General features: G+C 72.8%; 109 protein-coding genes and 1 pseudogene (1 of these 110 only partly in view). 41 read left to right on the plus strand and 69 right to left on the minus strand.

From position 1 onward, the window contains the following. Positions 1-23: 23 nt before the first annotated feature. Both IE99_RS30970 and IE99_RS33620 read right to left on the minus strand, forming a co-directional pair. A pseudogene (locus tag IE99_RS30970) lies at positions 24-563 on the minus strand (IS5 family transposase); the annotation flags it as partial. Between the two features lie 41 nt (positions 564-604). Next, entirely contained in the window at positions 605-796 is a 192-nt protein-coding gene (locus IE99_RS33620) for a hypothetical protein (RefSeq protein ID WP_169744394.1), read from the minus strand. 220 nt (positions 797-1,016) lie between these two features. Here IE99_RS33620 and IE99_RS0104510 point away from each other — a divergent pair, with 220 nt between their 5' ends. Beyond that, complete coding sequence (locus tag IE99_RS0104510) at positions 1,017-1,604, plus strand: recombinase family protein (RefSeq protein WP_030164009.1); 588 nt, start codon at positions 1,017-1,019, stop codon at positions 1,602-1,604. 238 nt (positions 1,605-1,842) lie between these two features. After that, positions 1,843-2,031 carry a hypothetical protein gene (locus IE99_RS32585; RefSeq protein WP_030164011.1) on the plus strand — a complete coding sequence of 63 codons (189 nt, stop codon included), beginning with the start codon at positions 1,843-1,845 and terminating at the stop codon, positions 2,029-2,031. A 407-nt stretch (positions 2,032-2,438) separates the two neighbouring features. Here IE99_RS32585 and IE99_RS0104520 read toward each other — a convergent pair whose 3' ends face one another. Next, positions 2,439-4,358: a hypothetical protein gene (locus tag IE99_RS0104520; protein ID WP_030164014.1), complete on the minus strand. Its 1,920-nt coding sequence runs from the start codon at positions 4,356-4,358 to the stop codon at positions 2,439-2,441. Positions 4,359-4,498: 140 nt separating this feature from the next. Between IE99_RS0104520 and istA the strand changes: the two genes are divergently transcribed. Further along, positions 4,499-5,893, plus strand: a complete 1,395-nt coding sequence (istA, locus tag IE99_RS0104525) for an IS21 family transposase (protein WP_030164017.1) — start codon at positions 4,499-4,501, stop codon at positions 5,891-5,893. Positions 5,894-5,958: 65 nt separating this feature from the next. Further along, positions 5,959-6,729, plus strand: a complete 771-nt coding sequence (istB, locus tag IE99_RS0104530) for an IS21-like element helper ATPase IstB (RefSeq protein ID WP_030164020.1) — start codon at positions 5,959-5,961, stop codon at positions 6,727-6,729. Positions 6,730-6,755: 26 nt separating this feature from the next. Here the strand turns inward: istB and IE99_RS0104535 are convergent, their stop codons facing one another. The 19 genes from IE99_RS0104535 to rimP form a co-directional block, all read right to left on the minus strand. After that, entirely contained in the window at positions 6,756-7,262 is a 507-nt protein-coding gene (locus IE99_RS0104535; RefSeq protein WP_157610059.1) for a hypothetical protein, read from the minus strand. A 391-nt stretch (positions 7,263-7,653) separates the two neighbouring features. Beyond that, complete coding sequence (locus tag IE99_RS0104540) at positions 7,654-10,569, minus strand: Tn3 family transposase (RefSeq protein WP_030164024.1); 2,916 nt, start codon at positions 10,567-10,569, stop codon at positions 7,654-7,656. A gap of 122 nt (positions 10,570-10,691) precedes the next feature. Continuing rightward, entirely contained in the window at positions 10,692-10,838 is a 147-nt protein-coding gene (locus tag IE99_RS33625) for a transposase (RefSeq protein WP_084219290.1), read from the minus strand. A gap of 105 nt (positions 10,839-10,943) precedes the next feature. Then, positions 10,944-11,384 (minus strand): dihydrofolate reductase family protein, encoded by a 441-nt coding sequence (locus IE99_RS28840; protein WP_245623059.1) that lies wholly within the window; start codon positions 11,382-11,384, stop codon positions 10,944-10,946. A 213-nt stretch (positions 11,385-11,597) separates the two neighbouring features. Beyond that, on the minus strand, positions 11,598-12,137 hold the full coding sequence (locus tag IE99_RS0104550; protein WP_030164026.1) for a transglutaminase-like domain-containing protein: 540 nt from the start codon (positions 12,135-12,137) through the stop codon (positions 11,598-11,600). Beyond that, positions 12,137-12,892: a 4-hydroxy-tetrahydrodipicolinate reductase gene (gene dapB / locus IE99_RS0104555; RefSeq protein ID WP_245623060.1), complete on the minus strand. Its 756-nt coding sequence runs from the start codon at positions 12,890-12,892 to the stop codon at positions 12,137-12,139. The genes IE99_RS0104550 and dapB overlap by 1 nt, the downstream gene beginning before the upstream one ends. 18 nt (positions 12,893-12,910) lie before the next feature. Further along, positions 12,911-14,227: a M16 family metallopeptidase gene (locus tag IE99_RS0104560; protein WP_030164030.1), complete on the minus strand. Its 1,317-nt coding sequence runs from the start codon at positions 14,225-14,227 to the stop codon at positions 12,911-12,913. Between the two features lie 90 nt (positions 14,228-14,317). After that, positions 14,318-16,642, minus strand: coding sequence for a polyribonucleotide nucleotidyltransferase (locus IE99_RS0104565; protein ID WP_030164032.1), 2,325 nt, complete (start codon positions 16,640-16,642; stop codon positions 14,318-14,320). 336 nt (positions 16,643-16,978) lie between these two features. After that, positions 16,979-17,248 (minus strand): 30S ribosomal protein S15, encoded by a 270-nt coding sequence (gene rpsO, locus IE99_RS0104570; protein WP_030164035.1) that lies wholly within the window; start codon positions 17,246-17,248, stop codon positions 16,979-16,981. A 211-nt stretch (positions 17,249-17,459) separates the two neighbouring features. Continuing rightward, positions 17,460-18,404 carry a bifunctional riboflavin kinase/FAD synthetase gene (locus IE99_RS0104575; protein WP_030164038.1) on the minus strand — a complete coding sequence of 315 codons (945 nt, stop codon included), beginning with the start codon at positions 18,402-18,404 and terminating at the stop codon, positions 17,460-17,462. 137 nt (positions 18,405-18,541) lie between these two features. After that, positions 18,542-19,210 carry a PAQR family membrane homeostasis protein TrhA gene (gene trhA / locus IE99_RS0104580; protein ID WP_030164040.1) on the minus strand — a complete coding sequence of 223 codons (669 nt, stop codon included), beginning with the start codon at positions 19,208-19,210 and terminating at the stop codon, positions 18,542-18,544. Between the two features lie 94 nt (positions 19,211-19,304). Beyond that, the gene (gene truB / locus IE99_RS0104585) at positions 19,305-20,174 is read right to left on the minus strand and encodes a tRNA pseudouridine(55) synthase TruB (RefSeq protein ID WP_037558747.1); all 870 of its coding nucleotides are present in this window, start codon (positions 20,172-20,174) and stop codon (positions 19,305-19,307) included. 17 nt (positions 20,175-20,191) lie between these two features. Continuing rightward, positions 20,192-21,238: a DHHA1 domain-containing protein gene (locus IE99_RS0104590; protein ID WP_051712106.1), complete on the minus strand. Its 1,047-nt coding sequence runs from the start codon at positions 21,236-21,238 to the stop codon at positions 20,192-20,194. Positions 21,239-21,435: 197 nt separating this feature from the next. Beyond that, positions 21,436-21,942 (minus strand): 30S ribosome-binding factor RbfA, encoded by a 507-nt coding sequence (gene rbfA, locus IE99_RS0104595; RefSeq protein WP_030164047.1) that lies wholly within the window; start codon positions 21,940-21,942, stop codon positions 21,436-21,438. A 15-nt stretch (positions 21,943-21,957) separates the two neighbouring features. Further along, positions 21,958-22,266: a DUF503 domain-containing protein gene (locus tag IE99_RS0104600; protein ID WP_245623061.1), complete on the minus strand. Its 309-nt coding sequence runs from the start codon at positions 22,264-22,266 to the stop codon at positions 21,958-21,960. 244 nt (positions 22,267-22,510) lie between these two features. Further along, on the minus strand, positions 22,511-25,558 hold the full coding sequence (gene infB / locus IE99_RS0104605; RefSeq protein WP_030164051.1) for a translation initiation factor IF-2: 3,048 nt from the start codon (positions 25,556-25,558) through the stop codon (positions 22,511-22,513). A 107-nt stretch (positions 25,559-25,665) separates the two neighbouring features. Then, positions 25,666-26,007 carry a DUF448 domain-containing protein gene (locus IE99_RS0104610; protein WP_051712034.1) on the minus strand — a complete coding sequence of 114 codons (342 nt, stop codon included), beginning with the start codon at positions 26,005-26,007 and terminating at the stop codon, positions 25,666-25,668. Next, on the minus strand, positions 25,973-27,133 hold the full coding sequence (gene nusA, locus IE99_RS0104615; protein ID WP_245623062.1) for a transcription termination factor NusA: 1,161 nt from the start codon (positions 27,131-27,133) through the stop codon (positions 25,973-25,975). Before nusA ends, IE99_RS0104610 begins: the two co-directional genes overlap by 35 nt. 25 nt (positions 27,134-27,158) lie before the next feature. After that, complete coding sequence (rimP, locus tag IE99_RS30035) at positions 27,159-27,758, minus strand: ribosome maturation factor RimP (RefSeq protein ID WP_051712107.1); 600 nt, start codon at positions 27,756-27,758, stop codon at positions 27,159-27,161. A 332-nt stretch (positions 27,759-28,090) separates the two neighbouring features. On the opposite strand from rimP, the gene IE99_RS32935 reads away from it, so the two are divergent. Then, positions 28,091-29,053: a ferritin-like domain-containing protein gene (locus IE99_RS32935; RefSeq protein WP_245623063.1), complete on the plus strand. Its 963-nt coding sequence runs from the start codon at positions 28,091-28,093 to the stop codon at positions 29,051-29,053. Between the two features lie 36 nt (positions 29,054-29,089). Continuing rightward, positions 29,090-30,166 carry a TRM11 family SAM-dependent methyltransferase gene (locus IE99_RS0104635; RefSeq protein WP_030164061.1) on the plus strand — a complete coding sequence of 359 codons (1,077 nt, stop codon included), beginning with the start codon at positions 29,090-29,092 and terminating at the stop codon, positions 30,164-30,166. Between the two features lie 9 nt (positions 30,167-30,175). On the opposite strand, the gene IE99_RS0104640 is transcribed toward IE99_RS0104635, so the two are convergent. Continuing rightward, on the minus strand, positions 30,176-30,874 hold the full coding sequence (locus tag IE99_RS0104640; protein ID WP_030164063.1) for an HAD family hydrolase: 699 nt from the start codon (positions 30,872-30,874) through the stop codon (positions 30,176-30,178). A 75-nt stretch (positions 30,875-30,949) separates the two neighbouring features. Between IE99_RS0104640 and IE99_RS0104645 the strand changes: the two genes are divergently transcribed. The 3 genes from IE99_RS0104645 (at position 30,950) to IE99_RS0104655 (ending at position 34,136) form a co-directional block, all read left to right on the plus strand. Next, the gene (locus IE99_RS0104645; protein WP_030164066.1) at positions 30,950-32,518 is read left to right on the plus strand and encodes a hypothetical protein; all 1,569 of its coding nucleotides are present in this window, start codon (positions 30,950-30,952) and stop codon (positions 32,516-32,518) included. A 37-nt stretch (positions 32,519-32,555) separates the two neighbouring features. Further along, positions 32,556-32,822, plus strand: a complete 267-nt coding sequence (locus IE99_RS0104650) for a hypothetical protein (protein ID WP_030164069.1) — start codon at positions 32,556-32,558, stop codon at positions 32,820-32,822. A 120-nt stretch (positions 32,823-32,942) separates the two neighbouring features. Continuing rightward, the gene (locus tag IE99_RS0104655; protein ID WP_084219320.1) at positions 32,943-34,136 is read left to right on the plus strand and encodes a lysylphosphatidylglycerol synthase transmembrane domain-containing protein; all 1,194 of its coding nucleotides are present in this window, start codon (positions 32,943-32,945) and stop codon (positions 34,134-34,136) included. Between the two features lie 43 nt (positions 34,137-34,179). Here IE99_RS0104655 and IE99_RS0104660 read toward each other — a convergent pair whose 3' ends face one another. The 6 genes from IE99_RS0104660 to IE99_RS0104685 all read right to left on the minus strand — a co-directional run bounded on the left by IE99_RS0104660 (position 34,180) and on the right by IE99_RS0104685 (position 40,271). Continuing rightward, on the minus strand, positions 34,180-35,409 hold the full coding sequence (locus IE99_RS0104660) for an ROK family transcriptional regulator (RefSeq protein ID WP_030164080.1): 1,230 nt from the start codon (positions 35,407-35,409) through the stop codon (positions 34,180-34,182). Further along, positions 35,409-36,167, minus strand: coding sequence for an ATP-binding cassette domain-containing protein (locus IE99_RS0104665; RefSeq protein WP_030164082.1), 759 nt, complete (start codon positions 36,165-36,167; stop codon positions 35,409-35,411). Before IE99_RS0104665 ends, IE99_RS0104660 begins: the two co-directional genes overlap by 1 nt. A gap of 191 nt (positions 36,168-36,358) precedes the next feature. Next, entirely contained in the window at positions 36,359-37,642 is a 1,284-nt protein-coding gene (locus tag IE99_RS0104670; RefSeq protein WP_030164085.1) for a sugar ABC transporter permease, read from the minus strand. Between the two features lie 12 nt (positions 37,643-37,654). Further along, entirely contained in the window at positions 37,655-38,440 is a 786-nt protein-coding gene (locus IE99_RS0104675) for an ATP-binding cassette domain-containing protein (RefSeq protein ID WP_030164088.1), read from the minus strand. A gap of 144 nt (positions 38,441-38,584) precedes the next feature. Beyond that, positions 38,585-39,667 carry a sugar ABC transporter substrate-binding protein gene (locus tag IE99_RS0104680; protein WP_030164091.1) on the minus strand — a complete coding sequence of 361 codons (1,083 nt, stop codon included), beginning with the start codon at positions 39,665-39,667 and terminating at the stop codon, positions 38,585-38,587. A gap of 301 nt (positions 39,668-39,968) precedes the next feature. Next, positions 39,969-40,271 carry a hypothetical protein gene (locus IE99_RS0104685; RefSeq protein WP_051712036.1) on the minus strand — a complete coding sequence of 101 codons (303 nt, stop codon included), beginning with the start codon at positions 40,269-40,271 and terminating at the stop codon, positions 39,969-39,971. Positions 40,272-40,456: 185 nt separating this feature from the next. On the opposite strand from IE99_RS0104685, the gene IE99_RS0104690 reads away from it, so the two are divergent. Continuing rightward, positions 40,457-40,996: a hypothetical protein gene (locus tag IE99_RS0104690; RefSeq protein WP_030164096.1), complete on the plus strand. Its 540-nt coding sequence runs from the start codon at positions 40,457-40,459 to the stop codon at positions 40,994-40,996. Positions 40,997-41,015: 19 nt separating this feature from the next. On the opposite strand, the gene IE99_RS0104695 is transcribed toward IE99_RS0104690, so the two are convergent. Next, positions 41,016-42,083, minus strand: coding sequence for a zinc-binding dehydrogenase (locus IE99_RS0104695; protein ID WP_030164098.1), 1,068 nt, complete (start codon positions 42,081-42,083; stop codon positions 41,016-41,018). Positions 42,084-42,227: 144 nt separating this feature from the next. Further along, the gene (locus IE99_RS0104700) at positions 42,228-42,896 is read right to left on the minus strand and encodes an aminoacyl-tRNA hydrolase (RefSeq protein ID WP_030164101.1); all 669 of its coding nucleotides are present in this window, start codon (positions 42,894-42,896) and stop codon (positions 42,228-42,230) included. 130 nt (positions 42,897-43,026) lie between these two features. Between IE99_RS0104700 and IE99_RS0104705 the strand changes: the two genes are divergently transcribed. The 4 genes from IE99_RS0104705 (at position 43,027) to IE99_RS0104720 (ending at position 45,741) form a co-directional block, all read left to right on the plus strand. After that, on the plus strand, positions 43,027-44,094 hold the full coding sequence (locus tag IE99_RS0104705) for an Rv1352/Rv1906c domain-containing protein (protein WP_030164104.1): 1,068 nt from the start codon (positions 43,027-43,029) through the stop codon (positions 44,092-44,094). A gap of 83 nt (positions 44,095-44,177) precedes the next feature. After that, positions 44,178-44,564 carry a tautomerase family protein gene (locus IE99_RS0104710; protein ID WP_030164107.1) on the plus strand — a complete coding sequence of 129 codons (387 nt, stop codon included), beginning with the start codon at positions 44,178-44,180 and terminating at the stop codon, positions 44,562-44,564. A gap of 118 nt (positions 44,565-44,682) precedes the next feature. Then, complete coding sequence (locus IE99_RS0104715; protein ID WP_030164110.1) at positions 44,683-45,351, plus strand: TetR/AcrR family transcriptional regulator; 669 nt, start codon at positions 44,683-44,685, stop codon at positions 45,349-45,351. A 159-nt stretch (positions 45,352-45,510) separates the two neighbouring features. Then, complete coding sequence (locus tag IE99_RS0104720; protein ID WP_030164113.1) at positions 45,511-45,741, plus strand: hypothetical protein; 231 nt, start codon at positions 45,511-45,513, stop codon at positions 45,739-45,741. Positions 45,742-45,932: 191 nt separating this feature from the next. Here IE99_RS0104720 and IE99_RS0104725 read toward each other — a convergent pair whose 3' ends face one another. Both IE99_RS0104725 and IE99_RS0104730 read right to left on the minus strand, forming a co-directional pair. Continuing rightward, positions 45,933-46,232 carry a Dabb family protein gene (locus IE99_RS0104725; protein ID WP_030164116.1) on the minus strand — a complete coding sequence of 100 codons (300 nt, stop codon included), beginning with the start codon at positions 46,230-46,232 and terminating at the stop codon, positions 45,933-45,935. A 26-nt stretch (positions 46,233-46,258) separates the two neighbouring features. Beyond that, the gene (locus IE99_RS0104730) at positions 46,259-46,714 is read right to left on the minus strand and encodes a flavodoxin family protein (protein ID WP_030164119.1); all 456 of its coding nucleotides are present in this window, start codon (positions 46,712-46,714) and stop codon (positions 46,259-46,261) included. 254 nt (positions 46,715-46,968) lie between these two features. Here IE99_RS0104730 and IE99_RS0104735 point away from each other — a divergent pair, with 254 nt between their 5' ends. The 4 genes from IE99_RS0104735 (at position 46,969) to IE99_RS0104750 (ending at position 51,371) form a co-directional block, all read left to right on the plus strand. Continuing rightward, positions 46,969-48,633, plus strand: coding sequence for a bifunctional lysylphosphatidylglycerol flippase/synthetase MprF (locus IE99_RS0104735; protein ID WP_169744395.1), 1,665 nt, complete (start codon positions 46,969-46,971; stop codon positions 48,631-48,633). Between the two features lie 68 nt (positions 48,634-48,701). Beyond that, positions 48,702-49,880, plus strand: a complete 1,179-nt coding sequence (locus IE99_RS0104740; RefSeq protein ID WP_030164126.1) for a serine hydrolase domain-containing protein — start codon at positions 48,702-48,704, stop codon at positions 49,878-49,880. Further along, a complete protein-coding gene (locus IE99_RS0104745; RefSeq protein ID WP_030164134.1) occupies positions 49,880-50,566 on the plus strand; it encodes an endonuclease V in 687 nt (228 codons plus the stop codon). Before IE99_RS0104740 ends, IE99_RS0104745 begins: the two co-directional genes overlap by 1 nt. A gap of 43 nt (positions 50,567-50,609) precedes the next feature. Further along, on the plus strand, positions 50,610-51,371 hold the full coding sequence (locus tag IE99_RS0104750) for a glucose 1-dehydrogenase (protein ID WP_030164137.1): 762 nt from the start codon (positions 50,610-50,612) through the stop codon (positions 51,369-51,371). Positions 51,372-51,419: 48 nt separating this feature from the next. Here IE99_RS0104750 and IE99_RS0104755 read toward each other — a convergent pair whose 3' ends face one another. Beyond that, entirely contained in the window at positions 51,420-52,805 is a 1,386-nt protein-coding gene (locus IE99_RS0104755; RefSeq protein WP_030164141.1) for an amidase, read from the minus strand. Between the two features lie 65 nt (positions 52,806-52,870). Between IE99_RS0104755 and IE99_RS0104760 the strand changes: the two genes are divergently transcribed. After that, positions 52,871-53,431: a TetR/AcrR family transcriptional regulator gene (locus IE99_RS0104760; protein ID WP_030164143.1), complete on the plus strand. Its 561-nt coding sequence runs from the start codon at positions 52,871-52,873 to the stop codon at positions 53,429-53,431. 313 nt (positions 53,432-53,744) lie between these two features. Here IE99_RS0104760 and IE99_RS32590 read toward each other — a convergent pair whose 3' ends face one another. The 4 genes from IE99_RS32590 to IE99_RS0104780 all read right to left on the minus strand — a co-directional run bounded on the left by IE99_RS32590 (position 53,745) and on the right by IE99_RS0104780 (position 56,722). Beyond that, on the minus strand, positions 53,745-54,107 hold the full coding sequence (locus IE99_RS32590) for a hypothetical protein (RefSeq protein WP_030164146.1): 363 nt from the start codon (positions 54,105-54,107) through the stop codon (positions 53,745-53,747). Positions 54,108-54,178: 71 nt separating this feature from the next. Further along, positions 54,179-54,676: a hypothetical protein gene (locus tag IE99_RS0104770; protein WP_030164148.1), complete on the minus strand. Its 498-nt coding sequence runs from the start codon at positions 54,674-54,676 to the stop codon at positions 54,179-54,181. Between the two features lie 25 nt (positions 54,677-54,701). Continuing rightward, positions 54,702-56,039 (minus strand): sensor histidine kinase, encoded by a 1,338-nt coding sequence (locus tag IE99_RS0104775; protein ID WP_030164150.1) that lies wholly within the window; start codon positions 56,037-56,039, stop codon positions 54,702-54,704. Continuing rightward, positions 56,036-56,722, minus strand: coding sequence for a response regulator transcription factor (locus IE99_RS0104780; RefSeq protein WP_030164153.1), 687 nt, complete (start codon positions 56,720-56,722; stop codon positions 56,036-56,038). Before IE99_RS0104780 ends, IE99_RS0104775 begins: the two co-directional genes overlap by 4 nt. A gap of 39 nt (positions 56,723-56,761) precedes the next feature. On the opposite strand from IE99_RS0104780, the gene IE99_RS0104785 reads away from it, so the two are divergent. Continuing rightward, positions 56,762-57,250 carry a hypothetical protein gene (locus tag IE99_RS0104785; protein ID WP_157610063.1) on the plus strand — a complete coding sequence of 163 codons (489 nt, stop codon included), beginning with the start codon at positions 56,762-56,764 and terminating at the stop codon, positions 57,248-57,250. Here IE99_RS0104785 and IE99_RS0104790 read toward each other — a convergent pair. Beyond that, positions 57,247-57,882 (minus strand): PaaI family thioesterase, encoded by a 636-nt coding sequence (locus tag IE99_RS0104790; protein ID WP_084219293.1) that lies wholly within the window; start codon positions 57,880-57,882, stop codon positions 57,247-57,249. The genes IE99_RS0104785 and IE99_RS0104790 overlap by 4 nt on opposite strands. Positions 57,883-58,045: 163 nt before the next feature. Between IE99_RS0104790 and IE99_RS0104795 the strand changes: the two genes are divergently transcribed. Beyond that, positions 58,046-58,567 carry a DUF4870 domain-containing protein gene (locus IE99_RS0104795; RefSeq protein WP_030164162.1) on the plus strand — a complete coding sequence of 174 codons (522 nt, stop codon included), beginning with the start codon at positions 58,046-58,048 and terminating at the stop codon, positions 58,565-58,567. On the opposite strand, the gene IE99_RS0104800 is transcribed toward IE99_RS0104795, so the two are convergent. Further along, the gene (locus IE99_RS0104800; RefSeq protein ID WP_030164165.1) at positions 58,564-59,238 is read right to left on the minus strand and encodes a cyclase family protein; all 675 of its coding nucleotides are present in this window, start codon (positions 59,236-59,238) and stop codon (positions 58,564-58,566) included. The genes IE99_RS0104795 and IE99_RS0104800 overlap by 4 nt on opposite strands. A gap of 41 nt (positions 59,239-59,279) precedes the next feature. Here IE99_RS0104800 and IE99_RS0104805 point away from each other — a divergent pair, with 41 nt between their 5' ends. Continuing rightward, entirely contained in the window at positions 59,280-60,107 is an 828-nt protein-coding gene (locus IE99_RS0104805; protein ID WP_030164167.1) for a HipA family kinase, read from the plus strand. Further along, positions 60,104-60,505 (plus strand): DUF3037 domain-containing protein, encoded by a 402-nt coding sequence (locus IE99_RS0104810; protein ID WP_030164169.1) that lies wholly within the window; start codon positions 60,104-60,106, stop codon positions 60,503-60,505. Before IE99_RS0104805 ends, IE99_RS0104810 begins: the two co-directional genes overlap by 4 nt. An 18-nt stretch (positions 60,506-60,523) precedes the next feature. Here IE99_RS0104810 and IE99_RS0104815 read toward each other — a convergent pair whose 3' ends face one another. The 11 genes from IE99_RS0104815 to IE99_RS0104870 all read right to left on the minus strand — a co-directional run bounded on the left by IE99_RS0104815 (position 60,524) and on the right by IE99_RS0104870 (position 75,135). Further along, entirely contained in the window at positions 60,524-61,432 is a 909-nt protein-coding gene (locus tag IE99_RS0104815) for a hypothetical protein (protein WP_030164173.1), read from the minus strand. A 175-nt stretch (positions 61,433-61,607) separates the two neighbouring features. Then, positions 61,608-62,756: a S8 family peptidase gene (locus IE99_RS0104820; RefSeq protein WP_030164175.1), complete on the minus strand. Its 1,149-nt coding sequence runs from the start codon at positions 62,754-62,756 to the stop codon at positions 61,608-61,610. A gap of 171 nt (positions 62,757-62,927) precedes the next feature. Then, positions 62,928-63,857, minus strand: a complete 930-nt coding sequence (locus IE99_RS28850) for a helix-turn-helix domain-containing protein (protein WP_051712044.1) — start codon at positions 63,855-63,857, stop codon at positions 62,928-62,930. 48 nt (positions 63,858-63,905) lie between these two features. After that, positions 63,906-64,748 carry a GNAT family N-acetyltransferase gene (locus tag IE99_RS0104830; protein WP_030164181.1) on the minus strand — a complete coding sequence of 281 codons (843 nt, stop codon included), beginning with the start codon at positions 64,746-64,748 and terminating at the stop codon, positions 63,906-63,908. 66 nt (positions 64,749-64,814) lie between these two features. Beyond that, positions 64,815-66,413, minus strand: coding sequence for an alpha/beta hydrolase (locus IE99_RS0104835; RefSeq protein ID WP_245623064.1), 1,599 nt, complete (start codon positions 66,411-66,413; stop codon positions 64,815-64,817). Between the two features lie 136 nt (positions 66,414-66,549). Next, positions 66,550-68,133 carry an alpha/beta hydrolase gene (locus IE99_RS0104840; protein WP_245623065.1) on the minus strand — a complete coding sequence of 528 codons (1,584 nt, stop codon included), beginning with the start codon at positions 68,131-68,133 and terminating at the stop codon, positions 66,550-66,552. Then, complete coding sequence (locus tag IE99_RS0104845; protein ID WP_030164190.1) at positions 68,130-69,806, minus strand: alpha/beta hydrolase; 1,677 nt, start codon at positions 69,804-69,806, stop codon at positions 68,130-68,132. The genes IE99_RS0104840 and IE99_RS0104845 overlap by 4 nt, the downstream gene beginning before the upstream one ends. Before the next feature lie 230 nt (positions 69,807-70,036). After that, a complete protein-coding gene (ispG, locus tag IE99_RS0104850; protein WP_030164193.1) occupies positions 70,037-71,221 on the minus strand; it encodes a flavodoxin-dependent (E)-4-hydroxy-3-methylbut-2-enyl-diphosphate synthase in 1,185 nt (394 codons plus the stop codon). Positions 71,222-71,333: 112 nt separating this feature from the next. Continuing rightward, positions 71,334-72,530 (minus strand): 1-deoxy-D-xylulose-5-phosphate reductoisomerase, encoded by a 1,197-nt coding sequence (gene dxr, locus IE99_RS0104855; RefSeq protein ID WP_030164194.1) that lies wholly within the window; start codon positions 72,528-72,530, stop codon positions 71,334-71,336. 533 nt (positions 72,531-73,063) lie between these two features. Further along, a complete protein-coding gene (locus tag IE99_RS0104865) occupies positions 73,064-74,344 on the minus strand; it encodes an ABC transporter substrate-binding protein (protein WP_051712046.1) in 1,281 nt (426 codons plus the stop codon). Positions 74,345-74,772: 428 nt separating this feature from the next. After that, positions 74,773-75,135 (minus strand): hypothetical protein, encoded by a 363-nt coding sequence (locus IE99_RS0104870; RefSeq protein WP_030164202.1) that lies wholly within the window; start codon positions 75,133-75,135, stop codon positions 74,773-74,775. Between the two features lie 409 nt (positions 75,136-75,544). Between IE99_RS0104870 and IE99_RS0104875 the strand changes: the two genes are divergently transcribed. After that, positions 75,545-77,008 carry a hypothetical protein gene (locus IE99_RS0104875; protein ID WP_051712048.1) on the plus strand — a complete coding sequence of 488 codons (1,464 nt, stop codon included), beginning with the start codon at positions 75,545-75,547 and terminating at the stop codon, positions 77,006-77,008. Here IE99_RS0104875 and IE99_RS0104880 read toward each other — a convergent pair. Beyond that, positions 76,944-78,443 (minus strand): CoA-acylating methylmalonate-semialdehyde dehydrogenase, encoded by a 1,500-nt coding sequence (locus IE99_RS0104880; RefSeq protein ID WP_030164208.1) that lies wholly within the window; start codon positions 78,441-78,443, stop codon positions 76,944-76,946. The genes IE99_RS0104875 and IE99_RS0104880 overlap by 65 nt on opposite strands. After that, positions 78,440-79,744, minus strand: a complete 1,305-nt coding sequence (locus tag IE99_RS0104885) for an aspartate aminotransferase family protein (protein ID WP_051712050.1) — start codon at positions 79,742-79,744, stop codon at positions 78,440-78,442. The genes IE99_RS0104880 and IE99_RS0104885 overlap by 4 nt, the downstream gene beginning before the upstream one ends. 115 nt (positions 79,745-79,859) lie before the next feature. Here IE99_RS0104885 and IE99_RS0104890 point away from each other — a divergent pair, with 115 nt between their 5' ends. From IE99_RS0104890 to IE99_RS0104900, 3 genes are all read left to right on the plus strand, one after another. Continuing rightward, positions 79,860-81,440: a PucR family transcriptional regulator gene (locus IE99_RS0104890; protein ID WP_030164215.1), complete on the plus strand. Its 1,581-nt coding sequence runs from the start codon at positions 79,860-79,862 to the stop codon at positions 81,438-81,440. Positions 81,441-81,573: 133 nt separating this feature from the next. Beyond that, positions 81,574-82,353: an alpha/beta fold hydrolase gene (locus IE99_RS0104895; protein WP_030164217.1), complete on the plus strand. Its 780-nt coding sequence runs from the start codon at positions 81,574-81,576 to the stop codon at positions 82,351-82,353. 33 nt (positions 82,354-82,386) lie between these two features. Further along, a complete protein-coding gene (locus tag IE99_RS0104900; RefSeq protein ID WP_030164222.1) occupies positions 82,387-83,514 on the plus strand; it encodes a glutamate--cysteine ligase in 1,128 nt (375 codons plus the stop codon). On the opposite strand, the gene IE99_RS0104905 is transcribed toward IE99_RS0104900, so the two are convergent. Then, on the minus strand, positions 83,515-84,312 hold the full coding sequence (locus IE99_RS0104905) for a TrmB family transcriptional regulator (RefSeq protein WP_030164225.1): 798 nt from the start codon (positions 84,310-84,312) through the stop codon (positions 83,515-83,517). It lies immediately after the preceding gene. Positions 84,313-84,408: 96 nt separating this feature from the next. On the opposite strand from IE99_RS0104905, the gene IE99_RS0104910 reads away from it, so the two are divergent. Then, complete coding sequence (locus IE99_RS0104910; RefSeq protein WP_051712052.1) at positions 84,409-85,302, plus strand: lysophospholipid acyltransferase family protein; 894 nt, start codon at positions 84,409-84,411, stop codon at positions 85,300-85,302. 44 nt (positions 85,303-85,346) lie between these two features. Here the strand turns inward: IE99_RS0104910 and IE99_RS0104915 are convergent, their stop codons facing one another. Continuing rightward, on the minus strand, positions 85,347-85,850 hold the full coding sequence (locus IE99_RS0104915; RefSeq protein WP_030164228.1) for a helix-turn-helix transcriptional regulator: 504 nt from the start codon (positions 85,848-85,850) through the stop codon (positions 85,347-85,349). 158 nt (positions 85,851-86,008) lie between these two features. On the opposite strand from IE99_RS0104915, the gene IE99_RS0104920 reads away from it, so the two are divergent. Beyond that, complete coding sequence (locus tag IE99_RS0104920) at positions 86,009-87,241, plus strand: hypothetical protein (RefSeq protein ID WP_030164230.1); 1,233 nt, start codon at positions 86,009-86,011, stop codon at positions 87,239-87,241. Between the two features lie 151 nt (positions 87,242-87,392). On the opposite strand, the gene IE99_RS32945 is transcribed toward IE99_RS0104920, so the two are convergent. Further along, positions 87,393-87,656: a hypothetical protein gene (locus IE99_RS32945; protein WP_245623087.1), complete on the minus strand. Its 264-nt coding sequence runs from the start codon at positions 87,654-87,656 to the stop codon at positions 87,393-87,395. Between IE99_RS32945 and IE99_RS0104930 the strand changes: the two genes are divergently transcribed. From IE99_RS0104930 to IE99_RS0104955, 6 genes are all read left to right on the plus strand, one after another. Continuing rightward, positions 87,583-89,592, plus strand: a complete 2,010-nt coding sequence (locus tag IE99_RS0104930; protein ID WP_030164232.1) for a serine/threonine-protein kinase — start codon at positions 87,583-87,585, stop codon at positions 89,590-89,592. The two genes, IE99_RS32945 and IE99_RS0104930, sit on opposite strands and share 74 nt — an antisense overlap. After that, positions 89,589-90,725 carry a PP2C family protein-serine/threonine phosphatase gene (locus IE99_RS0104935; protein WP_030164234.1) on the plus strand — a complete coding sequence of 379 codons (1,137 nt, stop codon included), beginning with the start codon at positions 89,589-89,591 and terminating at the stop codon, positions 90,723-90,725. The genes IE99_RS0104930 and IE99_RS0104935 overlap by 4 nt, the downstream gene beginning before the upstream one ends. Next, positions 90,722-92,056: a VWA domain-containing protein gene (locus tag IE99_RS0104940; protein WP_037558752.1), complete on the plus strand. Its 1,335-nt coding sequence runs from the start codon at positions 90,722-90,724 to the stop codon at positions 92,054-92,056. The genes IE99_RS0104935 and IE99_RS0104940 overlap by 4 nt, the downstream gene beginning before the upstream one ends. Positions 92,057-92,058: 2 nt before the next feature. After that, complete coding sequence (locus IE99_RS0104945) at positions 92,059-92,814, plus strand: FHA domain-containing protein (protein ID WP_030164240.1); 756 nt, start codon at positions 92,059-92,061, stop codon at positions 92,812-92,814. Beyond that, the gene (locus IE99_RS0104950; RefSeq protein ID WP_030164243.1) at positions 92,811-94,286 is read left to right on the plus strand and encodes a hypothetical protein; all 1,476 of its coding nucleotides are present in this window, start codon (positions 92,811-92,813) and stop codon (positions 94,284-94,286) included. Before IE99_RS0104945 ends, IE99_RS0104950 begins: the two co-directional genes overlap by 4 nt. Before the next feature lie 125 nt (positions 94,287-94,411). Continuing rightward, positions 94,412-95,590, plus strand: a complete 1,179-nt coding sequence (locus IE99_RS0104955) for a hypothetical protein (protein WP_030164245.1) — start codon at positions 94,412-94,414, stop codon at positions 95,588-95,590. Here the strand turns inward: IE99_RS0104955 and IE99_RS0104960 are convergent. Then, positions 95,565-96,164, minus strand: coding sequence for a hypothetical protein (locus IE99_RS0104960; RefSeq protein ID WP_245623066.1), 600 nt, complete (start codon positions 96,162-96,164; stop codon positions 95,565-95,567). The two genes, IE99_RS0104955 and IE99_RS0104960, sit on opposite strands and share 26 nt — an antisense overlap. Before the next feature lie 142 nt (positions 96,165-96,306). Here IE99_RS0104960 and IE99_RS0104965 point away from each other — a divergent pair, with 142 nt between their 5' ends. Next, positions 96,307-96,810, plus strand: a complete 504-nt coding sequence (locus IE99_RS0104965; protein WP_051712054.1) for a PH domain-containing protein — start codon at positions 96,307-96,309, stop codon at positions 96,808-96,810. A gap of 20 nt (positions 96,811-96,830) precedes the next feature. Here IE99_RS0104965 and IE99_RS0104970 read toward each other — a convergent pair whose 3' ends face one another. The 6 genes from IE99_RS0104970 to IE99_RS0104995 are packed head-to-tail and all read right to left on the minus strand — an operon-like array spanning position 96,831 to position 103,786. Beyond that, complete coding sequence (locus tag IE99_RS0104970; RefSeq protein WP_030164255.1) at positions 96,831-98,240, minus strand: NAD(P)/FAD-dependent oxidoreductase; 1,410 nt, start codon at positions 98,238-98,240, stop codon at positions 96,831-96,833. Positions 98,241-98,253: 13 nt separating this feature from the next. Beyond that, positions 98,254-99,081, minus strand: a complete 828-nt coding sequence (locus IE99_RS0104975; protein WP_037558753.1) for an ABC transporter permease — start codon at positions 99,079-99,081, stop codon at positions 98,254-98,256. Then, the gene (locus IE99_RS0104980; RefSeq protein WP_030164260.1) at positions 99,078-99,941 is read right to left on the minus strand and encodes an ABC transporter permease; all 864 of its coding nucleotides are present in this window, start codon (positions 99,939-99,941) and stop codon (positions 99,078-99,080) included. The genes IE99_RS0104975 and IE99_RS0104980 overlap by 4 nt, the downstream gene beginning before the upstream one ends. Beyond that, entirely contained in the window at positions 99,941-101,170 is a 1,230-nt protein-coding gene (locus IE99_RS0104985) for a polyamine ABC transporter substrate-binding protein (protein WP_030164263.1), read from the minus strand. Before IE99_RS0104985 ends, IE99_RS0104980 begins: the two co-directional genes overlap by 1 nt. A 9-nt stretch (positions 101,171-101,179) precedes the next feature. Then, positions 101,180-102,328: an ABC transporter ATP-binding protein gene (locus tag IE99_RS0104990; protein ID WP_030164265.1), complete on the minus strand. Its 1,149-nt coding sequence runs from the start codon at positions 102,326-102,328 to the stop codon at positions 101,180-101,182. 24 nt (positions 102,329-102,352) lie between these two features. Then, positions 102,353-103,786 (minus strand): gamma-aminobutyraldehyde dehydrogenase, encoded by a 1,434-nt coding sequence (locus tag IE99_RS0104995; RefSeq protein WP_030164267.1) that lies wholly within the window; start codon positions 103,784-103,786, stop codon positions 102,353-102,355. Positions 103,787-103,945: 159 nt separating this feature from the next. Between IE99_RS0104995 and IE99_RS0105000 the strand changes: the two genes are divergently transcribed. Together IE99_RS0105000 and IE99_RS28860 are read left to right on the plus strand one after the other, a co-directional pair. Continuing rightward, positions 103,946-104,407, plus strand: coding sequence for an Lrp/AsnC family transcriptional regulator (locus IE99_RS0105000; protein ID WP_030164270.1), 462 nt, complete (start codon positions 103,946-103,948; stop codon positions 104,405-104,407). A 73-nt stretch (positions 104,408-104,480) separates the two neighbouring features. Further along, positions 104,481-104,744 carry a type II toxin -antitoxin system TacA 1-like antitoxin gene (locus tag IE99_RS28860; protein ID WP_037558755.1) on the plus strand — a complete coding sequence of 88 codons (264 nt, stop codon included), beginning with the start codon at positions 104,481-104,483 and terminating at the stop codon, positions 104,742-104,744. Positions 104,745-105,036: 292 nt separating this feature from the next. On the opposite strand, the gene IE99_RS0105010 is transcribed toward IE99_RS28860, so the two are convergent. Next, complete coding sequence (locus IE99_RS0105010; RefSeq protein WP_084219295.1) at positions 105,037-105,459, minus strand: HIT family protein; 423 nt, start codon at positions 105,457-105,459, stop codon at positions 105,037-105,039. A 67-nt stretch (positions 105,460-105,526) separates the two neighbouring features. On the opposite strand from IE99_RS0105010, the gene IE99_RS0105015 reads away from it, so the two are divergent. Next, a complete protein-coding gene (locus IE99_RS0105015; protein ID WP_037558756.1) occupies positions 105,527-106,255 on the plus strand; it encodes an ABC transporter ATP-binding protein in 729 nt (242 codons plus the stop codon). 164 nt (positions 106,256-106,419) lie between these two features. Then, the gene (locus IE99_RS0105020; protein ID WP_030164281.1) at positions 106,420-107,109 is read left to right on the plus strand and encodes a hypothetical protein; all 690 of its coding nucleotides are present in this window, start codon (positions 106,420-106,422) and stop codon (positions 107,107-107,109) included. 32 nt (positions 107,110-107,141) lie between these two features. On the opposite strand, the gene IE99_RS0105025 is transcribed toward IE99_RS0105020, so the two are convergent. The 3 genes from IE99_RS0105025 to rlmN all read right to left on the minus strand — a co-directional run bounded on the left by IE99_RS0105025 (position 107,142) and on the right by rlmN (position 109,815). After that, on the minus strand, positions 107,142-107,969 hold the full coding sequence (locus IE99_RS0105025) for a YwqG family protein (RefSeq protein ID WP_030164284.1): 828 nt from the start codon (positions 107,967-107,969) through the stop codon (positions 107,142-107,144). A gap of 76 nt (positions 107,970-108,045) precedes the next feature. After that, positions 108,046-108,558 carry a DivIVA domain-containing protein gene (locus IE99_RS0105030; protein ID WP_084219296.1) on the minus strand — a complete coding sequence of 171 codons (513 nt, stop codon included), beginning with the start codon at positions 108,556-108,558 and terminating at the stop codon, positions 108,046-108,048. A 57-nt stretch (positions 108,559-108,615) separates the two neighbouring features. Further along, entirely contained in the window at positions 108,616-109,815 is a 1,200-nt protein-coding gene (gene rlmN / locus IE99_RS0105035) for a dual-specificity RNA methyltransferase RlmN (RefSeq protein WP_037558757.1), read from the minus strand. A gap of 105 nt (positions 109,816-109,920) precedes the next feature. On the opposite strand from rlmN, the gene IE99_RS0105040 reads away from it, so the two are divergent. Then, positions 109,921-111,066 carry a suppressor of fused domain protein gene (locus IE99_RS0105040; RefSeq protein WP_084219297.1) on the plus strand — a complete coding sequence of 382 codons (1,146 nt, stop codon included), beginning with the start codon at positions 109,921-109,923 and terminating at the stop codon, positions 111,064-111,066. Positions 111,067-111,079: 13 nt separating this feature from the next. Here IE99_RS0105040 and IE99_RS0105045 read toward each other — a convergent pair whose 3' ends face one another. Continuing rightward, entirely contained in the window at positions 111,080-112,039 is a 960-nt protein-coding gene (locus IE99_RS0105045) for a phosphatidate cytidylyltransferase (RefSeq protein ID WP_030164296.1), read from the minus strand. Beyond that, on the minus strand, positions 112,039-112,548 hold the 3' portion of the coding sequence (gene frr, locus IE99_RS0105050) for a ribosome recycling factor (RefSeq protein WP_030164299.1). 48 nt of this gene lie beyond the right edge of the window; only the last 510 of its 558 coding nucleotides appear in the window; its start codon lies beyond the right edge, outside the window; it ends in the stop codon at positions 112,039-112,041. Before frr ends, IE99_RS0105045 begins: the two co-directional genes overlap by 1 nt.

The following is a 112,548-nucleotide window of genomic DNA, read 5'->3' on the forward strand; positions in this document are numbered from 1 at the left end:
CTAGGGCCTGTTCGTAGTTCAGATCATGAGGGGGATGGGAGGCTGCGCAGCCAGATGATGGCTCCGCGCAGGTGGAGTCCGGCCTCGTAGCTTTCGGGGGTTTTGTCGTAGCGGGTGGCCAGCCCTCGCCATTCCTTGAACTTGTTGATGCAGCGTTCGACGGTGTTTCGGTCGGTGTAGAGCTCGGCGTCGTGGCTGACCGGACGTCCGCCGCGCCGTCCCTTCTTCTTGCGGTTGGCGGCCTGGTCGGCCTTCTCTGGGATCACCGCCTTGATGTGGCGTCTGCGCAGGTAGCTGCGGTTGGCGCGGGAGGAGTAGGCCTTGTCGCCGGCGGCCGCGCGCGGCCGGGTGCGGGGGCGGCCGACCGGCCCGCGCACCCGGATCTTGTCCATTACGGGGATGAAACGGGGGCTGTCGGCGGCCTGCCCGGGGGTGAGTATCAGCGACAGCGGACGGCAGCGCCGGTCGGCCGACAGGTGGATCTTGCTGGTCAGGCCGCCCCGGGACCGGCCGAGGGCGGCGGCCTTCAGCCGGGCCCTGCGGCGGCGGCGTATCCGGCGCCGCCGCTCCCGCACGGGATCGGGCGCGTCCTCGGGCTGCTGTTCTACGGGCCCGGTTTGCCCCTTTGGCGCAGCCCCTTTTCCTCGGCCACGGCCCGCTCCAGCTCCTGGAGGCGTTCGGGTGCGACCCTCATCCCGGCGGCGTGGTGATGCGCGCGGGAGGTGCTGGAGTCCACGCTGACCAGGCTCAGGTCGACATCGCCGCGGGCCGCCGCCTGGCTGATCATCGCGTTCATCAGGTTCTGCCCGGCGGTCTTCTCCCGAACGTGTCCCCAGCCGCCATGTAGTGCTGTGTGATGCCCGGAGATGGTTCGCTGTGGGTGTCCGTTAGAGGAACGCTCACCGGACAACCGTGACCGGCCTTCGAGCGAGAACGCGACCTGCGGCAACGCAGTCTCACATGGGTAGTCCGCAAAACTGTCCGGTGGAGGGGGCCTAAACGGTACGCTGGGGCGGGTGGGAGAACTCATCGGCTACGCACGGTGCTCAACTGTCCTGCAAGACCTCACCGCCCAGGCCGAGATTCTCGCCGGTCTCGGCGTCTCCAACGATCGGATCTATCTCGACAAGGGGCTCACCGGCACCAACCGGGAACGGCCGGGCCTCGGCCAGGCCTTGGCGGCCGTCCGCGCCGGCGATACCCTGGTGGTTCCGAAACTGGATCGGCTCGCCCGCTCGGTCCCCGACGCCCGCGATATCGGCGACACCCTCGTCCAGCGCGGTGTCCGGCTGTCGCTGGGTGGCAGCATCTACGACCCGGCCGACCCGATGTCGAAGATGTTCTTCAACATGCTGGCGGTGTTCGCTGAGTTCGAGGCCGACCTGTTGAAGATGCGCACCCGCGAGGGGATGGCCATCGCCCGCTCCCGCGGCAAGCTGAAGGGCCGGGCGCCCAAGCTGAGCGCACGGCAGCAGAGCGAACTGGTGCGCATGCACGGCACCGGCGAGTACACCATCGCCGAGCTGATGGAGGTGTTCTCGGTCGGTCGGGCGACGGTGTACCGGGTCCTGGCACGCGCTGGAGCCGCCGCGGACCGCGCCTGAGCTCACGTACTGGTTCGAGGTGGCGGGGCTGATTGCTGGTGAGCTCGCGCAATCGTCTAGTGCGTATTCTCCGCTGACGTTAGGGCCGCGATGCTGCGGAGCTTAGGCCTGCACGACCAGCTCATGTTCTGGGAGGAGTGCCGGCCGCTGATGCACTCAGGCCGGGATCCCCGCCGAGGCGGCGGGGGACGCCGGCTATTCGGGCAACACCGATCTGCTGCTGGAGGGCGGCGACCCGGTGTTGCGCCGCTGCAAGGGCGCCGAGCGGCGCCCCTCGGCGCTGGCGCTGGAAGCGTCGATCCACGACCGGCTGCCGCAGCGGGCGCTGCTGGATTCCTCACCCACACGGGATCTGGCCACCGAGGACAGCGTCGGCCGTTCCACCATCCACCGCATCATCCACAGTCCAGCAGACGTCATGGGTTGACGAGTATCCCCACCGTGAATACGGCGCCGTTACACCCCCAGCACCGTCAACGGGCGCGAGCCCTTGTCATCCCGTCGCGCGCCAATTCTTCTGGGCATCGAATGCCGAGGAGTGTGTCGCCCAGATGACCTGGAGCGGCCGCACGCACCTATCTTCCGGAGGATCTCTTGTTCGATTTCGACCTCCACCATCGGTATGCCAGTATGCCCGCCAAGGCTATGGCTATGTACAACAAACCGGTAAAATATGATTGCGAAAATGGCGGACTTCCCGTGGCGATGTTGACAATGGCCATGATCGCCGCGACGCTGAGGAATATTAGGATTGTTTCGCGAGCTTCCTTCATGCTTCCTCCGGGATGGGAGACATGCCCCCTCCTCTCGCGAGAGGAGGGGGCATGTTGACGGTTACCTACACGTGGGGTTCCTGGTGTACCAACGCCAGCCATCGATTCCGCCGCCGTAGTCGAACTTTACCTCATGGCAGGCGTTGCGGTTCCTTGCATTCTTGAATGATTCGTGAATTTTCCACCCTACTGAATTGACTGCAGCTAGGCAGAGCACCTTCTGCCAGGCGGACTTGACCCATTTTCCTGCACAGCCGGCGCTGGCCAGGGCGCCGATGACCTGGCTCAGTGTGCTGTTGCCGATGGTCCGCGATTCGTTTCGGCTCCACCGGACATAGATGGACCATCCGAAGCTGACCTTGGGGTCGGCGATCACCGGGAATGCGGGGGAGACGGTTCCTTCCTCCGTGGTGACCGGCGTCAGGTCTACGTGCAGCTTGAGGGCGCTTCCCTCGAGGGTGTAGCTGGTAGGCCACGTACGGCCGTTGGCGTCCTTGGCCCAGGGCTTGGCGATGTAGCCGAGTAGTTCCTCTGCGATGACCTCCGAAGTATCGGGAGATTCGCCCGAGGATGTCACATCCCGGACGATGCGCACACTTCCGTCCGCCTCATTTAGATCCATTCTCGCCCCTTCCGGAAGGGCGACAGGGAAGAGATACGTGGTCGGAGAATTCGCGTTGTCTATGTGGACGAGAATGCGGGCTCCACCGTCACCGAGGGGCTGCACTGCGGTGGAGAACCCATTCTGAATACCGTCATACACCACGGTCCCAGCAGCGGCAGGGACTGCCGATCCGACTGCCGGAACCCCAAACTCCAGTCGGCCGCTGTCGGCGGTGATGGAAATCCTAGAATTGGGATCACGGGGGACCTCGACAGTGGAAACTCCGGCAGGAGCATCGGCAGCTGAGTCAGCCCCCGCAGCCGCCGCAGCTTCTTCTTCCGCGGTCGTCAGCTCTTCTGCTGAGGGCTGCTCCAGCGCTGGGTCATCTCCCACTGGTTCGTCGTAGGGCGCCTGTCCGGAAACGTGTACCAAGCCCGTCGAGACGGCGACATTGTGGGCATCGCTAGTGACTGCGGTGGCGAGGTCTTCGGTGCCGGTGGCGGCTTCGACGGCCCTCGCGACTGCTTCGGGAGGAGACAGTACGAAGTAGCCGCGGATGGAGTACTGGACGTGGACGGTGGCGTCGCTGTGGTTGGTGATGGTCAGCTTGCCGTCGGTGCCGGGGCGGACGATGTCGGTGAGCTGGCTGGTCTCGCCCTTCATGAACTGAAGGGCGCCGAGCTTCGCCTCGGTGCCGCCGGTGGGGGTGATCGACAGGGAGCCGGTGGCGGCGGGGGCGTAGGCGGTGAGGCTGCCGGCGACCGCGGAGATCCGCTGCAGCGGGGTGCTGGTGGCGGAGGTGGCGGTGAAGGTCAGCGATGCACGAGCGGCCAGCGGGGTGGTGGTGGCGCCGGGGGTGCCAACGCCGCTGTCGGTGCGCAGCAGCGTCTTGGGCTCGACGGCCTCGAATCCGGCCCCGGCGGTGTCGGTGGTGGTGGTCTTCTTGAAGTAGCCGCGGATCGCGATCGCGACGTTGATCGGGTTGGCGCCGTGGTTGACCAGCCGGATCCGTCCGTTGGTGCCGACGCGGACGATATCGGTGAGGCTGTTGTTCTCGCCTGCGGTGTAGAGCAGGGTGGAGGAGGTGGGGTCGGACTCCCCGTCGGCCCACAAGGAAAGGCCAGCGTTGGTGGTGGCGCCCAGGGCGGCGATGTTGATGGCGACCGAGTCGACGCCGGTGGCGGGGATCCCGGCCTTCCCGTTGACCTGGATGGTGATCGGGGTCTTGGACGGCACCGGGGTCTTGGGTCCGTCGGCCGGGCCGACTCCGGGGCGGGAGTCGTAGAGGTAGGCCGCGGTGACCGGGTGGTACTCGGTGGCGGCCTGGGTGGCGGAGGCGTCCAGGAAGTAGCCGCGCACTGCGATCCGCACGTCCACCGGTGTCGGTGTACGGGGTCCAGTGCAGAGCCAGGTACAGGTAAACGTGCAGAGATGATCGGTGTGTCGGCGGTCTTGCCGGGGTGGTGATCTTGGAGCCTGCCAGGTGATGGTGATCATCATGTGAGGGGCGGGTTGCGGTGGTGCTGGAGGCCGAGCGGTGGCTCGAGCTGCGGCGGTTCCGCGCATTGCGGGACGCGGGGGCGTCGATCTCGGAGATCGCTCGGGAGACCGGGCTGAACTGGCGCACGGTGAAGAAGTATGTGGAGGACGACGGTCCGGTGGCGCCTCCGGCGGCGGCTCCGCGGCCGAGTCGGCGCAAGCAGATGATCGAGCAGTACGCGCCGGTGATCGACGCGTGGCTGCGGGCGGAGTTGCTGCTGAAGGCCTCGGTCGTGCACGAGCGGCTGGTCGAGGAGTACGGCTTCCCGGGCACTTATCAGCGGGTGAAGCTGTATCTGCAGGACGCCCGGCCGCGGATCGCCGAGGAGCTGGGGTTCACGCCGCGGGAGCTGTCCCGGTTGCATCGCCGGTTTGAGGTGGTGCCGGGCGCGCAGGCGCAGGTGGACTGGGGTGATGAGGGCGGGATCTTGGCGCATGCGGGGATCGCGAAGGTCTACTCCTTCCACATGACGTTGTCGTATTCGCGTGATCCGTTCGTGTGTTTCACCACCGGCCAGGATCTGGCGACGTTCTGGGCCTGCCATCGGCGGGCGTTCGAGCACTTCGGCGGGGTGCCGGGATCGATCGTCTATGACCGGACCAAGACCGTGGTCCGGCGGCACGTCGCGCCGGGCAAGGCGGTGCCGCTGCATCCCGAGGCGGTGGCGTTCGCCGGGCACTATGACTTCGACATCGATGTGCTGGCCGCCTACCGCCCGACGGGCAAGGGGCGGGTGGAGCGGCAGGTGCTGATCGTCCGCGACCATGTGCTGTCGGGCCGCTCGTTCTCCTCGCTGCAGGATCTGGACAGGGCGTTCTTGGCCTGGGTTCCGGTCCGGCGCCGGACCGTGCACCGCACGCACGGCCAGGTGATCGGGGTCCGGGCACGCCGCGACCATGCCGCGCTGCGGCCGCTCCCCGCCACGCCCTATCTGGTCACCGACCGGCATCTGCGGCACGTCGGCAAGGACTGCCTGGTGGCGTTCGAGGCCAACCTCTACTCGGTCCCGGCGATCCGGGTGTTCCATCGGCAGCTGGTCGAGGTCCGGGCGTCGGCGGCGACGGTCAGCCTGCACGCCACCGTCCCGGACGAGAACGGGATCACGCTGCTGGCGGTGCATCCCCGAGCCGCCGGCCGCGGTAACCGCGTCGTCGATCCCGAGCACTGGCGCGGGCTGCCCGACGGGCATACCCGCACCACCACCACCGGGCACGGCGACCCGGGGGATGAGTTGACGGCCCGGCGGCGGCATCACCGGCAGCAGGGCGCGCTGGGGTTCCTGCTCGCCCGTTCCGACGCCGCCGACATCCAGGTCGGCCGCCGTTCGCTGGCGGTCTATGACCAGATCACCGGCACCGGCCCGTTCACCTGACCACGGGCACCCCACCCGAGCCACGCCTGCAGCCCGACCTTCCAGGAGAAAAGGACACCTTCGTCGTGAGTGAGCTGGTCACCGCCCGGATCCGCGCCACCGCCGCCAAGCTGACCCTGCCGCACCTGGCGGCCAGCCTGGGCGAGTTCGTCAGCCGCGCCGACGACACCCAGATGGGCTATCTGGACTTCCTGGACATGGTGCTGGCAGAGGAACAGGCACTCAAGGAAGAACGCCGGATCCGGCACGCGCTGCGGGTGTCGGGAATGCCGCACCACAAGACCGTCGAGGACTTCGACTTCTCCTACCAGCCCGGCCTGGACGTCAGGAAGGTCCGCGATCTGGCCACCGTCGCCTACGCCGAAGCCCGCGCCAACGCCGCGTTCCTGGGACCGCCCGGGGTCGGCAAGACCCACCTGGCCGTCGCGCTGGCGGTCGCGGCCTGCCGCACCGGCTACAGCGTCTACTTCGCCACCATGGACGACATGGTCCGCCAGCTCAAGGCCGCCGACGCGATCGGGAAACTGACCTCCAAGCTCAAGGTCTACACCCGCCCCCAAGTCCTGGTCCTGGACGAGGTCGGCTACCTCCCGCTGGCCCGCGAGGAGGCCAACCTGGTCTTCCAGGTCATCTCGAAACGATACGAGCGGGGCTCGATCCTGCTGACCAGCAACAAGGCCTTCTCCGAGTGGGGCCAGGTCTTCGGCGACGAGGTCCTGGCCACCGCGATCCTCGACCGGCTCCTGCACCACTGCGAGGTCATCGCGATCAACGGACCCAGCTACCGGCTCAAGAACCGCATGCAAGCAGCCGAAGCCGAGGCCGCCGCCGGCTGACGGACACTCTGCACGATTACCCGTACTCACCTCTGCACTTCAAGGAGTACGCCGACAACCGGGTTCGGCCCCGTGTTGGTCAGGGTCAGCTTGCCGGTGGAGGTGAGCCGGATCAGGTCGTCGGTGGAGTTGTGGTCGGTGGGGTTGTAGTACAGCGTCACCGCGGTGGAGGGCTTGTCCGAGGGCCGCAGCACCAGGTAGCCGTACCCGTCGGACCCGCCGCGCTTCCAGATGTTCAGCGCGACCGCCGACACCCCCGACGCCGGCACCCCGCCCTTCCCGGCGACCTGGACGGTCACCGACCCGTTGGCGGGGATCTCGGCGACCGGGGCGTTCACCCCGGACACCGTGTCGTAAATGCCGACCAGCGGCAACGACACGAACTGCCCGCTGTTGCCCTGCTGGGTGGTGCCGGTGTCGGCTTGGGCCACCTGACCCGGCGCGGCCAGCGCGGCCAGGCATGCGGCGGCCACCACCAGCGCGGTGGCCAGCGCCAGCACCCGTGTGCGGGCATGCTGAAGAGACGAACCCACAAAGGCTCCTTGTGCACGTGATGAGAGAGGCGCGGCCCCGTGCTCGACTGGCTAAGGGCGCGCGCTGGGGAGGTGGCCACGCTGCTGCGCGACCACCGAATGTTGCTTCAAGGTAGCAATCGGTCAAGGATGCGTAAGCCGGGCGTAAGTAAAATTTGGCGACCATGGAAGCTCGTCATTAGGCCCTCCGCCGGGAGATCCTCCACCAGATCGACGCCCGCGCCCGCGCCCGAGTGCAGGAAGGCAACATCCTGCGCGTCGCCAGCGCCCGCAGCCTGAACTACCTACGCGACTTCCTCACCAGACTCGACCCGTGGGCCGGCGAGACCGCGGTGAAGGACACCCCCCACCGCGCCGCCAAGAGTTCGCGCTGCGATAGCCGCAATGGGACTCAGGCCACCAGCCCCAGATCCAGGTGGGTGTCCATGTCGATGGAGATGGTGCCGTACAGGTTGGCGTGCGACCAGAACAGCGGCGACAGGGCGCGGCGGTCGGCGTCGGTGAGCCGGCCCGCCCAGGCCGGGTCCTTCAGCACCGACTGGACCAGGACGGTGTTGACGAACACCAGCGCCGACTGCAGCAGATGCAGCGCCAGCATCGACACCTCCTGGTTCTCGCGGTCGACGCCGCCGATGGTGCCGGCCTTGCCGTAGAACAGGTCGGCGTTGGCCGAGTTCCAGTTCTCCACCACCTGCAGGCCCTCGTGGATCTCGCGGCGCAGCTGCTCAGACGCCATGTACTCGGCGATGAACACGCTCTTGACCGCGCGGCCGACCTCCTCGATGGCGCGGTAGGTGGGGTGCTTGGGACCGCCGCGGGTGAAGCGGCGCAGCACCTGCTCGGCCTCGCCGGTGCGCAGCTTCAGCGCGGTGGCGTACTTGACCATCTGGTCGTACTGCTGGGCGATCAGCTCCCAGTCGATCGCCCGGTCGGCCACCATGCCCGCCAGGACGTCCGGCACCGGCTCGCCGGCCTCGACGCGCACCAGCTTCTGGTGGGCGACGTTCTTCATCCGCGGCAGCAGCTTGAACCCCAGCAGGTGGGAGAAGGCGAACCCGACCAGGTTCTGGCCGTGGGTGTCGGTGTACTGCCGGTCGATGGTCGCGTCGGTGCAGTGCCGCAGCACGCCCTCGATCATCGCCGACACCTCCGACGCCGAGCACGACTTCAGCTGGGAGTACACGCACACGGACTTGCGTTCGACGTGCCAGTAGATCATCACGCCGTGGCCGCCGTAGCGGACGTGGTACTCGGTCATCAGGTTCGAGGACCACGACCCGAACTTCTTGGCGTCGCTCGCGCACGCCGTCCCGGTGCCCCACCACGCCTCGTCGCGCATCCGCAGGGTGGCGTTGACCAGGGTCGCGATCGCGTTGCGCAGGTTGTCGCGGTTGACGAACAGGTACCGGGTGGCGCGCAGCGCGGCCTCGGTCTCGCCGTGCTTGCCGCCGTCGGCGACGCGCTTGATGCCGATGTTGGTGCCCAGCGCGTACAGCACCAGCAGCAGCCGCTTGCGGATCACCTCCCGCGGGGTGTTCTCCCGAGTCGCGACCGTGGAGAACGCGTCGGTGAACTGGGTGACGAAGTCCGACTCCTTGAGGAAGTCCAGCAGGTCGATCACGCCCCACCGGGCCTGCACCTCGGCGTGCAGCGCCTTGAGGTTGTCGGGGGTGGCCAGCTTGCCCAGGTCCGAGACATGCCAGCGGGGCTCGCCGCGATGGGTCTTCACCTTGGTGCCGCCCGAGCGTTTGCGCCCGATCGCGGCCGCGGCCTGCTCCATCGAGGCGCGCATGGCCGCCTGCAGGTTCGCGATGAACTCGGCCGGATCCAGCGGCTGGCGCAGGTTCTCGTAGTGCACGTCGCGGTTCTCCTCGAAGTCGGCCGGCAAGTCCTCCTCCGGGTTGCGCCACCGGGTCGCGCCGTGCACGTAGATCTCCCGGCGGCGCAGCGCGTTCTTCAGCGCCACCAGCACGCACAGCTCGTAGGAGACCCGCTCGATCACCCCGTCTGAGTCCACGACCGCCTCCAGCCAGGCGTCCCGGACCACACCCTTGACCGGCACCCGGTCCGAGCCGTCGAAGTGGCGGACCTTGTTCGGCACGTCGGCGTAGCGGGCCAAAAGATCCAGCGCGTCCATCACCGGCCGGTAGGCGGTGTTGTTGCACTTGAACTCAATCGCCGCCAGCAGCTTGGGCAGCATCCGCCGGTAATAGGAGGAGTAGGAGCTGGTCAGCACCGTCCGCACCCGCGCCTGGTAGGTCTTGGCGTCAGCCTTGGCCTCGGCGACCAGGGCGCGCAGCGTCCCCTCCCCGACCGTCGGGAACACCACCTTGCGCACGGTGTCATCGGGGGCCTGCAGCGCCGCCTCGGCGATCGAGTACAGCTTGGCGGTCTTGCCGTGCACCTTCTTGGCCTCGGCGAACATCGCCTGCTCGACCTTCCGCTCCGCCTTGGTATTGATCTTGCCGATCAGCCCGATCAGCAGATCCACCAGCGCGTCGGTGATCTCAGCGGTCCGGCTCCACGCCAGCGCCGCCAACAGCGTCAACCGCACCGGCTCGGGATTGGCGGCGAAATCAGAAGGGTGCGAGGCCATCGCCCGCGCCCGCCAGGACGCCACCAGCCGCTCGGAGAACCCGCCGAACACATCGGCCGGCAACCCGATCGCCTTGGCCCGCCGCAGCTTGACGATCTCCTCCAGCAGCGTCTCCAGCCCCAGCCGCCCCGGATCGGACTTCAGCTCCGCCAGGAACCCATCGATGCCCTTGGCCAGCTCCAGCAGCGCCGTGACCGACCCGGCCGACAGCCGCGCCGTCACCTGCTCACAGAACGACCGCTCGAACCGCGCCCGGCACGACCGCACGATCCGCTCGATCCGGCCCGGCGGCTCGATCCGCAGCTTGCGGCACCGCGCCAACAGCGCCGACCGCACCCCCTCATCGGTCAGCACCATCGGACAGATCTCCGCCGCCAGCCACTCGATCAGCTCATCCTCATCGACCCGGGTCGACTCCCGGAACCCCAACGCCTCCCGGACCTGCTTGCGGTGATACTTGATCGTGCTGCCCGACCACTGGTAGTCGGCGAACACCACCGGATCGACCTTGACCTGCCCGGCGACGTACTCCACCGCAGCCTTGGGGATCTCACCGGCGTGCCGCGGGAACCGCGCCTCCAGCTCGAAGAACTTCAGCAGCAGACAGAACCCCAGCCGCGTCGCGCCGGTCTTGTTGGCCACCAACTCCCAGTCGCCATCCAGCAGCGTCCACGCCTCAACCAGCTCTTCCGGCTCCCATTCACGCCGCACATCCGCCCCATTCGCCTGATCGGCCCCCGGGTCGGGAACACCCTCGAACGCCGGAGATGGGCTACCGCGCAGTACTGCCGACCCGTGATGACCACGAACCGCAACCGTGACTGATCACGCAGCTACTTTGGCCCTGGGGTCACGTTCGGGAGAAGACCCCCGTTCTCGAAGACGCCCTGGCATGCCCAGGCCCGGAACCGGTCATAGATCGTCGACCAGTTGCCGTAGGTGGCGGGCACGTCCCGCCACGGGCTGCCGGTAGTTCCCATTCCGTATCGGTCACATCACCGCGCGTCATACAGCCGGTGGTACAGCCCGCTCCCGCCCCGGTGTGAGCGAGTCACTCAATCGTGACCAGCGGCAACTGATCAGAACTACGAACAGGCCCTAGTCCAGGTCGATCCTGCCGAGGCTTGGAGGCGAGAAGCGGACGCCGTCGCCCAGGAGCACCGGCAGGACGTACACCAGAATCTCGTCGACGAGCCCGCGGCGCTGCGTGCCGTGGCGACGGCTTCCTCGAGTCCACAGGTGAGGAAGGTGACGGTGGGATCCGGCTCCTCGGGAGGCTTGTGCGTGAGGACGAACTGCGCTCCCCCGTCGTAGGGGGTGTCCTGGTCGGCCATACGCTTGGCGACCTCGTACGTGCCCCGGCCGACGAGCATCGCGCCCGTGGCCGCCATGACCTCCGGGACCTCGGCCGCGGTCAGATACTCGGCGATCCAGTCCATCGCGTGGCCGGGGCCGGCGATGAAGCCGTCCAGCGACATCGCCCGGTTCACGACCACTTTGCCGGTGCCGAAGCCCACATCTCTCATGCGATATCTCCACGGATCTTGGAGACCCGGGCCGGGTCATGGTTCGGCCGGCGGGGAGCCGCAAGCGTGTCCGCGGTGGCACAACGCGAACAACCGGCCGCCGGGTGTGCCGACTACTCAGCGTGCCCGGGTACGGCGTGAACGGCACCGCCGGTCGGTCGTCCTCAGTCCCGGGCCGGGTCACCAAGCCGGCGATCGTTCGTGGTCATCGCGTTAGACGGTGGTGGGGAGCGGGGAGGTCGTGGCGTCCCGCATCGCCTTCAGGGCATTTAGGACGGGGCCGGGAGGAGCCGCGTGGACCGTGGGGAGCACCGGGAGGTCCGGGTAGGCCAGGGCGTGCTCGGAGGCGGAGAACTCGACGCTGACGTCCGCGTTGTTGCCGCGAGGGTCGAGCAGGACCCAGCGGTCGTCGATGAGGGCCGCCGTCAGGCCGTGCAGGACGCCGGACACCTCTTGGTAGCAGAGGCCCGCCTGGATGCCGCCGGCGCGGAGGAGCGCCGTGTAGGCGTGGGACTTCGCGTAGCAGAGGCCCACCCGGTGGGTCAGGACGTCGGACGCGCGCCAGGTGACGCGGGGGTCGCCGGCGTCCATCGAGTGGGCCACCTCGTCGCGGACGTGGTCGAAGGCGGCGTGCGCGTAGGCGATGTCGTCGCCGGTGCGCAGACCGGCGGCGATCGACTGGACCAGCGGGTGCTCCAGGTCGATCGCCTCGGACGCCTCCAGGTAGTCCCAGGGGTCGGCCGCGAAGTCCATCACAGGCCGAGGAGCGACTCGATGCCGAGGGTGAGCCCGGGAAGGGCGGGGACCTTGCGGACGGCGAGGAGGACCCCCGGCATGAACGACTCGCGGTTCATCGCGTCGTGCCGGATCGTGAACAGCTCGCCGTGGCCGCCCAGGATGACCTCCTGATGGGCGATCGAGCCGGACATCCGGACGGCGTGGACGCGAACGCCGTCGACGTCGGCCCCGCGGGCGCCAGGGATCTCGGACGTCGTCGCGTCCGGGGACAGGGCGGTGCCCGCCTCGGCGCGGGCGGCGGCGACGAGCTCGGCGGTGCGGTAGGCGGTGCCGGACGGGGCGTCGGCCTTCTTCGGGTGGTGCGTCTCGACGATCTCGACGGACTCGAAGTACGGGGCGGCCTTCTGCGCGAAGTGCATCATCAGGACGGCGCCGATCCCGAAGTTCGGGGCGATGAGGACGTTCCCGGACGCGTCGTCGGTCAGCCACGAGCGGACGGCGTCGATGCGGTGCGGGTCGAAGCCGGTGGTGCCGACGACGGCGTGCAGCCCGCTCTTCACGCACCATTCGAGGTTGTGCATGACGACGTCGGGATGGGTGAAGTCGACGACGACGTCGGCGGCGGTCAGCGCGTCGAGCGGGTCGCCCTGGTCGACGGCGGCGACGAGTTCGGTGTCGTCGGCGCCCTGCACGGCCCGGCACACCTCGGCGCCCATCCGGCCCTGCGCGCCCAGCACCCCAACCTTGATCACGTTGTCCTCCCGGCTCATGTCCGCCGAGCCTACCGGTCAGGCGGCGAAGTCGTGGTCGCCGACCGGGCCGATGACGGTGAGGGCCTGCGGCGCGGCGAGGACGTCGCGGGCCACGGCGCGCACGTCGTCGAGGGTGACGGCGTCGATGCGGGCGAGGACGTCGTTCACGGGGAGGAGGGACTCGTAGACGAGTTCGCTCTTGCCGATGCGGCTCATGCGGGAGCCGGTGTCCTCCAGGCCGAGGACCATCGTGCCGCGCAGCTGGCCCTTGCCGCGCACGAGTTCCTCGTCGGTGATGCCGTCGACGGCCTTCGCGACCTCGTCCCGGCAGATCGACAGGACCTCGTCGACCTTGCCCGGCTGGCAGCCGGCGTAGACGCCGAAGATGCCGGAGTCGGCGTACTGGGCGGTGTAGCTGTAGACGGAGTAGGCGAGGCCGCGCTTCTCGCGGATCTCCTGGAACAGCCGGGACGACATGCCGCCGCCGAGGGCGGCGTTGAGGACGCCGAGCGCGAAGCGGCGGTCGTCGGTGCGGGCCACACCGGCGGAGCCGAGGACGATGTGGGCCTGCTCGGTGTCCTTGTCGAGGACGCGGGTGGTCGGCGTGACGGGCGCGGGCGCGCCGTCCAGGCGGGGCGGCGCGGGCGGGGCGTCGCCGGTGAGGCGGCCGGCCCAGGCGCGGGACACGAGGCCGACGACCTCGTCGTGGTCGACGTTCCCGGCGGCGGACACGACGAGTTCGGACGGGACGTAGTGCTCCCGGTAGTAGCCGTGGATCCGGTCGCGCGAAAGGGTGTTGATCGACTCCTCGGTGCCGAGGATCGGACGGCCCAGCGGGGTGTCGCCGTAGAGGGCGAGGGCGAACTCGTCGTGGATGAGGTCGCCGGGGTCGTCGTCCCGCATGTGGATCTCTTCGAGGATGACGCCGCGTTCGGCCTCGACGTCCTCGGGGCGGTTCAGGGACGCGGCGACCATGTCCGAGACGACGTCGACGGCGAGGGGCAGGTCGGCGTCCAGCACCCGCGCGTAGTAGCAGGTGTACTCCTTGGCGGTGAACGCGTTGAGGTCGCCGCCGACCGCGTCGACCGCGGCGGAGATCTCCAGGGCGCTGCGCCGCTCCGTGCCCTTGAACAGGACGTGCTCGAGGTAGTGGCTGGCTCCCGCGTCGGCGACGGCCTCGTCGCGGGAGCCGACCGCGGCCCAGATGCCGAACGCCGCGGACCGGACGGTCGGCAGCGTCTCGGTGATCACGCGGAGCCCGCCGTGCAGCACGGTCCGGCGGACCGTGCCGGCACCGTCGGTGTGGATCGTGGTGGTGGTGCCGGGCTCCTGCGCCCGCGCCGGCAGGGTCACGTGTGACTCACATCCCGTCGTGAGGAAGATCGGGGAAAAAGCGGCCGACCGGCCTGCCCGCTGAGGGCAGGCCGGTCGGCGGAGACCGGATCAGGTGTTGCGCTGGCCGGCGTCGTCGCTACCGCGGGTGCGGGTGCGGCGGCGGCGCGGGGCGCGGGACTCGCCGTCGTCGTCGGACTTCTCGGCCGTGTCCGAGGGGGCGGCGGCCGCCGGGGCGTCACCGTCGCCGCCCTTCTCCGCGGCCTCCCGCTCGACGACCTCGACCGGGACCAGCGACAGCTTGCCGCGCTGGTCGATCTCGGTGACCTCGACCTGGATCTTCGCGCCGACGCTGATGACGTCCTCGACGTTCTCGATCCGGGCGCCGCCGTGCAGCTTGCGGATCTGCGAGACGTGCAGCAGGCCGTCCTTGCCGGGCAGCAGCGACACGAACGCCCCGAACGTGGTCGTCTTCACGACGGTGCCGAGGTAGCGCTCGCCGACCTCCGGCATGTGCGGGTTGGCGATCGCGTTGATCGCCTGCCGCGCGGCCTCGGCGGACGGGCCGTCGGTGGCGCCGACGTAGATGGTGCCGTCGTCCTCGATCGTGATGTCGGCACCGGTGTCGTCCTGGATCGAGTTGATCATCTTGCCCTTGGGGCCGATGACCTCGCCGATCTTGTCGACCGGCACCTTGATGGTGATGATCCGCGGCGCGTTCGGGCTCATCTCGGCGGGCGCCTCGATGGCCTCCTGCATGACGTCCAGGATCGCGAGGCGCGCGCCCTTGGCCTGCTTCAGCGCGGCGGCCAGCACGGACGCCGGGATGCCGTCGAGCTTGGTGTCGAGCTGCAGCGCGGTGATGACGTCGCGGGTGCCGGCGACCTTGAAGTCCATGTCGCCGAACGCGTCCTCGGCGCCGAGGATGTCGGTGAGCGTGACGTACTCGCCGCCCTCGTGGATGAGGCCCATCGCGATGCCCGCGACCATCTGCTTCAGCGGGACGCCCGCGTCCAGCAGCGACATCGTGGACGCGCAGACCGAGCCCATCGAGGTGGAGCCGTTGGAGCCGAGCGCCTCCGACACCTGCCGGATCGCGTAGGGGAACTCCTCGCGGGTCGGCAGCACCGGGATGAGGGCGCGCTCGGCGAGGGCGCCGTGCCCGATCTCGCGGCGCTTCGGCGAGCCGACGCGGCCCGTCTCACCGGTGGAGTACGGCGGGAAGTTGTAGTTGTGCATGTAGCGCTTGGTGCGCTCGGGGTTCAGCGTGTCGATCATCTGCTCCATGCGGAGCATGTTGAGCGTGGTCACGCCGAGGATCTGCGTCTCGCCGCGCTCGAACAGCGCCGAGCCGTGCACCCGCGGGATGACGTGCGCCTCGGCGGTGAGCTGGCGGATGTGCTTCGGCCCGCGGCCGTCGATGCGCAGCCCCTCGCCGATGACGCGCTCGCGGACGAGCTTCTTCGTGAGCGCGCGGAAGGCGGCGGAGATCTCCTTCTCGCGGCCCTCGAAGCCCTCGCCGAGCCTCTCGGCGACACCGGCCTTGATCTCGTCCAGCCGGGACTCGCGCTCCTGCTTGCCCGCGATGGTGAGGGCCTGCGCGAGGTCGTCGCGGACGGCGCCGGTGACGGCCTCGAGCACGTCGTCCTGGTAGTCCAGGAAGATCGGGTACTCGGCGGTCGGCTTGGCGGCGACGGCCGCGAGGTCGCTCTGCGCCTTGCACAGCACCTTGATGAACGGCTTGGCCGCGTCGAGGCCCTGGGCGACGGTCTCCTCGGTGGGGGCGGTCGCGCCCTCGGCGACGAGCTTGAGGGTGTCGCGGGTCGACTCGGCCTCGACCATCATGATCGCGACGTCGCCGTCCTCCAGCACGCGGCCGGCGACGACCATGTCGAACGTGGCGCGCTCGAGCTCGGGGTGCGTCGGGAAGCCGACCCACTGGCCCTCGATCAGGGCGACGCGGACGCCGCCGATCGGGCCGGAGAACGGCAGGCCGGCCAGCTGCGTGGACATCGAGGCGGCGTTGATCGCGACGACGTCGTACAGGTGGTCGGGGTGCAGCGCCATGATCGTCTCGACGACCTGGATCTCGTTGCGCAGGCCCTTGGTGAAGGACGGGCGCAGCGGCCGGTCGATCAGTCGGCAGGTGAGGATCGCGTCCTCGGACGGCCGGCCCTCGCGGCGGAAGAACGAGCCGGGGATGCGCCCGGCGGCGTACATCCGCTCCTCGACGTCCACGGTCAAGGGGAAGAAGTCCAGGTTCTCCTTGGGCTTCTTCGACGCGGTGGTCGCCGACAGGACCATCGTCTCGTCGTCGAGGTAGGCGACGGCGGACCCGCCGGCCTGGCGGGCCACCCGGCCCGTCTCGAAGCGGATCGTGCGGGTGCCGAAGGCGCCGTTGTCGATGACGGCCTCGGTGCTCTGGGCGCCGTCGATGCGTACGGCTTCTGTCACGGGAAACCTCCAGGGTTCCATGTCCGGCCCCGCGGCCGTCTCCCGTGGCTTGTCACGCTGCCGGTCTTCGATCGAAGCGTCCGGATCGTCCCGCCGAAGCGGGCGGATCCGGAGGCCACTACCGAGGACCGGCCCGCGCCAGCGGTGTCCGCGAGGCATGTCTCCAGTTGGACGGCCGGCCGGTCGGACCGGGCGGCCGCTCCGCCGGACGCGTCCCTTCGGGCGGGCGCGGCGTCCGGCGCGGCCGGGGGCGGGCTGCCCGCCCGCTCCGGCCGATATGCGAGAGGGAGCGGCCCGGCGGGCCGCCCCCTCACCGTGCTAGCGGCGCAGACCGAGGCGCTCGATCAGCTGCCGGTAACGGTTGATGTCCTTGTTGGCCAGGTACTTCAGGAGCCGGCGACGACGGCCGACCAGCAGCAGGAGGCCGCGGCGGCTGTGGTGGTCGTGCTTGTGCTCCTTGAGGTGCTCGGTCAGGTCGTTGATCCGGCGCGTGAGCAGCGCGACCTGGACCTCCGGGGATCCGGTGTCACCCTCAGTGGTCGCGTACTCGGCGATGATCTTGTTCTTGGTGGCGGTGTCGAGCGACACGTGGCTCCTTCGATGCGATCGTCACCCGCAGATCCCGGGCCCTCGGGCGCAGGGGGTCCGCATGGTGCGTGAAGAGATGGGCGGCCGCATGAGGGTGCAGCCGTCCGCGCCGGGACCCTACCCGGCGACTCTTCACCGTACCATGCCCGCCCACCGCCCGATCACGAAGCGGAGCCCGCCATGATCGCACGGTGCACGCCGCCGGGACGGGTCATTCCGCGGTGATCTCGCGGGCGCGCGCCACGTCCCGGTGCATCTCCTCGATCAGCGCGTCGATCGAGTCGAACTTGAGCGTGTCGCGGATCCGGGCGGCGAAGTCGACCGCCATGTGCTCGCCGTACAGGTCGAGGTCGTCGCGGTCGAGGGCGTACGCCTCGACGGTCCGCTCCCCCGCGCCCTCGAACGTCGGGTTCGTCCCGATGGAGATCGCTGCGGGCCAGCGGAAGGCCGGGTAGCGGTCGGAGTCGCACACCAGCCAGCCGCCGTACACGCCGTCGGCCGGGACCGCGGTGTGCGGCAGCGTCTCCAGGTTCGCGGTGGGGAACCCGAGCGCCCGTCCCCGCTGATGGCCGCGCACGACCACGCCCTCGACGCGGTGCGGACGGCCGAGGGCCTGCGCGGCGCCGGCGACGTCGCCCTCCTCCAGGCGGGCCCGGATGAAGCTGGACGAGATGGTGCCGCCGTCCGCGACGAGCGGCATCCCCTCGGCGGTGAAGTCGTACTTCTCGCCGAGCTCCCGCAGCAGCGCGACGTCGCCCTTGGCGCGGTGCCCGAACCGGAAGTCCTCGCCCACGATCACGTGCGCCGCGTGCAGCCGCTCGACAAGCACGGACTGGACGAACTCGTCCGGCGGCACCTTCGACAGCTCGAGGGTGAACGGGACCACGACGACCGCGTCGGTGCCGAGGCCCTCCAGCAGCTCGATCCGGCGCCTGGTGCTCGCCAGCAGCGGCGGATGGGTGCCCGGCCGGACGACCTCGTCCGGGTGGGGGTCGAAGGTGATCGCCACGGACCGCAGCCCGCGCCGGTGGGCCTCGGCGGCCGCGGCGCCCACGATCCGCTGATGACCGCGGTGCACACCGTCGAACACGCCGATGGTGACCACGGATCGGCCCCAATCGGCGGGAACCTCGTCGAGGCCATCCCAGCGCCGCACCATGCTCTCCCTGCGTCGGACCCTGCCGTCATACCGTCGTCTAAGGGTGCCATGACCGGACGGCCCGTGTGACCGCCGGGGGGCGGCCGCCGCGTGACCTCGGGCACCCGCCCCGCACGGCGGCGAGCGAGGCCGGGTCAGCCCGCCCGGTAGACCACCAGCGACACCGCGATGTACTGCAGGATGTACGCGGCGAGCGTGCAGGCGTGGAAGACCTCGTGGAACCCGAACCAGTGCGGGATGGGATCGGGCTTGCGCAGGCCGTAGATCACGCCGCCGACGCTGTAGGCGACTCCGCCGAGCGCGACCATGACGCAGGCCGCGACGCCCGCGCCGTCCAGGAACTGGGGCATGAAGAAGACGGCCACCCAGCCGAGGACGATGTAGAGGGTGACGTAGAGCGCGCGCGGGGCGCCGATCCACGTCGTCCGGAACACCACCCCGGCGATGGCGCCGGTCCAGACGATGGCGAGGACGGCGACGCGGGCGCCGCCGTCCATCGCGAGCACGGCGAACGGCGTGTAGGTGCCCGCGATGATCAGGTAGATGTTGGCGTGGTCGAAGCGGCGGAGCACCTCGATGACGCGCAGGGACCGCTGCCGGTGGTAGGTGCCGGAGATGCCGAAAAGCAGGGCGGACGTGGCGACGTAGATGGTCGAGGCCAGCCGCGCCTGCAGGGTCGGGCCGAACGCGACCAGGACGAGCCCGGCGACCAGCACCGCGGGGAACGCGCCGAGATGCAGCCAGCCGCGCAGCCGCGGCCGGGTCGGCGACGGTGCCTCGGACTGGTCCGTCACGCTGGTCATGGAGCGCACCTCCTCGCAATAACTTACGCTCTCGTAGGTTACGCGACCGTAAGTTAGCTCGTCACGCGTTCCCGGCGTGACGCTCGCCACCCGATCATGGAACGAACACCGCGAGGGGCTTCGCGACCTGGGCCTGCTCCTCCACCAGGGCGAGGAGCGTTCCGTCGGGGGCGAAGACGCCCACCGGCCCGGGACCGAGCCCCGCCGCCGGGAGCCGTCCGCCGTGCATCACCTTGCGCGCCTCGTCCGCCGACACGTCCCGCCGCGGGAACGCGGCCGCTACCGCCTGCGCCATCGGCAGGATCTCCAGCTCGGCCGCCAGTTCGTCGAGCGTGCGCGCCGACGCGAGGTCGTAGGGGCCGACGCGTGTCCGGCGCAGCGCCGTCAGGTGCCCACCGCAGCCGAGCGCCGCGCCGAGGTCGCGGGCCAGCGCCCGGATGTAGGTGCCGGACGAGCAGGCGATGGACACGTCCACGTCGATCAGGTCGCCGGACCGCCGCACTTCCGTCACCGTGAAGGAGTGCACGGTGACCGGCCGCGCCTTCAACGCGACCTCCTCGCCCTGCCGGGCCATCTTGTAGGCCCGCCTGCCGTCCACCTTGATCGCACTGACCTGCGGCGGAACCTGCTGGATCGGGCCGGTCAGCGCCACGATCCCGGCATGCAGCGCCGCGTCGCCCACGGCGGCGGCCGACGCCGTCGCGGTGGTCTCGCCCTCCGCGTCGTCGGTGTTCGTCGACTCGCCCAGCCGGATCGTCCCGTCGTAGCCCTTCTCGGTCAGCGCGAGATGGCCGAGCAGGCGCGTGGCCTTGCCGACCCCCAGCACGAGGACGCCCGTCGCCATCGGGTCCAGCGTCCCCGCGTGCCCGACCCGGCGCGTCTTCGCCAGCCGCCGCATCCGGCCCACCACATCGTGGGACGTCCAGCCCGCCGGCTTGTCCACGATGACGAGTCCCGATTCCATCCCGCTCTCTTTCCCGTTCATGTCTCCGCCGTCAGCAGCGCGCGAAGCCGGTCGAGCGCCCTCCCGGGCGGGCCGGGCCACAGGAACCCCGCCATCTCCCGATGCCCGCCGCCGCCCAGCGCGGCGCACACGCCGCTCAGGTCGACCCCGCCCTTGGAACGGGCCGACACGTACCAGCGGCCGTCGTCGGTCTCCTTGCAGACGATCGCGACCTCCGCCTCGTCCGTCCGGCGGAGCTGGTCGATGACGCCCTCGAGCCGGTCGTAGCCGACGCCCTCGGCCAGCCGGTCGGCGCGGGTGATCGTCGTCCAGACCAAACCCCGGCCGCCCGCCGCGTCCCGCTCCAGCCGCGCGCGGGCCAGCGCTCCCGCGAGGACCCGCAGGTAGCCGAACGGCGCGCGGTCCCACAGCTCCCGCGCCACGGCCGCCGGCCGCGCGCCCGCCGCCAGCAGCCGCGCCGCGAGGGCGTGCACCGCCGGCGTCGTGGACGGGTACTTGAACGATCCGGTGTCGCTGGCCAGCCCCGCGTACAGGTTCTGCGCCATGTCGCGGTCCAGGGGGACGCCGAGCCGCCGGATCAGCTCCTCGGCGAGCACCGCCGTCGCGGCCGCGTCCGGGTCGACGAGCCGCGTCCCGCCGAAGCCGGCGTTGGACGCGTGGTGGTCGATGACGACCAGGTCGCCGGCCCGCGCCGCGCGGCCGGCGAGCGAGCCGAGCCGCGCGGGGTCCGCCGAGTCCAGCGCGATCAGCAGGCGGGGGGCGGCGGGCATCCGGCCCGGCTCGACCAGGATGTCCTGCCCCGGCAGGAACCGGAGGGACGCCGGGACGCCGAACGGCTCACCGAACGACGCCGTCACATGCTTGCCCAGGACGCGCAGCGCCCGGCCCAATGCGAGCATCGAGCCGAGCGCGTCGCCGTCAGGGACCACATGGCAGGCGAGGCTCACCTCGCCCGCCGCGCGGATCAGCCGGACCGCGCGGTCCCACTCCAGGTCGTCCGGGGGTGCGGGCGCTCCGGCGCGGAACGGGCGCGGGACGGCGTCATGACCGCCGGTCTCCCGCACGCGCACGGCATGCCCGCCGCCCTCCCCGCCGCGTTGTCCCGCGTCGGACGAAGCGCCCTCTCCCGCGCTCGGCCCGGCGGTCACGGCGGCAGGAGGTTCCGCGCGCCCTTCGGGAGCGGGCACTGCCGCCGGCGGTTCTCCGCGTCCCTCGGGAGCGGGCACTACGGCCGGTGGTTCCCCGCGTCCCTGCGGAGCGGTCACGGCGCCGGGCGTCCCGGAGGGCCGTCCTCACCGTCCTCCGCCTCGTCGAGACCGTCGAGGTCGTCGTCTTCGTCGCCGGCGTCCTCGTCGTCCTCCCGGTAGGGGTTCGGGTCCCCGGCGGGGGTCGCGCTCTGGGCCGCCCGCGCGACCTCGGCGTCCTTCGCGCGGGCGCGCGCGAGCAGATCGTCGATGTGCGCCACGTTCTCCATGACGGAGTCCATGACGAACGTGATGCTGGGCGTGTGCCGGACCCCGGTCTTGCGCCCGACCTCCGACCGGATGACGCCCTTGGCGCTCTCCAGCGCCGCGGCCGTCTCGGCGCGCTCGCCGTCCGACCCGTACACCGTGTAGTACACGGTCGCGTCGCGCAGGTCGTTGGTGATGCGGGTGTCCGTCACGGTCACGAAGCCGAGCCGCGGATCCTTGATCCGGCGCTCCAGCATCTCGGCCACGATCTGCTGGATGCGGTCGGCGAGCTTGCGCGCGCGAGCTGCGTCCACCATGATCGCACTCCCTTTCTAATCTTCGTCATGGAAAAGCCGCTGCCGCGCCGACAGCAGCTCGATCTCGGGGCGTCCCGCGACGAGGCGCTCGCACTGCTCGAGGACCCGGGTGCAGTTGGCGGCGGTGCCCGAGACCACCGCGATGCCGATCTCCGCCCGGCGGTGCAGATCGTTGTCGCCCGTCTCGGCGACCGCCACTCCGGGGAAGTGCTTCTGCACCTCCGCGATGACCGGCCTGATGACGGACCGCTTCTGCTTCAGCGAACGGACGTCGCCGAGCAGCAGGTCCAGCGTCAGCGCACCCACGTACACGTGATGGATCACCTCGAGATCTTCAGAAGCCAGAACGACGGCGGACGGCCGCGGTGTTCCCGGGACCTCGCCATGGGATGCTCCCGTCGCCGCGGCACCGTACGGAGAGCCGGGCCGGCCGCCGGCGGAACCGGTCGCGACACCGACCCTAGGAGATCCCCGGTGCCGTGTCACCAGAATAAACGATCTTCAAGCCGACGGGCCCGCGCCCCGTCCCGGCCGCTTGGGCCGGGACGGGGCGCGGGCTGCCGTCGCCTCAGTCGCGGGGCTTCTCCCGCATCTCGAAGCACTCGACGACGTCGCCGAGCTTGATGTCGTTGTAACCGACGCCGATACCGCACTCGAAGCCCTCGCGGACCTCGGTCGCGTCGTCCTTGAAGCGGCGCAGCGACGACACCGTGAGGTTGTCGGCGACCACGACGCCGTCGCGGACCAGGCGCGCCTTCGCGTTGCGCTGGATGATGCCGGAGGTGACCATCGAACCGCCGATGTTGCCGATCCGCGGCACCTTGAAGATCTCGCGGATCTCCGCGGTACCGAGCTGGACCTCCTCGAACTCCGGCTTGAGCATGCCCTTGAGGGCCGCCTCGATCTCCTCGATCGCCTGGTAGATGACCGAGTAGTACCGGATGTCGACGCCCTCGCGGTCGGCGAGCTCCTGCGCGTTGCGCTCCGGCCGGACGTTGAAGCCGAGGATGACCGCGCCGTCCGACGCCAGCGAGAGGTTGACGTCGTCCTGCGTGATCGCGCCGACGCCGCGGCGGATGATGCGCAGGTTGACCTCCTCGCCCACGTCGATCTTGAGGAGCGAGTCCTCCAGGGCCTCCACCGAACCGGACACGTCGCCCTTGAGGATGAGCAGCAGCTCCTGCCGCTCGCCCCGCTCCAGGTCCTTGAACAGCTCCTCGAGGGAGCTGCTCTTGCGGCTCTTGAGCAGTTCGGCGTTGCGCTTGCGGGCGACCCGCTTGTCGGCGATCTGGCGGGCGACCCGGTCGTCCTCGACGACCAGGAAGTTGTCCCCCGCACCCGGCACGGCCGCGAGGCCGAGCACGAGCACCGGACGGGACGGGCCCGCCTCCTCGACGTGGTTGCCGTTCTCGTCGAGCATCGCGCGGACGCGGCCGTGGGCCACACCGCAGACGATGGAGTCGCCGACCCGCAGCGTGCCGCGCTGCACCAGCACGGTCGCCACGGCGCCCCGGCCCTTGTCCAGGTTGGCCTCGATGGCCGAGCCCTGGGCGGGCATGTCGGGGTTGGCCTTCAGCTCCAGCTCGGCGTCGGCGGTCAGGACGACCGCCTCGAGCAGTCCCTCGATGTTGATGCCCTGCTTGGCGGACACGTCGACGAACTGGGTCTGGCCGCCGAACTCCTCGGCGATCAGGCCGTACTCGGTGAGCTGCGCGCGGACCCGCTGCGGGTCGGCGCCCTCGACGTCGATCTTGTTGACCGCCACCACGATCGGCACCCCGGCGGCGGTGGCGTGGTCGATCGCCTCGGTCGTCTGCGGCTTGACGCCGTCGTCCGCGGCGACCACCAGCACCACCAGGTCGGTGGTGTCGGCACCGCGGGCACGCATGGCGGTGAACGCCTCGTGACCCGGGGTGTCGATGAAGGTGATCTTGCGCTCTTCGCCGTCGACCTCGGTCTCGACCTGGTAGGCGCCGATGTGCTGGGTGATGCCGCCGGCCTCGCCCGCGACCACGTTCGCCTTCCGGATGGCGTCCAGCAGCTTGGTCTTACCGTGGTCGACGTGGCCCATGACGGTGACCACGGGCGGACGGGCCTCGAGGTGCTCCTCGCCGCCCTCGTCCTCGCCGTACTCGATGTCGAACGACTCGAGCAGCGCGCGGTCCTCGTCCTCGGGGCTGACGACCTGGACGTCGAAGTCCAGCTCGGCCCCGAGCAGCTCGAGGTCGGTCGGGTCGACCGACTGCGTCGCGGTGAGCATCTTGCCGAGGTGCATCATGATCGCGACGAGCGACGCCGGGTTGGCGCCGATCTTCTCGGCGAAGTCGGTCAGCGACGCGCCCTGCGGCAGCCGGATCGTCTTGCCGTTGCCGCGCGGGGCGGAGACGCCGCCGACGGCGGGCGCCTGCATGTTCTCGAACTCTTGACGGCGCGCGCGCTTCGACTTGCGCCCGCGGGCCGGCCGGCCCCCGGGGCGTCCGAACGCGCCCTGCGTGCCGCCGCGGCCGCGGCCGCCGCCACCCGGACGGGGACCGAAGCCACCGCCACCGGGACGGCCCGCGCCGCCACCGCCGCCACCGGCGCGGGGGGCGCCGAAGCCGCCGCCGCCACCCGGACGGCCACCGCCGCCGGGACGGCCGCCGCCACCACCCGGACGGCCACCGCCGCCGGGACGGCCACCGCCGCCGCCACCGCCGGGACCGCCGCGGCCGGGCGCACCGGCCGGACGGGAGGACGGCATGTTCATCGGGCTCGGCCGCGGGCCGCCCGGCCGGGGCGGCATGCCGCCCGCCGGGCTGGGACGGGGACCGCCGGCGCCGGGGGCGCCGGGACGCGGACCGCCGGGACGGGGCCCACCGGGCCGGTCACCGCCGGCCGCGGGCGCGCCCGCGGGGCCGGCGCCCGGCCGCGGGCCGGGCCGGGGTCCCGGCTTGGGCGCCTGGCCCATGCCGGTGTTGGTCGAGCTGAACGGGTTGTTGCCCGGACGCGGGCGGCCGCCGCCGGCGCCGCCGGGACGGGCCGCCGGACGCGGGCCCGGCTTGGGCGCGCGCGGACCGGGCTTCGGACCGCCCGGAGCAGCCGGACCGCCCGGAGCCGCCGGGCCGCCGGCGGGCGGGGCGCTCGGCGCCTTCGCCGCGGGCACCTCCGGCACGGCGGGCGCCGGTGGGGTCACCGGGGTGCTCGGCGCGGGCGGGACGGGCGGACGGGGGCCCGGCTTGGGGCCGGGACCGGCGCCCGGAGCGCCTGCGGGACCCGGAGCGCCTGCCGGACCCGGCTTCGGCGCGGGCGGACGGGGCGCCGCGGGACGCGGCGCGGCCGGACGGGTGCCGCTCTCGGCACCGGCGGCGGGCGCTCCAGCGCCGGCCGGCGGACCCGGACGCGGTGCCGCCGGGCGGGGACCGGGGGTCGGCCGCTTCTGGCCGCCTCCGCCCTTGCCGCCCTTGGCGGGCGAAGAAGAAGAGTTGGAGAAGGCTTCTGTGAGCCTGCGAACGACCGGCGCCTCTATCGTGGAGGACGCCGACCGTACGAACTCGCCCATTTCCTGGAGCTTGGCCATGACGACCTTGCTCTCGACGCCGAACTCCTTGGCGAGTTCGTAAACCCGGACCTTGGCCACTGCACTCCCTACTGGTCCGGGGGTGGGGCCTCCGGACCGTCGCTAACTTGCCGTACTCATCGCGGCGTGCTCATCGAGCGCTCATAGCAATCTCGACCTGCTTCCGACTAGACGTCGCTTACCAATCGGCCATCCTGCTGCCGCGCGGCCCGCTCCGCAAGCCACGCCCGCAGCGCTTCGGTGTCGAGCGGACCCTTCAGGCGGAACGCCCGTGGGAACGCCCGACGTCGCTCTGCGAGCTCGAGACAACCGGGGTCGGGGTGCACATAGGCACCTCTTCCCGGCAGCCGCCCGCGGGGATCGGGGACGATGGCGTCCTCGACCACCACCAGGCGCAGCAACCCGGACTTGGCCGTGCTGACCCGGCAGCCCACGCACATGCGCGACGGGACCGCCCGGTCACAACTCCTCAGTTTAGCGCGCCGACGCGTCGGCGGGACCGGTCGCATGTTCTCCAGACTCAGACGGGGCCGGGGCGGGGGGTGCGGGGGTTCGTCCTGCCTCGGACGATGCCGGGGTGGAAGGTCCGGATTCGCCGCGCGATTCCGGGCCCGGGACGCCGCGTCCGGACGGCTGGGCCGCCTGTCCGGGGCGCCCGGCGGGGCGGTCGTCGCCCCCGGGCTGCTCGGTGTCGGACCGGATGTCGATCCGCCAGCCGGTGAGCCGGGCGGCGAGCCGGGCGTTCTGCCCCTCCTTGCCGATGGCGAGGGACAGCTGGTAGTCGGGCACGATGACCCGCGCCACGCGCCCGTCGGCGTCCACGACCTCGACCCCGGAGACGCGGGCCGGGGACAGCGCGTTCTTGACGAGGTCGGCCGGGTCGTCCGACCAGTCCACGATGTCGATCTTCTCGCCGTGCAGCTCCGCCATCACGTTGCGGACGCGGCTGCCGAGGGGGCCGATGCAGGCGCCCTTGGCGTTCACGCCGGATTTGCGCGAGCGCACCGCGATCTTGGTGCGGTGGCCGGCCTCGCGGGCGATCGCGGCGATCTCCACCGTCCCGTCGGCGATCTCGGGGACCTCCAGCGCGAACAGCTTGCGGACCAGGTTCGGGTGGGTGCGCGACAGCTGCACCGACGGGCCCCGGTGGCCCTTGCGGACCTGCACCACGTAGGCGCGCAGCCGCTCGCCGTGCTCGTACCGCTCGCCGGGCACCTGCTCCTGCGGGGGCAGGACGGCCTCGAGCCTGCCGAGGTCGACCAGGACGTTGCGCGGGTCCTTGCCCTGCTGGATGACGCCGCTGACGATGTCGCCCTCACGGCCGGCGTACTCGCCGAAGGTCAGCTCGTCCTCGGCGTCCCGGAGCCGCTGCAGGATGACCTGCTTGGCGGTGGTCGCCGCGATCCGCCCGAAACCGGTGGGCGTGTCGTCGTACTCCCGGAGGGCCGCGCCCTCCTCGTCGGTCTCGGTCGCCCACACGGTGACGTGCCCGGTCGCGCGGTCGAGCTCGACGCGGGCCTTCGGCGCCGCGCCCTCGGTCCGGTGGTAGGCGATCAGCAGGGCGTCTTCGATGGCCTTGACGGCCACGTCGAGCGAGATGTCCTTCTCGCTCTCCAGGCTGCGCAGGGCAGTCATGTCGATGTCCACGTGGTTCCCCCCTCTAGTCCGGCTGAGCCGGAGAACGCGTTTCGTCGGCCTCGCCGGCCTCTGTGGCGGCGGCGTCCCCGGGAGCCGGGCCCCGCGTTCCCCCGTCGAGGGGGCGGAACTCCACTTGGACGCGGCCGCGGCCGAGCTCGCCGAGAAGGAACCGGCGCCGGCCCGCCGCCGGGTCGCCGTCGGCGCCCCCCTTGCCCGCGCCCTTGCCCTTGCCCTTGCCCTTGGCCTTGGTGACGACGTCGAACTCGACGGACTCGTCGTCGGCCGCGATCACGCGGCCCTCGACCTGGCCGCCGGCGGTCAGCGGCGCGACGACGAGGCGTCCGGCGGCGCGCCGCCAGTGCCGCGGCTCGGTGAGCGGGCGGTCGACGCCCGGCGAGGTGACCTCCAGCACGTACGCCGCGGAGCCCATGGCGTCGGAGCCGTCCAGCAGCGCCGAGGCGGTCTCGCTCAGCCGGGCGATGTCGTCGAGGCTCACGCCGCCGTCGGCGTCCACGACGATGCGGACGAGGCGGCGGCGCCCGGCGGGCCGGACGTCGACCTCCTCCAGGTCGAACCCCGCCTCGGCGACGGCGGGCGCCAGCAGCCCGGTCAGCGCGGCGATCGCGGCGTCGCGGGACGGCCGTCCGGCGCTCCCCCGGTCGGCGCCGCGGTCACCGGCCGCGCGCTCGGCTCCGGCCCGGCCTCCGGCGCCCCGGTGGGCGCGGCCCCCGTGAGCGCGGCCGCCGCGGGACTCGACGCTCATGGGTCCTCCTCATGTTGTGCCGATCTCGTGTGGTGCGCCTCAAGACTATCGACAGCCGGACACCGGAGCGGTCTTTCGGACAGCTCACCGGCGCGCCGGATATGGAATGCTTGAGCTGCCCTGATGGACGCGTCCGGGGATCGGGACCGCCGCGGGCCGACACCGCCATGCCACCCGGTGAGGAGACGCCCTTGCCACAGGGCCCGTCACGTCCGCCGTCGCGCCGCCTGATGCTCGGCGCGAGCGCCGCCCTCGCGCTGCCGTGGGCCGCGGGCTGCGCGGAGCGCCGGCCCCCGTCGCGGGACGTGGGGACGCTCGCCGCGGCGATCGCGTCCGAACAGGACCTCATCGCGACGTACGAGGCGGCGCGGGCGGCGAACGCGCCGCTCGCGGGGCGCCTCGATCCCGTCCTGGCCCGCCACCGGGAGCATCTGGCCGTGCTGCGCCGCCACCTCGTGCCGGGTTCGGGCGATCGCGCTCACGAGGGCGGGCGGATCCCGGCGCCGAGGGCCGAGCCGCTGCCGCCGGAAGGCGAGGCGGTGCTCGCGGCCCTGCGCCGCCTGGAGGCCCGCGCCGCCGCGGCGCGGGCGGCGGACACGCGGGAGGTCGAGCCGGGGCTGGCGCAGCTGCTTGCCGGCATCGGCGCCTGTGAGGCGGGCCATGCCGGTTCGGTGCGGGCGGCCGGCGTCCCGGACCCCGCGAAGTCGGGCGCGCAGGCGCTGCGGACCGCCCTGGAGGCCGAGCACGCGGCCGTGTACGGGTACGGGGTGCTGGGCTCCCGGCTCGGCGGGACGCTGCGGGCGAGCGCGAAGGCGGCGTGGAACGCGCACCGCGCCCAGCGGGACCGGCTGGGGGCGATCGTGGCGGGCGATCCGGTCGCGGCGGCACCAGTGTACGCGCTGCCGGTGCAGGTCACGTCCGCGCGCACCGCCGCCCAGCTCGGGGCCGCCCTGGAGGACGAGCTGGTCCGCGTGTACGTGGCGCTGGCGGGGGCGCCGGGGCCGAGGCTGCGCGTCCTGGCGGCGGGCTGCGCGCAGACGGCGATGACCCGGGCCGGGCGCTGGCGCGCGGCGGCGGGCGACCGGGCTCCGGCCTGGGCGTTCCCGGGGCTGCCCGCGGCGGCGCTGGCGCCCCCGCCGAGGCCCGGTGAGTGATCCTCCGCGGGTGGCGGCGCTGCTAGGGTCGAGCGGGTGTCCAGGTACGGTCTCCTCGTCTCGCCATCGCACAACCGGGTCTACGGGCAGGCCGCCGCCGGGCTGGTGAAGGCCGAACTCGCGGTCTTCGGCGAGAGCGCGCTCGGCGGGCGGATCCGTGACATCGAGGAGTCGTCGATCGGCGGCGTCCCGTACGTGACGTTCACGGCCGAGGCGCCGGAGCCGGACGACATCCGCCTGCTGTCGAACCTGTCGTCGCTCTACGCCCTGTTCGAGCTGCGGGCCGACGATCTGCTCCGCCCCGTCGCGATAGAGCCGCTGGACCGGTTCCCCAGCGATCTGCTGACGATCCAGAAGTACTCCGGCAAGACCAACGAGCACTTCACCCGGCTGCTCCTCAACGTCACGGCCATGGCGACGTCGGCGCCCCGCGACCTGCTGGCGCGCCGGTTCCGGCTGTTCGACCCGATGTGCGGGCGGGGCACGACGCTGAACCAGGCGATGACGTACGGCATGGACGCCGCCGGGATGGACGTCGACGGCAAGGACTTCGACGCCTACGCCGCGTTCATCAAGACCTGGCTGAAGAACAACCGGGTCAAGCACCAGGCCGAGATCACGAACATCCGCCGTGAGCGCGCCGTCCTCGGCCGCCGCCTGCACATCACGCTGGGCGCGACCAAGGAGGAGTACCGGAGCGGCGACACGAGGGAGATCACGGTCGTGAACGCGGACGCCCTCGGCGCGGGCCGCTTCTTCCGGCCGAACTCGTTCGACCTGATCGTGACGGACGCCCCGTACGGCGTGCAGCACGGCGCGCGTTCCCAGGGCGCGCGGGGGAAGGGCGCGCCGCCGGGCCGGAAGGGCGCCGACCTGTCCCGCAGCCCGGTGGAGCTGCTGGCGAAGGCCGTCCCGGAGTGGACCGGGCTGCTGCGGCCCGGCGGCGCGATCGGGATCTCCTGGAACACCTACGTGGGCCGGCGCGAGGACCTCGCCGAGATCCTCGCGTCCGCCGGCCTCGAGGTGCGGGACTCGGCCGCCCACCGGGCCTTCCGGCACCGCGTCGACCAGGCCATCAGCCGCGACCTGATCACGGCCCGCCGGCCCGGCTGACCCGCCGCGCTAGCCGCCCCAGCCGTCGATGTGCGGCAGCAGCTCGTCCAGGCGGTCGATCAGCGCGTCCGGCGGGGTGAGGCCCGGACGGGAGAACGCGGCGGTCGTCTGGTGCCGGATCTGGACGGCGCGCAGCCCCGCCGCCTTGGCGCCGTGGATGTCGTCGAAGGGGCGGTCGCCGACGAAGACGCAGGACGCGGGATCGGTCGCGCCGACGGCGGCCATCGCGCAGCGGAACGCCTCGGCGTGCGGCTTGGCGTAGGGGATCTCGCTGGAGTAGACGGCCCCGTCGAGCATGTGCAGGACGTCGTCGCGGGCGAAGATCCGCTCGTGCCACTCCCGCGACCAGAGCGTGTTGGACAGGACGCCGATCTTGATGCCGCGCTCGCGGAGGTCCTGGAACAGGCCGGGGACGGCGGGGTCGGTGTGCGTGTGGGGCGTCCACATCTCGAACTTGGTGGCGAGGAGCTCCTCCGTGGGCTCGACGCCGGCCAGCTCGAACAGTTCGGCGAGGGTGGCGCTGAGGTGATCCTCGCTGCCGCGCCGCCACAGCTCCAGCTCGTTCTCGACGAGCGCGCGGGCGGCCTTCTCGACGTCCTCCGGCGGCAGGTGCGCCGAGCAGATCGCGTGCCACATGTCCGCGAGTTCGATGTCGTGCCAGGGGGTCAGGGTGCCGCCCCAGTCGAAGATGACCGCTTTCACTCCCATGAAGCGCATCGTAACGGGCGACGAAAAGGGACCCCGCGCTTGATTAATTCAAGCGCTTTAGACGAGGATCCGTCCATGCGGTCGTCAGCACGAAGCGCGGCGCTCGTCGCGAGCAGCCTCCTGGTCGCCTCCGTCGCCTCCGTCGCCTTCGTCGCCCCCGCCGCGGCCGACCCCGTCCCGGACGGCCCGGGGCGGGCCTTCGTCCCGGCGTACACCGGCGGCCCGGCGACGCCGAGGCCGCTGCCCGGACGGCCCGTCCCGGCCAACCCCTTCCAGGGCCCGGTGGGCACGTCGTCCATGCACGCCGACAGCCACGCGTCGGACACCTACCCCTTCCTGGGGCCGCTGGGGCGCAGGCCCGAGGTGCTCACCGAGGCCAAGGGCGGCGGGCTGCCCGGTCTGTGCTCGACGGTCACGTTCGCCAGGAGGACGGGGCTGATCGTCGCGCAGTGCACGCGCGGGCAGAACTTCACGCTGCGGCTGATCGACCCGAGGACGCTCAAGGACCTCGCCGTCCACGAGCTGCCGCCCCGCTCCTCCACCGTGCGGGCCGTGTTCTCACTCGACCTCGACAAGGTGCTGACCGACACGTCCGGCGGCGCCTACTACTACCTCGACCCGCGGGACCGGGCGGTGCTCGCCGACTCGGCGTTCCATCTGCGGCGCTTCGCGCACGAGAAGGGCCCGGACGGAGCATGGCGGTTCACGGTCACCGATGACTGGGACCTGAGCCGGCACCTCCCCCACGACTGCGCGACCTGGACGAACCCGTTCCCGAAGGGCGAGTGCGACCCGATCACCGCGGTCGGCCCGGACTGGGGCGGGCTGATCTGGTGGATCACCCGCAACGGCCGCGTCGGCACCGTGGATCCCGCGACGGGGACGGTCAGGCGGACCGCACTCGCCGGGGAGCGCGTCCAGAACTCGTTCGCGGCGGCCGAGGACGGCGTCTCGATCGTGTCCGACCACGCCCTCTACCGGATGAGGGCGGACGCGTCCGGCACCCCGCGGATCGTCTGGCGCCACGCCTACGACCGGGGCAGCGGACGCAAGCCGGGCCAGATCGACCAGGGCTCCGGCACGACGCCCACGTTCTTCGGCGACGGGTACGTCGCGATCACCGACAACGCCGACGAACGCATGAACATCATCGTCCGGCGCCGCGCCGGCGGGCGGCTGGTCTGCCGGATCCCCGTGTTCGGCAGTGGAAGGAGCGCCACCGACAACTCCCTCATCGGGTACGGGAACAGCCTGTTCGTCGAGAACAACCACGGCTACCGGAACTTCCTGGAGCTGCCGCCCGGCGGCTCGACGGTGGGCGGGGTCAGCCGGGTGGACGTCGATCCGGGAGGCAAGGGCTGCCGCACCGTCTGGACGAGCGCGGAGCGGTCGCCGTCCACCGTCGCGAAGGTGTCGGTCCCCGCGGGGCTCCTGTACCTCTACACGAAGGAGCCGCGCAAGGACCTGCTGGACGCGTGGTACTTCACGGCCGTGGACGTCCACAGCGGGCGCACCGTCTACAAGGTGCTCACCGGCATGGGCAAATGGTTCGACAACAACTGGGCGCCCATCACGATCGGCCCTGACGGCACGGGCTACGTCGGGGTGGTCGGCGGGCTGGTGGCCGTGCGGGACCGGGGATAGGAGAGTAGGTCACGGGCGGGCGGGAACACCGGTCCCCATGAGGCAACGCAGACCGGGCGAGGGCCGCGACCACCGCCAGGACATCGACGAGATGGGCGACGACGAGCAGGGCATGGACGTCGCGCTCACCGAGCAGTACGTCCAGGATCCGCCCCCGGACCACGTCATCGAGGAGCCCCGCGAAGGGCCGATCGGCATCACCGAGTACGAGAAGCGGACCGAGGGCGCGGGCGACGACGGCCCCTGGCCGCCCCCCAACCCCCCGGCCGAGTCGGACGCGATGCACCACACCCGCCGCCCTTAGTCCCCGGGGTCGCCGGCATGGCGTCCGTCACTTGACGATTTCGAGATCGTTGCGCGGGGAATGTCATACGCGAGCCGTAGGTTGCGCAAGGCGGGACGAGCTTGCGAGGTGACCGGGGACATGCACGACACAGTCACGGCACCGGTCCGCCTCCAGGCCGACGCCCCGCCCTCCCCTCCCTCCGGAGCGCCCGCCGGGACGGCCGGCGCGCCCACGCGGTGGCGGCGCGCGCGAGGCCCGCTGCTGCGCTGGGGGTTCCTCGCCGCCGTCCTGGCCGCGCTCCCCTTCTTCGCCGGCAGCCTTCCCGACCCGGGCGCGATGTGGGCGTCGCTCAAGACCGCCCACCCCGCCTGGCTGGTCGTGGTCGTGGTCGCCGAGGCGGGCTCGATGGGCGCGTTCGCCCGGCTGCAGCGCCGCCTCCTGCGGGTCGGCGGGCTGCGCATGTCCCGCCGCCGCGCGTTCGCGATCACCTACGCGGGCAACGCGCTGTCGACCACGCTGCCGGCCGGGCCGGCGGTGAGCATCGGGTACACGTTCCGGCAGTTCCGGCGGGGCGGCGCGTCCGCCCGGCTCGCGACGGCGGTGATCGTGGCGGGCGGGGTGATCACCACCGCCGCGTACACGGTGATCGGGCTGCTGGCGCTGACGACGCAGCCGCAGGCGCGGGTACCGGTACTGGTGGCCCTCGCCGTCCCGGTCCTGCTGTTCCTGCCCGCGCTGCGGTGGGGCGCGCTCCGCGCCCGGCTGGCGGTGCCGCTGCGGCACCTTTACCGGGCCGCGCTGGCGCATCCCCGGATCGGCCCGCACGCGGCGCGGCTCGCGGACGTCCGGACGGCGCTGCGCCCGTCCCGTCGCGACTGGGCGGCGCTCGCGGCGCTGGCGGTGCTCAACTGGGTCTGCGACATCGTGGCGCTGCTCGCGGCGGCGCACGCGGTCGGCATCGACGTCGCCCCGCACACGGTGGCGCTCGCGTACTTCGCGGCGCAGGCGGCGGGCAGCGCCCTGCCGCTGCTGCCCGGCGGGCTCGGCGCGATCGAGGGCAGCATGGCCGCCGCGCTGGTCGCGTTCGGCTCGGCCGTGACGCCCGCCGTGGCGGCCGTCGGGCTGTACCGGTTGATCTCGTACTGGGCGGTCGTGGCGGTCGGCTGGACGGCGTGGCTGGCCCTGCACGACGGGCCGCGCGTCCCCGAGCGCGCCAGGGCGGCGGCCGTGCGGGCGGGCGGCGCGGTCCTGCGCAGCCTGACCGCGGCGGCCCCCGTCACTCCCTGCGGCGGCCTCGGCTTCGCGCCTCCCGCGCACGTCCGCCGCCCGTAGCGCCTGGAACCGGGCCGGAACCGCTCGCGCTCGGGACGCCTCCTCAGGAGACGGGGGTGTCCTCCGGGGTGCGCAGGCGGGTCAGGACCTGGACGGGGTCGGCGAGGACCTCCGCGAACGCGAACTCGGCGGCGCCGACGAGGGTCGTGTCGTCGCCGAGCTCGGTGGTGCGCAGCTTCACCCGCTCGCGGGGCGCGGCGAGCGCGTTGGTCGCGAGGACGCTGCGGACCTGCGCGGCGGAGCCGAGGTAGATGTCGCGGAGCGTCCCGCCGAACACCACCATGCCGGGGTTGAAGACGTTGACGAGGTTCGCGACGCCGAGCCCGAGCCGGTTCCCGACCCTGTGCAGCGCCTCGCGCGCGACGATGTCGCCGCGGTCGGCGGCGTCGACGACGCCCCGGACGGCGTCGCGGCCCGACTGACCGGGGGCCGCCTCGCGCCCCGCGAGGTCGAGCAGGGTCCGCTCCCCCACCTCGGCCTCCAGGCAGCCGCGCGCGCCGCAGGCGCAGGGCCGTCCGCCGGGGTTGACGACCATGTGGCCGATCTCGCCGCCGAAGCCCTCGTCGCCGCCGAGCAGCCGCCCGCCGACGATGATCCCCCCTCCGACGCCGACGTCGCCGTGCAGGTAGATGAGGTTGTCGCAGCCGACGCCCGCGCCGCGCTCATGCTCGGCGAGCGCGCCGAGGTTGGCGTCGTTGCGGACGGAGACGGGGATGCCGAGGCCGAGGCGGCGGGACAGGGCGTCGCCGAGGTGCACGTCGCCGACGTCCAGGTTCGGCCCGAACATGATCGCGTCGTCGGACCGCCGGACGGTCCCCGGGAACGCGAGCGCCGCGCCGACGCACACCGCGCCGCGGTCGGCCTTGCGGACGAGGGACCGCGCGCCCGCGGCGAGGGTTCCCACCAGGTCGGAGGGGTCGGCGTCGCGGGATCGCGCCGCCTCGCGCCGGTCCAGGACGACGCCGCCGAGGCCGACGCGGGCGACGACGAGCCGGTCGACGCCGACGTCGAACGCCAGCACGTAGACGCGGGTGGACTCGGGCCGCACGACCAGGGACGGCCGGCCGGCGCGCCGTCCCGGCCCGCGCGGCAGCTCCTCCCGGACGAGGCCCGCGGCGGTGAGGTCGGACGTCAGCGCCATGATCGTGCTGCGGTTCAGGCCGAGCGACTCGGCCAGCCGCGCGCGCGAGGCGGGGCCGCGCAGATGGACGAAGCGCAGCAGCGTGCCGAGGTTGTGCCTGCGGATCTCCTCCGGCGCCGGGCCCGCGCGCATCATCGGCGCAGCCCGAGGTCGCCGCTGACGCCCGCGGTGATCAGCTCGACGATCTGCCGGTGCGTGACGTCGGAGGTCCGGACCTGCGCGGCCATGCGGCCGAGGTAGAGCGCGGCGATCCGGTCCGACACCGCGAACACGTCGTTCATGTTGTGCGAGATCAGCACGACGGCGAGGCCCTTGTCGGCGAGCCGGCGGACGAGCTCGAGGACCTGCTGGGTCTGCACGACGCCGAGCGCGGCGGCGGGCTCGTCCAGGATGACGACCTTGCTGTCCCACAGGACGGCGCGGGCGATCGCGACGGTCTGCCGCTGCCCGCCGGACAGCGTGGAGATCCGCTGCCGGACCGAGCCGATCGTGCGGACGGACAGGCCCGCGAGGGTGCCGCGGGCGAGCTCCTCCATGCCGGCCTCGTCCAGCATGAGGCCCCGGCGGCGCTCGCGGCCGAGGAACAGGTTCTGGACGATGTCGAGGTTCTCGCAGAGGGCGAGGTCCTGGTGGACGATCTCGATGCCGAGCGCCGCCGCGTCGCGGGGGCTGCCGACCCGGGCCGGGGCGCCGTCGAAGCGGTACTCGCCGGAGTCGAACGGGTGGATCCCGCCGATGCACTTGACCAGAGTCGTCTTGCCCGCGCCGTTGTCGCCGACGAGCGCCGTGACCTCGCCGGGGTAGGCGGAGAACGCCACGTCGTGCAGGACCTTGACGGAACCGAAGCTCTTGTCGATGCCGCGCAGGTCGAGGACGGGCGTCACTGACATCCTGAGGGGCTCCCACCGTGCCACGCCGCCGTCGCGCGATGGGCGGTCGTGGCCGCCGAGCGTATCAGCCGCGCCAGGGTGCCGGTACCCGGGCGTTGCGGCGCCGTTCCGGCCCGCCTCGAGCGCGTGGGGCCGCACCGGGGGGCCGGCGGCGGCGCGCGCCGCCGGCCCCCCGCCGCCGCCCGGCAGGTTCACCTTCCGGTACTCGACCGGCGGCGCCGGGCGAGGGCGTCGATGCTCGCGGCGAGCAGCAGCACGACCCCGGTGATGAGGTAGCTCAGGTACGCCTTGGTGCCGAGGAGCCCCAGCCCGTTCTCGATGATCGCGATGACCAGGCCGCCGAGCACGGCGTCGCGGGCCTTGCCGCGGCCGCCGAACAGGCTCGTCCCGCCGATGACCGCGGCGCCGACCGCGTACAGCAGCGTGTTGCCGCCGCCCGCGTCGGTCGCGACGGAGTTCAGCCGGGACGCGGCGACGATGCCGCTGACCGCCGCGAACGCCGACCCGATCATGAAGACGGAGATCCGGATGCGGGTCACGTTGATGCCGGCCCGGCGGGCCGCCTCGGCGTTGCCGCCGACCGCGTAGATGTGCCGGCCGTAGGCCGTCCGGGACAGGACGAACGTGCAGCCGATCAGCAGGACGCCGACCAGCGGCACGCCCCACGGGATCCCGGCCAGCGTGATCAGCGGGCTCGGGGCGCGGTCGATGCTGAGCAGGTAGGTGCCGGCGAGCAGCACGACCGCGACGACCGCGGACTGGGCGACGACGAGCTGCAGCGGCCGCGAGTGCAGCCTGCGGTCCCGCTGCCGTTTCCAGCGCAGCAGCTGGGTCGCGGCGTAGCCGGCGGCGCAGAGGGCCGCGAGGGTCCAGCCGAGCGGTACCGGCATGTTCTTGTTGGCGAGCGCGACGATGACGTCGTCGCGGACGGGGACCGTGCCGCCCTCGCCGATCATCCACAGCGTGATGCCCTGGATGCCGAGGAAGAAGGCCAGCGTGACGACGAACGACGGGATCCGCAGGACCGAGACCAGCCAGCCGATCGCGGTGCCGAGGACGATGCCGACCGCGACGGCCGACAGCACCGCGACGTACCACGGCTGGCCGGAGTCGACCATGAGCTTGGCCATCACCGCCGCGCAGACGCCGCTCGCGACGCCGGCGGACAGGTCGATCTCGCCGAGCAGCAGGACGAACACCAGGCCCATCGCGAGGATGGTGATGGGCAGCGCCTGCGTGAACAGGTTCGCGATGTTGCCCTCGCTGAGGAACGTCTCCGGCTTCAGCGCGGTGAACAGCACGATCAGGCCGGTCAGCCCGAGGATGGCGGGCAGCGCGCCGAGCTCGCCGGAACGGATCCGGTCCCGGTAGTCGCGCACCGCCGACCGCATGTCGTGCTCGCGCAGGTCGTTGGCGAAGTCCGCGTCGGCGAGTTTCACGGCGGGACCCTTGCCCCCGGGGATGTCGGTGGACACCTGCGTCCCCTTTCAGATGCTCTCGGCGGCGGTCTGCGGCGCGAGGCCGAGATCGCCGGAACGGCCGGCGGTGATGAGCTCCACGACCTGGCCGTGGGTGACGTCGGAGGTCGCGACGTCCGCCGCGACCCGGCCGAGGTAGAGCGCGGTGATGCGGTCGGCGACCTCGAACACGTCGTTCATGTTGTGCGAGATCAGCACGACGCCGTGCCCGGTCTCGGCGAGCCGCCGGACGAGGTCGAGGACCTGGCGGGTCTGCGCGACGCCGAGCGCGGCGGTCGGCTCGTCCAGGATGACGACCTTGCTGTCCCACAGCGCGGCCTTGGCGATGGCGACGGTCTGCCGCTGCCCGCCGGACAGGCTCGCGACCTGCTGCCGGACGGACTTGACGGTGCGGACCGACAGCCTGGCCAGGGTCTGCCGGGCCGCCTCCTCCATCGACGCCTCGTCCAGCACGAGGCCCTTGCGGCGCTCGCGGCCGAGGAACATGTTCTGCACGATGTCGAGGTTGTCGGCGAGCGCGAGATCCTGGTAGACGATCTCGATGCCGAGCGCGGCCGCGTCGCGGGGGCTGCCGATCTGGACCGGCGCGCCCTCGAACGTGATCGTGCCGGAGTCGGTGGGGTGGATCCCGGCGATGCACTTGATGAGCGTGGACTTCCCGGCGCCGTTGTCGCCGACCAGGGCCATCACCTCGCCGCGCCGCACCGTGAAGTCCACGTCGTGCAGCACGTGGACGGCGCCGAAGCTCTTGTTGAGCCCGGTCAGGTGGAGGACGGGGTCTCCGTTTTCTGCCACGATCTTCCTTCCAGGTTCTGCGTGCCCGCGGCGGGCCCCCCGGCGTCCCGGTCTCCCGGGTCCCGGGACGCCGGAGACCGTGGCCCGGGCGGCCGGGACGCCGTTGCGAGGGTGGGGGCCCGCCACGAGGTCAGCGGAGGTCCGTCACTGAATGCCGGCGGCCTTGCACTTGGCGGCGTAGTCGCCCTTGCACAGCTCCTCGGCCTTGACGAACCCGTCGTCGACGACCCGCTTGATGTTCTCCTTCGTGATGCCGATCGGGGTCAGCAGCACGGAGGGGACGTCACGCTTGCCGGTGGCGTCGTTGGTGGTGCCGTTCGTCTCGGCCTTCTCGCCCTTCAGGAGCGCGACGGCCAGCTTCGCCGCGGCCTCCGCCTCCTCCTTGACGGGCTTGTAGACGGTCATGCACTGGGTGCCGTCGAGGATGTTCTGCAGGCCCTGGAGGGTGGCGTCCTGGCCGGTGACGGCGACCTTGCCGCCCTGGCCGTTCTTCTTGATGATCGACACGGCGGCGTTGCCCACGCCGTCGTTCGCGGCGAGCACGCCGTCGATCTTGCCCCGCTGCTCCGTCCACATCTGCTCGAAGATCGTGGCGGCCTTCTCGGCCTTCCAGTCCGGGACGGCCTGCTCGGCGACCTTCTTGTATTTCGTCACCGGGTCGAGGATGTTGTGCGCGCCCTTGGCGAACAGGGTGGCGTTGTTGTCGGTGGGGGCGCCGTTCAGGTAGACGATGTTCGCCGCCTTGTCCCCGAGGCACTTCTGCAGGCCCTTGCCGAGCTCCTCGCCGACCTTCACGTTGTCGAACGACACGTAGTAGTCGGAGACGCCGCCGAGGGTGAGGCGGTCGTAGTCGATGGTCTTGACGCCCCGCTGCTGCGCCTTGCGCTGGACGGCGGCGGCCGAGTTGGAGTCGATGCCGTCCACGACCAGGATCGTGACACCGCTGGTGATCATCTGATCGGCGATCGTCTGGAACCGCTGGGTCGAGCCCTCGGCGTTCTGGATGTCGTACTGGACGCCCGCGGCCTTGAATGCCTGCTCCAGGTACGGCCGGTCGAAGCTCTCGTACCGGGTCGAGGAGACGGTGTCGGGCAGGATCACGCCGACCTTGCCCTTGATGGCACCGGAGCCGGAGCCGCCCTCGTCGTCGGAGTCGCCCCCGCACGCGGTGAGGGTGAGCGCCGCCGCCGCCGATACGGCGACGAGGCTGAGGATCCCCTTGCGCATGGCCGGGTCCTTTCTGGGGTGGGTGGCCGCGATGACACGGGCCAGGGTTGGTGCAGCGCCGGTCGCTAGGGAGCGGCGCGAATGTTGTGTCCCGCAACTTATGTCGCTTACCGCCACCGCGCCAAGTGTTCCGGACGCCGAATTTGTTGTCGCCGGTAACAATCCCGTAACACGAGATCAGCAGGGGAAACGACCCGCCGCGACGCCCCTGGGCGGGCGGCCCGCCCGGTCGGCCGGGCTCGGCATTATGTTCTTCGGATCAACATTCAGGGCGCGACGCGAGCCCCGGCGCGACGGCGCGTCAGCCGGAGCGGGCGGACAGGACCCGGGCGACCCGGTCGGCGGCCTCGGCGGCATCGCCGGCGGCGGCGATCCGCTCGGCCCACGACCACCGGAACCACCAGCCCTCGCCGCCGCGCTCCACGAGGATGGTCTCGGTCAGCGCGGCGGCGTCGGGGTTCGCGACATGGAGGCTCGGGGCCTGCCCGCGCGGGAGCGTGAGGCGGACCCGGAGGCCGCGGCGCGACAGCTCGCCGGCCAGTTCCTCCAGGTACTCGATCCGCGTCCTGGCCGGCGCGGCCGCTCCCGTCTCGTCAGGCGTCATCGCATCCCTCGCGGGCTCCGCGCGGTTCTCCGGGCGGACCTCACCTTTCCGCGTCCGGGGCCGGGAGGCAAGCGTCGGAGCCGGTCAGCGCGGTGCGGCGCGGCGATCCGCGGACGGCGCTCGGACGGAGCACCCCGTTCCCGATATCTTGCCCCTAGAAGACGTTCGGGGAGAGTGGGGCCAGCATGACGGTGAGCGCGGGCGGCGACGCGGAACGGGCCCGCCGGGGCGGCGCCCACTGGCACCGCTACCACTACGCGGTCGGCGTGTTCCTCGCCGCGTACGGCGTGACGGTGCTGGCCGGGTCGGCGCTGCGGTGGGACGACCGCCGCGAGGAGATGGAGATCTACTTCTCCGGGTCCGCCGGCACCCTGCTGCTGGTGGTCAAGGCGTTCGAGGCGCTGCTGCTGCTCTGCGCGGCCGCCGCGCTCGCGCTGCGCCGGGACGTGCTGCTCGTCCCGCCGCTCGCGGGATGGATGGCGGGGTTCGCGATGTTCGCCGTCCTGGACGTGTTCGCGGCCCGCTGGGGCGGCCTGGTCGAGCACCTCTGCTACCTGGCCGGCTTCGTCGTCCTGCTGTTCCTTTCGTACGGGTTCAGCGCGATGGCGCAGGCGGCGGGCGCGGCGGGCGGCGCGGCGCCCGGGTCCGGCCCCGGCACGGGCCGCCTCACCCGGACGCAGGAGCTCGCCCTCGCGGCGATGAACCGCCTGCCGCGCCCCTCCTGAGCCTCGTCGAGGCCCGGCCCTAGGGCACCACGACGATCTTGGCGTGCCGCTCCGGGGCGCCCAGCTCGGAGAACGCGCCCATCACGCCGTCCAGCCCGACGGTGCCGGTGATGATGGAGCCGGCGTCGATCCGACCGTCCCCGATCGCCGCCAGCGTCGCGCCGTACTCGGCGGGCAGCGCCCCGAACGTTCCGCGGATCGTCAGCTCCTTGCTGACCGCGACGCCCGGCTCGATCTCGTCGGGCTCCATGCACACCCCCACCACCATGACCGTCGAGCCCGCCGGAGCGCCCTCCACGACCCGGCCGAGCACGCCGGGCACCCCCACGCACTCGAAGATCACCGCCTGCTTGGCGCGGACGCCCAGCAGCTCGGCGGCGATCCGGTCGACGGTGCCCGTCGGGACGCCGAGGTCCGCCCACCGGTCGAACGGCGACCCCGCGGCCGGGTCGATGACCTCGTCCGCGCCCAGCCCCTCGGCGAGCGCCCGCCGCTTCGGGGAGAAGTCGGCGGCGAGCACCGGGCCGTGGCCGCGCGCCTTGAGCACGGCCACCACGCCGAGCCCGATCGGCCCGAGGCCGAGGACGACCGCGACGTCGTCCGCGCCGATGCCGCTGCGGTCGACGGCCCGCGTCCCGACCGAGAACGGCTCGGTGATCGCGGCGACCTTCGGGTCCAGGCCGTCCGGGACGGCGAAGACCAGGCCCTCGTTCACGATCATGTACTCGCCGTACCCGCCGGGGTACATCGGCGTGTACCCGATGATCCCGGCGCCCTGCGGCCCGATCCCGATCGGCGGCCCGCACACGGCGGTGCCGACCGGGAAGCGGCCCTCGGTGCCTGGCCCCCGCTCGACCACCTCGCCGGCGAACTCGTGGCCGAACACCAGGCCGTCGCGGGGGTCGTAGGGCGTGCCGCCGGACCGGCGGGTGGTGTCCATGAACGCGTCGGGGTGCTCCAGCGCGTGCAGGTCGGATCCGCAGATGCCGCAGGCCAGCGTCCGGACCAGCAGCTGCCCCTCCTGCGGCACCGGGTCGGGCACGTCGGTCACGATCATCGTCCGGTCCGTGGTCAACGCTGCGCGCATGCGCGGCCTCCAGCCTGTGCGGTTGCTGCCGTCCACCGCACCGAACCATGTTCGCGCGCCGAGCGGTAGTCCTGATACCAGCGATCGCTGGCGCATTCCCGGACGTCCGCGGCGGTGACGGTTCCCTAACGCGCGGCCCGGTCCCTAACGCACCACCCAGGCGACCGCGGTCATGGTGCCGGGCGGGACCTCGGTGAAGCCGCCGTCCCGCACCGCCACCGCGGCGCGCTTCACGCAGGTCTTCCACGGGACGTCGCGGGCCAGATGGACCCGCAGGCCCCCCTCGAGCCACGCCGCCGCGTCCTTGCGGCCCGCCTGCCGGAGCAGGAGCTGCGCGGCGTGCCCGCACTGGGCGGCGGCCTTTCCGGTCGTGATCCGGACGTCCGGGTTCAGCGCGATCGCGGCGTACGGGGCGTCCGGCAGCGGCGCGGCACCCCCGTCGGCGAGGTCGAGCCCGGCGACCTGGAGTTTCGCCAGCTCCTGCGGGACGTCCAGCATCGGCCCCGGCACGAACGCGCGCACTTCGGCGCCGGCGTGCCCGACGGTCACGCCGGGCAGCTCCTGCACCTCGGGCCAGCGGACGCCGCGCGCCCGCCGCGTCACCTTCCGGATGCGGCGCGTCTCCCACTCGCGGACGGCGCCGTGCCATTCGCCGTCCGGATCGGCGGCGCGCGGGTCGCTGAGGAGCCGGACGACCGCCTGCGCGGCGGCCTCGCAGACCGGCTCATGGGCGGGCGGATCGGCTTTCTCCACCCGCACCACCAGCTGCATCGCCCAGGGCGGATCGTCACGGGGATCGTATTCGGGACGCACGGACGGAGTATTCCAAACCGAATCCGTCGGGTGGTACACGACTTTCCGGAGGCGGAACTGGGTACGGGATTCCGGGAGGAACAGCCTCGCGGGCGGGCGAGGGGGCACGGCGGAGGCTCGGAGGTCGCCGGTGACCAGTGGCGCGTGGAGCGATTCCATCCCCGGTATCGGAACGTTTTTCGTCGGCATCGACGTCGCCCCCGGGCGCTACCGGTGCGACGACGGCAAGGGCGGCTGGTGGGTCCGGTTCACCGGCCCCTCGGGCGGCGAACCGGTCGGCTCGTGGCCGCTGCCGTCCGGCCCCACCGAGATCGAGATCGCGCCGGACGACTTCGCGTTCGAGACGCACATCGGCACCCGCTGGCGGCGGATCGCGCCCGCCCGGCGGCCCGGCGACGGCCCCGCGCCGCAGGCCCGGCCGGTCGCCGACCCGACGCTGCGCGCCGAGCTCGACACGATCGTGGGCCGGCACCGGCCGCTCGCGTGGCTGGCGCCGGTGACGGTCCTGCTCGTCGGGGTGCTCGGCTCCACCGTGCTCGGCTCGCTGTGGCTGATCGGCCTCGGGATGCTCGCCGTGCTGGTCGCGCTCGGCACGCCGTCGGTCTCCCTCGACATCCGGCGGGCGCGGGAACTGGAGCGGCGCCGCGACCGGTACGTGACGCCCGAGGACCTGGACACGCCCGGACGGGACCTGCTCGCCCGCGTCCAGGCCGCCGTGGACACCGTCCGCGACTCGGAGGTCAACCGGGAGGGGCTGCTGGACACCGTCGACAACGCCGTCACGCTGCCGCGCCAGGAGTGGGAGATCGCGCAGGTGCTGGCCCGGCAGGCGCGGCTGCGCGGCGAGCAGGAGGAGATGTCGGCGTCGGCGCGGCTGCCGGAGGTGGACGCGGCGCTGCGGCCGCTGCGCGCGAAGCTGGAGCTGTCGGTGGCGGCGGTGACCCGGCGCGTCGAGGCGCTCGAGCGGTACGCCGAGCGGGCGGAGGAGGCCGACGAGGCGCTGCGCGCGACCCGCCACCTGGAGGCGATCGCGGCGCGGGCGCCCGAGTACGACGAGCTGCTGGCCGACACCGTGCGGGACGAGCTGGCGCTGCCCGCGATCGAGCGGCTCACCGAGCAGGGCGACGAGCTCGTCCGGACGCTCCGGGAGCGGATCGCGGCGGCCGAGCAGGCGGGCGGGGAGCTGTCACCGCCCTAGACGACCCCGGGTGTACATCAGCGCGAACACCAGGCAGGGCCTATTAGACATCAAGTCCCACAAGAACGGGACAGAATGGCCGGATGGCACAGATCAAGGTCTACGGCCGCAGGGACGTATGGGCGGACCGCAGGCGGGACGTCTCCGACCTGCTCCACGAATGCCTGGAGTCGGCGTGGCGGCTGCCGCCGGGCAAGCGGTTCCACCGCTTCCTGCTGCTGGACCCCGAGGACCTCGTCTGCCCCGAGCGCGGCGAGCGCTATCTGATCGTCGAGATCCTGTGCTTCACCGGCCGCTCCGACGACGCCAAGCGCGACCTCATCCGCACCCTTTACGCGCGGATGGCGCCGGCCCTCGGCCTCGCGCCGGGCGATCTGGAGATCACGATCATCGACACGCCCAAGGTGAACTGGGGCATCCGGGGCGTCCCCGCCGACGAGCTGGCGCTGCCCTACCCCACGGAGATCTGAGCGTCCGCGGTCCCCCTTTGCCCGGTCGGGCACTAGAGCAAGCGCTTGTGCGGCGCGTAATGTGAGGCCGACGCGCCGTACGGGCGAGCGCCGCGGGCGCGCCCGGCATAATGAGGGGGTGACGACCACGAGCGCCAACTCCGGCCGCCCCGGCACCCGGACCCCGGGCCAGGGCGGCGGCCGCCGCCGCGGCAAGGGCTCGTCCGCGCTGGCCTCGGAGCGGCGGGAGCACCTCGTCCGGCTGGCCGCCGAGCTCTTCGCCGAGAAGGGCTTCCAGGCCACCACGGTGCGCAACATCGCCGACGAGGCCGGCATCCTCTCCGGCAGCCTGTACCACCACTTCGACTCCAAGGAGTCGATCGTGGACGAGATCCTGGCCGGCTTCTTCAACGAGATCATGGAGGCGTACCGGTCCGTCATCGACGGCGGCCGGGACGCCCGCGAGACCATGGCCGCGCTCGTCCGGATCGCGTTCGGCACGCTTGAGCCGCACCGCGCCGCCATCACCGTCCTGCAGAACGACTGGAACTACCTCAAGGACATGGAGCGGTTCGCCTACCTCATCAAGTCCGAGGACGAGGTAGAGAAGCTCTGGGTCGACACCATCAAGGCGGGCCAGAAGGAGGGGCTGTTCCGCGTCGACCTCGACGCGACGCTCACCTACCGGATGATCCGCGACACGATCTGGGTCGCGGTCCGCTGGTTCAAGCCGGGCGGGCGGCTGAACGCGGCCGATCTCGCCGACCACTACGTCAAGGTCATGTTCGACGGCATCAACGTCCACTGACGTACGCCGGGCCGGTGGAGGCGATCCCACTGTCCGGCGCGTATCCCCCCTTATGAGCCGTCGGGCGTCCATAGTGTCCTTAGTCGCACTCGCTATCGAGGGGCACGCTTTGGCCGACGGGGACGCTGTTACGGATGAGATCTACGGGGGGAGGGTGACATGACGACTCCGAGTGCCGCCGGCGGCCGGGAGGAGCCCACACCCGCGGCCCTGCGCGCGGCCACCGCGCGCGGGCTGCAGGAGCAGTTCCCGGGGATACGCGTCTGGTTCGGCGAGTCCACCGGCTCATGGTGGGCGCTCGTGCCCCTGATGAGCGGCCCGGCCCTGCTTGAGGCGCCCACCCCGCAGCAGCTGCGGGACGCGGTGCTCAACGCGCGCGCACGGGGCTGAGCCGGTGCCGTCCGCCGGAGACGGGGCGCGATCCGTCCCCGGCGGTCGGCGTCCGCGGAGCGGGTCCGGCCCGGTGGCACCGGCGCGATGGCGCCACCGGACCGTCCGCCATGCAGGTGAAACTAGCCTTGATCGAGCGTTAACACAAGCGCTTGCTCGGTACGTTTCGCGCGGCAGGTCCGAAGCCGCGGTCAGAACGCGTACTGGAGCGCCGCCCGCTCCGCCACGAGCGGCGAGACGAAGGTGTCGATCACCGCGCGGTGGGCGGCGTGGTCGCGGTAGGCGAGGTAGGCGTCCCGGTCGGCGAAGTCCGCGACGACCGCGAAGTCCCAGGAGCCCGGGTTGACGCCCGCGTCCATGCCGACGCTGTACTCCCGGATCTCCGGGATCGCGCCGGGCAGCTCCCGCAGCTTCGCCGCGACCTCCTCCTGCTGGAGGGTGGTCGTCCCCTCGACCCACTTGAACAGCACCACATGCCGGAATCCACTCATGGCCAGCACCGTAGCGGCCGGACGGGTCAGGCGCCGCCCAGCTCCGCCGCCGCCATCGCGCCGAGCTCCCAGCACGCCTCCAGGTCGGCCTTGCCCGGCTCGCCCGTCACCACGACCGGCGGGCGGACGGCCCTCCACCGCAGCCCCGTCGTGATGGACTCCAGCGCCCGCAGCGCCCCCGTCGCGTCGTTGTTGCCGTGCAGGAACGCCCCGAACGGGCGGCGGACGGTCTCCTCCAGGCACGGGTAGTAGACCTGGTCGAAGAAGTGCTTCAGCGCCCCGGAGAGGTAACCGAGGTTCACCGGCGTGCCGAGGAGGTAGCCGTCCGCCTCCAGGACGTCCACGGCGGACGCCGTCAGCGCCGGGCGCGACACGACCTCCACCCCCTCGACCTCGTCGGTGGACGCGCCCGCCCGCACCGCCTCCAGCATCGCCTGGACGGACGGCGACGGCGTGTGGTGGACGATCAGCAGCCTCTTCATCCCCACGAGACTAACCCGCTCACGGAATCGTGGCCGGCTGCGGACGCGACCCGGAACGGTCTTCGGCGCGAACCGGCAGACCGGCGTCACAAGAAGGTATCCGGACGGCGGACGTCGGGGGGCACAGCGGCATTCACGACCGGCGGCTTCGGCCGTAGGCTGAGTGAGCGATCCACCACGAACGGCCACGATCAGGTCCGATCCGGCAAGGGGTTCCCGCGTGATCGCGCGGGGGCCCGGCGGAGGTGTCCTTCGTGCACACGGCTCCGGCCCCGGGCGCGCCCAAGCCCGTCTGGCCGCTCGCGCTCGCCACGGCGGCCGTCGCCCTGCTGATCGCCGTCCCGGCGCTCGCGGGCGCGCCCCGCTGGCTCGACCGGGCGGCCCTGCTCACGACAGGAGGCCCGCTCGCCCCCGCGCACGCCGTCGCGCTCGCGCTCGCCCTCGGGCTGGTGGCGCGTGGCGTGCGGCTGCGCCGCCGCGCCGCCTGGCACGGCCTCGTCGTCCTCGTCGTCCTCGGCCTGCTCGCGGTGCTCACCGGCGACGACCCGCCATGGCGCCTGCCGCCGCTGGTGGCGGCGCTGGCCGTCCTGCGCGCCTGCCGCGACCGGTTCCCGGTGCGTCCGCATCCGGAGCGGGTGCGGACGGCGGTGCGGACGTCCGCGCTGCTGCTCGCCGCGACCGTGGCGGGGTCCGTCGCGATCGGAGGGGTGTCGATCCGGTCGGCCGGACCGGACGTGGCGGCCGGTCTCGGCGCCACCGGCGCGCCCATCGACGGCGCCGCGTGGCTGCCGGAGGTCCTCGCGTTCATCGGCACGGTGGGCCTGCTGGTCCTCGTCGTCACGCTGCTCGGCCCGGACCCCGCCCCGCCGCCCGGCGGAACGGCGGAGCGTCGCCGGGTCGCGGCCCTGGTCGCGCACCCGGGCTCCGACACCCTCGCCCCGTTCGCGCTGCGCCGCGACAAGACGTACGTGTTCGCGCCGGGCGGGCGGGCCGCGATCGGCTACCGCGTCCTGTTCGGCGTGGCGGTAGCGGGCGGAGACCCGGTCGGCGACCCCGAGGCGCATCCGGCGGCCGTCCGGGCGTTCCTCGACCTGTGCTCCCGCACCGGCTGGCGTCCGGCGGCGCTCGGTGCGAGCGCCGCGTCGCTGGAGGCGTGGGGGCGGGTGCGCTCGCTCGGTTTCGGCGACGAGGTCCTGGTCCGCCCGGACCGGTTCACGCTGTCGGGACGGCAGATGCGCAACGTCCGGCAGGCGGTGCGCCGCACCCACAACTCCGGCGTCACGTCCGAGATCCTGCCGGAGCGCGACCTGCCGCCCGAGCTGCGCGACCGGCTGCAGGACGTCGCGGCCCGCTCCCTCGGCGGGGCCTCCGAGCGGGGGTTCTCGATGAACCTGGACGAGCTGCTCACCGGCCACCACCCGGGGGCGGTCGTCGCGATCGCCTACGACGAGGGCGGGGAGCCGATCGCCTTCCAGCGGTACATGACGGCGGGCACCGGCCTCAGCCTGGACGCGATGCGGCGTACGCCGGGCGGCCCGAACGGCGTCCACGAGCGGCTCATCGTCGAGGTCGTCGCGTACGCGGCCGAGCGGGGCCACCCCGTCGTGTCGCTGAACTTCGCGGCGTTCCGCGCCCTGCTCGACGCGGCGGACCGCAACCCGGCCGAGCGCGCCGGCTACCGGGCCCTGCACCTGCTGGACCCGCTCATCGCGGTCGAGTCGCTGTACCTGTTCAACAAGAAGTTCCGGCCGGACTACCTTCCCCGCTCGGTGCTGTTCCGGTCGCGGACGGACCTCGGCCGGCTGGCCGTCGCCCTGCTCACGCTGGAGTTCGGGCGGACGAAGGCGAGCCCCGCACGGGCCCGCGGGGCCGCCGGGGAGACGGCCGCCGAGCCGGTCCCCACTTTCGGACGGTCCTGACCCCCCATCGCCACGCGCCCGTGCCTTCGAGCATGATTCGGTGCACAGCTTCGTCGAGAGGACCCGCGATGACCAGCACCGTCCAAGGGCACTGCGATCCAGCGTTCGCCGCCGTCCGCGACGTGTTCGAGGAGAACTTCGCCGAGGGACGGGAGCTCGGCGCGTCCGTCACCGTGTACGCGGGCGACCGCAAGGTCGTCGACCTGTGGGGCGGCACCGCCGACCGGCGCACCGGTCGGGAGTGGCGGGCGGACACGCCGTGCTTCGCCTTCTCCTGCACGAAGGCGGTGACGGCCGCGGCGGCGCTGCTGCTCGCCGAGCGCGGCGCGTACGACGTGGACGGCCCGGTGACGGCCTGGTGGCCGGAGTTCGGCGCCGCGGGCAAGGAGGGCGCGACCGCCGCGCACCTGCTGTCGCACCAGGCGGGACTGCCCGCGTTCGCCCGTCCGGTGCCGGCGGAGGAGGCGGCGGACGCGGCCGCGCTCGCCGCCGAGCTCGCCGCGCAGGAGCCGGAGTGGACGCCCGGCGAGGCGCACGGCTACCACGCGCTGACCTACGGCTGGCTCGCCGGGGAGATCGTGCGGCGGCTGTCCGGGCGGACCGTCGGGGCGTTCGTCCGGGACGAGTTCGCCCGCGACCTCGACCTGTGGATCGGCGCCCCCGACACCGTCATCGACCGGGCGGCCAAGCTCACCGCGCGGCGCGGCGACGCCCCGAAGCAGGGCGGCGACTCGCCGCGGACCGTCCCGGACGACGACATGCTGCACCGGCTCGCCGAGGCGTACTTCGACCCGCAGAGCCGGATGAACCGGGCGCTCAACAATCCGCACCCGGGCAAGGGCGGCTACAACAACCCGGTGGTGCTGCGGGCCGGCTGGCCCGGCGCGGGGATGCTCACCACGGCGCCCGCCCTCGCGGGCTTCTACCGCGACCTGGTCGCCGGACGCATCCTGCGGCCCGGCACCCTGCGGGAGGCGCTCCGGCCGCGCGTGGCCGGGCCGGACCGCACGATGCTGCTCGACAGCGCGTTCGGGCTCGGCTTCATGCGCCCGTCCCAGACGTTCTTCCTGCCCCGCCCCGCCCGCGAGACGGCGTTCGGGCACTCCGGCGCGGGCGGTTCCATCGGCGTCGGCGACCCCGATGCCCGGCTGGCCATCGCGTACCTGCCGAACCTGATGGCCGACATGGCGGCCGGCGACCTGCGCGCGTACCGGCTGGTCGAGGCCGCCTACGGGGCGCTCAGCTGATGGAGGTCCGTGACCTGCACGCCTGGCCGTCCACGGCGGCCGAGGCGGAGGCCGTCCAGGACCGCCTCCGCCCGCTGCTCGACCTCGGGACACTCGGGCCGGCGGAGCCGCGCACGGTCGCGGGGCTGGACGTGTCCTACGCGGGCGACGGCGGCGGCACCGGTACGCGCCTCACCGCGGCGGTGGTCGTCCTGGACGCCGCCACGCTGGAGGTCGTCGAGGAGTCGGTCGTGTCCGGGACGGCGGCGTTCCCGTACGTCCCGGGCCTGTTCGCGTTCCGGGAGCTGCCCGCCCTGGTGGCGGCGCTGCGCGCCCTGAGGACCACGCCCGACGTGCTCGTCTGCGACGGGTACGGCGTCGCGCATCCCCGCCGGTTCGGGCTGGCGTGCCACCTCGGCGTGCTGACCGGCCTGCCGTCGATCGGCGTCGCGAAGACCGGCTTCATCGGCACCTACGAACCACCGGGGCCGCGGCGCGGCGACGCGTCCCCGCTGACCGACGGCGGCGAGGTCGTCGGCCGGGTCCTGCGGACGCGCGACGGCGTGAAGCCCGTGTTCGTGTCCGTCGGCCACCGGGCGGACCTCGACTCCGCCTGCCGTCTCGTCCTGGATCTGGCGCCCGAGTTCCGGCTGCCGGAGACGACGCGGCGGGCCGACCGGCTGTCGCGGGCCGCCCTTGTCCGTTAAACCAAGCGTGCGCTAGCTTGGTCGCGCAGCGGAAGGAGCATCGATGGGGCAGCTCGACGGCAAGGTGGCGCTGATCACCGGCGGCGCGCGCGGCATGGGCAAGTCCCATGTGCGGCGCTTCGTCGCGGAGGGCGCGAAGGTCGTCTTCGGCGACGTCCTGACGGAGGACGGCGAGAAGCTCGCCGCCGACCTCGGGGACGACGTCCGGTTCGTCCGGATGGACGTCACGGACCCCGACGACTGGGCCACCGCGGCCGACACCGCCGTGACGGTGTTCGGCACGCTGAACATCCTGGTCAACAACGCCGGGATCATGCGGCACAAGCGCATCGAGGACATGTCCCTCGACGAATGCCGGCAGGTGCTCGACGTCAACCTGGTCGGCCAGTGGATCGGCGTGAAGACCGTGATCGAGCCGATGAGGGCGGCCGGCGGCGGCTCCATCGTCAACATCTCGTCCACCGAGGGCTTCATCGGCGCGGCCGGGCTCGCCGCCTACTCCGCCAGCAAGTTCGGCGTCCGCGGCCTCACCAAGGCCGCCGCCCGCGAGCTCGGCCAGTACGGCATCCGCGTCAACTCCGTCCACCCGGGCGGCGTCCTGACCCCGATGGTGATGCAGGACGATGTCGTGAACGCGACCGCCGCGTCCGCCGACTCGTTCATGAAGGCGCTGCCCCTCGGCCGCATGGCGAAGACCAAGGAGGTCTCCGGCGCCGTCGTCTACCTCGCGTCGGACGACTCGTCCTACTGCACCGGCACCGAGGTCCTCGTCGACGGCGGCCTCGTCACCGGCGGGGGTTTCTGAGCGGACGCGGCGGGCCGCCGGTGTGGGGGGGGACGGCCCGCCGCGCGTTCACGCGGGCCGCCGGGCCGTCCAGCCCTCGACGGCCTCCAGCTCGGCGGCCAGGGAGATGAGGGTCGCCTCGTCCGAGTCGTGGCCCAGCAGCTGCGCGCCGACCGGCAGCCCGCTCCTGGTGAACCCGGCGGGCACGTTCACGCCGGGCCATCCGAGGACGTTCCACGTCCACGCGTAGGGGCACGCCGCCGCGACACCGGACTGCGTCCTGTGGTAGCCGGCCCCGTCGAACGCCCCCACCTTCAGGGGCGGCTGAGCCGTGGTCGGCGTGAGCACCACGTCCGCGTACCGGAAGACGCGCCCCACCTTCCGGTGCAGATACGGGTCCATGCGCTTCGCGAGCGGCAGCAGCCGCTTCCCGACGATCCGCCCGATCTTCGCCTCGATCTCCGTCCGCGCCTCCGGCCGGGGGTTCGGCATGGAGTCGAGCCAGTCGGCGACCCCGGCGGTCCCGCGCGGAATCAGCCCGAGCCCCACCGGCCCGTAGTCGGGGTCGGCGGGGAAGACCTTGTGGCCGAGCTCGCCGAGCCGGCGCGCGAGCCGCTGGACGGCCGCCCGGATCTCCGGGTCGAGCCTCCCGCTCACCCCGAACGCCGTCCGGAACGACACCGCGATCCGCAGCCGCCGCGGCGGCGTCCGGGCGGCCTCCGCGAAGGAGCGCACCGGCGCCTCCAACTGGTAGACGTCCTCCGGATGGCTCCCCGTCAGGACGTCCAGCAGCAGCGCCGCATCCTGGACGGACCGCGCCAGCGGCCCCCACACGGTGATCCCGTTGAACGGGTCGGTCTGCGGATACCCCGACACGCGCCCCCGCTGCGGCTTGATCCCCACAAGGTTCGTCCAGGCCGCGGGGATCCGGATGGACCCGGCCCCGTCCGACCCGACCGCCGCCGCGACCATCCCGCCCGCCACGGCGGCCGCCGACCCCCCGGACGAACCGCCCGGCGTGTAGTCGGGATTCCACGGATTGCGAGCGCACCCGTACTCGGGCGACTCGCTGAACGGCCACAACCCGATCTCGCACGTCGTCGTCTTCCCCACGATGATCGCGCCGGCCGCCCGCAGCCGCCGCACGATCTCCGCGTCCGCGACCGCGGGCCGGTGGTCTCCCCCGACGGCGAACGGCGTGGTCTCGCCCGCCAGATCGGTGTCGTCCTTGATGGCGACCGGCACCCCTAGCAGGGGCAGGCGCTCCCCCTCCGCCAGCCGCTTGTCCGCCCGCAGCGCCTCGCTCGCCGCCGCCTCGGCCCGCACCACGCGGAACGCCCCGAGGTCCTCCTGCGCCGTGATGCGCTTCAGGGTGTGGTCCACCAGTTCGCTGGACGACACGTCCCCCCGCGCGAGCGCGTCCGCCTGCTCCGCCAGCCCCAGATCCACCGCCACCTCCGCTATCGTTCGTTCGAACGAACGATAGCGGGCACGCCCGCCGTACGGAAGACTGGGCACCGATGAGCGCTCGCGACGAGATGATCAAAGCCACCCTCCGCCTCATCGGCGAGCAGGGCATCGGCGCCGTGACCAACCGCGCCGTGGCCCGCGAGGCGGGGGTCTCCCTCGGCTCGCTGACCTACCATTTCCCGAGCCAGAGCGACCTGCTCCGCGAGTCCCTCCGCACGTTCGTCGACGCGGAGATCGACCGCATCACGACCTACGCCGAGTCACTCCGCGACGCGGGCCTCGACCCCGTCGAGGCCGCCGACCTGGTGGAGAAGGCGGTGGCCGAGTTCGCCTACGGCCCCGAGCAGACGGCGAACCTCGAACTCCACCTCCACGCCGCCCGCGAACCCGGCCTCCGCGCCACCTCGGCCCGCTCCGTGGAGGCCTACGACCGCCTCGCCACCGCGATCCTCACCGCCCTGGGCGTCCCCGACGCCGAGACCCACGCCCCCGCGATCGTCGCGATGCTCTACGGCCTGGCGATCCGCCGCCTCGCGACCGGCGACACGACGGCCGCCGGCACCGCCGACGCCTTCCGCCTGCTCCTCCTCGGCGCCCTGCCCCGCTCCTGAAAAGGCTTCTGGCCCGCACGGCCCCAGAGCGGGGTTAGGGGGCCGTGCGGGCCAGGAACCTGTCTCAATCAGGAACCTCAGTCGGAACCTCAGCCGACGTTCGCTCTGCTCTCCGCCTGTACACCTCCGCCGTAGCTTCGTTGTGACACGTGTAACGCTAAGCCGCCCGACCCGCCCCAAGAACCCCTTTAAGCCTCACTTAGGGATGGGCTGAGCAAGCCTTATCCAGTCGTGGTTCGCGGGGGCCGCACATCTGTGCGTTGACGGCCGGTTACGTGCAGAAATGAGGGAAGAGCACCGAAAAGGCCCGGCCTTACCAGCTGCTGGAGGAGCTGTCGCTGGAGGACGACGAGCTGCTGCTGTCGCTGCTGGACGAGCTGGAGCTGTCGCTGGACGACGAGTGGCCGCTGTCGCTGGACGAGTGGTCGCCGTACCAGGCGTCGCCGCCGGTGTAGCCGCCGTGGTCGTGCATGTACGGGCCGCCGCCGGAGTTGTGGTGGTACGTGGAGGGGCTCGTGTTGTAGCCGGAGCCGTGGGCCGTCGGGTCGCCGGCGACGCCGTGGAAGGTCTGGCGGTACGCGGCGGACTGCACGCTCCTCACCCAGCAGATGATCACGACTGCCGGGATGACCGCGCAGAAGGTGATCACGGCCGCGATCAGGAGGGCCACGCTCATCACCGATCCCCTTTCTCTCCTTTGCCCTCTTTCGATACTCGGAAGGGGCTTCGGGTTCGGGGCGGCGGGCGTCAGTAGTGGACGCGGATCAGCATCTTGTGGCGTTTCGCCAGGCGGGCGGCGGCGCAGAGGTCCTTCGCCAGGCGGACCACATCGGGGTCGCCTTCCCGGTCGGTGATGTCGCGGGTGCTGCCGATGAGGTAGTCGAGGTGGCCGACGAACCAGGACGTGCCCGACTCGGTCGTGAAGCGAGGGTTGAAGGCGTAGGGGGCGAACACGTCGTAGCCGTCGATGAGGCGGTCGAAGAGGTCGTAGGTGCCGTCGCCTTGGGAGAGCCTGTCGATGCGGGCGCGCGTCCGGGGGTCGGGTTCGACCGTGGTGACCAGGTGGAGGGTGCCGTCCTCGTCGCGGACGCGGCGGAACGTGAGGCGGTCGTCGCCGTTCATGATGGCGAGGGTGCGCCGGCCGTAGAGGTTCGCCTCGACGAATTCCCGCCACTCCTCCACCAGTTCTTCCGTGGTGGTGTTGTAGCGCGCGGGGCTTTCGACGATCCCCCAGGTGACTCCCATGGCGGGATCGTAGTGGCGGGGTGTGTCAGGTGCGGGAGTGGCGGCGGCGGACCAGGCGGCGGGAGCGGCGACGGGTCGGGGGCAGCCACTTCGTGCGGAACCACATCTGGATCTGGGCTCCGCCCAGGACGCTGCGGTGGATGCGCAGGTAGCCGCCCGTGGACTCGGCGGCGCGGCGGGCGATGTCGAGGCCGAGGCCGGTGGAGCCGCCGCTGCTGCTGCCCCGCTTGAGGGCGGCGTCCGGGTCGGCTATGCCGGGGCCACCGTCGGCGACGAGGATGCCCGTCACGCCTTGGCCCTGGTGGAGGGTCACGGCGAAGCCCGTGCCCTCCGCGGTGTGGCGGAAGATGTTTCCCAGGAGCGCGTCCACGGCGGCGGCCAGTTCGCTGCCCGGGATCGGCAGGGGGGCGGGGCGCTCGGCGCCGATCAGCTCGCAGGAGCGGCCCTCGTCCTCGGCGAGGACGGACCAGAACGCGACGCGGTCGCGCAGGACCTTCGCGGCGTCGCAGCTGCCGCGGCCGGTGGGGCGGCGGACCGTCCGGATGATCAGGTCGACCTCGCGTTCCAGGCGGTCGATGGCCTCCCGGGTCTGGTCGGCGACCTGGTCGCCGCCGAGCGCCTCGGCGTTGAGGCGGAGCGCCGCGAGGGGCGTGCGGAGGCGGTGCGAGAGGTCGGCGGCCATCTCGCGTTCGGCGGACAGCAGCTGGACGACGTGGTCGGCCATCGCGTTGAACGCGAGGCCCGCCTCGACCAGTTCGGGCGGGCCGTCCGGCTCGATGCGGACGCTCAGCTCGCCGTCGCCGAACGCGGCGGCGGCCTCGGCGAGGCGGCGGGTGGAGCGGATCATGCGGGCGCCGAGGCGGTCGGCGACGCCGACCGAGCCGGCGACGAGGGCGGCGGCGACGGCGGTCATGACGAGCCACGCCTGCCAGACGCCGCGCGACAGGTCCTCGTCGGGGAGGAAGACCTCGACCACGGCGGTGCGGCCCGCGTCCAGGGCCACGGGCTGCAGGAGGGCGTGGCCGCCGGGGACGCGGGTCGTGTAGGAGCGGCCGCGCCGGCCCGCCTCGGTGAGCTGCCCGGCGGCGGCGCGGGAGTCGCCGCGCGGGACGCGCCCGCCGTCCGGCATGTGCACGGTCATGCGGTGCGCGGCGCCCGCCTGGGTGCTGGCGACGGCGCGTTCGAGGGCGGCGGGGTCCTCGGTGACGACGAGGACGGGGCCGAGCGCGTTCGCCTGCCGCTCGGCGGTGGTGAGGGCCCGGTCGCGGGCGATCTCCCGGACGGTCAGCGCCAGCGGGATGAGGAAGGCCAGCGCGACCATCGAGGTGACCGCGAGGGACACCAGGACGAGCGTCCGCCTCATGACCGCGGATCGGGCTCGGCGAGCCGTACCCCGACGCCGCGGACGGTGTGCAGGTAGCGGGGCTTGGCGGCGGTCTCGCCCAGCTTTCGGCGCAGCCACGACAGATGGACGTCGATGGTCTGGTCGTCGCCGTACGCCTGCCGCCAGACCTCGGCGAGCAGCTCGCGGCGGGCGACGACCCGGCCGGGGCGGGCGGCGAGGTAGGCGAGCAGGTCGAACTCGCGGCGGGTCAGTTCGAGGGGCGCGCCGTCCAGCGCGGCCTCCCGGCGGTCGAGGTCGATGCGCAGGCCGCCGACGCTGAGCGTCGCGGCCGGGCCGGAGCGGGCGGAGCGGCGCAGTACGGCGGCGAGCCGGGCGCTGAGGTGCTCGATCGAGAACGGCTTGATGAGGTAGTCGTCGGCGCCCGCGTTGAGGAGCCGGACGATCTCGGGCTCGTCCTCGCGGGCGGTCGCGATGATGACGGGAACGTCCGAGATGCCGCGCAGCATCTTCAGCACCTCGGCGCCGTCGAGGTCGGGCAGCCCGAGGTCGAGGATCACGACGTCGGGCGGCGCCTGCGCCACCTCGCGCAGCGCGTCCATCGCGGTCCCGACACTGCGCACGACATGGGATCGCGCGCTCAACTCCCTGATCAAGGCGGTGCGGACGTTGGCGTCGTCCTCCACCACCAGAACACTCGCCATGAGCGAACCGTATGCCACCATGTGTCGATGCGTCGCGCAATGTCGTATGTTGCCCCGTGGGCGGCTGCGACGGCACTGGCCGTGACCCTCTCCTGGCTGGGGGTCCGCGGCGTGGTGCGCGGCGCGGTGTCGGAGCGCTCGGCGCCGCCGCTGGCGGGGCCCGTGATCCACGGCAGCCCGTCCTCCCCGGCGGACATCGGGTCGCCGACGACCCGGGCGAGCGCCCCGGCGGGCGAGGACAGCGCGCCGCGCCCGAAGCCCGCACCGAAGCCGAGCCCCGGCCCGAGCACGAGCCCGTCCCGGCCGACCGGGGACGTGCGCAGCTACGGGACGCGCGGCGGGCACGCCGTCCTGGCCGTCTCGGGCGGGCGCGTCCGGCTCGTCTCGGCGACGCCCAAGCCCGGCTACGAGACCCGCGTGACGCAGGCCGACCGGTGGCTGCGCGTGGACTTCCTGGACGACGACCACACGTCGTCGATCGTGGCGAACTGGGAGCGCGACCCGAAGATCGACGTCTACGAGTACTAGGGGCCGAGCAGGACGAACGTCGCGGTCGCCTCGACGGTGACGCGGCCCTCGGGGTCGCTGATCGTGGCGCCGGCGTAGACGCGGCGGCCCTCGACCCGGCTGGCCTTCCCCTCGATCCGCAGCGGGACCCCGAGCGGCGTCGGGCGGCGGTAGCGCAGCTCCAGGCCGGCGGTCACGGCCGGTCCGGCGGCGGCCGCCGTGGCCATGCCGAGGACCTGGTCCAGGATGAGCGCGGACACGCCGCCGTGGACGAACGTCGGCGGCCCCTCGTAGGCGTCGTTGAGGGTGATCTCGGCGCGGGCGATGCCGTCGTCGCCGACCTCGACCTCCACGGGCGGCGCGATGGGGTTGATCAGGCCGGTGACGGGGTTGCCGATCTGGCGGCCCATGCGCCCGGTGCCGGTGGTGTTGAAGGGGGGCGCCTCCCGGCGGCGGGCGTTCAGCCGGGCGGTGAGCGCCGCGACCTCGGCGGACACGGCGGCGGCCTCGGCGGAGTCGACGGCGGTGAGCACGGTCGCCTCGGTCAGCTCGCGGACCCGGTCGGCGAGCTCGCGCAGCACGGCCAGCTCGTCGTCGGGGACCAGGTCACGCTCCGGCCTGGTGAAGGCCCGTCCCATCGGCGTCTCGCCCATCCACCCCTCCTAGAATTGAACATGATTCTAGGATGTCTGGATGGACAATCTGGACACCGGGTGCGCCCCGGGACGAGGTGAACCCGCACCTCCGGGCGGATCCGGCCATTCGATCTTCATCGGGTGATCCCCTGGCATGTCGGCCATCCACTAGATTGCGCACGTGACCGATCTGCCTCCCGTCGACCCGCCGCCGGGCCGGCCGCAGCCCGACCAGCCGCCGCCCCACCCGGCGCCGTACGGCGCGTACCCGGCGCCGCAGCCCGGGGAGTACGACCCGCGCTGGGGCTACGGCCCGCCCGGCGTCCCCTACGGCCCGCCCGCGGGCCCGCCCCAGGACACCACCTGGGCGCTGTTCTCCTATGTCGGGACGCTCGTGGTCGGCTTCCTCGCGCCGCTCGTCATCTACTTCGTGAAGCGCGGGGAATCGGCCTTCACCCGGTTCCACGCGGCGCAGGCGCTGAACTTCCAGATCACGATGCTGATCCACCTGCTGAGCGTGGCGGCGGTCTGCGCCGTGCCGGCGATCCTCACCGAGAACCCCGCGTTCCTCATCCCGATCGCCATCCCGTACCTGGAGGTCATCTTCGGGCAGTGGGTGTTCCTGATCCTGGGCGCCGTGAAGGCCGGCAAGGGCGAGTGCTACCGCTTCCCCACGTTCTTCTGCTTCCGAATGGTCCGCTAGGCGCGCCCGGTCACGCGGGCGACGACCCGGGCCGGGGCGCCGTCCGCACCGGCGAGGGGCAGCGGGAGCAGCCAGACCTCGATCGCGCGGCCGTCCTCCTGCGCCCGGACCAGGCGGTCGAGACCGGTCAGGTTCTCGGCGATCACCGCCCCCGCGCCGCACAGCACGCGGTGCGCGGCCAGTGAGAACCGCGTCTCGCCGGGGGCGGGCGTGCGGTCGACGCTCAGCGCGTCGATCCCGACCGTCCGGACGCCGGACGCGACGATCGCCTCCGCCGTCCGCTCCGACGGATAGGGATGCGCCGGGTAGCCGCCGCTCCCCCACTGCTCCGACCAGCCGGTCGCGATGAGGAGGACCACCCCGGGACGCAGCCCTTCCGGCAGGAGGTCCGGCTCGATGGCGGCCCGCGGCGGGAGGCCCCGCGCGTCCATGACGACCGCCGGGCCGGTGAAACGGCTCAGCGGCAGCTCGTCCAGCTTCGGGAGCGCGTCGCCGACGTGGAAGGGCGCGTCCACGTGCGTGCCGGTGTGCGACCCCAGGTGCAGGCGCAGGACGTTCACGCCCGCGTCCGCGACGGTCAGCGCCGGGACCGCCTCCACCTCCGGGTCGCCGGGATAGACGGGCATGCCCGTGGTGACGGGCACCGACAGGTCGAGCAGTTCGACGGCCATGCCGCCGATTATCCCGGCCGGCCACCCGGTAGCGTTGCGGTGTGCTGCCCCATGTGACCGCCATCCGCTATGTGACGCCGCTGCGCGAGGGCGGATCGCTGCCGGGCGTCGTCGAGGCGGACGATCTCGGTACCTACGTCATGAAGTTCCACGGCGCCGGGCAGGGCCGCAAGGCGCTGGTCGCCGAGGTGATCGCCGGAGAGCTGGCCCGCCGGCTCGGCCTCCGGGTGCCCGACCAGGTGCTCATCGACCTCGACCCGGTGATCGGGAGGCACGAGCCCGATCCCGACGTCCAGGACCTCCTCAAGGCGAGCGCCGGATCCAACCTCGGGGTCGACTTCCTGCCCGGCTCGCTCGGCTTCGACCCGCTCGGCTGGAACACCGACCCGGAGTTCGCGTCACGCGTCCTGTGGCTGGACGCCTTCATCGGCAACGTCGACCGCAGCTGGCGCAACCCGAACATGCTGGTCTGGCACGGCGACGTGTGGCTGATCGACCACGGTGCCAGCCTCATCTTCCATCACGCCTGGGCGAACGCGACCCGGCTCTTCAGCGGCCCCTACGACGTGGACGACCATGTGCTGACCCCGTACGCCTCCCGGCTCGCCGACGCCGAGGCGGAGTTCGCCCCGCAGATCACCGAGGGCCTCCTGCGCGAGGTGACCGGCCTCGTCCCCGACCTCTGGCTGGAGGGCGAGCCGGGCTTCGCCACCCCCCAGGACGTCCGGGACGCCTATGTCGGCATCCTGCTGCCCCGCGCCGGGAAGCCGCGCGACTGGCTGCCGGACCTCGACGTGTCCGCGCGCAGGCCCGACACGTCGGCGCGGCGCGGCGAGAAGCGCCCCGGCCGGCTGGGCGGGCCCTCATGAGCAACATCCGGACGGCGGGCGAGCCGACCGTGTTCGAGTACGCGGCCCTGCGCGTGGTGCCGAGGATCGAGCGCGGCGAGACGATGAACGTCGGCGTGGTCGTCTACTGCCGCGCCCTCGACTACCTCGCGTGCGGCACCCATCTGGACGAGCGCCGCCTCCTGGCGCTCGACCCGGGCCTCGATCTGGAGGGCGTCCGGGCGGCCCTGAAGGGCGTGGACGCGATCTGCTGCGGCGGCGACCGGGCCGGGCAGGCCGCGCGGGAGGCGCCCGGGGCCCGGTTCCGCTGGCTGACCGCGCCGAGGAGCACGATCGTCCAGCCGGGGCCCGTCCACGCGGGGCTGACGGAGAACCCCGCGGCCGACCTGGGCCGCCTCGTCGACCTCCTGGTCAGGTAGCCCGGCGGCCCGGCGCGGTCACGACCACTCCCAGCGGATGCCGTGGTATCCGGCGGCCATGCCGAACTCGATGTAGTGGACGCTGTGGTAGCTCGACATGCGCAGGTCCGCGGCGTCCTGCAGCGCGGTCTGGCCGTCGGGGCGCCACGTCCGGTAGCAGCGGGCCGGGAGCGTCGCGGGATGGAAGCGGATCTCGATGAGGTACTCGTGCTGGGGGGCGTGGAACCCGCGGCCCTCCTCGGTGACGGGCGGGCCCGTCTCGTCGAAGCCGAAGCCGTACTCGAGGAGGTAGGTCTCGCCGCGGCCGAGGGCGCGGTCGAAGAGCAGCTCGGCGGCGATGAGGCCGCTCGCCTGGTCCATCCGGACGCGCCCGAACCGGCAGCCGCGGACGAACCGGGAGGACGGGAGGACGCCGTGGGGGTGGTGGTAGACGGCGATCCAGCGGTCCACGCCGCGCTGCTGGGCCTGGTACACGGCGCGGGTGCGGACCTCGCGGAGCTCGCGGTGCCGGCCGATGAGGTACTGGTCGTGCAGGCTGAGGCCGGTGAGGCGGCGGCCGCCCGCGTCGCCGATCTCGTCCAGCAGGTCGCGGACGCCGGGTTCGGGGCAGAGCTCCTCCAGGGGCAGCCAGGTGCCGGTCGTGCGGTCGGCGGTGGGCCGCAGGAGGGTGAGCAGCGAGTGCCGGGGCAGGTCGAGGATGGTCTCCAGCCCGCGGACGGCGCGCAGCGAGTCGGCCCGCTCGGGGCGGGTGCGGCCGCGCTGCCAGTAGCTGAGGGTGGACAGGCTGACGGCGATGCCCTGCTCGTCGAGCCGCCGCCGCAGCGTGTCGAGGCTGAGGCCGCGCGCCTGGATCGCGGCCTGCAGCGCCACGTTGAAGGGACCGTACCGCAGGACCTGGAGGAGGTCGTCCTCCGTGACGCTCTGCACCGCTCGGCCTCCGGATTCGGCTCCGGCCGGCCCCCGCCTACGGCCTTGACAGCTTCGCCTTGCCATTCCCGCGCTCACTGTAAGGCCACCCGGCCGGGCGCGCCAATCGGCAATTTGTCACAAGGGTGAGCCCCGGCGGCCCGCGCGCGCGGGCCGCCGGGGCTCGGCGGGACGCCTACAGGGACCGCTTGTTCAGCAGCCGGTTCGGGGTGCCGGACGGGTTGCCGGTGATCACGCCGCTGGTGGCGTTGGAGGTCAGCCAGCTGCGGATGGTGCCGGCGGCCGCGTCGCCGTTCGCCGCCTTGTAGAGGGCGGCGACGCCGGCGACGTGCGGGCTGGCCATCGACGTGCCGCTGATGGTGTTCGTGCCGCCGTTCAGCCACGTCGAGGTGATCGACGACCCGGGCGCGTACAGGTGGACGCAGGACCCGTGGTTGCTGTACGACGCCTTCGCGTCGGTGCTGGTGCTGGCCGCGACGGAGGTCGCGCCGGACGCGCTGGCCGGCGAGAAGCTGCACGCGTTCTGGTTGGAGTTGCCCGCCGCGACGGCGAGGAACACGCCGGAGTTCACCAGGTTGTTCGCGGCGGAGTTGACGGACGAGGAGTAGCCGCCGCCGAGGGACATGTTGGCGACGGACCGGGCCACGTGGTTGGTCGCGACCCAGTTCATGCCGGCGATGACGCCGGAGTTGGAGCCGCTGCCCGAGCAGTTGAGCACGCGGACGCCGCGCAGCTGCACGCCCTTGGCGACGCCGTACGCGGACGCCCCGACGGTGCCGGCGACGTGGGTGCCGTGGCCGTTGCAGTCCTGGCCGCTGCCGCCGAACGCGTCGAACACGTTGCTCGCGCGTCCGCCGAACTGCGAGTGGGACGTGGCGATGCCCGTGTCGATGATGTACGCGGTCACTCCGGCGCCGGTGGCGTTGTAGGTGTAGCTCCGCGACAGCGGCAGGGCGGTCTGGTCGATCCGGTCGATGCCCCACGACGGCGGGTTGCTCTGCGTGGTGGTGGCCTGGACGAGCCCGTCCTGTTCGACGGACGCGACGCCGGGCGTCCGGCGCAGCCGGGTGAGCTGGTCGGAGCTCAGTTTCGCGGCGAATCCGTTCAGGACCCGGCCGTAGCGGTGGGTGGTGCGGATACCGCGCTTGGAAACGGTGTCGCCGATGGAGACACCGGACTTCAGCGTCACGATGTACCGGTCGGCGACGCCCTGGCCGGGAGCCGCCAGGGAGAGGGGTGCGTTGTGGGTCGCGGCCTGGGCGGGGGTGACCAGGACGGCGACCAGGGGGGCGGCGGCGAATGCCGCCAGCAGGGGCTTCCTCATCGAAACTCCGTCTCGTGCGGGGGGCCGGCCTGCGGGGGGGGTAGGCCGGTTCACGAAGCCGAACGATGTGAATGCTCTACAGAACGTGAGAAATCGTCAACGCTTCGACGCCGACTTGATTTCAAGTGTTAACACCGGACGCGGCGCAACTCCGTTCTCCGGCACCGTTCCTCAGTGCCATTCCCATTCGATCCCGACGATGCCGCGCCGGACGTTTCCGACCGCGATGTTCGCGCTGCCGGACGTCCCGACCCACAGTTCGCCGAGCCGCCTGCGGGGCGCGGCGGACGTCTCGGCCGTGAAGCCGTAGCAGCGCGCGGGGAGCCGTTCGCCGAGGAACTCCACGACCGCGACGTAGTCGTGGACGGGGTGCGGGAAGCGCCGGTCGTAGCCGTCCGGGACCGGGTCGGCGGGCGCGCCGGTGATCGGGCCGAGGTCGTACTCGACGACGGCCGTGTCGCCCGCGGCGAGGACCCGGTCGAAGACCAGTTCGAACGCGACCAGGCCGCCGGAGGCGCGGACCCTGCCGGGACGGCAGTAGCGGGCGGCGGCGAGCCCGTCGGCGCTCGGCCCGCCGTGGGCGGGCGTCCCGCCGGTCCAGTGCGCGCAGACGACCCGGTCGATGTCGTCGCCGGCGGCGCGCAGGACGGCCCGGACCGACAGTGTCCAGGTGCGGCGCTCCTCGTCGAGCCGGTAGATGTCGTGGATGCTGAGCCGGTCGAGGCGGTGGTCGCCGGACCGGTCCAGCTGACCGACGAGCCGGGCGTACCGGTCCGGATCGGGCCACAGGTCGCCCGCGGGACGGGCGCGGCCGCCGTCCGGCGGCGGCGCGGCGGTTCCCCGGCGGGCCCGGCCGCGCAGCGGGGGCGCGGAGGGGGCGGGGTCGTCCAGCAAACCGGTGAGGGTGCCGGGCGGGACGCCGAGGATCTCCTCGAGCGCGGTGACGATCGCGCTGGAGCGCGGGCGGCTGCGGCCCCGCTGCCAGTAGCTGAGCGTGGCGACGCTGACGGTCACGCCGCGCCGGCCGAGCCGGTGGCGGATCCGTTCCAGGGTCAGCCCGCTCGCCGCGATGGCCTGCCGCAGTGCCCCGGCGAACTCCACGGCCGGATGGTACCGGTCTGTGGCGGTTCCGTCTGCGGATGGACGCGGTCAGAACAGGACAGAGGTGAACGTGCCGACCTCGGTGAAGCCGACCCGCCGGTACGCCGCCCGAGCCCGCGTGTTGTAGCTGTTGACGTACAGCGAGACGGCGGGCGCGATGCCGCGCAGCGCCAGCCGGACGATCGCCGCCATCCCCGCCACCGACCGCCCCTGGCCGCGCAGGTCGGGCGGCACCCACACGCCCTGCACCTGGCAGGCGTGCGGGGTGACGGCGCCGACCTCCGCCTTGAACACGACCCGGCCGTCCTCGATGCGGGCGAACGCGCGGCCCTCACGGATCAGCTCCGCGACGCGGGACCGGTACAGGACGCCGCCGTCGCCGGTGTTCGGGGAGACGCCGACCTCCTCGGTGAACATGGCGACGCACGCGGGGTAGACGATGTCGAACTCGTCGGACCGGACGCGCCGGACCCGGTCGTCGGCGGCCACGTCCGGGACCGCCGAGGTGGCCATGACCGGCTGCCGGGCCCGGATGGCGCGGGCCGGGCCCCAGTAGGGCGCGAGGGCGTCCCAGAGTTCTCCGACCGCGTCGACGGGCCCGACGATGGACGAGCAGCGCCGGCCCTGCGCCCGCGCCCGGTCGGCGAAAGCCCGGGTCGCGTCCGGGCCGGCGGCGATCGGGATGAGGTTGGCGCCGGCGTAGCAGAGCGACTCCAGCCGGCCGTCGCGCGGATACCCCCACATCTGGGCGCCGAGGCGGCGGGGGTCGAGCCCGGCGGCATGGACCCGGGAGCCGACGAAGACGTTCGCGACCGGGTCGGCGTCGAGGATCGCGAGGACCTCGGCCCGGGACCGGTCGTCCAGCACCCGGACCGGAACCGACCCCAGCATGCGCACCACGACACCAAGCCTATGTGGTTATGTACCGGGACATCTCACCCGGCTCGCGGATGGCGCTCACCGGCCGACGTCCCGGCCGCCCTTCCCCCGCGCCGGGTCGGGCGGGCCGGGCGCCTGGCAGGTGGTGTCCGCGCCGGGCCTGTCCGGGGGGAGCGCGCCGTCGCGGAGGTATCCGGCCACGGCCGCGTCCACGCAGGCGTCGCCGCCGAGGGCGACGCCGTGGTTGCCTCCGTTCTCCTGCACGACCAGGCGGGACGTGGGGAAGAGGCGGTGCGTCTCGATCGCGCCCGGGTAGGGGGTGGCGGCGTCGTGGGTGGCCTGGACGAGCAGGATCGGCGGCAGGGACGCGGCGCCGCGCACCTCCGGCGGCGGGCCGCCCTTGACCGGCCAGAACGCGCAGGGCGCGTTGTACCAGGTGTTCCCCCAGGTCAGGAAGCGGTATCCGAGCTCGTGGAGCCGGACGGAGTCGGCGTGCCAGGGCGCCCAGCGGCGCGGCCAGGGGGCGTCGCGGCACTCGACGGCCGCGTAGACGGTGTAGTTGTTCTGCTCCAGCCAGGTCGGCGGCTCCCACGCGGCCTCGAGCGGGGCGGAGTCTCCGCGGACGACCCGGGCCGACAGCGCGGCGGCGTGCTCGGCCCAGGTGAGGTCGCCGTAGCCGTCGTCGAGGAAGACGTCGTCGAGCTCGGACGGCCCGATCCGGCCGCGGATGGGCTCGCGCGCCAGCTCGGCGCGGACCCGCCGGTAGGTCTTCGTCACCTCGCGGCGCGTCCGGCCGAGGTGGAAGCGGTCGTGGTGGCGCGCGATCCACCGGAAGTACGCGCGGATGCGCTCCTCGAACGCCACGTTCTGGTCGAGGTTGCTCTCGTACCAGACGCCGCTCGGCCGGACGACGCTGTCGAGCACCATCCGGCGCACCCGCCCGGGGAACATCGTCGCGTACACGGCTCCGAGGTAGGTGCCGTACGAGTAGGCGAAGAAGTTGATCTTCTCCTCGCCGAGGGCGCGGCGGATCGCGTCCACGTCGCGCGCCCAGTCGGCCGTCCCCATGTGCGGGAGGTACTCGCCGTACCGGCGGCCGCAGTCGGCCGCGAACGCGCGCACCCGCGCGAGCCAGGCGCGCTCCTGCGCCCGGTTCGCGGGGACGGTGTCCGCGCGCGGCCGGCCGGGGTCCTGGAAGCTCCGGTCGCATACGAGCGCCGGGGTGCTCGCGCCGACGCCGCGCGGGTCGAACCCGATCCAGTCGTAGGCGGCCGCGACGCGGGCGGGCAGCGCGGCGCTGACGACGCCCGCGAGATCGCGTCCGTGGGAGCCCGGTCCGCCGCGGTTGAGCAGGACGACGCCCTGGGACCGCCGGGCGGTGTGCCGGACGCGGGTCAGCGCGATCGTGATCTTCTGGCCCTCCGGCCGGGCGTGGTCGAGGGGGACCCGCAGCTTCGCGCACTGCTGGCCGGCGAGGTCGCCGCCCTCGACGGGGTCGTCCGCGGGGCAGGGCCGCCAGACGAGCCCGCCGGACGCGGTTCCGGGCGACGGGGCGGGGCGGGCGGCCAGCGGGGCGGCGGCGGAGGGCACGGCGGACACGGCGACCGCGGCGCCGCTCAGCGTGACCAGCGCGGCGGCGGTCCCCGCAACGCCTCTCTTTCCAGGCAGGTTGCGCACACCGGTGTTCTACCTGCGCGGACGCGGCCGCCCCGGGAGGAGGGGATCGCGCGCGATTCCCTCCGGAACCGGGAGCGACCGCACCGAAGGACGGCGTGCCCGCCGCGCCCACGCGGGCGCGGCGGGCACGGGACGGTCAGGGACGGCCCACCGGCAGGTCCTTGCCCGTCCGGGCTCCGGCGGCCTTCGCGCTCACGGCCGTCGGGTCCGGGTCGTTCAGCTCGGGCACCGCCTGGCAGGCGGCGTCCGCGCCGCGGCGGCTCGGCGGCAGCGCGCCGCTCTCCAGGTAGGCGCCGACCTTGTCGTCGAGGCACGCGTTGCCGTTCAGCGTGTTCGAGTGGGTCTTGCCGCCGACCTCGATGACGAGCCGCGACGACGGCAGCGTCCGGTGGAGGGCGTAGCCGCCCGCGACCGGCGTCGCCGCGTCCTCGGTGGACTGGACGAGCAGGATGCCCGGCAGCCCCTTCGCCCCGAGCCTGAGCGCGGGCCCGCCCTGGAACGGCCAGAACGCGACGGGCGCGTTGAACCAGACGTTCGACCACGTGTTGAAACGGTAGCCCTGCCGGTAGAGCTTCACGGCGTCGTTGTGCCACGTGCTCCACTTGCGGGGCCACCTGGCGTCCGCGGCCTGGACGGCGTTGTAGACGGCGAAGCCGTTGTCGTCACCGCCGGGGTTGAGCCAGTCGAGCAGCCCGGCCGGGTCGCCGCCGTTCACCCAGGCCGACAGCGCCTGCGCGAACGGGATGTAGTACCCGGTGTTGTACCCGGCGCTGAGGACGATGTCGTCCAGCTCGGACGGCCCGATCCTACCGTCGATCGGCGCCTTCTTCGCGGCGGCCCGGACCTGGTAGTACTTCGCCTCCACGGCCTTGCGCGTGGTGCCGAGGCGGTACACCGAGTCGTACTTCGCGATCCACGCCCACCACGACTTCATGTTCCGCTCGAAGGCCTTGTCCTGTTCGAGCTGCGCGTCGTACCAGACGGTCTTCGGGTTGACGTTGCCGTCGAGGACCATGCGGTCCACCCGGTTCGGGAACAGCGTGGCGTAGGTGGCGCCGAGGTAGGTCCCGTACGAGAAGCCGTACCAGCTGATCTTCTTCGCGCCGAGCCCGGCGCGGATCGCGTCGACGTCGCGGGCGGCGTCGGTCGTCCGCATGTGCGGGAGCAGCGCGCCGAACTTGCGGGTGCAGTCCCGCGCGTACTTCGCCGACTTGGCGATCCAGGCCCGCTCCTCCTTCGCCGAGGAGGGCACGTAGTCGGGCCGGATCGGGTCGGAGAAGTGCGGGTCGCAGGTGAGGGCGGGCTTGCTGGCGCCGACACCGCGCGGGTCGAACCCGATGATGTCGTACTTGGCGGCGGTGGCGCCGTGGCCGACGCCGCCGAGCCAGCGGGCGAGGGCGGGACCGTAGGCGAGGCCGCTGCCGCCCGGTCCGCCCGGGTTCACGAGCAGAACGCCCTTGTAGTTCTTCCGGTCGGTCGCCTTGAACCGCGACACCGCGATGGAGATCTTGCGGCCGTTCGGCCTGCCGTGGTCCAGCGGGACCGCGACCTGGGCGCACTCGGCCTTGTTCATGGGGTCGCTCGGCCCCGAGACCTCGCACTTGCCCCAGGCGATGCCCGTCGCGGCGCGGGTCTCCGCGCTCGCCGTGGCCGTCGCCGCGGCGAGGGCCCCACCGGCGGTCACGACCGCGGCGGCCGTGACCAGGACGATGCTCTTCACCGGACCCCCTTGCGGATGATGTCGTTCTCCAGGGCCCCGGCGCCCGTGAGGCTCTTGGCGGAGACGCCGGAGGGCGGCGTCGGGTCGCCCAGCTGCGGGACGTGCACGGTGCGGTTCCGCGGCAGCTCGCCGCGCAGGAAGTAGGCGTCGAAGTAGGCGTCGACGGCGGCCGAGCCGCGGTGGACGATGCAGTGCGTGCGGTCCCCGTCCTGGACGACCATCCGCGAGCCCTTCAGCAGGCGGTGCATCTCGCGGGCGCCCGCGTACGGGGTCGCGGCGTCATGCGTGGACTGGAACATGAGGATGTTGCGCGGCATGTCCTTGGTGGCACCGATCTCGATCGGCTTGCCCGCCTTCGCCGGCCAGGACAGGCACGGCGCGTTGTACCAGGCGTTGCTCCAGGTCATGAACGGGTGCTCGCGGTTGATCCGCTCGTTGTCGCGCTGCCACTTGCGCCAGCTCAGCGGCCACTGGACGTCCGTGCACTGGACGCCGAGGTAGACCGCGTAGCCGTTGTCGTCGGCGCCGCCGGTGGTCTGCGAGCCGAACGTGAGCGCGAACGTGGCGGTGTCGCCGGCCTTGTACGCGGCGAGGGCCGAGGCGTAGCCGTGCCAGACGCCCTGGCTGCGGCGGTACCCGGCGTTCAGCAGGACGTCGGTCAGCTCGTTCGGGCCGACGGCGACGGTCTGGCCGCTCTCGGCGTCGGTGTGGAAGAGCGGCTTCGCCTTCAGCTCGGCGCGCAGCCCGTAGAAGAAGTCCCGGACCTGCTTGCGCGTGGTGCCCAGGTGGTACACCGAGTCGTACCGGGCGATCCACCCGAAGTAGTACTCGATGTTCTTGTCGAACGCGACGTCCTGCTTGAGGTTGGCGTCGTACCAGACGTCGGACGGGCCGACGACGCCGTCCAGCACCATGCGCCCGACGTTCTTCGGGTACAGCGTGGCGTACGCCGTGCCGAGGTAGGTGCCGTAGGACGCGCCGTAGTAGTCGAGCTTCCTGCTCCCGATCGCGCGGCGGATCGACTCGACGTCGCGCACGGAGTCGATCGTCTTGATGTGCTTGAGCAGGCCGGTCGTGTCGGCCTTGCCGCACGCCTGCGCGTAGCCGCGGGTGAGCCTCAGCCAGGTGGCGACGGACTTGCGGTCGCCGGTGCCGTAGTCGGGCCGGGGGGCGTTGGTGTAGTTCGGGTCGCAGGTGAGCGCGGGGACGCTCATGCCGACGCCGCGCGGGTCGAACCCGATCACGTTGTACGCCTCGCGCATCGGGGCGGAGTTCTGCGCGAACACCCGCGGCCCGAACAGCGCGCCGCCGCCGCCCGGTCCGCCCGGGTTGACGACGATGTCGCCCTTGGCCGGGCCCTTGCCGGTGTGCGGGGTGCGGGTGAGCTGCAGCGTGATCTTCGTGCCGTTCGGCTTCGCGTAGTCCAGCGGAACCTGGAGCTCGGCACACTGGATGATTTTGGAGACCGGGTAGATGCCGTCGTACAGGGAGTGCACGGTCTGGACGAAGTCCGCGGGGCACGGGTGCCATTTGGCGGCGGCGGGGTTGAATCCGGCGGCCTTGGCCGCCGGCGCGCCCGGGGCCACCGGGCTCGCGGCGGCGGGAGCGCTCGCGGCTCCGAGCCCGGTCAACCCGAGCCCGGCCGCGGTGGCCACGACGACGATTCTCTTCACTTATCCCCCTATTACGGCCGAACTCCGATGAGTCAGGCATACGGGTAAACAGCGTGAAGATTCTGCCGATCAGGGCCCATCCGGCGACAGAGCTTGTCGCGAGTGATGCCGAACCGTGACAAGATCGTCGGAACCATGTGCCATGAGAGAGCGTTTCTCTTCGGGACTTCCGCCAAAAGCGGGACCCCCGGGCGCGCGGCACCCGGGGGCCCGAAGGCATACGGCGGAGGTCAGCCGACGACGACCTCGGCACCGGGCCCCGACACGGACCCGTCCTCGGCGATCTCGATCCCCATCTCCTCGGCGATCCGCATCGCCTCCTCGATCAGCGTCTCGACGATCTGCGCCTCCGGCACGGTCTTGATGACCTCGCCCTTCACGAAGATCTGGCCCTTGCCGTTGCCGGACGCGACACCGAGGTCGGCCTCGCGGGCCTCCCCCGGACCGTTCACGACGCAGCCCATCACCGCCACCCGCAGCGGGACGGGGAAGTCCTTCAGACCGGCGGTGACCTGCTCGGCGAGGGTGTAGACGTCCACCTGGGCGCGGCCGCACGACGGGCAGGACACGATCTCCAGCCCGCGCTCCCGAAGGCCGAGCGACTCCAGGATCTGCGTGCCGACCTTGACCTCCTCGACCGGAGGCGCCGACAGCGACACCCGGATCGTGTCGCCGATGCCCTGCGAGAGCAGCGCGCCGAACGCCACCGCCGACTTGATCGTCCCCTGGAAGGCGGGGCCGGCCTCGGTGACGCCGAGGTGCAGCGGGTAGTCGCAGGCGGCGGCGAGCTGCCGGTACGCCTCGATCATCACGACCGGGTCGTTGTGCTTGACCGAGATCTTGATGTCCCGGAAGTCGTGCTCCTCGAACAGCGAGCACTCCCACAGCGCCGACTCGACCAGCGCCTCAGGCGTCGCCCTGCCGTACTTCTCCAGCAGGCGCTTGTCGAGCGACCCCGCGTTCACGCCGATCCGGATGGGGACGCCCGCGTCCTTCGCGGCGCGCGCGATCTCGCCGACCTTGTCGTCGAATTTCTTGATGTTGCCGGGGTTCACCCGGACCGCCGCGCACCCGGCGTCGATCGCCGCGAACACGTACTTCGGCTGGAAGTGGATGTCGGCGATGACGGGGATCGGCGACTTCCTCGCGATCGCGGGCAGCGCGTCCGCGTCGTCCTGCGACGGGCACGCCACCCGGACGATCTGGCAGCCGGACGCCGTCAGCTCCGCGATCTGCTGGAGCGTCGCGTTCACGTCGGCGGTGAGGGTCGTGGTCATGGACTGCACCGACACCGGGGCGTCGCCGCCGACCGGCACGCTCCCGACCATGATCTGCCGGGACGCGCGGCGCGGCGCCACCGGACGCGGTCCCTCGCCGGTGCCGCGGATCGTCGGAATACCCAGTGAAACGCTCATCCCTCTCCTCTGGTCGCCGGCTACGGCCCGGCCCGTACAAGACTAGGCGCCCCGGACGCATGCGGTGACGCCGACCTGTCCCCGGCATATGCGCGCGTACGGCCGCATACGGCTAGGCGAGCTCCCGGGCCCGGGTGCGGGCCCACGCGTCGGCCTCGAGGACGTCCTCCACCGTCACCGCCCCCGGGACGCCCGTGCCGCGGACGTGCTCGTCCACGACCCGGTCGATCGTGTCGACGATCCCGAGGAACGGGAGGCGGCCCGCGCGGAACGCCTCCACGCACTCCTCGTTCGCCGCGTTGTAGACGGCGGGGACCGTCCCGCCGAGCTCGCCGGCGCGGCGGGCGAGCGCCACCGCCGGGAACGCCTCGTCGTCCAGCGGGAACAGCTCCCACGTGTGCGCCTTCGTCCAGTCGACTCCGGGCGCCGCGTCCGGGACCCGGTCCGGCCAGGTCATGCCGAGCGCGATCGGCAGCCGCATGTCGGGCGGGCTGGCCTGGGCGATGGTGGAGCCGTCGGTGAACTCCACCATCGAGTGGATGACCGACTGCGGGTGCACCATGACCTCGATCCGGTCCATCGGCACGTCGAACAGCAGGTGCGCCTCGATGACCTCCAGGCCCTTGTTCACCAGCGTCGCCGAGTTGATCGTCACCACCGGGCCCATGTCCCAGGTGGGGTGGTTCAGCGCCTGCTCCGGCGTCACGTCCGCGAGCTCGGCGCGGGTGCGGCCGCGGAACGGGCCGCCGCTCGCGGTCAGCACGAGCCGCCGCACCTCGTCCGCCCGCCCGCCGCGCAGGCACTGCGCCAGCGCCGAGTGCTCGGAGTCGACCGGGACGATCTGCCCCGGACGCGCCCGCTCCTTCACCAGCGGGCCGCCGACGATCAGCGACTCCTTGTTGGCGAGGGCGAGGGTCCGGCCCGCGTCCAGCGCGGCCAGGGTGGACGCCAGGCCGAGCGCGCCCGTCACGCCGTTCAGCACGGTGTCGCACGGCCACGCCGCGACCTCCGCCACCGCCTCCGGACCCGCGACGATCTTCGGGATCGGGTAGTCGCCGGACGCGTAGCCGCGGCGCTTCGCCTCGGCGTAGAACGCCAGCTGCAGGTCCTGCGCCGCCGACGCCTTCGCCACCGCGACGATCTCGGGCCGGAACTCCAGGGCCTGCGCGGCGAGGAGGTCCACCCGGCCGCCGCCGGCGGCGAGACCAGCGACCCGGAACCGCCCGGGGTTGCGCCGGATCACGTCGAGGGCCTGGGTTCCGATCGAGCCGGTGGACCCGAGCACGACCACGCTTGAGGGAGATGTCACCGCCCCATTGTCGGGCACGTTCCGCCTCGTGCCGACACGGGAGCCTTTACCGGCCTTTTCACCTGCGCTAGCTGGGACAACAAGATCCCCGTCCTATAAAGGGAGCAGTGAGCTGACTTCCCTCGGGGGGATGGGGACATGGGCCAGACGGGCGAACCGGTGATCGACCCGCGCGGGCTGAGCACGGCCCAGCGGCTGGGCGACGCCTGTGTCGTCTGCCGCAAGAGATGGCCCCGGCCGCGCGTCCGCGTCGGCCGCCTGCCGGACTCGTCCGGGGTGTTCGCGTGCGCGGAGTGCGCACCCGCCCCGCCGGTACCCCGGGCACGCCGGGGACCCCGGGAACCGCTCATGGTCGCCGGACGCCCGGTCGGAGAGCCGGGCCGGCGCATGCGGCGCGACGTCACGTCGCCGCCGTGAAGTCTCTCCAGGGAGAAGGGTGACCCGGGTGTTCGGGGGGAGATCCGGGACCACCCCGTGAGGCGCGCTCGGCTGGGGGCGGCCGGGCGCGCCGGGGGAAAGGCCGCCGATCTCCGCTACGGCGTCCGCGTCGGCCGCGCCGTCGGCGGCGGCATCTGCGTCGCCTCGATCCACGCCTTCGTCCACTCGGCGTAGTCGGTGCACTCCCGCTTCTCGGGGTCCTTGCCGCACTCCTTCACCGGCGCGTGCGCGAAGACCACCCTGCCGATGTGGCCGCGGTCGCCGACGCGGTGCGCGGCGCAGAACCCGGCGCTCAGACGATCACCGGTGCAGGCCTGCGGGTTGGCGGGCGCGACCCCGTTCCACGCGGCGACCTGCCGCTGGACGTCGGGCGACGCGGTCCAGCGCAGCCACTGGTACATGCAGTTGGGGTGCTCGGCCCGCGCGCCGATCAGCCACGCGTCCGTCCATCCGGTCACGCCCTCGGACGGGAGGGCGCCCTGCACGGGCCGCCCCGCCCGGGTGAGGACGTCCACCGGATGGGAGGTCGCCATGCCGAGCGACGCCGTCCCGCCGGCGAACGCGCTCACCACGTCGGCCCCCTCCCGCCAGTACGCCTTGACGTGAGGGCGCTGCGAGGCGAGCACCTCCTTCGCGGCGGCGAGCTGGCGCGGGGTCAGCGCGAACGGGTCGCGGATCTTCAGCTTGCGGTTCTCCGCCTTGAGGTAGAGCGCGGCCTCGGCGATCGTCATGGGGTCGTCGCGCAGGACGATGCGGCCCGACCAGCGGCGCGCCTGGTCCGGGTCGAACAGCGCGGACCGGCCGCCCGGCGGCGGCACCGTGCGGGTGTCGTACATGAGCACGTTGGTGCCCCACACGTAGGGGACGCCGTAGACCGTGCCTTCGCGCTTCAGGAGGTCGCGGAGCCGCGGCTCCAGCTTCGTGTAGCCGTCCACGAGGGCCGTGTTCACCGGCGCGACCTGCCGCTCGGCGATCAGCCGGCCGGCGACCTCGGGCGGCGCGGCGACGCCGTCGTAGCGGCGGCCGCCCTGGCGCATGAGCTCGATCAGCTCGCCGCCGTCCTTGGCGATCTTCCAGGCGACCTTGCAGCCGGTCTGCTTCTGGAAGGGCGCGACCCAGTCGACGCGCGGGTCGGCGGTGCCGGCCTCGATCGCGCCGGCCAGGGCGACGATGCTGAGCGCGCCCTCGCCGGGGCCGACGGCCTTCGCCACCGCGGTGCTGCCCGCGGGACGCGCCGGCTCCTCGTCGCTGCAGGCGCCGAGGCCCGCCGCCACCAGGCCCGCCGCGACCACGAGGGCCGCCCCGGCGCGCCGTGTACCGGCCCGCGCCGCACCGGCCCGCCCTTTGCCGACCAACGTCGTGGCCGTCCGCCGCATGTCGCTCCCGATCCGTTCCCGCCGCGGGCCCCGGTCCCCTCGCGCGCGGCCCGTCGGCGAGCGTAGCGCCTTCCGGCGGCCGGACCGGCGCCGGGCGCGACATCGGGTGGCCGGCCGAGCGCCGGGACCGCCGCTCGCGTGCCCACGCGGGGGCGGCGGCGAATTTATCGTCGGTTTCCATCCGGCATACCGACGAGGCGAAAGCAGAGAGCGGCGATTTACCGAAAGTGTCAACGCGGCATTCGCCGTACGGCGGCCTTTATCGCATGCCTTTCATGGCGAAAGAGGGCCGCCGCGGCCCGGGAGGACGGCGGGTGCTGGCGTCCGCGCCGTACACGGAGGTTGCTGGAGAGGGATACGGCGCGGGCTGCCGCCCGTCCTGGGCCGCGGCGGCACCGGCGGACGTGGCGAGGTTGGGGAACAGCGGATCACCTTGCAGTGCTGCCTGGCCACGCGATCACCGGTACCCGGCGGAACGGCGGCGGTGTGACGCCCTCGAGACGGAGGAGGTTCGAGGGACGCCGCGCGTCCTGCCGGGGCTGGGGGGACGGCCGTGGGCCGTCGGTGGGCGCCGCGCCGATGGGCGCGGAGCGCCGGTCTGGAACCTGCCGAACCACCTCGATCCGTGCGATGAGGGCCTGCGGTGTGCCGGCCTCGATCAGGTCGCGGGCGCGGGACCGCGCCGGCGGCAGCGCCCACCAGGTGCGGGTGGCGCGGCCGAACCAGAACGTCCAGCCGGGGTAGCGCCGGCCGAGCGCCTCGGCCTCCGCCGCGTGTTCTTCAGCGGTCATCGCGCGACTCCCGGTCCCCACGTCGGATCCCGATCCGGGGTCCCGTCCCGGGACCCTGACTCTGGATCCTGACCATTGAAATGCGCCTGATGAATGGCGACAGTCCGAGTGTGTCGTCCGCCACAGACCCAGTCAACAGATGTAGCTATTATCCCTTTCGCGCAGCACGACGGAAATCAACGACGGAAACCTGCGCGAGGAAGAAAGTCGCGAACAGCGCTGGACCTGCGATTTCATCACGTTCGTCGGACGTATGCCGTACGCGAGCAATATCCGGTTCACCGGCAGGCCACCCCCGCGTCCTAACGTGGCCGCCCCTGTCCATGATTCGCCGGGATGGAGCCGCGTGACCCCAGGGGGATTGTTCTATTCTGCTACCCGTTGGGCGATTCGTCCTGGGCTTCGGCACGTGCCGTTCCTGCTGGCGCTGGCCGGCGGCGCGGTGCTGCGCTGGACCGCCGTCCGCGCCTACCCCAACGGGCTGTGGTTCACCGGGGACTCCTACTTCTACCTCGGCTACGCGCTGCGGCCCTCCCCGTCGCCGAGCAAGACCCTCGGCTACCCGTTCCTGCTGCGCCTGCTGGAACCGCTGCACAGCCTCACCGCGATCGTCGCCGTCCAGCACCTCATGGGCCTCGCCGTCGCCGGGCTCGCGTACGCGCTGCTGTGCCGGGCCGGGCTCCCCGCCTGGGCGGGCACGCTCGTCACGCTGCCGCTGCTGTACGACGCGTACCAGGTGGAGCTCGAGCACCTCCTGATGTCGGAGACGCTCTTCACCTTCCTCATCATGGCCGCGCTGACGCTCCTGCTGTGGCGCACCGGCGCGCCGGGCGACGATCCCCCGGTCCCGCCTTGGTGGGCTGCGGCCGCCGCGGGGCTGCTGATCGGCTACGCGGTGCTCGTACGGTCCGCCGGGGTGCCGCTCGTGCCGGCCGTCCTGCTGTGGGTGCTGCTGCGACGCCGCGCGGGGACGCGCCGTCCCAGGTGGCTCACGGCGGCGGCCTGGCGTCCGGCACTGGCCTTCGGCGCCGCCGCCGCCCTCCCGCTCGCCGCCTACGCCGCCTGGTTCCACTCCCAGCACGGCGTGTACGCGCTGACCAGTACGGACGGCCTCTACCTGTGGGGCCGCACCGCGTCCTTCGCCGACTGCGCGAAGATCGATCCGCCGGCGGAGCAGGTGCCGCTCTGCCTCGACGAGCGGATCAGGGCGGAGGGGGACGCCCCCGGCCACCTCATCTGGCGCGGCGACATCCCGCCGCGCCGCGTGTTCGACCCGGTCGCCGCGCCGGAGGCGAACGCGGCGCTGCGCGGCTTCGCCGTCCGGGCGATCCTCGCCCAGCCCGGCGACTACCTCCGGACGGTCGGGGCCGGCATCGGCATGGCGTTCGACTCCCGCCGCCACCCGCACCCGACCGCCGGGACGGAGGCGCTCTACCACTTCCCCGCCCGTCCGCACGTCTTCCCCGGCGGGCGGAGCCTGCCCGCCGGGGGAACCGCCCGCTCGGACGCCGTCCACTTCGGCGGGGAGCACCCGAGCCGGGTCGTCCGCCCGCACGCCGACCGCATGATCGCCTATCAGGAGCGCTGGTACCTGCCCGGCCCCGCGCTGGGCGCGCTGTTCGCGGCCGGCGCCGCCGGCGTGCTGCTCGCACGGCGGCGGCGCCGGGAGGTGCTCCTCGCGTGGGGCACCGGGGCGACCCTGCTGGTGTTCCCCATCGCGAGCGCCGACTTCGACTACCGCTACGTCGTCCCCGCGATGCCGTTCGCCTGCCTGGCGGCCGGCCTCGCGCTCGCGTCCGTCCCGCGGGTCAGCCGTTGGTCGGGAACCCCAGGTTCACGCCCCCGTGGCTCGGGTCCGGCCACCGCGCCGTGACGGCCTTCGTCCGCGTGTAGAAGTGGACGCCCTCCGCGCCGTGGGCGTGGCTGTCGCCGAACAGGGACGCCTTCCAGCCGCCGAACGAGTAGTACGCCATCGGCACGGGGATCGGCACGTTGACGCCGACCATGCCGACCTCCACCTCGTTCTGGAAGCGGCGCGCGGCCCCGCCGTCGTTGGTGAAGATCGCGGTGCCGTTGCCGTACGGGTTGGCGGAGATGAGCTCCATCGCCTCGTCGTAGGAGGAGACGCGGACGACCGACAGCACGGGGCCGAAGATCTCGTCCCGGTAGGCGTCCATGCCGGGAGTGACATGGTCGAGGACGGTGGGGCCGAGCCAGAAGCCCTCTCCCCCGCCGCCGGTGACCGGCGCCTCACGCCCGTCCGCGGCCAGGGTGGCGCCCTGCGCGACGCCCGAGTCGATGTAGGACGCGACCTTGTCGCGGTGCGCGCGGGTCACGAGCGGTCCCATCTGTGACTCGGGATCGTCGCCGGGGCCGACCCTCAGCCCGGCGACCCGCTCGCGGATCCGGGCGACGAGGTCGTCCCCGATCGGGTCCACGGCGACGACGACGGAGATCGCCATGCAGCGCTCCCCCGCCGATCCGAAGCCCGCCGACACCGCCGCGTCGGCCGCGAGGTCGAGGTCGGCGTCCGGCAGCACCACCATGTGGTTCTTCGCGCCGCCGAGCGCCTGGACGCGCTTGCCGTGCCGCGCCGCGGTCTCGTACACGTACCGCGCGACGGGCGTGGACCCGACGAAGCTGACCGCCTTCACGTCGGGATGGCGGAGCAGCCCGTCCACCGCCTCCTTGTCGCCGTGCAGGACGTTGAACACGCCGTCCGGCAGCCCGGCCTCCGCCCACAGCTCGGCGAGCCGCACCGACGCCGAAGGGTCCTTCTCCGACGGCTTCAGCACGAACGCGTTCCCGCACGCGATCGCCACGGGGAACATCCACATCGGAACCATCGCCGGGAAGTTGAACGGGGTGATGCCCGCGACCACGCCGAGCGGCTGCAGGATCGAGTAGGCGTCCACGTGCGACGAGACGTTCTCCGAATAGCCGCCCTTGAGCAGGTGCGGGATTCCGCAGGCGAACTCCACGACCTCCAGGCCGCGCGCCACCTCGCCCGCCGCGTCCGACACGACCTTGCCGTGCTCGGCGGAGATCAGCCGCGCGAGCTCGTCGGTGTGCGCCTCCACCAGCTCGCGGAACCGGAAGAGCACCTTGGTCCGCTTCGTCAGCGACGCGTCCCGCCAGCCGGGGAAGGCGGTCTTCGCGGCGGCGACGGCCGCGTCGACGTCGGCGGCGGAGGCGAGGACGACGGTCCCCGCCACCCGGCCGGTCGCGGGGTCGTAGATGTCGCCCGCGCGCTCGGCCGTGCGGTCGGACGGCTTCCCGCCGATCCAGTGGGTGACGTGCTTGCTCATGAGGACGCCTCGTTCATGGATTCCAGGGATGCGATCAGTATGCCGAGCCCCTCGGCGGACTCGGCGTCGGTGAGGGTCAGCGGCGGGGCCATCCGCACCACGTTGCCGTACAGGCCGCCCTTCCCGACGAGCAGGCCGCGGCCCCGGGCGGCCTCCATCAGCGCGGCGGCGCGCGCCGGGCTCGGCTCGCCGGTGCCCGGGTCGGCGAGCTCGATCGCGAACATCAGGCCCTTGCCGCGGACGTCCGCGACGAACGGGAACCGGCCGGCCGCCCGGCGCAGCCCGGTGATGATCGTCTCGCCCTGGCGGCGGGCGTTCGCCTGCAGATCCCGGCCGAGGACGAGGTCGAGCGTCGCGTTCGCGGCGGCCATCGAGACCGGGTTGCCGCCGAACGTCGAGATCCCCGCCGCGTGCAGGCCGTCCATCAGGTCGCCTCGCGCCACCACGCCGCCGACCGCGAAGCCGTTGCCGAGGCCCTTCGCGAAGGTCATGACGTCCGGGGTCACGCCATGGGCGCCGATGCCCCAGAAGTGCTCGCCCGTCCGGCCCCACCCGGTCTGCACCTCGTCGGAGATCAACAGGATGCCGTGCTCGTCCAGGACCTCCTTGAAGGCGGCGAACAGCCCGTCCGGCGCCATGGTGAACCCGCCGACGCCCTGGATCGGCTCCGCGATCAGCGCGGCGACGTCGCCGGCCGTCGCGGTCGCCAGGACGTGCCGCAGGTCCTGGACGCAGACCTCGGTGTACTCCGCGTCCGACAGCCCGGCGAACTGGGCCAGGTGCCGGTCCGCGCCGTGCAGGAAGTGGACGTTCAGCGGGGAGCACCCCACGTTCGACCAGGCCCGGTTGCCCGTGACGGCCACCGCGCCGAACGACCGGCCGTGGTAGCTCTGCCGCATCGCGAGGACCTGGTCGCTCCTGCGGGCGTGGGCCGCGAGCAGCAGCGCCGTCTCGTTCGCCTCCGTCCCCGAGTTGGTGAAGAAGACCTTCGCGTCCGGGATCCCGGACAGCCGGGCGATCTTCTCCGCCAGCTCGACCTGGCCGCGCAGCAGGTAGGCCGTCGAGGTGTGCACGATGCCGGTGGCGAGCTGCCGCTCCACCGCCGCGCGCACCTCCGGCACGTCGTAGCCGATCATGTTGGTGAGGATGCCGATGAAGAAGTCCAGGTAGGTGCGCCCCTCGGCGTCGGTCACGCGGGCGCCTTCGCCGCTGACGATCTCGATGGGCCGGGCGTAGTTGAGCGCCAGCCAGGACGGCATGACCGCCCGGTGCCGGCGGAGCAGGTCCGCGTGTTCCGACATGCCCTCCAGTCTCGGCCGCCCGTCCCGGCCCGGCCACCGGCACAGTGTCAAGACAGCGGCCCGAGGCCCGACACCCTGTAATGACCTGGGAGATCCCGCGGGTAGCATCGGCCCGATGCTTCCGACCGTCGCCGACGTCCTCCGGCTGGACGCGGTCCGCCGCGGCCAGCCCCGCGTCGTCGCGGGCGCCGACCGCACCGGGAACCGCGTCCGGTGGGTGCACGTCGCCGAGGTCACCGACATCGCCCATCTGCTGCACGGCGGCGAGCTCGTCCTCACCACCGGCATCGCCCTCCCGGACGAGCCGGACCGCCTCCGCGCCTACATCGGCGAACTCGCCGACGTCGGCGTCAGCGGGCTCATGATCGAGCTCGGCCGGCGGTACGCCACCGCGCCGCCGCCCGCTCTCGTCGCCGCCGCCGAGGACCACCGCCTCCCCGTCGTCGTCTTCACCCACGAGCCCGCGTTCGTCGACATCACCGAGGCCGTCCACGCCCGGATCGTCCAGGACCAGTTCGCGGAGCTGCGCGCGTCCGAGCGGCTGCACGAGATGTTCACCCAGCTGTCGGTGGAGGGCGCGTCCACCGACGAGGTCGTCCGGCAGGTCGCCTCGCTCGGCGGCCACCCCGTCGTCCTGGAGAACCTGACGCACCAGGTCCTCGCCACCGCGGGGGGCGACCCGGCCGAGCTGCTGTCGGCGTGGGAGACCCGCTCCCGCGCCGTGCGGCCCACCGACCGGACGGGCTACGACGCCACGTCCGGGTGGCTCGTCACCATGGTCGGCGCCCGCGGCGAGGACTGGGGCCGCCTCATCATCGTCCTCGGCGCCGCGCCGACGCCCCGGGAGACCGCCCTGATCGAGCGGGCCGCGACCACGCTCGCGCTCGGCCGGCTCCTCGACCGGCACGCCGAGGGCCTGGAGCGGCAGGCGCACGGCACGATCATCGCGGGCCTCCTCGCGCACGCCTACTCCGACCCGCAGGAGGCCGCGGCCCGCGCCCGCGCCCTCGGCGTCCCGTTGTCCGGCCGCCGCCTCCTCGGCGCCGTGCTGCGCCCGCACGGCGGCGGCGAGCTCGCCCAGCTCGCCGAGACGGCCGCCGCCGCCTGCAAGGACGCCCGGCTCGCCGCCCTCGTCGGCATCCTCGACGCGGGCGGCCCCAAGGCGCGCGTCAGCGTCCTCGTGTCGCTGCCGGCCCGCGCCGACGCCGACGCCGCGCTCACCGACGCCGCGACCCGCATCCGAAGGCAGTGCGCCGACGTGGTCATCGCCGTCGGGTCCGTCGTCGAGTCGGTCCGGGACGTCCGCCGCTCGTTCCTGGAGGCCGAGCAGGTCCTGGACGTCGCCGCCCACGGCGACGGCGACCGCCTCTACTACCGCCTCCCCGACCTGCGCCTGCGCGGCCTGCTCCATCTGCTGCGCGACGACGCCCGCGTCCAGACGTTCGTCGAGCGCGAGCTCGGGCCGCTGCTGCGGTACGACGCGGCGCGCGGCACCGACCTCACCCGCATCCTGGAGCTGTACCTGCGGTCCGGCCGCAACAAGGCGGTCGCGTCGCAGCGGGCGCACCTGTCCAGGCCCGCGTTCTACGAGCGCCTGCGCCGCATCGAGCGCATCCAGGACGCCGACCTCGACGACGTGGAGACCTGCGTCTCCCTCCACGTCGCCCTCCTCGCCCTCCAGTCGCTGCGTCCCTGAAAACGTGACAATCGGTGACTCTCCCCATACCGACAGGCTCCGGTTGCTAGCCTGAGACGGCACACGGACGACGAGCGGCCGGCGGGAGGGGCACGGTGCCTTCGACCGCCCTTGTCGGCTTTATCCTTCGTCCATGAGCGACGCGGCGCTGTACGTTCACCGGTTCGGTGCGCCGTCCGGGGCTCCGGTCGTCCTCCTGCACGGCGTCACGGGCCACGGGGCGCGCTGGCGGCGCATCGCCGAGCGGTACCTCCTCGACCGCCGGGTACTGGCCCCCGACCTGCGCGGCCACGGCCACTCCCCGCACGAGCCGCCCTGGAGCACCGAGCAGCACGTCGCGGACGTCCTCGCCGCCCTGGACATCGAGGGCGTCGACCGCGCCCACCTCATCGGCCACTCCTTCGGCGGCATGATCGCGCTGCATCTCGCGCGCGCCGCCCCCGACCGCGTCCGCAGCCTCGTCCTCCTCGACCCCTCGATCGGCCTCGACCCGTCCGGCGCCCACGCGGGCGCCCGCGCGCGGCTCGCCGAACCCGCCTTCACCGACTCGGCGGAGGCCCGCGCGGCGCTGGCCCGGCGCTGGCCCGGCGCGACGCCCGGCATCCTGGACGACGAGATCGCCGCGCATCTCGCCCCGGGTCCCGACGGCCGGCTGTACTGGCGCATCGACCCCGCCGCCATGGTGACCGCCTTCTCCGAGATGGCCCGCCCCCATGTCCTGCCGCCCGCGCACATCCCGACCCACCTGGTCATCGCGACGTACGGCGACTACGTCCGGCCGGAGTTCGTCGTCGACTGCCGCACCGCCCTCGGCCTGGGCCTGACCATCACCGAGATCGAGTCCGGCCACATGCTGTACGTGGACGCGGAAGAGGAGACCGGCACGCTCCTGTCGGAGTGGCTGAACCCCTGACGTACATCGGCGCGCCGGGGGCACAACCTCTTGGTGACACATCGTGGACCGCGGACGTTCGGGGTCGAGGAGGAGCTGCTCCTCGTCGACCCCGTCACCGGCGCGCCGCAAGCGCTGTCCGGGTCGGTCGTCAGATATGCGCGGCTCCACCAGGAGGTCTGCCTCGCGGGTGAGCGGCGCTCGGAGCCGCTGGAGACCGAGCTGCAGCGCGAGCAGCTCGAGACGGGCACGCCCGTCTGCACCAGCCTCGACACGCTGGCGTCGCACGTCCGGTCGGCGCGGCAGGCGGCGTCCCGGGCCGCCGCCGGGGTCGGCGCGGCGGTCGCGGCGCTCGCCACCTCGCCGCTGGAGGTGCAGCCGTCCCTGACCCCCTCGCACCGGTACCGCCGCATGTCCGACGCCTACGGACTGACCGCCGCCGAGCAGCTCACCTGCGGCTGCCACGTCCACGTCGGGGTGGAGTCGCCCGAGGAGGGCGTCGCCGTCCTCGACCGCATCCGGCCATGGCTGCCGCCGCTGCTCGCGCTGAGCGCGAACTCGCCGTTCTGGCAGGGCTCCGACACCGGCTACGACAGCTGGCGGCATCAGGTCTGGGGCCGGTGGCCGTCCAGCGGCCCCACCGAGCTGTTCGGCTCGCCCGAGGCGTACCGCGCGACCGTCGACACCATGCTGCGCAGCGGAGCGCTGCTCGACGAGGGGATGGTCTACTTCGACGCGCGGCTGTCGCGGCACTACCCGACCGTCGAGGTCCGCGTGATGGACGTGTGCCTCGACGCCGACGACACCGCGCTCATGGCGGCGCTGGTGCGCGCCCTGGTCGACACCGCGTCCGACGACTGGCGGGCCGGGGTCCCGCCGGACGGCGTCCGGACGGACCTGCTGCGGCTCGCGATGTGGCGGGCGAGCCGGTCCGGGCTGCGCGACGACCTCGTCCATCCCGCCAGGCGCGACGCCGGATGCGCCCGGACGGTCGTGTCCGCGCTGCTGGAGCACGTCACGCCCGCGCTGGAGCGCTCGGGCGACCTCGGCACCGTGCGCGGGCTGCTCGGCCGCCTCCTCGACCGCGGCAACGGCGCCATGGTCCAGCGCGAGGTCCACCGGCGCACCCGGGACGTGGCCGCCGTCGTCGCGGAGGCCGTCCGGCGCACCGTCAGCCCGTGATCACGGCCGGCCGAGCAGCCGCAGCAGGCCCGGCTCCGCGGCGAACATCCGGTCGAGCTCGGCCGCGCCGACCCGCGCCGCGACGATCTGGAGGGCGATGTCCTGCCGGACGTACTCGGCCGCCATCACCGCCACCGCCGGATCCGCCGTGTAGATCCCCCACGCGGCGCCGTCACCGAAGCCGCCGACGACGGCCTCCCGCCGGTCGCCGACGACCACGATGAGCCGGTACCCGAGGTCCTCCCGCCGGTACCGGTGCTCGTACACGTGGCCATGCCCGAGCGTGTCCGGCCCGAACGACACGGCGGAGATCTCCACGCCGCGCCCGGCCGCCGCCGCGACGGGGCCCCGCAGCCGCTCCGCCTCCTCCGGCCAGATCGACAGGAACAGGTCGGTGCGGGCGCCCGCGACGACGTCGCCGGCCCGGTCGATCATCGCCGCCGCGTCCTTGAGGTTGTGGATCGGATGCGTCTCCGGCGCCGCCGCCACCGCGGGCAGCGCGGTCCGCAGCGCGTCCACCGACCCGTCGAACTCGCGGCGCATCCGGTCCAGCAGCGACTCCGGCGGCAGCGGCAGGTACTCGGTGGCGTCCGGCGTCCCCCGCAGTTCGTACGCCGCGCCCCGCGCCACCAGCTTGCCGAGCGTCTCGTACACGGTGCTGCGCGGCACCCCCGACCGCTTCGCGACCTCGTACCCGTTGACGGGCCGTCCCGAGGCGACCAGCGCGACGTACGCCTTGGCCTCGTACCCGGACATGCCGAGCCGCCGCAGGTGGTCGAGGACGTCCGGCACGCTCACGGCGGCATGCTACGCGGACGCCCCGACCTGCGGCTTGTCAGCGCCCCCTTACCCTGGCGTCAGGGAACCGGTCGGCGCTCCTCTACGATGCGCGGCATGGCCTCCCCCCTCGATTGGACACCGCCGTCCGAGCGCCTGATCCGGGCCGCGAACCTGGCTCTGGAACCCTGGCGCGCGTGGACCTCCCCCGTCTTCCACGGACTGGAGAACGTCCCGCCCGAAGGGCCCGTCCTGCTCGTCGGCAACCACACGGTCTACGGCGTGATCGACGCCCCCCTGATCTTCTTCGAGCTTCACCGGCGGTACGGCGTGTGGGTCCGCTCGCTGGCCGACCACGCGCACTGGAGGATCCCGGTCTGGCGCACGCTCCTCGACATGGGCGGCTCCGTCGACGGCACCCGCGACAACTGCCGCGCGCTGCTGCGCGACGGACGGCACGTCGTGGTGTTCCCGGGCGGCGCCCGGGAGGCCACCCGCGGCCGCGGCGACCGGTACCGCCTGCAGTGGGACGGCCGCCTGGGCTTCGCCCGGATGGCCGTCGAGGCGGGCTGCCCCATCGTCCCGTTCGGGACGGTCGGTGTGGAGGAGATGTTCAGCCCCGTCCTGGACGCGGACAGCCCCCTGCTGGCCCCGGCCCGCGTGGCCGCCCGGGTCGTGTTCGGCGAGCGCGGCCGCCGCGACGACGCGGTGATGCCCCTCTCCCGCGGCATCGGCCCCACGCCCGTCCCCCGCCCGCAGCGCCTGTACTTCGCGTTCGGCGACCCGATCGACACCACCCCGTGGGCCGGCCGCGACGACGACGAGCGCTCTCTCGGCGAGGTCCGCGACCTGACCCGCAAGTCGGTCGAGGAGCTGATCGCGGGTCTCCGCCGCGAACAGGAGCGGGACCCGTCCCGCACCCCGCTGGGCCGCCTGTCCCGCGCGGCGGGCAGAGCGGCCGGCCGGACCGTCCGCACGACGGCCCGGCTCCGCCGGTCCCTGGCTCCGTGACCACCCGCGCCGCGGCCCCCGGGCGGGGGCCGCGGCGCTGGTGGTCAGGCGGCCGTCTTGCGGGGCTGGAACGGGAGGTAGCGGTCGGCGCGGCGGGGGCGGGACGGGAGGCCGGTCGACTCGACGGCGAGGATGCGGTCGAAGCGGAAGGCGCGGACGCCGCGGCGCATCCGGCACCAGCCGACCAGGTACCAGTGGTCGCGGTGGACGAGGCAGGTGACGGGCTCGACCTCGCGGATCGTGACGTTGGCGGCGGCGTCGCCGTAGCAGAGGCGGACGACGCGGTGCTCGGTGATGGCGGCGGCGACCACGCGGGCGCGGTCGGCGGTGGGGCCGTCGAGGGGGACGGTGAGGGTGGCGAGGGTGGTGGTGACGGGGTCCGCCGGGAAGGCCCCGACGGGGTCGCCGGCGGGGTCGAGGAGTCCGCGCAGGGCGCGGCGCGCGGTCGCGGCCTGCGGACCGGCGCCGAGGTGCGCGAGCGAGAGCGCGAGTGCGGCGATCTCCGCGGCGGAGAGGCCGGTGCTGGTGTGCGTCGCAACGTTCGCCATGGTTCGATTATATGTTCGACCACCGACATTTTCGCGGCTCGGGCGGCGCCGGATCCGGCTGCCTTGAGAAGCCCGCCGCGCATGGTGAACACTGATCTCCGAAACCGCTCTAAAACGGGGGAACCAGGGGCGAACATGTGCCGATCGGCGGACCGACCTTGAACGACGCGCGCACGGGCCGCCCTCCGTTGAACCGCGACGAGGCGGACCGCGCCCTGGCGCGCCTGAAAGACGAGCGCGAGCGCGTCGCCGCGGCGCTGCTCGAACTGGAGGGCCACCACGGCTTCCAGCTGCTCAAGGGCGCGAAGGTGGAGGGTGAGACGCGGCGAGTCCAGGCGGCGGTCGGGGCGCGGACGGCGACGCTGTGGGACCTGTTCGACCGCTACACGCGGACGCTCGGCGCGGCGGAGGAGCTGCGGGCGCGGCACGCGCGGCCGGGGCAGGCGCAGCTGGCGGAGCTGACGCGGCTGCTCACGGGCCCGTCGGTGGAGCTCGCCGCGCAAGAGGTTCCGCTGGAGCGCCGGACGCTGCTCGCGTCCCCCTCCGGCGAGCGGCTGACGCTCGCCGCGGTCGTGGCGCGCATGACCCCGCTGTACGAGGAGGTCGCGCGGACGGTCGCGCGCGTCGACGCGGTGTGGTCGGCGCTGCTCGCGCGGCTCGCGGAGGTGGAGGCGCAGCGGCGGGCGGCGGAGGAGCTGCGGGCGTCGCTCGGCGGCCCGGACCCCGTCCTGGAGCGGCTGTCGGCGGAGCTCACCGGGGCCGCCGAGACCGTCCGCAGCGATCCGATGGCGCTGGCGCGCGACGACCGGGCCGACACGTCGGGCCTGGACGCCCTGCACGCGGGGCTGGTGGAGGCGCGGCGCGCGCTGGCGGAGGCCGACCGGCTGCGCGCCGGGTTCGCCGACCGCGTCCGCGGCATCGCGGACGTGGTGGCGCGGGTGCGGGCGGCGGAGGCGGAGGCGCGCCGCGTCCGCGCGGACGTGCTCGCGAAGATCGCCGGGACGGTGCCGCCGCCGGCCGACCTCGCGGCGGCGCTGGCCGACCGGCTCGCCGCGCTGCACCGGCCGGGCGCGGCGGGGGGCTGGCACGGTCTCGCCGGACGCGTCGCCGGCCTGGAGGAGGCCGCGCACCGGGCGCTGGCCGAGGCGCGGTCGTCCGCGGAACTGAGCCGCGGGCTGCTGGAGCGGCGCGAGGAGCTCCGCGGGCGGCTGGACGCCTACCGGGTCAAGGCGGCCAGACTCGGCCACGCCGAGGACGCCGAGCTCGGCGGATTGTACGAGGAGGCGCGCGCGCTGCTGTGGACGTCGCCGTGCGACCTGCGGCGGGCGACGGTGGCGCTGGCGGGCTATCAGCAGGCCGTCAACGCCAAGGCGAAGGGAGCGGGACGTTGAGTGCGTGCACGGCGCCGGGCTGCGGCGGAAACCTGGACGGCGGATACTGCGTCATATGCGGCATGGCGGCCACTTCGAGCGCGCCGAGCGCGGCGCCCGCCTCGGCCGATGCCTGCGGCCGGTCCGGGTGCGGCGGGACGATCCAGGACGGCTACTGCGACGTCTGCGGGTCTCCCCCCTCCACGGGCACTCCCCCGGCGAGCACGCCGGCCCCGTCCGGAGGCGTCTCCTCGGGAAGCGTTCCCTCGGGAAGCGTTCCCTCGGGCAGCGGCCGGACGGGCAGCACGCGGACGGGTTCCGCGCGCTCCTCGGGGCGGCGGGGCGGGCTCGGCGCGGGGCTCGTGGAGGTCCCGCCCGTCCCGTACCGGGATCCGTCGACGGCGGTGATGAGCGACCCCCAGGTCGCGGAGGCCAAGCGGTACTGCAGCGGCTGCGGCGAGCCCGTCGGGCGCGGGCGGGGCGACCGTCCCGGGCGGACGGAGGGCTTCTGCCCGAAGTGCCGCACCAGGTTCTCCTTCACCCCGAAGCTGAACCCCGGGGACCGGGTCGGCGGCCAGTACGACGTGCTCGGCTGCCTGGCGCACGGCGGCCTCGGCTGGATCTACCTCGCGAAGGACCGCAACGTCAGCGACCGGTGGGTCGTGCTGAAGGGCCTGCTGGACAGCGGCGACGCCGACGCGATGGCAGCCGCGGCGGCCGAGCGGGCGTTCCTCGCCGAGGTCGAGCACCCCAACATCGTCAAGATCTACAACTTCGTCCAGCACGGCGGCGACGGCTACATCGTCATGGAGTACGTCGGCGGCCGGTCGCTGAAGGACATCCTGGTCCAGCGGCGGCAGGACCTCGGCGCCGACTCGCTGCCGCTCGCGCAGGCGATCGCGTACGCGCTGGAGGTGCTGCAGGCGCTCGGCTACCTGCACGCGCAGGGCCTGGTGTACTGCGACTTCAAGCCGGACAACGTGATCCAGTCGGAGGAGCAGCTGCGGCTGATCGACCTCGGCGGCGTGCGGCGGCTGGACGATCCGGACGGCGCGATCTACGGAACGGTCGGCTACCAGGCCCCCGAGATCGCCGACACGGGCCCGTCGGTGTCGTCCGACCTCTACACGGTCGGGCGGGCGCTGGCCGTGCTGAGCTTCCCGTTCCGGGGCTACACGACGACGTACGCGGAGAGCCTCCCGCCGCGCGCGGAGGTACCGCTGCTGCAGCGGTTCGAGTCGTTCGACCGGCTGCTGCGCCGGGCGACGCACCGGGATGCGGCGCGGCGGTTCCAGAGCGCGGCGGAGATGGCGGAGCAGCTGACCGGCGTCCTGCGCGAGGTCCTGGCGGCGGAGGACGGCCAGCCGCGCCCCGCGCCATCGGCGCTGTTCGGGCCGGAGCGCTTCACGCCCGGCACGGAGTACGACACCGCGCACGGCACGGGCGAGGGCGCGCCCGTGGACGCGCCGCTGCCCCCGGTCCCGCCGGCGGCCGCGGCGGCGGCGCTGCCGGTCCCGCTCGTGGACGGCGCCGACCCCGCGGCGCAGTTCCTGTCCGGGCTGACCTCGCTGGAGCCCGACCAGCTCGCCGCGGCGCTCGGCAACGCCCCCGAGCGGACGCCGGAGGTGCGGCTGACCCTCGCGCGCGCGGAGATCGAGCGGGCCGGCCACGCCGCGGCGGGGCGGCTGCTGGACGAACTCGCCGCGGACCGTCCGGACGACTGGCGGATCGAGTGGTACCGGGCCGTCGCGCTGCTCGCGGAGGGCCGCTTCACCGAGGCGCAGCCCCGGTTCGACCTGCTCTACTCGCTGCTGCCGGGCGAGACGGCGCCGAAGCTGGCGCTCGCCTACTGCCGGGAGCGGAACGCGCCGCAGGGCGCGGCGGAGCTGTACGAGCGGGTCTGGCGCACCGACCAGACCTACATCAACGCGGCGTTCGGCCTCGCGCGGGTGCGGCTCGCCGCGGGCGACCGGCCCGGCGCGGTGGCGGTCCTCGACTCGGTTCCGCGGACGTCGATCCGGTGGCTGCCCGCCCAGGTCGCGGCGGTCGCGACGGCGGTGCGGGGCCGTCCGCCGGGCGAGCCGACGGCAGCCGAGCTGATCGGCGCGGCGGACCGGCTCGACGGGCTCGGACTGGACGGGGAGCGCCGCGAGCGCCTCGTCGCCGAGGTCCTGGAGGCGTCGCTCGACTGGCTTCCGGCCCAGCGGGGCGCGCAGGGCGGGGCCGTGCTCGGCACGCCGCTCGCGGAGGCGCCGCTGCGCCACCGCCTCGAACACACGTACCGGGAGCTCGCCCGCCACACCCGCGACCGGGACGAGGCCCGGATGCTCATCGACGCCGCCAACACCGTACGCCCGAGGACGCTCCTGTGACCGACGAACCGACCGGAACCGACCCCGCCGCGACGAAGACCGCGGAGCTGTCCTGCGCCGGCTGCGGCGAGATCGTGTTCCCGAGCGAGGACTTCTGCGAGAACTGCGGGCGGCGCCTGCGGGAGGGCGCCGCCGCGCCGGCGGGCGGGCCGGGCCCGGCGCGGCGCGAGGGCGCCACGACGAAGCAGTACCGGGGCGGCGCGGACCCGGCGCGCGCCTGCGCGCACTGCGCCTCCCGGACGATCGACGCGGAGGGCTACTGCGGGGCGTGCGGGATGCGGCAGCCCGCCGAGCGCGACCACGTCGAGATCACCGTCCCGGCGGGCGCGGCGGGCGTGAGCGACCGCGGCAGGCGGTACGCCCGCAACGAGGACGCCCTGGCGCTGACCGGGCACGCCACCGGGGTCGCGGCCGTGGTGTCGGACGGGGTCGGCTCGTCCCAGCGCCCGGAGGAGGCGTCGCGCGCGGCGGCCGACACCGGCGCCGCCGAGCTGGCGGCCCGGCTCGACGCGGGCACGGACCCGCAGGAGGCGACCCGCCTCGCCGCGCTGAAGGCGGCGGCCGCCGTCGCCGCCCTGGCCGGGTCGCCCGGGGAGGCTCCGTCCTGCACGTACGTCTCGGCGGTCGTGCACGGAGGCGCCGTCACGGTCGGCTGGATCGGCGACAGCCGCGTCTACTGGATCGCGGCGCAGGAGCCGCCCGAGGACGCGGCGGACGCCGGGGTCGAGGCCGACACGGCCGATCTGGCGGAGCTGACCGGGTCGGCGCAGCTCACCGAGGACGACTCGTGGGCCGCGTTCATGGTGGCGGAGGGCGCGCTGACGGAGGCCGAGGCGGAGGCGCATCCCAACGCGCACGTCATCACGGCCTGGCTGGGAGCCGACGCCGGGGAGGTGCACCCGCACGTGCGCACGTACCGGCCGTCCGGCCCCGGAACGCTGCTGGTGTGCAGCGACGGCCTGTGGAACTACTTCCCCGCCCCGGCCGCGCTGGCGGCGCTGGTGGACGGCTCCGCCGACGCCCTCGGCACCGCGCGGACCCTGGTGCGGCACGCGCTGGACGCGGGCGGCCGCGACAACATCACGGTCGCCGTGATCCCCCTCCCGACCCCGAGCACGGAGCAGCCACGATGAGCCACCCGCACTTCTCGATCAGCGTCGACCAGAACAAGTTCCTCCCCGAGGGCGGGCGCGAGGTGCACGCCATCGTGTCGGTGGAGGCCACCGACACGCGCGGCTCCCAGCCGGTCCGGGTCGACCGGACCCGCGCCGGCGAAGTGATCATCATCGACACGTCCGGGTCGATGTCGTACCCGGAGACCAAGCTCCGCGCGGCGATCGAGGCGGCGCAGACCGCGATCGACACGCTCCGCGACGGGGTCGAGTTCGCCGTGGTGTCCGGGTCGAACTGGGCGACCATGGTGTACCCCGCGCAGCCGGGGCTCGTCGCCGCCGACGACCGGACGCGGCGGGAGGCCAAGCGGGCGCTGGGCCGGCTGACGGCGTCCGGCGGCACCGCGATCGGGTCGTGGCTGCGGCTCGCCGACGAGCTCTTCGGCGACCGCGACGGCATCCGGCACGCGATCCTCCTGACCGACGGCAAGAACCAGCACGAGTCGGCGGAGGAGCTCGACGCCGTCCTGTTCCGCTGCGGGGGCCGGTTCGTGTGCGACTGCCGCGGCGTCGGCACCGACTGGGAGGTCGCCGAGCTGCGGAAGGTCGCGTCCGCGCTGCTCGGCACCGTGGACATCGTCGCCGACCCGGCCGGGCTCGTCGCCGACTTCCAGGCGATGACGGAGGCGGCGATGGGCAAGGCCGTCGCGGACGTCGCGCTGCGCGTGTGGACACCGCAGACCGCCCGGATCAAGTTCGTCAAGCAGGTCATGCCGACCGTCGAGGACCTCACCGGGCGGCGGACGGACTCGGCTCCGCAGGCGGGCGACTACCCGCTCGGCGCGTGGGGCTCGGAGGTCCGCGACTACCACATCTGCGTGGAGGTGCCCCCGGGAGAGATCGGCAGGGAGCTGCGCGCGGCGTGGGTGAAGGTGGTCGTGCCGGGCGAGGCGGGCGAGGAGCCGCAGGTCCTCGCGTCCGGGAACGTCCTGGCCCAGTGGACCGACGACGAGGCCGCATCCACGAAGATCAACGCGCGGGTCGCGCACTACACCGGCCAGGTCGAACTCGCCGCCGCCGCCCAGGAGGGGCTGCAGGCGTACCGGGACGGCGACCTCGAGACGGCGACGGCGCGGCTGGGCCGGGCCGTCGTCCTCGCCGGGGAAGCGGGGAACGACGCGATGACGGCGATGCTGCGGAAGGTCGTGGACGTCATCGACCCCGTGACCGGCACCGTCCGGCTCAAGCGCGACATCAGCAAGGCCGCCGAGATGGAGCTCGACACCCGGTCGAGCAAGACCGTCCGGACGCGCAAGGACGAGACCGTCAACTCCCGGCGCGGGCAGGGCTGAGCATGGCCACCTGCCCCAACGGCCACGGCACGCAGGCGACGGACTACTGCGACGTCTGCGGCGAGCGCATGGGCTCGTCCGCCCCGGCCTCCGGCGGGGGGACGGCGGGTCCCCCGGGCACGCCGCGGCCGCCGTCGCGTCCCGCCGGCGCCACGCCCTGCCCGGACTGCGGGACGCCCGCCGTCGGCCGGTTCTGCGAGGAGTGCGGCTACGACTTCGCGACGGGCGGCGGGCGGCCGACGCCGCTCGAGGCGGCGGCTCCGCCGCCGCTCTCCGTCCCGCCGCTCTCCGTCCCGCCGCCGGTGCCCCCGACCCCGCCCCCGGCCGTGCCCCCCGTCGAGGGCGGCGTCTGGACGGCCGTGGTCACCGCCGACCGCGACTACTACGACACCGTCATGGAGGCCGGAGGACCCGACTCCGCCTCCCTGGCGTTCCCCCCGTACGCGCCGGAGCGGCGGATCCCCCTCACCGGGTCGCAGGCCCGGATCGGGCGCCGCAGCTCGTCCCAGCCCACCCCGCCCGAGATCGACCTCCGCGAACCCCCGGAGGACCCGGGTGTCTCGCACGTCCACGCGGTCCTGCTCGCCAAGCCCGACGGCGGCTGGACGCTCGTGGATCCGGGATCCACGAACCGGACCTGCCTCAACGGGTCCACCGAGCCCATCCCCCTGAACGTGGAGATCCCGGTCTCCGACGGAGACCGCATCCACGTCGGGGCCTGGACCACCATCACGCTCACCCGAGGCGAGGCGACATGACCGCCGTCCAGCAGGCACCCCAGACGGCGCCCCCGGCGGCACCGCCCGCCGCGCGGCCGTCCCGGTCCCCGGCACGCGCACGGCACGCCCCCGCCGCGCCCCCGCCCACCGGGATCCGCCGGGCGCTGCCCCGGACGGTCGCGGCCCGCGTCCGCGTCCTCACGGCGCTCGCCGCCGCGCTGCTCGTCGCGCTCCTCGCCGTCGCCTGGACGGCGGTCACGGACGCCCGCGAGGGCATCCGGGTGATCGGGCACGACGCGGGCCCGCAGGTCGTGGCGACCGGCGACCTGTACTTCCAGCTCACCGACATGGACGCGCAGCTCGCCAACGCGCTGCTCGGCGCCGACCGGCGGGCGGCCCTCGCCCGCTACGAGCAGAACCGGGAGAAGGCGGGCGCCGCGCTGCTCGCGTCCGCGAAGCTCGCCGACGAGTCCACCGAGGACAACACCGCCCGGGACCTTCTGGACGCCTTCGGCCGGTACGAGCGGCTCGCCGGGCAGGCGCTCCTGCTCGACGAGCAGAACCCGCACGCCGCCGGCCCGCCGGCGCGGAAGGTCCTGGACGTGTACCGCGAGGCGACCGACCTCATGAAGCTGGACCTGCTGCCCAAGGCGTACAACCTGACGCTCGACAACGGCACGCTCGTCCGGCACACCTATGAGGAAAAGCGCTCCGCCGTGCTCACCGGGCGGACGCTCCTCCTCGTCACCGGTCTGCTGCTGCTCGCCGTCCTCGCCGGGCTCCAGCTGTACCTGGCGGCGCGGTTCCGGCGGCTGCTGAACCCGGCGCTGGCGCTCGCGACGCTCGGCACCCTGGTGCTGGTGACGGCGGGAACGATGATGCTGTCGGCGCAGGCCGCGCACCTGCGCGACGCCAAGCAGGAGGGCTTCGACTCGATCCTGGCCCTCGCCCGCGCCCGCGCGATCAGCAACAGCGCGAACGCCGACGAGACCCGGTTCCTCCTCGACCCGGGCCGCGCCGACGCGTACGAGCAGGTGTTCCTCAGCAAGTCGCAGACCGTCCTGTACCTGCCGGCGGGGAACCTCGGGAAGTACCACCGGCAGGTGGAGGGGGACCTGACCTTCGAGCCGGGGCGCGCGTCGTTCCTCGGGTTCCTCGGCGACGAGGCGTCCCGCTCCACCGAGCCGCGTCAGGTCGCCGCGCTGCGGCGGGTGCTGGAGGAGTACAAGGGGTTCCAGCGCAGCGACCGCGCGATGCGGGACCTGGTCTACGGAGGGCAGCGCGGCCGGGCGGTCGGCGCGCGCGCGGGCGCCGCGGAGTTCGCCCAGTTCGACCGTTCCCTGCAGGAGCTGATCGGGACGCACCGGACCGCTTTCGACACGGCCGTGCGCAAGGGCGACGACGGGACGGGCGGCTGGTACGCGGTGCTACCGGCCGCGGGCGCGGGCATCGCGCTGCTGCTCCTGCTCGGGGTGCGGCCGCGGCTGGCCGAGTACCGATGGTCGAAGTGAGCGGCGTCGGGCCGGGCGGTCACCGAGATCAGTCGGTTACGTAAGTCCCGGTCGGCCCACATGATCGTAAGTTATGGTCGCGAACAAATCCCGTTACGGGAGAAATCGGCCACCCGAGGAGTGCCATGATCACGGTCATCCTGGTGGTGATGTGCGTCGTGGTCGGGGTCCTCGAGCTGTACGCCGGCCGCCAGTCCGGGCGGCAGGCGGCCGCCTTCGAACGCCGTATCCGGGAACTGAACGAGCAGGTCACCAAGCAGAACAACGTGCTGGTCACGGTCGGCGAGCAGCTCACCGCCGAGCTGTCGCGGGTCAAGCGGGACGTGCTGCCCGCCCTCGACACCCGGCTGCGCTCGACCGTCGACCAGGTCGAGGACCTCGCCGGCCTCGTCCACCGCGCCGACGAGTTCCTCCGCACCCAGTCGGGCCGGCTCCGCGACCTGGAGCAGCAGCGCGTCACGCTCGCCGCGCTGCGCCGCAAGCTGACCGACGTCGAGACCTCCGTGCGGACCGTGACCGCCACCGGCGCCGCCTCGATCGAGGGCAAGGTCGACACCGCGCTCGACCGCCTCGCCGACCTGGAGCGCGGCGGCGCGGAGATCCTCGACCTCCAGCGCACCCTCACCCGCACCCTCGAGGACGTCGAGGACGTCGTCGCCGAGCTCCTCCAGTACACCGAGGGCGAGCTCGGCGACACCGTCACCGCCGCGCTCACCGCCCGGCCGGCGGGCGACGCCACGTCCGTCACCGCGACCGGGCGGCTCTGGACGCGCGACGATCAGCTCGAGGACATCCTCACCGAGATGTACGAGCGGTGCGTCCGCGCGAACCGCCTGCACGTGCGGTTCCGGACCGCCGAGGGAGCGGACGGCCCGGAGGGCGCCGAGCGGCGCCGCTACTTCCTCGGCGGGCAGGACGCCGAGGACCTCGCCGGCGCGTTCAGCGCCCTGCTCATCTCCACCGGTGCCGACCTGCGCCCGAACGGCGCGGGCGCGCGCGGCCTCGCCAGGATCGAGCCCGGCCTCCCGTCCGGCGTCGAACCGGTCCGCCCGCCGGAGGACGAGGCGGCGCTCAAGGCGCTGCTGCGCGTCCTGCACGAGAGCTCCGGCGCGGTCGCGCAGATCGGCCCGCTCATGGCCGTCCGGACCCGGGACGAGCTGCTGTGCGCCGTGCTGACCGCCGGGCAGTCGCTGGAGCTGGAGAGCGACGAGGTGTTCTGGGACCCGGCCGCCGCGACCGTCCGGCTGCGGCGGCTCCCGTCCCACCAGCTGTGGGACCTCACGGCCTGGGCGGGGACGCCCTGACCGGCGCGGGCGGACCCGTGCCGTACACGCGGACGGTCCGCCGCCCCGGGTCGCCGAGCCGCACGTACAGCGGGCAGCGCGCCGCCCGCGTCGCCGGCTCCACCTCCGCGCACAGCCCGATCCCCGCCGCCCGGTCGAGGAACACGACGCTCTCCACGGCCCGTGCCCCCCGTACCGCGTACGGGACGGAGTCGGGGTCGTGCGCGTCGAACAGCTCCTCGAACGTCAGCCGGCGCGCGAACCGCAGCAGCGCCGCCGCGTCCACGACGCGCGTGCCGACGGCCGCGGACGGGCCCGCCACGACGATCCCGAAGCTCGGGTTCTCGCGGCCCCGCACGTAGATCTCACGGTCGGGCTCCAGGCCCCGGCGCCGGGCGGGCACCTGCACCCCGAACCCGGCGTCGCCGGTCACGTACGCGGGCGGGCCGAACCCGGCCGCCGCGTCGCCCGGCACGCCGACCGCCGTCTCGGGCGCCGCCCAGCCGGGCAGGTACACCGAGAGGCCGCGGAGCAGGAGCCGCCAGATCGGCCGTCCCGTGACATCCGGGTCGAACCGCCCCCGCGCGCCGTCCATGCCCACCATCATCGGCCGCCACAGGGCCCCCGTTCAAGGGGTGCGCCACCCTCACCACCCGGGCGATGCGGCGCCGCGCGCCGGTCGGCTACGGTGGAACGAACCGGATCATGAAGAGGAAACCCCCGTGAATCTTCAGGACATGATGGTGTACCGCGACAGCGGGTCGCGAACGTCCCGCCGGTACCTGATGTCCTACGAGGAGCGGGTCATCGGCGTCCGCCGCCATCCGGCGGTGCTGCTGCCGCCGATCGCGCTGGTCGTCGGCGGGATGATCGCGTGCGGCGCGGCCGCCGCCACCGTCGGCGCGCTGTGGCTGTGGTGGCTGTGGCTGCTCGCGGTCGGCTGGCTCGTCTGGAAGGTGTTCGCCTGGTCGGTGGAGTTCTTCCTGGTCACCGAGCACCGGGTGATGCTGGTCACCGGCGTGCTCAACCGGAACGTCGCGATGATGCCGGTGGCGAAGGTCACCGATATCGCGCTGGAGCGCTCGCTCGGCGGCCGGATGCTGGGGTACGGCGAGTTCATCCTGGAGTCGGCCGGGCAGAAGCAGGCGCTCCGCAACGTCCGCCACATGCCGTATCCGGAGCAGCTGTACTTCGAGGTCTCCTCCGTGATCTTCGGTTCCACGGACGAGTCCCCCGACTGACGGCGCCGGCCGGGGCCCGGTCAGGAGTCGAAGCCCAGGCCCATGCGGTCCAGGGCGCGGAGCCAGAGGCCGCGGCGGCCGGCGTTGCGGTCGGCGCGGGCGATCTCCCGGCGGGTCAGCTCGATCACGCCGAAGCGGAGCGGTTCGGGCGGGAACGGGACGGGCTTGGAGCGCACCATGGCGAGGCGGGTCCGCTCCGTGCGCTCGCCGGGGGCGAGGCCGACGCGCAGCAGGTCGAGCATGACGTCGGCGCCGAAGCGGGTCGCCCCGACGCCCAGGCCGGTGTAGCCGGCCGCGTAGGACAGGCGGCCGTCGTAGGCCGTCCCGTAGAAGGCGCAGAAGCGCGAGCACGTGTCGATGACCCCGCCCCAGGCGTTGGTGAAGCGGACGCCCTCCAGCTGGGGGAACGTGGTGAAGAAGTGCCGGGCGAGGGTCTCGAACGTGGCGGGGCGGTTCTCCAGTTCGACGCGGTTGGCGTTGCCGTAGTGGTAGATGGCGTCGTAGCCGCCCCACAGGATGCGGTCGTCGGCGGTGAGCCGGTAGTAGTGGAACTGGTTGGCGCTGTCGCCCACGCCCTGGCGGTTGCGCCAGCCGAGGGCGTCCTTCTGCTCCGGGGTCAGCGGCTCGGTCACGAGGGCGTAGTCGTAGACGGGCACGATGTAGTGCTTGAGCCGCCGGAGCAATTGCGGGAACGCTCCAATCCCGAGTGCGACGCGTCCCGCGGTGAGCGTCCCGTACGGGGTGTCGAGGCGGAGCCCCGCCCCCTCCGGGCGCAGCCGGTCGACGCGGGTGTTCTCGTGGATCCGGACGCCGAGCGACCGGCACGCGTCCGCCAGGCCCCACGCCAGCTTGGCGGGATGGACCATCGCGACGCCCTCCCGGTCCCAGAGGCCGGCGAGGTAGGTGGGCGAGGTGATCTCGGCGCGCACCGCGTCCCGGTCGAGGAGAACGGGACCGGCCCCCAGGTCGCGCGCCCGCGCGGCCTCCTCCGCGAGGCCCTCCGCCTGCCACTCCTCCGTCGCGACGGCGAGCTCTCCGGTGGTCTCCCACTCCGCGTCGATGCCGTACCGGACGAGGGTGCCGCCGATGTCGCGCAGGTTCTCGCGGCCGAGGCGCTCCAGGACCGGCAGCTCGTCCGGCCAGCGGCCGGCGCCGTTGCTCAGGCCGTGGGTGAGGCTGGCGGAGCAGAACCCCCCGTTGCGGCCGGACGCCGCGGCGCCCGCACGCCCGGCCTCCAGCACCACCACGTCGAGGGAGGGGTCGCGCTCCTTGGCGAGCAGGGCCGTCCAAAGCCCGCTGTACCCGCCGCCCACCACGGCGAGGTCGCACGTGCGCGTCCCCGTCAGGGCGGGCCGCGCCTCGGGCCGGGCCGGATCCTGGAGCCAGAAGGGGGCGGGTTCGGCGTCCGCCAGCGAGTCTCGCACGTCCACGGGCCGAGTCACCTCATCGGACGGCGCGGGCGTTCCGCCGCGCCGAAATGATCGCGATCACGACGCCGACCGCGAAGATCAGCGTGCCCATCACGTTGACCTGCGGGGGCGTACCGGTACGGGTCGAGCCGTAGATCCACAGGGGGAAGGTCACGGTGGCGCCGCTGGTGAAGTTCGAGATGACGAAGTCGTCGATCGACAGCACGAACGCCAGCAGCGCGCCGGACACCACCCCCGGCATGATGGTCGGCAGCGTGACGAGCCGGAAGCGCGCCCACGGCCCGGCTCCCAGGTCCTGCGCGGCCTCCTCGATCGAGGGGTCGAGCCCCACGACCCGGGCGCGGACGGTCACCGCCACGAACGCGATCGAGAACATCACGTGCGCCACGAGGATCGTCAGGTAGCCGCGCGGCAGGTTGAACGTGACGAACATCGACAGCAGCGACGCCCCCATCACGATCTCCGGGCAGGAGATCGCCATGAACAGGACGATGTTCGTCGCCCCCCTCCCGCGGAACCGGTAGCGGCCGAGGGCGAGGCCCGCGAACGTCCCGAGGACAGTGGTGATCAGGGTGCTCAGCAGGGCGATCGTCAGCGAGTTGACGACGGCGGTGGTGAGGTCGCTCTTGTCGAACAGATGGACGTACCACCTGAGCGTGAACCCCTCCCACCGGAAGTTCTGCTTACCGTGGGTGTCGTTGAACCCGAACAAGATCATGATCGCGATGGGCAGGATCAGCCATCCGATCAGGACCAGGGTGTAGAGCCGCAGGCCGGAGATCCGGCGCCGCCGCTTCGGCGCCCTCGGCGCCGCGGTCTCGGGCTTGGTCAGGGTGGTCATCGTCCCGCCGCCTCCAGGACGTCCTTCGTGCCGAGCGTCCGGGCGTAGACGAAGATGCCGATCAGCAGGATCGCCATCAGCGTGAACGACAGAGCGGACGCGACCGGGTAGGCGCTGTTGCCGAAGTACTCGGACTGGATCACATTGCCGATCATGGTGTTCTGGGGGCCGCCGAGGACCTCCGCGTTCACGTAGTCCGCCGAGATCGGCACGAACGTCATGATCACGCCGGCGAACACGCCGGGCAGCGAGAGCGGCAGGATCACCTTGGTGAACGCGTGCAGCCGGCTCGCGTACAGGTCGTAGGCCGCCTCCACGACCCGGTGGTCGACCCGTTCGAGCGCCACGTAGATCGGCAGCACCATGAACGGCAGGAAGTTGTACGTGAGCCCCGACACCACCGCCGTCGCCGTGTCCAGGATGTGGAAGTCGTCGGGGACGATGCCGTGGTCGCGCAGCGGCCCGAGGATCGGCCCGTTGTCGGTCAGGACGAGCTTCCAGGAGACCGTCCTGAGCACGAACGACACGAAGTACGGCAGGAGCAGGAGGAACAGGTACGTCGACTTGTGCCGGCCGCCGTGGAACGCGATCCAGTACGCGGCCGGGTAGGCGAGCGCGATGCAGGCGCCCGTCGCCAGGAGCCCGTACCAGAGGGACCGGACGAACTTGTCGCCGTAGGTGTCGAGGCCGTCGACGTAGTTGCGCCAGTGGAAGGTCTGCTGGAACCCGTCCACGAGGTTCCCGGTCTGGAGCGACAGCGACACCATCAGCACCAGCGGGATCGCGAAGAACGCGAGCAGCCACAGGCCGCTGGGCAGGATCATCAGGTACGGCGCGAGCCGGCCGCTCTTCGCGGCCATCACGAGCCCTTCGCGATGGGCTCGAAGATCTTCTGGTACTGCGTCTCCTCCGCCTGCGTGAGGCGGCGGAAGTGCTTCAGCCGCGCCATGTCGGCCTCGGACGGGTAGACGAGCGGGCTCGTGCTGAGCCGGGTCAGCTCCTCCTTCTCGTCGCCCTTCGCCTTCGCCGCGTCCGCCGCGACGATCGCCTTGGTCGCCGGGACGGGCGTGATGTAGTTGATGTACTCGGTGAGCGGCGCGTTGTTGGCCGGCAGGTACAGCCAGTCCATGAGGGTGAGGGCGTCGACCGGGTTCTCGGCGGTCTTCGGGATGCACATGTTGTCCGTCCAGAGGGTGCCGCCCTCCTCCGGGATGACGAACTTCACGTCCGGGCTGGTCAGGCTGTAGACGTCCCCGGACCACGCCATCGTGATCCAGACGTCGCCCTTGCTGACCGCGTCCACGTAGTCCTGGTTGTAGTACTTGCGGATGAGCTTCGCCTCGCGCTGCTCGCGGAGCTTCGCGGCGGCCTTCTCCCAGTCGGCGGGCGTCGACTTCTCGGGGTCGACGCCGAGGGCGAGCATCCCGAAGTTGCCGAGCTCCTGCGAGTCGCCCATCATCCCGATCCGGCCCTTGTACTTCGGGTCGAAGAGCTGGGCAATGCTGGTGATCTCGTCCTTGACGTAATTGGTGTTGTACGCGATGCCGGTGATGCCCGACATGTACGGCAGCATGAACGTGTTGCCGGGGTCGTACGACGGGTTCTTGAACCCCGCCCCCGCGTGCGCCGCGAAGTTCTTCAGCCTGCCGTGGTCGAGCGGCGCGAGGTAGCCGAGCTGCCGGCACTTCTCCAGCTGGATGCCGTTCGTGATGACCATCAGGTCGAACCCGATCGACTGGCCCGCCGCAAGCGGCGCCTGGATCTTGCCGAACCACGGACCGGTCTCCTGGATGACCTCCTTGTAGGTCACCCTGATGCCGGTCTCCTTCTCGAACGCCTTGATCGTCGCGTGGTCGTCCTGCATGTACCCGGGCCAGTTCGCCCAGTTCAGCTTCCCGTTGCGCGCCTTCCCGGCCCAGTACTCCCGAACGTCGTTCCGGCTGACCTTCGACTTGCCGCCCTGGCCCTCCACACCGCACGCCGACAGCGCGAGGCCCGCGCCGGCCGCGCCCATCAGCCTCAGGAAGTCGCGCCGGCCTGCCCGCGGCCGGGTGAGTCCGCGCACGAACGCGGGGTCGTTCTCGCTCACTGGGTGCTCCTATGCGTCCGGGTGGATGGCGTACGAGTGACGGGGGTCCCACGACAGCCAGACGTCGTCGCCGCGTACGGCGATGTCGTCCGCGGACGTCGCGTTCTGGAGGAAGACGACGACGTCCGCCCCGGCGGCCGTCGTGACGTTGTAGTTGGTGGAGGTGCCGAGGTACACGACCTCGGTCACCGTCCCCCGGACGCGGCACAGTCCCTCGTCCGGCCTGTCGAGCCCGATTCCGATCTTCTCGGGCCGGACGGTCAGCTCCAGCCGCTCGCCGACGGCGACCGCGGCGCCGTCGCGCAGCGGCACCTCGATCCGCTCGTCCGGGCCGCCCGCCAGCACCGCGCGCTCCCCCGCCCCGGCGACCTCGCCGCCCAGCAGGTTCGACGTCCCGATGAACCCGGCGACGAAGCGGGTCGCGGGCCGCTCGTAGATCTCCCGGGGCGTGCCGAGCTGCTCGATCACCCCGTCGTTCATGACGGCGATGCGGTCCGACATGGTGAGCGCCTCGCTCTGGTCGTGCGTCACGTACACGAACGTGATGCCGACCTCCCGCTGGATCCGTTTCAGCTCCACCTGCATGAGCTGGCGGAGCTTCAGGTCCAGCGCGCCCAGCGGCTCGTCCAGCAGGAGGGCGCGCGGCCGGTTGACCAGGGCGCGCGCCAAGGCGACCCGCTGCTGCTGCCCCCCCGACAGCTCCGCCGGCCGGCGCTTCTCCCGCCCCGCCAGGTCGACGACGCCGAGCATCGCGCCGACCCGGGATCTGATCTCGTCCTTGGGCACGCCCTTGCGGCGCAGGCCGAACGCGACGTTCTCGAAGACGTTCATGTGCGGGAACAGCGCGTACGACTGGAACACCATGTTGACGTCGCGCTTGTTCGCCGGGACGCCCGTGACGTCGCTCCCGTGCAGGTACACCGCGCCGGCCGTCGGATCCTCGAACCCGGCGATCATCCGCATCGTCGTGGTCTTGCCGCATCCGGACGGGCCGAGCAGGGAGAAGAACTCCCCCTCCGCTATCCGCAGGTCCACTCCGCGGACCGCCGCGACCGTCTCCCCATGGGACACGTACGACTTCTCCACACCGGACAGTTCGATCGCGGCGACGGCGCGCTCCGGGGCCTCGCGCACCGGCGCGGACTGGGTCTCGGTCATGACGGGGTTCCTTCGCCTTGCCGGTCAGGCACCGATGTAGTGCATGACGTGCTTGACACGCGTGTAGTCCTCGATGCCGTACATCGACAGGTCCTTGCCGTAGCCGGAGTGCTTGAAGCCGCCGTGCGGCATCTCCGACACGAACGGGATGTGGGTGTTCACCCACACCGCGCCGAAGTCGAGCGCCTTCGTCATCCGCATGGCGCGGCCGTGGTCCCGCGTCCACACGCTGGCCGACAGCCCGTACCGGACGTCGTTCGCCCAGCGGACCGCCTGCTCCTCGTCCGCGAACCGCTGCACGGTGATGACGGGGCCGAACACCTCGTCCTGGATCAGCTCGTCGTCCTGGCGGAGGCCGCCCACGACGGTCGGCGCGAAGAAGTACCCGCGATCGCCGACCCGCCGCCCGCCCGTCAGGATCTCGGCATGGTCGGGCGCGCGGTCGATGAACCCCTGGACGCGCTCCAGCTGGGCGGCGTTGTTGACCGGGCCGTAGTCGGCGTCCGCGTCGGCGGGCGGCCCCACCACCGTGTTCTCGGCGGCCTCCGTGAGCGCCTCCACGAAGTCGTCGTGCAGTCGCTCCGCCACCAGGACCCGGGTGGCGGCGGTGCAGTCCTGGCCCGCGTTGAAATACCCCGCGCCCGCGATGCCCGCGGCCGCGGCCTCCACGTCCGCGTCGTCGAACACGACGACCGGCGCCTTGCCGCCCAGCTCCAGGTGCACGCGCTTGAGGTCGCGGGCCGCGGACGCGGCGACCTCCATGCCCGCCCGGACCGACCCCGTGATCGCGACCATCTGCGGCGTCGGGTGCTCCACCAGCGCCCGTCCCGTGGCGCGGTCACCGCACAGCACGTTGAGGACGCCCGGCGGCAGGAACTCCGCGGCGATCTCCGCCAGCAGCAGCGTGCTCGCCGGCGTCGTCTCCGACGGCTTCAGCACCACCGTGTTGCCCGCCGCGAGCGCCGGCCCGATCTTCCAGACCGCCATCATCATCGGGTAGTTCCACGGCGTGACCTGCGCGACCACCCCGATCGGCTCCCGCCGGACCGAGGACGTGTGGTCCGCCATGTACTCGGCGGTCGCCTTGCCCTCCAGGACCCGCGACGCCCCCGCGAAGAACCGGAGGTTGTCCACCATGGGCGGGACCTCCTCGTCCATGGTGAGCTGGACGGGCTTGCCGGTGTCGCGGCACTCGGCGTCCACGAGCTCCCCGGCGCGCGCCTCCACGGCGTCCGCGAACCGCAGCAACGCGAGGCTCCGGTCCTTGGGGGTCGCGTCGCGCCAGCCGGGGAACGCGCCGGACGCCGCCCGGAACGCCGCGTCGACGTCCTCCGCGCCCGACAGGGGCGCCTCCCCGTAGACCTGGCCGGTGCTGGGATCGACCACCTCCAGCGTCCGCCCGTCCTTGGCGGGGGTGTACTCCCCACCGATAAAGTTGCGCAACCGTTCGCCGGACATGTCGCCCTCCCTGAACACCCGAGATGCCGGTGTTCGCCCGACCTTGACAGACAAAGCCGCGCCAACACAAGTGATTCCGTTGTTACGATCGAGTTTCACCACTGATTCGCTTGACCACCTTCACCCTCACCTCCGTAAGTCGCAGCTAGGAGACCCACGATGAGCCAACGACGAGGGGTCCAGCTCGACGAGACCGCGAAGCAGATCATCGAGCAGCTCCAGCAGGACGGCCGCCGCTCCTACGCCGCGATCGGCAAGGCCGTCGGCCTCTCCGAGGCCGCCGTCCGCCAGCGCGTCCAGAAGCTCCTCGACACCGGCGTCATGCAGATCGTCGGCGTCACCGACCCCCTCATGGTCGGCTTCTCCCGGCAGATGATGATCGGCGTCCGGTGCGAGGGCGACCTGCAGAGGATCGCCGAGGAGCTCGCCGCCGTCGACGAGATCGACTACGTCGTCATCACCGCCGGCTCGTTCGACATCCTCGTCGAGCTCGTCTGCGAAGACGACGAACGCCTCCTCGAGCTCCTCGGCCGCATCCGCGCCGTCCCCGGCGTCGTCGCGACCGAGAGCTTCGTCTACCTCAAGCTGCAGAAGCAGACGTATTCGTGGGGCACCCGCTGAATAGTCCTCCAAGGGGATGCCCGGCCGGTCCGCGCGACGTACCGTGAGATGCCGCAAGGAAGGGAGACCGGCCATGACCGATCCGGTTCGCCACAACCTTCCCGCCGTCCGCCCCGACGACCCCATCGCCTTCCGGGCGTCCGCCGAGCAGTGCCTCGTCATCCGCGAGGCGGCCGCGCTGATCGGCTGGACCGTCCACGACTACGTCCTGTCCGCCGCCCTGGACCGGGCCGAACGCGACCTCTACGAGCACGCCGCCGTACGGGACGTCCGGCCATCCCACCCCGCGCCCACCACGACCGAACCCTACGTGGCCGTCATTCTGGCCTCGGGCTGACCCACCGCACGCCTTCGAGACCGGCCGGGCCTGCGGTGCACCCGCACCGCAGGCACCGGAGGCACCGGAGGCGGCCTGCCCATCGCCGCCCAACCGCCTTCGCTCACCGCCCCCAGCGGCCTCCGCTCGACGGCCTCCGCTCACCGCCGCCCAGCGGGGCCTCCACTCATCGCCGCCCAGCGGGCCTCCACTCATCGCCGCCCAGCGGGCCTCCACTCACCGCCGCCCAGCGGGGCCTCCACTCATCGCCGCCCAGCGGGCCTCCACTCATCGCCGCCCAGCGGGCCTCCGCTCATCGCGGCCCGGCGGCCTCCGCCAGCCGGGCGGCGTACTCCACGGCCTCCGCGTCCGACGCGTACTTCTGCCGCGGCCAGAAGAACCCGCGCAGCCCGTCCTTCCGGTTGCGCGGCACCACGTGGACATGCAGATGCGGGACACTCTGGCTCACCCGGTTGTTCATGGCGACGAACGACCCGGCCGCCCCCAGCACGGACTCCATCGCCGCCGACAGCCGCTGGACCTCGCCGAAGAACGGCCCCACGCACTCGGCCGGCAGCTCCGCCAGCGTCTCGCAGTGCGCCCGGGGCACCACCAGCGCGTGGCCCTTGAACAAGGGCCGTGTATCGAGGAACGCGAACGCGTCGGGCCCGTCCAGGACCACGTGCGCCTCCCGCTCCCCCCGCACGATCTCGCAGAACACGCATTCCTCAGCCACGCGGACTCCCCCGGCGTTCCGACCCTTCTCACGAGGACCTTACCGACGCCCCGCTACCGTGCCTCTCATGCGGCTGAACGACGTCGCGTTCCGCTACCACCGCCGGTCCTCCTGGGTGCTGCGGAACGTCACGCTCTCCTTCCCGCCGGGCGGCGTGACCGAGGTGACCGGCCGCAACGGCGCGGGGAAGTCAACGCTCCTCCGCCTACTCGCGGGCATCCGCCGCCCCCTCAGGGGCACCATCGAGGGCCGCCCGGCCCGCGTCGGTTACGCGCCGGAGCGCTTCCCTGCGGACCAGCCCTTCACCGTGGGCGGGTACCTCTCCCACATGGCCGCGATGCGAGGCGTCCCGGACACCGCCATCACCACCTGGGCGGAACGCCTCGCCTTCGGCGACCTCCTCCCGGTGCGCCTCCCTGACCTCTCCAAAGGCAGCGCCCAGAAGGTGGGCCTTGCCCAGGCACTCATCGCGGACCCGGCCCTCCTGATCCTGGACGAGCCGTTCGCCGGCCTCGACCGCACCACCCGCGCCGACCTGCCGGCCCTCCTGGCGGAACTGGCGGCCCACGGCACCACCGTCGTCGTCAGCGACCACCAGCGCTGTCTGGAGGCACTCCCCCACACGAACCGACTGCACGTGGCCGACGCCTCGGTGACACCCCATCCCGGAAACGGCCCCTCCCCCTGGACCGTCCTGGAAGTGATCGTGCCCGCCGCCGAGGCCGCAGCAGCGGCCACCGATCTCCGCGCAGCCGGCTACCGAGTCCAACGCCGGCGGGCAGACCATGACACCTGACGAAACACCGGCCGCGGCAGCGAAGACCGACCTCCGCGCAGCCGACTACCGCGTCCGACCCCCGGCGGGCCAACCATGACACCAGACGAAACGTCGGCGGCAGCCGGCTCGCGTTGCCCGGCGGTGCCGATTCCTCTGGTGCACTCGCGGGTGGGAGGAGCGCCGTGATCGCACTGGTGCGGTTCCTGGTAGCGGGGTATCTGTGGTCTGCCCGGGTGCTCCAGCCTCTGATCGTCATAGCGTTGATCGTGGTCGTGGTCCTCCTCCAGGGGCCCGGCGGGCCGGACGCGGCGGAACCGGCCGTCGGAACGCTCGGGGACGTGGCGGCGTTCATGTTCCCCGTCTGGGCGTGGGCGGCGCGCGGGCTGCTCGATACGCAGCCGGACGAGCAGCGGGCGTTGTCGGCCACCGCGGTGGGGCGGCGGTGGGTGGCCGTGGGCGCCGGATTGCTCGCGGCCTATGGGGTGAACCTCGCACTGGGCATGATCGCACTGCTGGTTCCTCTCCTCCAGGCGGTTCTGGCCGGGGTCCCGGTGACAGCGGTCCTGACGGGATGCGGGTTGAGCGCGCTCGTGGCGGCGGCGGGCACGCTGCTCGGCGCGTGGACGAGCCGGGCGATCATTCCGAACCCGGGCCTGTCGCTGCCGGCGCTGCTCGGCGGTGCCGTGGCGGTGCTGCTGCTCGGGATCGGGCGGCTCGCGTGGCTGTCCGTGCCGATGATCGCGTGGCTGCGGTCGGCGCACGGCGGGCCGGGCGCGTTCGTGGACGGCTTCCCCGGTGTCGCCCTCCATCTGGTGCTGTGGTCCGCCGTCGTCGGCGGCGCCTACGTGGCGGCGGCCCGCGTCCGGGTATGACGGGCGGAACGTCCCGGACGGCGCCGACCTCGTCAGGTCGCCTGGACGGTCAGCCAGGCGCGTTCCAGAGGTTCGTCCTCGCGGAAGCAGAAGTAGACGCGGCCCGGGTCGCCCCAGTGCCAGCCGAGCTCCCTGTCGGAGTCGAGCTGGAGCAGCAGCCGCCACCGCTGCGCGGCCATCTCTTCGTCCGGGGGAAGGCGGACGGGACCCGGTGAGTCCAGGGAGCGGCCCGTGGAGGCGTACAGGCAGTCGGGGCCGACCGGGCGCTGGACGAGGGCGGGCCAGCCGCCGAGCTGGTGCACGGGCATGTCGTCGGGCCAGGCGTGCTGCGCCCACGCAAGGTACAGCTGCTCGTACACCGCCAGCGCACCGCTGTAAGCGGACTCCAGCCGCTGCAGCTCAGGTTCCTGCGGCGAGGGCAGGGACAGGAACGGCGCGGCGCCCAGCGCGCGCTCCGGGTAGCCGGCTGTGCCGGAGGGCGCCGTGACCTTCTCCAGCGGGCCGGTGTAGACGCGCCAGCCGTCCCGCTGGGCCGCCTGGTCCCCCCAGGGGCGCGGCGCCCCGCTCACGTAGTAGAACGCGGCCCTGCCGGACGCGGGAAGCCCCGGGATCGTGCCGAGCAGGGCGAGGTCGCCGAAGTCGACCGCGCCGAGGAAGTCGAGAGGCCGCCCGTTCCATTCCGGCCACGGCTCGCCGGGCGGCAGGAGCGGCGTGCCGCCGAGATGAACGGTCACCGGGCCGTCCTGGCCGAGCCGGAGCGCCGGCCTGGTCAGCGGCAGCAGCGCGGTGATGATCTCGGAGCCGAGGAACAGGCCGAACAGGGAGCGGAGCCGGCGGCGCTGCGAGACGAAGTGATCCATGTCACGTAGCGTTGCGTGCCCGGACGGCCCGCGCCACCCCCGCGCCGATTTGTGGATAACTTCGGTCCGGGACTTTTCACCGGCGTTCGAGCGCCCCCGCCAGCTGGACGAGGAAGCGGTCGACCTCCTGCTCGTCGTAGCCCGGCCCGAGCCTCACCACCCGGAAGGCGCTCTCCCGGACGTCGCGGGCGGTCACCGGCGGCGCGACCCCGCGCAACCCGGCGACGACCCGGTCCAGGAAGACGTCCACGTCGCGGACGTCGTACCCCGGGCGCATCCCGGCCCCGGAGAACCGCGCGTTCTGGATCCAGCTGATCAGCCACCCGGGATGGACGCGGGACCGCCCCGGGCGGACGGTGCGCGGAGCCGCCGCCTGCAGCTCCCTGATGCACTCGCGGACGAGGTCGTCCACGGCCTTCTGTTCGTAGCCGCGCAGGACGATGTCGAACCGGGTCGCGCGAACCTCGTCCGGGCTCAGCGCCGCCCCGCCGTTCAGCGCCCGAGCGATCCGCTCCAGCAGCCCGTCCACCTGATCGCGGTCATAGCCCCGCAGCGCCACCGGCAGCCGCGCACCCGTTCTCACCGGCACCGTGCTCCCTCAGCCGTCCCGCACCGGCGGGACGCCGGAACACGCCCGCCGGAGCACTCAGTCCCCGGTCGCCGCGGCCAGCTGCCCGCAGGCCCCGTCGATCTCCCTGCCCCGAGTGTCGCGCACCGTGACCGGGACCCCGTGGGCCTCCAGGCGGCGGACGAACTCCCGCTCGTCCTCCGGCCGCGAGGCGGTCCACTTGGAACCCGGCGTCGGGTTCAACGGGATCAGATTGACGTGTACGAGGTGTCCGCGCAAGAGCCTGCCGAGGAGATCGGCCCGCCACGCCTGGTCGTTCACGTCCTTGATCAGGGCGTACTCGATCGAGACGCGGCGCCCGCTGCGCTCCGCGTACGCCCAGGCGGCGTCGAGGACCTCGGCGACCTTCCACCGGTTGTTGACGGGCACCAGGTCATCGCGCAGCTCGTCGTCGGGCGCGTGGAGCGACACCGCGAGCCGGACGGACATGTCCTCGGCCGCGAGCTTGTCGATCGCCGGGACGAGCCCGACGGTCGAGACCGTCACGGCACGCTGGGAGATGCCGAGGCCGGCCGGCGCCGGGTCCGTGATCCGCCGCACCGCGCCGAGAACGGCCTTGTAGTTGGCCAGAGGCTCGCCCATCCCCATGAAGACGATGTTGGACACGCGTCCGGGGCCGCCCGGGATCCGTCCCCGGGCCAGGGCGCGCGCACCGGCGGCGACCTGCTCGACGATCTCCGCCGTGGACAGGTTCCGGGTGAGCCCGGCCTGGCCGGTGGCGCAGAACGGGCAGTTCATTCCGCAGCCCGCCTGGGACGACACGCACATCGTGGCCCGGTCCGGGTAGCGCATCAGGACCGACTCGAACAGGACGCCGTCGAACGCCTTCCAGACGGTCTTGAGCGTCCTGCCGCCGTCGCAGTCGAGTTCGCGCACGGGGGTGAGCAGATCCGGCAGCAGCGCGGACACCAGCCGGTCGCGCACGGAGGCGGGAAGATCGGTCATCGCGGCGGGGTCGTCGACGAGCCGCGCGAAGTAGTGCCGCGACAGCTGGTCGGCGCGGAACGGCCGCTCCCCCAGCTCCGCGACCGCCTCGCGGCGCTCGGCGGCCGTCATGTCGGCGAGGTGCCGGGGCGGCTTGCCGCGCCGGGGCGCGGCGAAGACGAGCTTCGCCGGGGTCTTCTTCGGCGCGGCGGCGCCCGCGCCCGCGTCCGGGGCCGGGGCCGTGCCGGCGGCCGCGGCCTGACCGGTGCCCGTGGTGTCGGTGGTGGAAGACATGGTCCCTCCAGTGTCGCAAACGCCCGCGCGTGCCTCGTCCGTGCGCGCGGCGGGATCGGGTGCGAGCGTCCCCGCCGCATCCCTCGTGCGACTAAGGTCTCGCTCATGTCGGTATTGCGCAGGGGTACCGCTTCGCCCCGAATCCCCACCGCCACGGCCGTCCACAGCGAGGCCAGCCCCTACGGGAGCCGCCGGCTGGTCATCGAGACCGACGGTGAGGTCACGGCCGCCTACCTGAAGGACGCGCGGGACTCGGTGGTCGGGGCGGTCTGGGTCGCGAACCACGTCGAGGCCCCTTCCGGCCTCGACCGTGCGCGCCTGGACGCCGGCGGCCCACCGCTCCTGCCCCGATCCCACGTGCGGCATCCGGAGGGCAGGGAGGCGCTGGACGCGTCCTCCCTCGAGGTGGTGTGGTTCGAGGAGGGCGACGGCGTCGCCGTGCTGGAGGACGGCGACCTCCTGTTCGTCATCCCGGGCTGGTCCGACATGGGACGCGGAATCCCCGGCTACAGCCGGGACGCCTCGGGGCAGAGCCCGTTCGCGTTCCCCCTGCGGGAGGAGATCGACGGCTTCGGTCCCCGCGTGGACGTCGCGCGCCGGCACTGGAAGACATGCCGGACGGAGGGCTCCTGGGCCGACTTCCAGCAGTCCGTGCTCGGCCACCTGCTGCAGAGGCTCGGCCCCGGCGGGCACTACTGGCACGACGTGGGTCGCCAACTGGCCGGCGGCCGGGCGGGCGCGGCCCCGACCGTGGGCGTCACCGAACGTCCCGCGCGCGGCGACAGGGACTTCACCGTCCTCAGCACGGTCGGCATGAGCCGCCAGCGGATGCCGACCGTGGAGCTCTACGAGGGCGACGTCGCCCCCTACGCCCGGATCGAACTGGCCGTGGCCGGGACCCTGCCCAGCCAGCGCGCCGGCAGCATCTTCCCCTGGCTCGCGCAGTACCCATGGCGGTCGGTGACGTGGTTCGCGCCCGGCGACGTCGTGAAGTGGTACCACGAGTCCCGGACGTTCCCCCTGGGGACGGACGAGTCCGCCTGGGCCGGCGTGCTCCTCCTGGAGGATCCCACCCGGCTCGCCGGCCCGCCCGCTCCCGCCCTCACCGGACTGACGGTTCAGGGCGACCCGGTGCGCTGGCTCTGGCTCGTCCCGATCACCGACGAGGACCACCGCCACGCGAAGAGCGAGGGCTCGGAGGCGCTCATCCGGCGCCTCGCCCAGCAGGGCCGCTCCTGGGTGGTGTCGTGACGCGGCGCCCGTCCTAGCTCGGGACGAACAGCTCCAGCAGGAGCCAGACGACGGGGACCGTCGCGACCAGCGAGTCGAGGCGGTCCATCACCCCTCCGTGGCCCGGCAGGAGCGTTCCCATGTCCTTGATCCCGAGATCGCGCTTGATCATGGACTCGATGAGGTCGCCGACCGTCGCGGTGACGACGGCCACCAGCCCGATCAGCACGCCGTGCCAGACCCGGCCGCCCTCCAGCAGGCTCCACACGAGCAGCCCGCCGGCGAGCATGCAGGCCAGCGCGGACCCGGTCACGCCCTCCCACGTCTTCTTCGGGCTGATCGTGGGAGCCATCTTGTGCTTGCCCAGGAACGCGCCCGCGAAGTACCCGCCGATGTCGCTGGCGACGGTGACGGCGATGAAGACCACGATGCGGTGGTCACCGTCGTCCGGGCGCATGAGGAGCGCCACGATCGCGCCCATCAGCACCAGATAGCCCGCGACGAGGATCCCGGCACCGACGTCGCGGACGTAGCCGTCCGCCCCCTTCGGCATCCGGATCATCAGGACGGCCAGCACCGTCAGCGACAGCGCGGCGACGACGGCGGTGGAGCCCCACACGTACGCGGCGACCGGGGCCGCGACCATCCCCGCGGCGAGCGGGACGAACGGCACGTCGATCCCGCGCGTCCGGAACGCGTCCGTCATCTCCTTCATGCCGAGCAGAAGGAACAGCACCATCACGCCAAGGAAGATCTCCTTGACCGTGTAGAGGGAGACCACGACCAGCGCGCCGAGGGCGGCGCCCACGACGATCGCCATCGGGAGGTTCCGTCCGGCCCTGCCGTGCGGCGGGGGACCGGCGGCGGTGGCGCCTGCGGACGGCGGTGCCCCGGAGGCCGGGTCGTCCGGCGCGTCTCCGGGGGGCGGGCCGGCCATGGCGACCTCCGGCTCATCCGGGGAGCCCGCGGGCTCCCCGGCGTCATTCGGTTTCATCAAACCTCGAGCAGTTCGGCCTTCTTGTGCTCGAGCAGCTCGTCGATCTGCGCCACGTACCGGTGCGTGGTGTCGTCGAGCTCCTTCTCCGCACGGCGGACCTCGTCCTCGCCTGCCTCGCCGTCCTTGACGAGCTTGTCGAGGGTGTCCTTGGCCCGCCGGCGCACGTTGCGGATGGAGATCTTGCTGTCCTCCGCCTTGCCGCCGGCGACCTTGATGAACTCCCTGCGGCGCTCCTCCGACAGGTCGGGGAAGACGACCCGGATGACGTTGCCGTCATTGGTCGGGTTCACCCCGAGGTCGCTGTCGCGGATGGCCTTCTCGACCGCCTGCATCGACGACTTGTCGAAGACCTGCACGACGACCATCCGCGGCTCCGGCAGCGTGAACGACGCCAGCTGGTTGATCGGCGTCGGGGTGCCGTAGTAGTCCGCGGTGATCTTGTTGAACATGGCGGGCGTGACCCGGCCGGTGCGGATGGCCTGGAAGTCCTCCTTGGCGACCGCGAC

Origin of the sequence: Spirillospora albida (genome assembly GCF_000718255.1) — a bacterium.
GTDB lineage: Bacteria > Actinomycetota > Actinomycetes > Streptosporangiales > Streptosporangiaceae > Spirillospora > Spirillospora albida.

Excerpts from the sequence above, each read along its gene's own strand:
- IE99_RS33620 (WP_169744394.1), bottom strand. The coding sequence starts at position 796 with ATGAACGCGATGATCAGCCAGGCGGCGGCCCGCGGCGATGTCGACCTG.
- IE99_RS33625 (WP_084219290.1), bottom strand. The coding sequence starts at position 10,838 with ATGGGAACTACCGGCAGCCCGTGGCGGGACGTGCCCGCCACCTACGGC.
- IE99_RS28840 (WP_245623059.1), bottom strand. The coding sequence starts at position 11,384 with ATGAGAGATGTGGGCTTCGGCACCGGCAAAGTGGTCGTGAACCGGGCG.
- IE99_RS0104550 (WP_030164026.1), bottom strand. The coding sequence starts at position 12,137 with ATGGACTTCGCGGCCGACCCCTGGGACTACCTGGAGGCGTCCGAGGCG.
- dapB (WP_245623060.1), bottom strand. The coding sequence starts at position 12,892 with ATGAGCCGGGAGGACAACGTGATCAAGGTTGGGGTGCTGGGCGCGCAG.
- trhA (WP_030164040.1), bottom strand. The coding sequence starts at position 19,210 with ATGACCAGCGTGACGGACCAGTCCGAGGCACCGTCGCCGACCCGGCCG.
- truB (WP_037558747.1), bottom strand. The coding sequence starts at position 20,174 with ATGGAATCGGGACTCGTCATCGTGGACAAGCCGGCGGGCTGGACGTCC.
- rbfA (WP_030164047.1), bottom strand. The coding sequence starts at position 21,942 with ATGGTGGACGCAGCTCGCGCGCGCAAGCTCGCCGACCGCATCCAGCAG.
- IE99_RS0104610 (WP_051712034.1), bottom strand. The coding sequence starts at position 26,007 with ATGCGACCGGTCCCGCCGACGCGTCGGCGCGCTAAACTGAGGAGTTGT.
- nusA (WP_245623062.1), bottom strand. The coding sequence starts at position 27,133 with ATGACTGCCCTGCGCAGCCTGGAGAGCGAGAAGGACATCTCGCTCGAC.
- IE99_RS0104640 (WP_030164063.1), bottom strand. The coding sequence starts at position 30,874 with ATGGGAGTGAAAGCGGTCATCTTCGACTGGGGCGGCACCCTGACCCCC.
- IE99_RS0104645 (WP_030164066.1), top strand. The coding sequence starts at position 30,950 with ATGCGGTCGTCAGCACGAAGCGCGGCGCTCGTCGCGAGCAGCCTCCTG.
- IE99_RS0104650 (WP_030164069.1), top strand. The coding sequence starts at position 32,556 with ATGAGGCAACGCAGACCGGGCGAGGGCCGCGACCACCGCCAGGACATC.
- IE99_RS0104655 (WP_084219320.1), top strand. The coding sequence starts at position 32,943 with ATGCACGACACAGTCACGGCACCGGTCCGCCTCCAGGCCGACGCCCCG.
- IE99_RS0104660 (WP_030164080.1), bottom strand. The coding sequence starts at position 35,409 with ATGCGCGCGGGCCCGGCGCCGGAGGAGATCCGCAGGCACAACCTCGGC.
- IE99_RS0104665 (WP_030164082.1), bottom strand. The coding sequence starts at position 36,167 with ATGTCAGTGACGCCCGTCCTCGACCTGCGCGGCATCGACAAGAGCTTC.
- IE99_RS0104680 (WP_030164091.1), bottom strand. The coding sequence starts at position 39,667 with ATGCGCAAGGGGATCCTCAGCCTCGTCGCCGTATCGGCGGCGGCGGCG.
- IE99_RS0104685 (WP_051712036.1), bottom strand. The coding sequence starts at position 40,271 with ATGACGCCTGACGAGACGGGAGCGGCCGCGCCGGCCAGGACGCGGATC.
- IE99_RS0104690 (WP_030164096.1), top strand. The coding sequence starts at position 40,457 with ATGACGGTGAGCGCGGGCGGCGACGCGGAACGGGCCCGCCGGGGCGGC.
- IE99_RS0104695 (WP_030164098.1), bottom strand. The coding sequence starts at position 42,083 with ATGCGCGCAGCGTTGACCACGGACCGGACGATGATCGTGACCGACGTG.
- IE99_RS0104710 (WP_030164107.1), top strand. The coding sequence starts at position 44,178 with ATGGCACAGATCAAGGTCTACGGCCGCAGGGACGTATGGGCGGACCGC.
- IE99_RS0104720 (WP_030164113.1), top strand. The coding sequence starts at position 45,511 with ATGACGACTCCGAGTGCCGCCGGCGGCCGGGAGGAGCCCACACCCGCG.
- IE99_RS0104725 (WP_030164116.1), bottom strand. The coding sequence starts at position 46,232 with ATGAGTGGATTCCGGCATGTGGTGCTGTTCAAGTGGGTCGAGGGGACG.
- IE99_RS0104730 (WP_030164119.1), bottom strand. The coding sequence starts at position 46,714 with ATGAAGAGGCTGCTGATCGTCCACCACACGCCGTCGCCGTCCGTCCAG.
- IE99_RS0104740 (WP_030164126.1), top strand. The coding sequence starts at position 48,702 with ATGACCAGCACCGTCCAAGGGCACTGCGATCCAGCGTTCGCCGCCGTC.
- IE99_RS0104745 (WP_030164134.1), top strand. The coding sequence starts at position 49,880 with ATGGAGGTCCGTGACCTGCACGCCTGGCCGTCCACGGCGGCCGAGGCG.
- IE99_RS0104750 (WP_030164137.1), top strand. The coding sequence starts at position 50,610 with ATGGGGCAGCTCGACGGCAAGGTGGCGCTGATCACCGGCGGCGCGCGC.
- IE99_RS0104760 (WP_030164143.1), top strand. The coding sequence starts at position 52,871 with ATGAGCGCTCGCGACGAGATGATCAAAGCCACCCTCCGCCTCATCGGC.
- IE99_RS32590 (WP_030164146.1), bottom strand. The coding sequence starts at position 54,107 with ATGAGCGTGGCCCTCCTGATCGCGGCCGTGATCACCTTCTGCGCGGTC.
- IE99_RS0104770 (WP_030164148.1), bottom strand. The coding sequence starts at position 54,676 with ATGGGAGTCACCTGGGGGATCGTCGAAAGCCCCGCGCGCTACAACACC.
- IE99_RS0104775 (WP_030164150.1), bottom strand. The coding sequence starts at position 56,039 with ATGAGGCGGACGCTCGTCCTGGTGTCCCTCGCGGTCACCTCGATGGTC.
- IE99_RS0104780 (WP_030164153.1), bottom strand. The coding sequence starts at position 56,722 with ATGGCGAGTGTTCTGGTGGTGGAGGACGACGCCAACGTCCGCACCGCC.
- IE99_RS0104785 (WP_157610063.1), top strand. The coding sequence starts at position 56,762 with ATGTCGTATGTTGCCCCGTGGGCGGCTGCGACGGCACTGGCCGTGACC.
- IE99_RS0104790 (WP_084219293.1), bottom strand. The coding sequence starts at position 57,882 with ATGGGCGAGACGCCGATGGGACGGGCCTTCACCAGGCCGGAGCGTGAC.
- IE99_RS0104800 (WP_030164165.1), bottom strand. The coding sequence starts at position 59,238 with ATGGCCGTCGAACTGCTCGACCTGTCGGTGCCCGTCACCACGGGCATG.
- IE99_RS0104810 (WP_030164169.1), top strand. The coding sequence starts at position 60,104 with ATGAGCAACATCCGGACGGCGGGCGAGCCGACCGTGTTCGAGTACGCG.
- IE99_RS0104820 (WP_030164175.1), bottom strand. The coding sequence starts at position 62,756 with ATGAGGAAGCCCCTGCTGGCGGCATTCGCCGCCGCCCCCCTGGTCGCC.
- IE99_RS0104830 (WP_030164181.1), bottom strand. The coding sequence starts at position 64,748 with ATGCTGGGGTCGGTTCCGGTCCGGGTGCTGGACGACCGGTCCCGGGCC.
- ispG (WP_030164193.1), bottom strand. The coding sequence starts at position 71,221 with ATGAGCGTTTCACTGGGTATTCCGACGATCCGCGGCACCGGCGAGGGA.
- IE99_RS0104865 (WP_051712046.1), bottom strand. The coding sequence starts at position 74,344 with ATGCGGCGGACGGCCACGACGTTGGTCGGCAAAGGGCGGGCCGGTGCG.
- IE99_RS0104870 (WP_030164202.1), bottom strand. The coding sequence starts at position 75,135 with ATGACCGCTGAAGAACACGCGGCGGAGGCCGAGGCGCTCGGCCGGCGC.
- IE99_RS0104880 (WP_030164208.1), bottom strand. The coding sequence starts at position 78,443 with ATGAGCAAGCACGTCACCCACTGGATCGGCGGGAAGCCGTCCGACCGC.
- IE99_RS0104885 (WP_051712050.1), bottom strand. The coding sequence starts at position 79,744 with ATGTCGGAACACGCGGACCTGCTCCGCCGGCACCGGGCGGTCATGCCG.
- IE99_RS0104890 (WP_030164215.1), top strand. The coding sequence starts at position 79,860 with ATGCTTCCGACCGTCGCCGACGTCCTCCGGCTGGACGCGGTCCGCCGC.
- IE99_RS0104895 (WP_030164217.1), top strand. The coding sequence starts at position 81,574 with ATGAGCGACGCGGCGCTGTACGTTCACCGGTTCGGTGCGCCGTCCGGG.
- IE99_RS0104910 (WP_051712052.1), top strand. The coding sequence starts at position 84,409 with ATGGCCTCCCCCCTCGATTGGACACCGCCGTCCGAGCGCCTGATCCGG.
- IE99_RS0104915 (WP_030164228.1), bottom strand. The coding sequence starts at position 85,850 with ATGGCGAACGTTGCGACGCACACCAGCACCGGCCTCTCCGCCGCGGAG.
- IE99_RS0104940 (WP_037558752.1), top strand. The coding sequence starts at position 90,722 with ATGAGCCACCCGCACTTCTCGATCAGCGTCGACCAGAACAAGTTCCTC.
- IE99_RS0104945 (WP_030164240.1), top strand. The coding sequence starts at position 92,059 with ATGGCCACCTGCCCCAACGGCCACGGCACGCAGGCGACGGACTACTGC.
- IE99_RS0104950 (WP_030164243.1), top strand. The coding sequence starts at position 92,811 with ATGACCGCCGTCCAGCAGGCACCCCAGACGGCGCCCCCGGCGGCACCG.
- IE99_RS0104955 (WP_030164245.1), top strand. The coding sequence starts at position 94,412 with ATGATCACGGTCATCCTGGTGGTGATGTGCGTCGTGGTCGGGGTCCTC.
- IE99_RS0104960 (WP_245623066.1), bottom strand. The coding sequence starts at position 96,164 with ATGGACGGCGCGCGGGGGCGGTTCGACCCGGATGTCACGGGACGGCCG.
- IE99_RS0104965 (WP_051712054.1), top strand. The coding sequence starts at position 96,307 with ATGATGGTGTACCGCGACAGCGGGTCGCGAACGTCCCGCCGGTACCTG.
- IE99_RS0104975 (WP_037558753.1), bottom strand. The coding sequence starts at position 99,081 with ATGACCACCCTGACCAAGCCCGAGACCGCGGCGCCGAGGGCGCCGAAG.
- IE99_RS0104980 (WP_030164260.1), bottom strand. The coding sequence starts at position 99,941 with ATGGCCGCGAAGAGCGGCCGGCTCGCGCCGTACCTGATGATCCTGCCC.
- IE99_RS0104990 (WP_030164265.1), bottom strand. The coding sequence starts at position 102,328 with ATGACCGAGACCCAGTCCGCGCCGGTGCGCGAGGCCCCGGAGCGCGCC.
- IE99_RS0104995 (WP_030164267.1), bottom strand. The coding sequence starts at position 103,786 with ATGTCCGGCGAACGGTTGCGCAACTTTATCGGTGGGGAGTACACCCCC.
- IE99_RS0105000 (WP_030164270.1), top strand. The coding sequence starts at position 103,946 with ATGAGCCAACGACGAGGGGTCCAGCTCGACGAGACCGCGAAGCAGATC.
- IE99_RS28860 (WP_037558755.1), top strand. The coding sequence starts at position 104,481 with ATGACCGATCCGGTTCGCCACAACCTTCCCGCCGTCCGCCCCGACGAC.
- IE99_RS0105015 (WP_037558756.1), top strand. The coding sequence starts at position 105,527 with ATGCGGCTGAACGACGTCGCGTTCCGCTACCACCGCCGGTCCTCCTGG.
- IE99_RS0105025 (WP_030164284.1), bottom strand. The coding sequence starts at position 107,969 with ATGGATCACTTCGTCTCGCAGCGCCGCCGGCTCCGCTCCCTGTTCGGC.
- rlmN (WP_037558757.1), bottom strand. The coding sequence starts at position 109,815 with ATGTCTTCCACCACCGACACCACGGGCACCGGTCAGGCCGCGGCCGCC.
- IE99_RS0105040 (WP_084219297.1), top strand. The coding sequence starts at position 109,921 with ATGTCGGTATTGCGCAGGGGTACCGCTTCGCCCCGAATCCCCACCGCC.
- IE99_RS0105045 (WP_030164296.1), bottom strand. The coding sequence starts at position 112,039 with ATGAAACCGAATGACGCCGGGGAGCCCGCGGGCTCCCCGGATGAGCCG.